Source organism: Limnohabitans sp., from assembly GCF_034680285.1.
Lineage (GTDB): Bacteria > Pseudomonadota > Gammaproteobacteria > Burkholderiales > Burkholderiaceae_C > Limnohabitans_A.
Window position 1 is genome coordinate 170071 of record NZ_JAXITC010000001.1, and the last position, 113740, is coordinate 283810.

At 58.3% G+C, this 113740-nt stretch carries 104 protein-coding genes (2 of these 104 running past the window's edge); 25 read left to right on the forward strand and 79 right to left on the reverse strand.

The window, feature by feature from the left end:
• Nucleotides 1–699, forward strand: the 3' portion of a protein-coding gene (locus SWE17_RS00825; protein WP_322991239.1) for a glutathione S-transferase family protein. Its footprint begins 438 nt before the window's first position; the window shows 699 of its 1137 coding nt (coding positions 439–1137); its start codon lies off the left edge, out of view; its stop codon occupies nucleotides 697–699.
• Between the two features lie 159 nt (nucleotides 700–858).
• Complete coding sequence (locus SWE17_RS00830) at nucleotides 859–1404, forward strand: TetR/AcrR family transcriptional regulator (RefSeq protein WP_322991240.1); 546 nt, start codon at nucleotides 859–861, stop codon at nucleotides 1402–1404.
• Here the strand turns inward: SWE17_RS00830 and SWE17_RS00835 are convergent.
• The 10 genes from SWE17_RS00835 to SWE17_RS00880 form a co-directional block, all read right to left on the reverse strand.
• Entirely contained in the window at nucleotides 1391–2320 is a 930-nt protein-coding gene (locus SWE17_RS00835) for a haloalkane dehalogenase (protein WP_322991241.1), read from the reverse strand. The genes SWE17_RS00830 and SWE17_RS00835 overlap by 14 nt on opposite strands.
• A gap of 5 nt (nucleotides 2321–2325) precedes the next feature.
• The gene (locus tag SWE17_RS00840; RefSeq protein ID WP_322991242.1) at nucleotides 2326–3117 is read right to left on the reverse strand and encodes an SDR family NAD(P)-dependent oxidoreductase; all 792 of its coding nucleotides are present in this window, start codon (nucleotides 3115–3117) and stop codon (nucleotides 2326–2328) included.
• Entirely contained in the window at nucleotides 3114–4367 is a 1254-nt protein-coding gene (locus SWE17_RS00845; protein WP_322991243.1) for a hypothetical protein, read from the reverse strand. The genes SWE17_RS00840 and SWE17_RS00845 overlap by 4 nt, the downstream gene beginning before the upstream one ends.
• Nucleotides 4364–6136 (reverse strand): arylsulfatase, encoded by a 1773-nt coding sequence (locus tag SWE17_RS00850; RefSeq protein ID WP_322991244.1) that lies wholly within the window; start codon nucleotides 6134–6136, stop codon nucleotides 4364–4366. The genes SWE17_RS00845 and SWE17_RS00850 overlap by 4 nt, the downstream gene beginning before the upstream one ends.
• Nucleotides 6137–6140: 4 nt before the next feature.
• A complete protein-coding gene (locus SWE17_RS00855; RefSeq protein WP_322991245.1) occupies nucleotides 6141–6425 on the reverse strand; it encodes a hypothetical protein in 285 nt (94 codons plus the stop codon).
• Entirely contained in the window at nucleotides 6422–7732 is a 1311-nt protein-coding gene (locus tag SWE17_RS00860) for a DsbA family protein (protein ID WP_322991246.1), read from the reverse strand. Before SWE17_RS00860 ends, SWE17_RS00855 begins: the two co-directional genes overlap by 4 nt.
• Before the next feature lie 440 nt (nucleotides 7733–8172).
• Nucleotides 8173–10212 (reverse strand): M3 family metallopeptidase, encoded by a 2040-nt coding sequence (locus SWE17_RS00865; protein ID WP_322991247.1) that lies wholly within the window; start codon nucleotides 10210–10212, stop codon nucleotides 8173–8175.
• 37 nt (nucleotides 10213–10249) lie between these two features.
• The gene (gene folD / locus SWE17_RS00870; RefSeq protein ID WP_322991248.1) at nucleotides 10250–11101 is read right to left on the reverse strand and encodes a bifunctional methylenetetrahydrofolate dehydrogenase/methenyltetrahydrofolate cyclohydrolase FolD; all 852 of its coding nucleotides are present in this window, start codon (nucleotides 11099–11101) and stop codon (nucleotides 10250–10252) included.
• A 78-nt stretch (nucleotides 11102–11179) separates the two neighbouring features.
• Nucleotides 11180–11806 carry a response regulator transcription factor gene (locus SWE17_RS00875; RefSeq protein ID WP_322991249.1) on the reverse strand — a complete coding sequence of 209 codons (627 nt, stop codon included), beginning with the start codon at nucleotides 11804–11806 and terminating at the stop codon, nucleotides 11180–11182.
• A 19-nt stretch (nucleotides 11807–11825) separates the two neighbouring features.
• Nucleotides 11826–14342, reverse strand: coding sequence for a PAS domain S-box protein (locus SWE17_RS00880; RefSeq protein ID WP_322991250.1), 2517 nt, complete (start codon nucleotides 14340–14342; stop codon nucleotides 11826–11828).
• Between the two features lie 164 nt (nucleotides 14343–14506).
• Between SWE17_RS00880 and aceE the strand changes: the two genes are divergently transcribed.
• From aceE to lpdA, 3 genes are read left to right on the forward strand one after another with little or no spacing between them, the layout of a single operon-like run.
• The gene (gene aceE / locus SWE17_RS00885) at nucleotides 14507–17203 is read left to right on the forward strand and encodes a pyruvate dehydrogenase (acetyl-transferring), homodimeric type (RefSeq protein ID WP_322991251.1); all 2697 of its coding nucleotides are present in this window, start codon (nucleotides 14507–14509) and stop codon (nucleotides 17201–17203) included.
• Between the two features lie 15 nt (nucleotides 17204–17218).
• Nucleotides 17219–18877, forward strand: a complete 1659-nt coding sequence (gene aceF / locus SWE17_RS00890; protein WP_322991252.1) for a dihydrolipoyllysine-residue acetyltransferase — start codon at nucleotides 17219–17221, stop codon at nucleotides 18875–18877.
• A 57-nt stretch (nucleotides 18878–18934) separates the two neighbouring features.
• Entirely contained in the window at nucleotides 18935–20779 is a 1845-nt protein-coding gene (gene lpdA, locus SWE17_RS00895; RefSeq protein ID WP_322991253.1) for a dihydrolipoyl dehydrogenase, read from the forward strand.
• Nucleotides 20780–20885: 106 nt separating this feature from the next.
• Here lpdA and SWE17_RS00900 read toward each other — a convergent pair whose 3' ends face one another.
• From SWE17_RS00900 to mltG, 14 genes are all read right to left on the reverse strand, one after another.
• Nucleotides 20886–21668 (reverse strand): class II aldolase/adducin family protein, encoded by a 783-nt coding sequence (locus SWE17_RS00900; RefSeq protein ID WP_322991254.1) that lies wholly within the window; start codon nucleotides 21666–21668, stop codon nucleotides 20886–20888.
• 141 nt (nucleotides 21669–21809) lie between these two features.
• Nucleotides 21810–22703 carry a hypothetical protein gene (locus SWE17_RS00905; RefSeq protein ID WP_322991255.1) on the reverse strand — a complete coding sequence of 298 codons (894 nt, stop codon included), beginning with the start codon at nucleotides 22701–22703 and terminating at the stop codon, nucleotides 21810–21812.
• A 79-nt stretch (nucleotides 22704–22782) separates the two neighbouring features.
• Complete coding sequence (locus SWE17_RS00910; RefSeq protein ID WP_322991256.1) at nucleotides 22783–23379, reverse strand: 3'-5' exonuclease; 597 nt, start codon at nucleotides 23377–23379, stop codon at nucleotides 22783–22785.
• A gap of 18 nt (nucleotides 23380–23397) precedes the next feature.
• Nucleotides 23398–25071 carry an FAD-dependent oxidoreductase gene (locus SWE17_RS00915; protein ID WP_322991257.1) on the reverse strand — a complete coding sequence of 558 codons (1674 nt, stop codon included), beginning with the start codon at nucleotides 25069–25071 and terminating at the stop codon, nucleotides 23398–23400.
• Between the two features lie 36 nt (nucleotides 25072–25107).
• Nucleotides 25108–25965 carry a dioxygenase gene (locus SWE17_RS00920; protein WP_322991258.1) on the reverse strand — a complete coding sequence of 286 codons (858 nt, stop codon included), beginning with the start codon at nucleotides 25963–25965 and terminating at the stop codon, nucleotides 25108–25110.
• Nucleotides 25966–25977: 12 nt separating this feature from the next.
• Nucleotides 25978–26847: a fumarylacetoacetate hydrolase family protein gene (locus SWE17_RS00925; protein WP_322991259.1), complete on the reverse strand. Its 870-nt coding sequence runs from the start codon at nucleotides 26845–26847 to the stop codon at nucleotides 25978–25980.
• A 38-nt stretch (nucleotides 26848–26885) separates the two neighbouring features.
• A complete protein-coding gene (locus SWE17_RS00930) occupies nucleotides 26886–27839 on the reverse strand; it encodes a tripartite tricarboxylate transporter substrate binding protein (RefSeq protein WP_322991260.1) in 954 nt (317 codons plus the stop codon).
• Between the two features lie 63 nt (nucleotides 27840–27902).
• Nucleotides 27903–28841 carry a ribosome biogenesis GTPase YlqF gene (ylqF, locus tag SWE17_RS00935; protein ID WP_322991261.1) on the reverse strand — a complete coding sequence of 313 codons (939 nt, stop codon included), beginning with the start codon at nucleotides 28839–28841 and terminating at the stop codon, nucleotides 27903–27905.
• A 135-nt stretch (nucleotides 28842–28976) separates the two neighbouring features.
• Nucleotides 28977–29258: an HU family DNA-binding protein gene (locus tag SWE17_RS00940; protein ID WP_322991262.1), complete on the reverse strand. Its 282-nt coding sequence runs from the start codon at nucleotides 29256–29258 to the stop codon at nucleotides 28977–28979.
• Between the two features lie 205 nt (nucleotides 29259–29463).
• Entirely contained in the window at nucleotides 29464–30174 is a 711-nt protein-coding gene (locus tag SWE17_RS00945) for an ankyrin repeat domain-containing protein (RefSeq protein WP_322991263.1), read from the reverse strand.
• Nucleotides 30175–30180: 6 nt separating this feature from the next.
• Complete coding sequence (locus SWE17_RS00950) at nucleotides 30181–30987, reverse strand: TatD family hydrolase (RefSeq protein WP_322991264.1); 807 nt, start codon at nucleotides 30985–30987, stop codon at nucleotides 30181–30183.
• Between the two features lie 3 nt (nucleotides 30988–30990).
• Entirely contained in the window at nucleotides 30991–31995 is a 1005-nt protein-coding gene (locus tag SWE17_RS00955; RefSeq protein ID WP_322991265.1) for a DNA polymerase III subunit delta', read from the reverse strand.
• A complete protein-coding gene (gene tmk / locus SWE17_RS00960; RefSeq protein WP_322991266.1) occupies nucleotides 31992–32633 on the reverse strand; it encodes a dTMP kinase in 642 nt (213 codons plus the stop codon). The genes SWE17_RS00955 and tmk overlap by 4 nt, the downstream gene beginning before the upstream one ends.
• A gap of 48 nt (nucleotides 32634–32681) precedes the next feature.
• Nucleotides 32682–33698: an endolytic transglycosylase MltG gene (gene mltG, locus SWE17_RS00965; protein ID WP_322991267.1), complete on the reverse strand. Its 1017-nt coding sequence runs from the start codon at nucleotides 33696–33698 to the stop codon at nucleotides 32682–32684.
• Nucleotides 33699–33767: 69 nt separating this feature from the next.
• Here mltG and SWE17_RS00970 point away from each other — a divergent pair, with 69 nt between their 5' ends.
• A complete protein-coding gene (locus SWE17_RS00970; RefSeq protein ID WP_322991268.1) occupies nucleotides 33768–34724 on the forward strand; it encodes a folate-binding protein in 957 nt (318 codons plus the stop codon).
• 51 nt (nucleotides 34725–34775) lie between these two features.
• Here SWE17_RS00970 and SWE17_RS00975 read toward each other — a convergent pair whose 3' ends face one another.
• Together SWE17_RS00975 and SWE17_RS00980 are read right to left on the reverse strand one after the other, a co-directional pair.
• Complete coding sequence (locus SWE17_RS00975; protein ID WP_322991269.1) at nucleotides 34776–35633, reverse strand: YbgC/FadM family acyl-CoA thioesterase; 858 nt, start codon at nucleotides 35631–35633, stop codon at nucleotides 34776–34778.
• A gap of 4 nt (nucleotides 35634–35637) precedes the next feature.
• Nucleotides 35638–36600 carry an alpha/beta hydrolase gene (locus tag SWE17_RS00980; protein WP_322991270.1) on the reverse strand — a complete coding sequence of 321 codons (963 nt, stop codon included), beginning with the start codon at nucleotides 36598–36600 and terminating at the stop codon, nucleotides 35638–35640.
• A 166-nt stretch (nucleotides 36601–36766) separates the two neighbouring features.
• On the opposite strand from SWE17_RS00980, the gene SWE17_RS00985 reads away from it, so the two are divergent.
• On the forward strand, nucleotides 36767–37903 hold the full coding sequence (locus SWE17_RS00985; RefSeq protein ID WP_322991271.1) for an iron-containing alcohol dehydrogenase: 1137 nt from the start codon (nucleotides 36767–36769) through the stop codon (nucleotides 37901–37903).
• A 55-nt stretch (nucleotides 37904–37958) separates the two neighbouring features.
• Here the strand turns inward: SWE17_RS00985 and SWE17_RS00990 are convergent, their stop codons facing one another.
• From SWE17_RS00990 to SWE17_RS01010, 5 genes are read right to left on the reverse strand one after another with little or no spacing between them, the layout of a single operon-like run.
• Complete coding sequence (locus SWE17_RS00990) at nucleotides 37959–38348, reverse strand: TfoX/Sxy family protein (RefSeq protein WP_322991272.1); 390 nt, start codon at nucleotides 38346–38348, stop codon at nucleotides 37959–37961.
• Between the two features lie 13 nt (nucleotides 38349–38361).
• Entirely contained in the window at nucleotides 38362–39315 is a 954-nt protein-coding gene (locus SWE17_RS00995) for a rhodanese-related sulfurtransferase (RefSeq protein WP_322991273.1), read from the reverse strand.
• Nucleotides 39316–39343: 28 nt separating this feature from the next.
• Nucleotides 39344–39631, reverse strand: coding sequence for a DUF1330 domain-containing protein (locus SWE17_RS01000; protein ID WP_322991274.1), 288 nt, complete (start codon nucleotides 39629–39631; stop codon nucleotides 39344–39346).
• Nucleotides 39632–39640: 9 nt separating this feature from the next.
• On the reverse strand, nucleotides 39641–40726 hold the full coding sequence (locus SWE17_RS01005) for a phospholipase (RefSeq protein ID WP_322991275.1): 1086 nt from the start codon (nucleotides 40724–40726) through the stop codon (nucleotides 39641–39643).
• A gap of 5 nt (nucleotides 40727–40731) precedes the next feature.
• Complete coding sequence (locus SWE17_RS01010; protein ID WP_322991276.1) at nucleotides 40732–43101, reverse strand: Tex family protein; 2370 nt, start codon at nucleotides 43099–43101, stop codon at nucleotides 40732–40734.
• Between the two features lie 259 nt (nucleotides 43102–43360).
• Here SWE17_RS01010 and SWE17_RS01015 point away from each other — a divergent pair, with 259 nt between their 5' ends.
• Nucleotides 43361–43690 carry a hypothetical protein gene (locus tag SWE17_RS01015; protein WP_322991277.1) on the forward strand — a complete coding sequence of 110 codons (330 nt, stop codon included), beginning with the start codon at nucleotides 43361–43363 and terminating at the stop codon, nucleotides 43688–43690.
• Nucleotides 43691–43695: 5 nt separating this feature from the next.
• Here SWE17_RS01015 and SWE17_RS01020 read toward each other — a convergent pair whose 3' ends face one another.
• From SWE17_RS01020 to SWE17_RS01090, 15 genes are all read right to left on the reverse strand, one after another.
• Nucleotides 43696–44607, reverse strand: coding sequence for an SDR family oxidoreductase (locus tag SWE17_RS01020; RefSeq protein WP_322991278.1), 912 nt, complete (start codon nucleotides 44605–44607; stop codon nucleotides 43696–43698).
• Entirely contained in the window at nucleotides 44604–45539 is a 936-nt protein-coding gene (locus tag SWE17_RS01025; RefSeq protein WP_322991279.1) for a glutathione S-transferase family protein, read from the reverse strand. Before SWE17_RS01025 ends, SWE17_RS01020 begins: the two co-directional genes overlap by 4 nt.
• A gap of 10 nt (nucleotides 45540–45549) precedes the next feature.
• Nucleotides 45550–46566: an NADP-dependent oxidoreductase gene (locus tag SWE17_RS01030; RefSeq protein WP_322991280.1), complete on the reverse strand. Its 1017-nt coding sequence runs from the start codon at nucleotides 46564–46566 to the stop codon at nucleotides 45550–45552.
• A 48-nt stretch (nucleotides 46567–46614) separates the two neighbouring features.
• Entirely contained in the window at nucleotides 46615–47037 is a 423-nt protein-coding gene (locus SWE17_RS01035; RefSeq protein WP_322991281.1) for a PaaI family thioesterase, read from the reverse strand.
• A gap of 20 nt (nucleotides 47038–47057) precedes the next feature.
• Nucleotides 47058–47849, reverse strand: coding sequence for an SDR family oxidoreductase (locus SWE17_RS01040; RefSeq protein ID WP_322991282.1), 792 nt, complete (start codon nucleotides 47847–47849; stop codon nucleotides 47058–47060).
• Between the two features lie 42 nt (nucleotides 47850–47891).
• Nucleotides 47892–48194, reverse strand: coding sequence for a Dabb family protein (locus SWE17_RS01045; protein ID WP_322991283.1), 303 nt, complete (start codon nucleotides 48192–48194; stop codon nucleotides 47892–47894).
• Complete coding sequence (locus SWE17_RS01050; RefSeq protein ID WP_322991284.1) at nucleotides 48194–50008, reverse strand: acyl-CoA dehydrogenase; 1815 nt, start codon at nucleotides 50006–50008, stop codon at nucleotides 48194–48196. Before SWE17_RS01050 ends, SWE17_RS01045 begins: the two co-directional genes overlap by 1 nt.
• A gap of 89 nt (nucleotides 50009–50097) precedes the next feature.
• The gene (locus tag SWE17_RS01055) at nucleotides 50098–51273 is read right to left on the reverse strand and encodes an acetyl-CoA C-acyltransferase (RefSeq protein ID WP_322991285.1); all 1176 of its coding nucleotides are present in this window, start codon (nucleotides 51271–51273) and stop codon (nucleotides 50098–50100) included.
• 59 nt (nucleotides 51274–51332) lie between these two features.
• Entirely contained in the window at nucleotides 51333–53444 is a 2112-nt protein-coding gene (locus SWE17_RS01060; protein ID WP_322991286.1) for a 3-hydroxyacyl-CoA dehydrogenase NAD-binding domain-containing protein, read from the reverse strand.
• Between the two features lie 148 nt (nucleotides 53445–53592).
• The gene (locus tag SWE17_RS01065; protein ID WP_322991287.1) at nucleotides 53593–54288 is read right to left on the reverse strand and encodes an ABC transporter ATP-binding protein; all 696 of its coding nucleotides are present in this window, start codon (nucleotides 54286–54288) and stop codon (nucleotides 53593–53595) included.
• Nucleotides 54288–55061, reverse strand: coding sequence for an ABC transporter ATP-binding protein (locus tag SWE17_RS01070; protein WP_322991288.1), 774 nt, complete (start codon nucleotides 55059–55061; stop codon nucleotides 54288–54290). The genes SWE17_RS01065 and SWE17_RS01070 overlap by 1 nt, the downstream gene beginning before the upstream one ends.
• Nucleotides 55058–56350 (reverse strand): branched-chain amino acid ABC transporter permease, encoded by a 1293-nt coding sequence (locus SWE17_RS01075; protein ID WP_322991289.1) that lies wholly within the window; start codon nucleotides 56348–56350, stop codon nucleotides 55058–55060. Before SWE17_RS01075 ends, SWE17_RS01070 begins: the two co-directional genes overlap by 4 nt.
• A 3-nt stretch (nucleotides 56351–56353) precedes the next feature.
• Nucleotides 56354–57388 (reverse strand): branched-chain amino acid ABC transporter permease, encoded by a 1035-nt coding sequence (locus SWE17_RS01080; protein ID WP_322991290.1) that lies wholly within the window; start codon nucleotides 57386–57388, stop codon nucleotides 56354–56356.
• Nucleotides 57389–57548: 160 nt separating this feature from the next.
• Nucleotides 57549–58781 (reverse strand): branched-chain amino acid ABC transporter substrate-binding protein, encoded by a 1233-nt coding sequence (locus SWE17_RS01085; protein ID WP_322991291.1) that lies wholly within the window; start codon nucleotides 58779–58781, stop codon nucleotides 57549–57551.
• Between the two features lie 127 nt (nucleotides 58782–58908).
• Nucleotides 58909–60537 (reverse strand): 3-(methylthio)propionyl-CoA ligase, encoded by a 1629-nt coding sequence (locus SWE17_RS01090; protein WP_322991292.1) that lies wholly within the window; start codon nucleotides 60535–60537, stop codon nucleotides 58909–58911.
• 132 nt (nucleotides 60538–60669) lie between these two features.
• On the opposite strand from SWE17_RS01090, the gene SWE17_RS01095 reads away from it, so the two are divergent.
• From SWE17_RS01095 to SWE17_RS01120, 6 genes are all read left to right on the forward strand, one after another.
• Nucleotides 60670–62217, forward strand: a complete 1548-nt coding sequence (locus SWE17_RS01095) for a protein adenylyltransferase SelO (RefSeq protein WP_322991293.1) — start codon at nucleotides 60670–60672, stop codon at nucleotides 62215–62217.
• On the forward strand, nucleotides 62214–62621 hold the full coding sequence (gene msrB / locus SWE17_RS01100; RefSeq protein WP_322991294.1) for a peptide-methionine (R)-S-oxide reductase MsrB: 408 nt from the start codon (nucleotides 62214–62216) through the stop codon (nucleotides 62619–62621). The genes SWE17_RS01095 and msrB overlap by 4 nt, the downstream gene beginning before the upstream one ends.
• Nucleotides 62622–62664: 43 nt before the next feature.
• Nucleotides 62665–63207, forward strand: a complete 543-nt coding sequence (locus SWE17_RS01105) for a septation protein A (protein ID WP_322991295.1) — start codon at nucleotides 62665–62667, stop codon at nucleotides 63205–63207.
• Nucleotides 63204–63476: a BolA family protein gene (locus tag SWE17_RS01110; RefSeq protein WP_322991296.1), complete on the forward strand. Its 273-nt coding sequence runs from the start codon at nucleotides 63204–63206 to the stop codon at nucleotides 63474–63476. The genes SWE17_RS01105 and SWE17_RS01110 overlap by 4 nt, the downstream gene beginning before the upstream one ends.
• Nucleotides 63477–63568: 92 nt before the next feature.
• Complete coding sequence (locus SWE17_RS01115; RefSeq protein WP_322991297.1) at nucleotides 63569–64342, forward strand: peptidylprolyl isomerase; 774 nt, start codon at nucleotides 63569–63571, stop codon at nucleotides 64340–64342.
• Between the two features lie 349 nt (nucleotides 64343–64691).
• A complete protein-coding gene (locus tag SWE17_RS01120) occupies nucleotides 64692–66662 on the forward strand; it encodes a U32 family peptidase (protein WP_322991298.1) in 1971 nt (656 codons plus the stop codon).
• Nucleotides 66663–66672: 10 nt separating this feature from the next.
• Here SWE17_RS01120 and SWE17_RS01125 read toward each other — a convergent pair whose 3' ends face one another.
• The 6 genes from SWE17_RS01125 to SWE17_RS01150 form a co-directional block, all read right to left on the reverse strand.
• Complete coding sequence (locus SWE17_RS01125) at nucleotides 66673–67047, reverse strand: cystatin family protein (protein ID WP_322991299.1); 375 nt, start codon at nucleotides 67045–67047, stop codon at nucleotides 66673–66675.
• 10 nt (nucleotides 67048–67057) lie between these two features.
• Nucleotides 67058–70456, reverse strand: a complete 3399-nt coding sequence (locus tag SWE17_RS01130) for a DEAD/DEAH box helicase (protein WP_322991300.1) — start codon at nucleotides 70454–70456, stop codon at nucleotides 67058–67060.
• Between the two features lie 10 nt (nucleotides 70457–70466).
• Nucleotides 70467–74495: a phosphoribosylformylglycinamidine synthase gene (purL, locus tag SWE17_RS01135; RefSeq protein WP_322991301.1), complete on the reverse strand. Its 4029-nt coding sequence runs from the start codon at nucleotides 74493–74495 to the stop codon at nucleotides 70467–70469.
• 295 nt (nucleotides 74496–74790) lie between these two features.
• Complete coding sequence (locus SWE17_RS01140) at nucleotides 74791–76134, reverse strand: NAD(P)H-dependent oxidoreductase (RefSeq protein WP_322991302.1); 1344 nt, start codon at nucleotides 76132–76134, stop codon at nucleotides 74791–74793.
• Nucleotides 76131–77003, reverse strand: coding sequence for a phytanoyl-CoA dioxygenase family protein (locus tag SWE17_RS01145; protein ID WP_322991303.1), 873 nt, complete (start codon nucleotides 77001–77003; stop codon nucleotides 76131–76133). The genes SWE17_RS01140 and SWE17_RS01145 overlap by 4 nt, the downstream gene beginning before the upstream one ends.
• Nucleotides 77000–77686, reverse strand: coding sequence for a GntR family transcriptional regulator (locus tag SWE17_RS01150; protein WP_322991304.1), 687 nt, complete (start codon nucleotides 77684–77686; stop codon nucleotides 77000–77002). Before SWE17_RS01150 ends, SWE17_RS01145 begins: the two co-directional genes overlap by 4 nt.
• A gap of 148 nt (nucleotides 77687–77834) precedes the next feature.
• Between SWE17_RS01150 and map the strand changes: the two genes are divergently transcribed.
• Both map and SWE17_RS01160 read left to right on the forward strand, forming a co-directional pair.
• Nucleotides 77835–78650 (forward strand): type I methionyl aminopeptidase, encoded by an 816-nt coding sequence (gene map, locus SWE17_RS01155; RefSeq protein WP_322991305.1) that lies wholly within the window; start codon nucleotides 77835–77837, stop codon nucleotides 78648–78650.
• A 1-nt stretch (nucleotide 78651) separates the two neighbouring features.
• Nucleotides 78652–81300, forward strand: coding sequence for a [protein-PII] uridylyltransferase (locus SWE17_RS01160; RefSeq protein WP_322991306.1), 2649 nt, complete (start codon nucleotides 78652–78654; stop codon nucleotides 81298–81300).
• A 6-nt stretch (nucleotides 81301–81306) separates the two neighbouring features.
• On the opposite strand, the gene SWE17_RS01165 is transcribed toward SWE17_RS01160, so the two are convergent.
• The gene (locus SWE17_RS01165; protein ID WP_322991307.1) at nucleotides 81307–82023 is read right to left on the reverse strand and encodes a GntR family transcriptional regulator; all 717 of its coding nucleotides are present in this window, start codon (nucleotides 82021–82023) and stop codon (nucleotides 81307–81309) included.
• A gap of 101 nt (nucleotides 82024–82124) precedes the next feature.
• Here SWE17_RS01165 and SWE17_RS01170 point away from each other — a divergent pair, with 101 nt between their 5' ends.
• From SWE17_RS01170 to SWE17_RS01185, 4 genes are read left to right on the forward strand one after another with little or no spacing between them, the layout of a single operon-like run.
• Nucleotides 82125–83282, forward strand: coding sequence for an LLM class flavin-dependent oxidoreductase (locus tag SWE17_RS01170; RefSeq protein ID WP_322991308.1), 1158 nt, complete (start codon nucleotides 82125–82127; stop codon nucleotides 83280–83282).
• Complete coding sequence (locus SWE17_RS01175) at nucleotides 83279–84202, forward strand: aldo/keto reductase (RefSeq protein WP_322991309.1); 924 nt, start codon at nucleotides 83279–83281, stop codon at nucleotides 84200–84202. Before SWE17_RS01170 ends, SWE17_RS01175 begins: the two co-directional genes overlap by 4 nt.
• 13 nt (nucleotides 84203–84215) lie before the next feature.
• Nucleotides 84216–84755 (forward strand): flavin reductase family protein, encoded by a 540-nt coding sequence (locus tag SWE17_RS01180; protein ID WP_322991310.1) that lies wholly within the window; start codon nucleotides 84216–84218, stop codon nucleotides 84753–84755.
• Nucleotides 84752–85531, forward strand: coding sequence for a sulfite exporter TauE/SafE family protein (locus tag SWE17_RS01185; protein WP_322991311.1), 780 nt, complete (start codon nucleotides 84752–84754; stop codon nucleotides 85529–85531). Before SWE17_RS01180 ends, SWE17_RS01185 begins: the two co-directional genes overlap by 4 nt.
• A gap of 26 nt (nucleotides 85532–85557) precedes the next feature.
• Here the strand turns inward: SWE17_RS01185 and SWE17_RS01190 are convergent, their stop codons facing one another.
• Nucleotides 85558–87942: a YgiQ family radical SAM protein gene (locus SWE17_RS01190; RefSeq protein ID WP_322991312.1), complete on the reverse strand. Its 2385-nt coding sequence runs from the start codon at nucleotides 87940–87942 to the stop codon at nucleotides 85558–85560.
• 100 nt (nucleotides 87943–88042) lie between these two features.
• Here SWE17_RS01190 and SWE17_RS01195 point away from each other — a divergent pair, with 100 nt between their 5' ends.
• The 3 genes from SWE17_RS01195 to SWE17_RS01205 are packed head-to-tail and all read left to right on the forward strand — an operon-like array spanning nucleotide 88043 to nucleotide 89836.
• A complete protein-coding gene (locus SWE17_RS01195) occupies nucleotides 88043–88648 on the forward strand; it encodes a YigZ family protein (protein WP_322991313.1) in 606 nt (201 codons plus the stop codon).
• Nucleotides 88632–89237, forward strand: a complete 606-nt coding sequence (locus SWE17_RS01200; RefSeq protein WP_322991314.1) for a chromate transporter — start codon at nucleotides 88632–88634, stop codon at nucleotides 89235–89237. Before SWE17_RS01195 ends, SWE17_RS01200 begins: the two co-directional genes overlap by 17 nt.
• Entirely contained in the window at nucleotides 89234–89836 is a 603-nt protein-coding gene (locus tag SWE17_RS01205) for a chromate transporter (protein WP_322991315.1), read from the forward strand. The genes SWE17_RS01200 and SWE17_RS01205 overlap by 4 nt, the downstream gene beginning before the upstream one ends.
• A 15-nt stretch (nucleotides 89837–89851) precedes the next feature.
• Here the strand turns inward: SWE17_RS01205 and SWE17_RS01210 are convergent, their stop codons facing one another.
• From SWE17_RS01210 to SWE17_RS01220, 3 genes are read right to left on the reverse strand one after another with little or no spacing between them, the layout of a single operon-like run.
• Entirely contained in the window at nucleotides 89852–90202 is a 351-nt protein-coding gene (locus SWE17_RS01210) for a hypothetical protein (protein ID WP_416234942.1), read from the reverse strand.
• A 15-nt stretch (nucleotides 90203–90217) separates the two neighbouring features.
• Nucleotides 90218–90952 (reverse strand): 23S rRNA (guanosine(2251)-2'-O)-methyltransferase RlmB, encoded by a 735-nt coding sequence (rlmB, locus tag SWE17_RS01215; RefSeq protein ID WP_322991316.1) that lies wholly within the window; start codon nucleotides 90950–90952, stop codon nucleotides 90218–90220.
• Nucleotides 90953–90968: 16 nt separating this feature from the next.
• A complete protein-coding gene (locus tag SWE17_RS01220) occupies nucleotides 90969–91658 on the reverse strand; it encodes an ABC transporter ATP-binding protein (RefSeq protein WP_322991317.1) in 690 nt (229 codons plus the stop codon).
• On the opposite strand from SWE17_RS01220, the gene SWE17_RS01225 reads away from it, so the two are divergent.
• Complete coding sequence (locus SWE17_RS01225; RefSeq protein ID WP_322991318.1) at nucleotides 91657–92307, forward strand: arylesterase; 651 nt, start codon at nucleotides 91657–91659, stop codon at nucleotides 92305–92307. The two genes, SWE17_RS01220 and SWE17_RS01225, sit on opposite strands and share 2 nt — an antisense overlap.
• On the forward strand, nucleotides 92304–93362 hold the full coding sequence (mnmH, locus tag SWE17_RS01230; RefSeq protein WP_322991319.1) for a tRNA 2-selenouridine(34) synthase MnmH: 1059 nt from the start codon (nucleotides 92304–92306) through the stop codon (nucleotides 93360–93362). The genes SWE17_RS01225 and mnmH overlap by 4 nt, the downstream gene beginning before the upstream one ends.
• Nucleotides 93363–93477: 115 nt before the next feature.
• Here the strand turns inward: mnmH and SWE17_RS01235 are convergent, their stop codons facing one another.
• The 22 genes from SWE17_RS01235 to SWE17_RS01340 all read right to left on the reverse strand — a co-directional run.
• Nucleotides 93478–93675 carry a hypothetical protein gene (locus SWE17_RS01235; protein WP_322991320.1) on the reverse strand — a complete coding sequence of 66 codons (198 nt, stop codon included), beginning with the start codon at nucleotides 93673–93675 and terminating at the stop codon, nucleotides 93478–93480.
• 10 nt (nucleotides 93676–93685) lie between these two features.
• A complete protein-coding gene (locus SWE17_RS01240; protein ID WP_416234943.1) occupies nucleotides 93686–94555 on the reverse strand; it encodes a DUF2189 domain-containing protein in 870 nt (289 codons plus the stop codon).
• A gap of 124 nt (nucleotides 94556–94679) precedes the next feature.
• The gene (locus tag SWE17_RS01245) at nucleotides 94680–95936 is read right to left on the reverse strand and encodes a PLP-dependent transferase (RefSeq protein ID WP_322991321.1); all 1257 of its coding nucleotides are present in this window, start codon (nucleotides 95934–95936) and stop codon (nucleotides 94680–94682) included.
• Between the two features lie 82 nt (nucleotides 95937–96018).
• Complete coding sequence (locus SWE17_RS01250; RefSeq protein WP_100120260.1) at nucleotides 96019–96543, reverse strand: phosphoribosyltransferase; 525 nt, start codon at nucleotides 96541–96543, stop codon at nucleotides 96019–96021.
• Between the two features lie 60 nt (nucleotides 96544–96603).
• On the reverse strand, nucleotides 96604–97932 hold the full coding sequence (locus SWE17_RS01255) for an adenylosuccinate synthase (RefSeq protein ID WP_322991322.1): 1329 nt from the start codon (nucleotides 97930–97932) through the stop codon (nucleotides 96604–96606).
• A gap of 17 nt (nucleotides 97933–97949) precedes the next feature.
• On the reverse strand, nucleotides 97950–99110 hold the full coding sequence (locus SWE17_RS01260) for an ATP phosphoribosyltransferase regulatory subunit (RefSeq protein ID WP_322991323.1): 1161 nt from the start codon (nucleotides 99108–99110) through the stop codon (nucleotides 97950–97952).
• 67 nt (nucleotides 99111–99177) lie between these two features.
• The gene (locus tag SWE17_RS01265; RefSeq protein ID WP_322991324.1) at nucleotides 99178–99363 is read right to left on the reverse strand and encodes a DUF2065 domain-containing protein; all 186 of its coding nucleotides are present in this window, start codon (nucleotides 99361–99363) and stop codon (nucleotides 99178–99180) included.
• A 3-nt stretch (nucleotides 99364–99366) separates the two neighbouring features.
• Nucleotides 99367–100266, reverse strand: coding sequence for a protease modulator HflC (gene hflC, locus SWE17_RS01270; protein ID WP_322991325.1), 900 nt, complete (start codon nucleotides 100264–100266; stop codon nucleotides 99367–99369).
• Between the two features lie 11 nt (nucleotides 100267–100277).
• Entirely contained in the window at nucleotides 100278–101663 is a 1386-nt protein-coding gene (hflK, locus tag SWE17_RS01275; RefSeq protein ID WP_322991326.1) for an FtsH protease activity modulator HflK, read from the reverse strand.
• 56 nt (nucleotides 101664–101719) lie between these two features.
• Nucleotides 101720–102913: a GTPase HflX gene (hflX, locus tag SWE17_RS01280; RefSeq protein ID WP_416234951.1), complete on the reverse strand. Its 1194-nt coding sequence runs from the start codon at nucleotides 102911–102913 to the stop codon at nucleotides 101720–101722.
• A 45-nt stretch (nucleotides 102914–102958) separates the two neighbouring features.
• A complete protein-coding gene (gene hfq / locus SWE17_RS01285; protein WP_019429044.1) occupies nucleotides 102959–103204 on the reverse strand; it encodes an RNA chaperone Hfq in 246 nt (81 codons plus the stop codon).
• An 89-nt stretch (nucleotides 103205–103293) separates the two neighbouring features.
• Nucleotides 103294–104634: a ribosome biogenesis GTPase Der gene (gene der, locus SWE17_RS01290; protein ID WP_322991328.1), complete on the reverse strand. Its 1341-nt coding sequence runs from the start codon at nucleotides 104632–104634 to the stop codon at nucleotides 103294–103296.
• Between the two features lie 19 nt (nucleotides 104635–104653).
• Nucleotides 104654–105787 (reverse strand): outer membrane protein assembly factor BamB, encoded by a 1134-nt coding sequence (gene bamB / locus SWE17_RS01295; RefSeq protein WP_322991329.1) that lies wholly within the window; start codon nucleotides 105785–105787, stop codon nucleotides 104654–104656.
• Complete coding sequence (locus SWE17_RS01300; protein WP_322991330.1) at nucleotides 105787–106458, reverse strand: tetratricopeptide repeat protein; 672 nt, start codon at nucleotides 106456–106458, stop codon at nucleotides 105787–105789. Before SWE17_RS01300 ends, bamB begins: the two co-directional genes overlap by 1 nt.
• Before the next feature lie 24 nt (nucleotides 106459–106482).
• Nucleotides 106483–107811, reverse strand: a complete 1329-nt coding sequence (gene hisS / locus SWE17_RS01305) for a histidine--tRNA ligase (RefSeq protein WP_322991331.1) — start codon at nucleotides 107809–107811, stop codon at nucleotides 106483–106485.
• Nucleotides 107808–109097, reverse strand: coding sequence for a flavodoxin-dependent (E)-4-hydroxy-3-methylbut-2-enyl-diphosphate synthase (ispG, locus tag SWE17_RS01310; protein WP_322991332.1), 1290 nt, complete (start codon nucleotides 109095–109097; stop codon nucleotides 107808–107810). The genes hisS and ispG overlap by 4 nt, the downstream gene beginning before the upstream one ends.
• Nucleotides 109094–109951, reverse strand: coding sequence for a RodZ domain-containing protein (locus tag SWE17_RS01315; RefSeq protein ID WP_322991333.1), 858 nt, complete (start codon nucleotides 109949–109951; stop codon nucleotides 109094–109096). Before SWE17_RS01315 ends, ispG begins: the two co-directional genes overlap by 4 nt.
• Nucleotides 109944–111113: a 23S rRNA (adenine(2503)-C(2))-methyltransferase RlmN gene (gene rlmN, locus SWE17_RS01320; RefSeq protein WP_322991334.1), complete on the reverse strand. Its 1170-nt coding sequence runs from the start codon at nucleotides 111111–111113 to the stop codon at nucleotides 109944–109946. The genes SWE17_RS01315 and rlmN overlap by 8 nt, the downstream gene beginning before the upstream one ends.
• 33 nt (nucleotides 111114–111146) lie before the next feature.
• Nucleotides 111147–111572 carry a nucleoside-diphosphate kinase gene (gene ndk, locus SWE17_RS01325; RefSeq protein WP_019427923.1) on the reverse strand — a complete coding sequence of 142 codons (426 nt, stop codon included), beginning with the start codon at nucleotides 111570–111572 and terminating at the stop codon, nucleotides 111147–111149.
• 149 nt (nucleotides 111573–111721) lie between these two features.
• Entirely contained in the window at nucleotides 111722–112933 is a 1212-nt protein-coding gene (locus SWE17_RS01330; protein ID WP_322991335.1) for a pseudouridine synthase, read from the reverse strand.
• Entirely contained in the window at nucleotides 112933–113616 is a 684-nt protein-coding gene (gene scpB, locus SWE17_RS01335; RefSeq protein ID WP_322991336.1) for an SMC-Scp complex subunit ScpB, read from the reverse strand. Before scpB ends, SWE17_RS01330 begins: the two co-directional genes overlap by 1 nt.
• An 81-nt stretch (nucleotides 113617–113697) precedes the next feature.
• Nucleotides 113698–113740, reverse strand: partial view of an RluA family pseudouridine synthase gene (locus SWE17_RS01340; protein ID WP_322991337.1) — the 3' portion only. 950 nt of this gene lie beyond the right edge of the window; only the last 43 of its 993 coding nucleotides appear in the window; the start codon falls outside the window, past its right edge — the gene reads right to left on this strand; it ends in the stop codon at nucleotides 113698–113700.

The window sequence follows — 113740 nt, forward strand, 5'->3', positions numbered from 1 at the left end:
GTGGCCAAAACATTGCGTGGCATGCTGCCTGCCGTGGGTGTTCGGCCTTCTCAGTTGGGCGTGATGGATGCGTGGATGGCGCACATGCTCGATGTGTTGGACCGGCATTTCGCCGAGCACCGTTTTTTGTTCGGGGATCGCCCCATGTTGGGAGATTTTGGTTTGGTGGGCGCCATGTACGGCCATTTGGGGCGTGACCCCTGGCCTGCGCGTGAGTTGGTGGGGCCACGCCCACATCTTCGCGCCTGGATCCAGCGCATGAGTGTGCCTGAGCATGCGCAAATGCCCACCGATTCGCAGGGCCTGCTACCGAACGACCAGATCGCCCCCACTTTGTTGCCTGTTTTTCAGGCCATAAGCCGTGAATTCCTGCCTTTGCTCGAAGGCATCCTGGCTCAAGTTCAAGCTGAGCGCCCCGATTGGCCTCTGGGCAAGCCATTGCCAAGACGCCTTGCCGATGTGTCTGTGCCGATGGGACAAGGACAGTTCAGTCGCGCGGCCTTGCCCTACAGTTTATGGATGGCTCAACGGATGCGGGATGTGTTTCAGGGGATGAATGACTCGGATCAGGCGCAAGTCAGGCTGTGGTTGAGCGAGATGGGCGGGGAACGCCTGCTGGCGCTGGACCTCCCGCGCTTGAGCCTGCATGGTGTGCGCGTGGCCTTCACTACCCCGGATGTATCCGATACTGTGTCTTGACGGGTTCGTTCATTTTCAAAGTCGAGCGTCATAATGGAAGCCATGCGCGAAAACGAATCAAAGGGCACAACACAGGCCGGAACCAGTAAAGCTTGCAATCAGGCCCAAGAGAAGGCCGCTGAGTCCCCGAAACTTGATGGCCGACTCAACCGCAGTGTGGTGACGCGAAACAAAATCGTCGAGACTTTGACCTCGCTCATTTTGGAGGGTCAAATCTCACCAACCGCAGAGCAAGTGGCGTTGCGTGCCAACGTGGGTTTGCGCACGGTTTTTCGCCATTTCGACAACATGGATGCGCTGTACCGGGAAATCAGCATCGATGTCGACGCGCAAATCAAGCCCCTGTTGCAAGCCCGGCTGGATGGCCAGACTTGGCAGGAACGTGTCGTGCAAAGCATCGCTGTGCGCAGCGAAATCTATGACAGAACCGCTGCAATGCATGTGGCCGCTCAAGTCCACCGGCATGAGTCTGTTTATCTCACGCAAAACCTGATGGAGTCGGCCAGGCTACAACGCGACCTATTACAGCGTTTATTGCCTCCAGATCTGGCACACAACTCTCCTTTTCTGGATGCCCTGGACTTGGTGCTCAGTTTTGAGTCTTGGATCCGCTTGCGCCGAGAACAAGCTTTGTCCGCCACAGAGGCGACTGCCGTGATGCAGTTGACCGTCAAGGCACTGTTGGCCACGGTCACGCCGCGGTAGGCCGTGGTGTGGTGCGGATGAAGTTGACAATTGACTCCGCCACCTCTGCCCCTTTGTCTTCTTGCAAAAAATGGCCAGCACCCCGCGTGATGCTGTGGGGCTGATTTTTGGCTCCTGGCACCAAGTCGTGCCAGATGCGAAAACCACCGCGTGTCACGGGGTCACGGTTGCTGAACAAAGTGAGAAAAGGTTTGTCCCACCGCTTAAAGACTTCCCATGCGGCTTCGTTGTCGGCGCGTTCGGGGTCTGTGGGGGTAATGGGGACCAAACTCGGAAAAACCCTCGCGCCTACCCGGTGTCGGCGACTTGAAAAGGGCGCGTCATAGGCGGCGATCTCCGCTGGGGTCAGCCCGCCTGTGCAACCAGCTTTGACGATGCGACCAATTGGGAACCATGGGCTGTATTGGGCAAATGCACGCCAAATTTTGAAGGCCTTGGGCACGGGCGTGGTGCCGGTTGGCAGGCCGCCATTGGCCAGCACAATGCGGTCAAAGCGCTGAGGCGCGGCCGCGGCCATGCGCAATCCGATCAAAGAGCCCCAGTCTTGGCAAAACAAGGTGATGCTTGTCAGGTCATTGGCTTGCAGCCACGCACTCATCCACTGGACATGGTGACGGTACGAATAATCGCCCTTGCGAGTGGGTTTGTCAGAGCGGCCAAATCCAACCAGATCAGGGGCGACCACGCGAAAGCCCGCTTGCAGCAGCACCGGAATCATCTTGCGGTAAAGAAACGACCAAGTGGGTTCGCCATGCATCAACAAAACCACCGGTGCTTCGCGTGGTCCTTCGTCAATGAAGGCGATGCGCAGGCCTGCCACCTCGGTGTAGTGGGGTAAATACGGGAAATCAGGAATATTGGCAAAGGCCGACTCGTCGGTGCGCACGAAATCAGTCACCATGGGCAATTTGGACATGCAGGTCAAACTCCAAAAATGCGAGCAAGGCGAACACCGAATCCCTGGATCCAGGGTGCCACGTACCGCAGCTTGGGCTTGTTGGCTTCAGTGGCTTTCACGATTTGCGAGACGATGGACTTCGTGGTTTTGGCCTCCAAGAATTGAAATGTGCGTTTTTCTTCTGCCTTCAAACGCGCAACATGTGCTGCGAAATACGACTGCTTGCCCATCCAGGCGTATTTGCTGTCGGTCATCGCTTGGTTGAACCCGGTGTGGATCGCACCCGGTTCGATCAGCGCCACATGCACGCCACATCGCAATTGTTGGAGTTCTTCCCGCAAACCCGCACCCGCCGCAGACAAGGCAAACTTGCTCATCGAGTACGGCATCAAAAAAGGCATGGGAATGCGGCCTGCAATCGAACTGACCAAAAGCACCGTGCCGCTTTGACGCTTGATCATGCCCCGCAGGGCCAACTGAGTCAGGGCCAAGGTGCAAAAGACATTGACCTCAAAAATATGGCGAATGCGATCGATATCCACCTCGGCCAGTGAGCCCGATTCGCCCACACCTGCGTTGTTGATCAACACGTCCAACTCCAGCGAGAGGATTTTCTCGCGGTCTTGCGGCGAGGTGATGTCAAGCTTGAAAACCTCCAAGGACAGCCCTTTCGTCAAGGCCATGGCCTGGAGGGTTTGCGCTTGGGCCTCGTCGAAGGTGGTGGCAATGACGCGGTGCTGGCGTGCAGCCAACGCCAAGGCTGTGTCGAGCCCAATGCCACTGCCAGCGCCGGTGATCAGAATTGTTTTTTTCATGCGATAGAGACCCTGGCCAACTGGCCCATTGACGACCAATAAAAATCCCGCCCCCAACCAGGGCTGGGGAAAACCACCCCTTGCATCAGACCACCCAAGCGGACACGGCCTTTTTCAAAACCACTGGCGATGTCCAGAACCACCACCTCCTCACCGTGTTGGCGGTAATCGTTGACGACCAGCTCGCCCGTATCAGGGTACAAGAGCATGTGGCTGGCTGCGCCGAAGGGGGCTTTGCGCCACAGGGGCGTCAAGCGATGCAATGGTTCGTCAAAACGCCAGGCTTGCAGCACTGAATTGGCCGAGTCATAAGCGACCACCGTGCGACTTTGCAAGTCGACCAAAGGCGGGTTGGTGATGCTGCCGCCGAGCAAACCCGATACTTCCAGCATCTGATGGTCTTGCGCATCAGACAGAGTAACTCGGATGAGCCGGTTGGCCGTCCGGCTGACGCCTGCACCAACCATTCGGAATCGGTAGCGGTGCTGGCCGTTGTCCATGAACCAGGCCTGCGCGCCGTCGAGCACCACGTCCCATCCATAGGTTTGGCGGCTTTGCCCAATGTAGTCAAAGTGCCAGTCGGGATCTCGCACCAGTTTGTGCTGCCCTGTCTCCCAGTGGTAACGAAAAATGCTGCGCACACCCACCACATAGACCGTGTTGCCCATGGCACTCAACCGCGCGATAGACGGTTCGGGACACCGAAGATCAGCGCACGCGGGTTGCAATGTGTCTGGGTCCAGCACCGTCAAGCAGGCAGGTGTGCTGGCCGACAAGTTTTTGGTGACGATTAAGCCGTTGTCCAGTATGACGAAGGCGTTGTAGGCTTCTTTCATGGGCAGAGCATGGCTGGCCAGCAGCTGGCACTGTCGATTCAAGCGGTGGGCGTGGTTGCCATACACAACATAGAGATCACCATTGCGGTGAATGGCCATGCCGCCTGGCCACATGGGACCACCTTTGAGCGGGGGAGAGCGGTGGATGGGCTTGAGACTTTGTGGGTCGATCATCTCCACCCGCGATGTGGTCGACAAGCCCACTTGAGCCCGCAATGCGGTGTGTGTGAGCAAATAGACTTCGCCTGGTGCACCCAGCACAGTCATCGTGGACATCAAGGTGCGCCGCTTGGTGGCTTGTAATTCCTCGCCAACCCGAACGCCCAAGCCCGCACCACTCAAAGGCCGCTGCAGCCTTTGTGGATCACCGTCTTCACAAGGCCAAGGGCTGTTGAAGTAGCCAAGGTGCGTCATGCCAACTTTCGGCGTTGCGCGCGGCGTTTGAAGACGATGCCCAAGCCCAACAAACCCAATGCAATCACCACACCATGCGGCCAATAGGTGGGTAGCCAATAGTTCATGACCGAGTTGATGAACACCTGTTTGACGGGGTTGTACCCCTCGGGCATGGGCAGCACGACATTGGCCTTGGCCCAAGCAGCGTACTCAATCTGCATGGCAGCAAACTGTTCTGGCAGTTCTTTTTGTAAATCTTTTGTCTCTCCGGGATCAACACTCAAGTTGTAGAGACGCCACTGCGAGTCGCCCACGGGTGGGTTATCCCACACCAACTTCAGATCCCCTTTGAACAAGGCCTTGTTGCCTGCCAGTTCATAGCCAATCGATTCATCTGATTTGCGCACACGGACGCTGGGATCTGCCAAAACAGGTAACAAACTGCGTCCGGTGAGCCCTTCAATGGGCTGGCCTTGGTAACGGTTGCCGGGATGTTCAACCCCGGCCAAGTCCAGCAGGGTAGGCACGATGTCGGTGACATGGGTCAGGCCCGCATGCACTTGGTTGCGTGCCGAATGGGTAGCGACCCCACTGATGATCAAGGGGGAGCGGATGCCGCCCTCGCTGGCGTAAAACTTGAAGCCTTTGAAGGGCGATGCCGAGGCGCTGCTCCAGGATGGGCCTGGGACCACATAGGCACCAGGGCCCCCTAATCGGTCCAAATCGCGTGTGTAATTCATGCGCAGCCACAGGTCTGCTTCTTTGTAATCAGAACCTTCGGGGCCGTTGTCTGACAGAAACACAAACACCGTATTGTCAAATTCACCGCTGGATTTCAGGTGTGCGATCAGTCGCCCCACTTCATGGTCGAGAGCGTCGGCCATCGCCGCGTAAACCTCCATCAGGCGGGCTTGGTAACGTTTCTCTTTGTCGCTCAAGGCGGCCCAGTCGCGTGTCGTGCTCATGGTCACCATGGGCGTGTCTTTGGGTACCAATCCCAATTCGATCGCTTTGAGTCGGCGCGCTTCGCGCAGGGCAGTCCAGCCGCCGTCGTAACGGCCCTTGTATTTATCGATGAAAGACTGCGGTGCTTGAACCGGGACGTGGTTGGCCTGAAAGCCCACATACGCGAAGAAAGGCTGACCAGAATTCCGACCGGTTGAAATGTATTCGATGGCCTTGTCAACGAAGAACGTCGTGGTGTAGAACTGTTTGGGCAATACCGGCGGTAAACCGTTTTCAAACCAATTGACTTTGGCGTTATGGGGCAGGTAGCGTTTTTCTGGCTCCCAGTTATCCGAGCCGGTATCGCCCATCACGAAAGACTGGTCAAAGCCGCGCCTGTTGGGCAGATTTTCTGGCTCGTTGCCCACATTCCATTTGCCGGTAATGGCCGTACGGTAACCGCGGGCTTGAAGCAAACTCGCCACGGTGACAACGTTGGCTGTGAGCGTGGCCTGGTAGCCGGGTTGGCCCAAGTGTGCGCCAGGCATCGTTTCGCGCAGGTTGCCATGACCATTGCGGTGGTTGTCAACTCCGGTCAGCAGCATGGCCCGAGTGGGCGAACACGATGCGGCGACATGAAAGTTAGAAAAACGAACACCGCGTTGAGCCAAGTTATCCAGGTTGGGCGTGGCAATTTCACCACCAAAAGCGCCCACGTCACTAAAGCCCCAGTCGTCCGCGACCAACACCACGATGTTGGGCCGGGTTGGCCGGGCTGCCCACGCCGATGTGGCCAAGGTTAAACAGAGCAGCAGTCCAATTTTGAGGGTTGTGGTTTTCATGGTGTCAAGCCGCGCGGTCTGATTTGGCTTTTTCATCGGCCAAGGGTTTCCAATGGAGCAAGCCAAAGAGCAGCGTGAGCAGAACGCTGACCGCCAAAGGGCCTTTGTACAGACGCACATGTTTCGACATCAGCAGCAGCTCACCCATATGTAGAACCAACAGCACCAACGCCACGGTGGTGACACGGTCAAATGAGCCCTCAGGCACCAGGCCGGCGAGTTTGGCCAAAGCCAGCGCATAGGCCAGCAAACAAAGTGCTCGTAATAGGTAGTTGATCGCGAGTTTCATGAGGTCGAGTCCTGAGAAGAAAAGGAGGCGTTTTGAAGGAGTGCCTGCTGGATGGCCCACAGTCTGTCTTGTCCCCAGACGGCGGTATCAGCGACACGAAAAGAGGGGACGCCCCACAAGCCCAATCCGAGCATTTCGGCACGGTTGGCTTCGGCGATTTGGCGCCATGTTTCATCTTGCAGTGCTTTTTGAACATCTGTCCAGGACAGGTTGGCCCGCTCAGCGATGAGCCTGAGGCCTCGGTCACTGCCTGCATCGATGCCTTCGGCCCAAACCCCGCGCAAGAACGAGAGGACATATGCCTGTCCCTGACCCGATCGCTCGGCCAAGGGCATCAGCGCCAAACCTCGTTCGACAGGGCGACCCACAGGGTCGTTAATCCGGCCATAAGCGGCACCACGAAGATGCGCCTCCCGTGCCGCATCCAAGCTGATGTACCGACGTTTTTCGCTGGGCACTGGCAAACCCCGCATCACCATAGGCAACACATAACGCAGGTGAACAGGCGCGCCGGTCAAGCGTCCGAGTTTGAACACCCGCTCGGCGACGATGGCTGAGTAGGGGCTGCGCAAGGAAAAAAAGAAATCAATCGGCGCAGGGTGGGACAAGTCCACAGGTTTTGCGAGATCCGCGTCCAATGGAAAAAGGAATCCTGATACGCCTGGCCGCTGCGCACCAACGTCCTGCAACCGCTGCTCCAGGTGGTGTAGTCGGTCGATGCCCCAATACCATTCGCCGGCGTAATAAAGCGTTGCGCCCAAGTAGTGGCCCAAACGTTGCCGCATGGCGTTGGCGTCGGCCAGATGTGCCACTGTTTGGCTTGGGCTGGCTTCGGGCCATGCCGCTTCATGCTGCCCAAGGGTGTCTTGCGCGACGGTGTTTTGCCAAAGTGAAGCCGACAAGGCTTCAGCCGCCTCAACAAAACGGCCTTGCTCTGCGGCCGCCACCAGTCTTCGGGTAACACGCTCTTGTACCTGATGGGCTGGCTGCTCACCTGGGTCGGTGAAGTTCAGACCGTGGCGATGGGCCAGACGCTGAGCGTCTACGCGACTGTAGGCCACCAAACGCCCGCGGTCGGGGGCGGCCGATTCAGAGGGTGGACCGACCACATGCGCGCTCAGCACGATGTCGTAGCGCGCAAGCAAAGCGCTCAAACGAGAAGCAAAAAGTGCGCTGTAGGGGTCATCGACCTGATGGAAGTAGTAGAGACGGTGTGGCTCACCTTGTGCTCGACGCAACCGCTCAGCTTTCGCTCGGGCTTTGAGCAGGCGATCCCGCGACATCAAATGCGCAGAAACAATGGGCATCAACAGGCTTTTGATCGACATTGGATACCCCATGATTTTTGGAGAAAAATGCGCACACCAGAGCCTATTCCTATAAGTGAACGCCGAGTTTTCTGAGGATCGACATGGCGCTTATTGGGTTCAGACTGTGGCCCCAGCCATCACCTGTCCGGTGGTCCAGATCGTGCGACATTTCGTCATGGCATGGTCGCTTTCAGTTTGGAGACGGTCGGGCGAATCTTGAGTTCAAGAAGACAACGAGTGACTATGAATTAAATGACACTATAACTGCCATTACTCAATAGCGTCAACACATTGGCTACCGTTTGAGACTGGGGTTTTCGAGCATGCGCAGCAATACTCACCCAGTCACTTTGAGGTGACAAGATCCCATTTGTACTGAGTTGACTGGCACGCAAGATGACGCGTGCAGTCTATAGCGTGCTCGCTGAAGCTCTTGGTCAGTTCACCACCATGCCTTGGTGGCGCAGCAAAGCGTCGAGGCTCGGCTCCCGCCCACGGAAGGCTTTGAACGACTCCAGTGCCGGGCGGCTGCCACCCGCTTCCAAAATGGCTTGGCGGTAAAGGCGACCCGTTTCCACGCTGGGTGTGCCGTCGTCTGCCGCAGTTTCTTCAAATGCGGCATAAGCATCGGCGCTCAGCACCTCGGCCCATTTGTAGCTGTAATAACCAGCCGCGTAACCGCCTGCAAAGATGTGGCTGAAAGTGTGGGCCATGCGGTTGAATGCTGGGGGGCGCATTACGGCCACCTCGTCGCGCACCTGCTGCAACAGCGGCATGAAGTCTTGCGCCGGGTCGTGTTCTGAATGCACCAGCATGTCGAACAGCGAAAACTCGATTTGGCGCAGGGTTTGCAGACCGCTTTGGAAGTTTTTGGCGGCCAACATCTTGTCAAACAGCGCACGGGGCAGGGGTTCGCCGGTTTCCACATGGGCGGTCATGTGGCGCAGCACCGACCATTCCCAGCAGAAGTTTTCCATGAACTGGCTGGGCAGCTCAACCGCGTCCCATTCCACACCGCTGATGCCCGAAACATCGCGCTCGTTCACTTGCGTGAGCATGTGGTGCAGACCGTGGCCAAACTCATGGAAGAGGGTGATGACGTCGTCGTGTGTGAGCAAGGCGGGCTGACCGTTCACGCCTTCGGCGAAGTTGCACACGAGGTGAGCCACAGGCGTTTGCAGCACGCCCGTGTCGGGGCGCTGCCAGCGGCCGCGCACATCGTCCATCCAAGCGCCGCCGCGCTTGCCCGCGCGGGCTGGTGGGTCGAGGTAGAACTGACCGACCAATTGGCCGTTGCGCTCGATGCGGTAAAAGCCTACGGCCGGGTGCCACACGGGCGCTTGGTCGGCGCGGATGCTCACTTCAAACAGGGTTTCGATGATTTTGAACAGCCCGGCCAGCACTTTGGGCGCGGTGAAGTACTGCTTGACCTCTTGTTCGCTGAAGCTGTAGCGGGCTTCTTTGAGTTTTTCGCTTAGGTAGGGCACGTCCCAGGCATTGAGCGGCCCGGACAGGCCCAGTTCTTTGGCTGCAAACTCGCGCAAATCTGCCAGGTCTTTTTCTGCGAAGGGGCGGGCTTTGGCTGCCAAGTCGCGCAAAAAGGTGGTGACTTTTTCGGGCGACTCGGCCATTTTGGGCACGACCGACACTTGAGCGTAGTTGTCAAAACCCAAGAGGCGGGCTTCTTCCTGGCGCAGCGCCAGAATTTCCTGCATCAAGGGGGTGTTGTCGAAATGCTTGGCGTCTTCGGGAGCTTGGTCCGAGGCGCGGGTCACATAGGCTTTGTAGAGCTGCTCGCGCAGTGCGCCGCTGTCGGCAAATTGCATCACCGGCAAGTACACGGGCATCTTGAGCGACAAGCGGTGGCCTTCTTTGCCTTCCTTTTGGGCTGCGTCACGAGTGGCTTGAACCACATCGGCAGGCACACCTTTCAACTCGTCTTCGCTCACGTACAGCGCAAACTTATCGGTCGCGTCGAGTGTGTTTTCGCTGAACTTTTGCGTGATCTCGGCCAGCCGTTCCTGGATGGCGGCGTAGCGTTCTTTGGCCGAGCCTTGCAACTCGGCACCGCCCAAGACAAAACCCCGCAGGGCGTTTTTGCGGGCTTGGGTTTGCTCGGCATTCAGGCTGGCTGCGTCAATCGCTTTGTATTTGGCATACAGGCGTTCGTCGCTGCCCAAGCGTGTCCAGAACTCGGTCACACGGGGCAAGGCGGCGTTGTAGGCAGCACGCAACTCGGGTGTGTCGGCCACGCTGTTGAGGTGTGAGACCGCGCCCCAGGCCATGCCCAGTTTTTCGGTGATCACGTCCAGGGTCTGGGCGATGGCTTTCCAGTCGGACGGAAAGTCGGCGGCGGTCACGGTGTCCAAGGCTTTTTCGGCAGCGGCCAGCAATTCGTCCATGGCGGGGGCCACATGCTCGGGGGCAATGCGGTCAAACAAGGGCAGGCCAGAGGTGTCGAGCAAGGGGTTGTTCATGGGCGTTCCAAAAAATCGGTTCAATCAATACTTTGTATCACTTGGCGGCGCGTTCGGCAGCTTCAAGGGTATTGACCAGCAGCATGGTGATGGTCATGGGGCCCACGCCACCGGGCACGGGGGTGATGTGGCTGGCGACTTGTTTCACGCCGTCAAAGTCCACGTCGCCACACAGTTTGCCTTCGTCGTTGCGGTTCATGCCTACGTCGAGCACGACTGCGCCAGGTTTGACCATGTCGGCGGTCAGCACGTTGCGCTTGCCCACAGCGGCCACGATCACATCGGCTTGCAAGGTCAAGGCTTTGAGGTTTTGGGTGCGCGAATGCGCCACCGTGACGGTGGCGTCTTTTTGCAGCAGCATCAGTGCCATGGGTTTGCCCACAATGTTGCTGCGGCCAATGACCACCGCGTGTTTTCCGCGCAGGTCGTAGCCGATGCTCTCCAACATTTTCATGCAGCCGTAAGGCGTGCAAGGCCAAAAGCCGGGCATGCCTGTCATCAAGGCCCCTGCACTGGCGATGTGAAAGCCGTCCACGTCCTTGGCCGGGCTGATGGCTTCGATCACCTTTTGCGCGTCGATGTGCGAAGGCAGGGGCAATTGCACCAAGATCCCGTGGATGGCCGGGTCCTTGTTGAGGGCTTCCACGCGCGCTAGCAAGTCCGACTCGGACATGGTCACTTCGTACTTCTCCAGCACCGAGTGAAGACCGCTGTCTTCGCACGCCTTGACCTTGTTGCGCACATAAACCTGGCTGGCCGGGTTGTCGCCCACCAGCACCACGGCCAAGCCGGGTGTCACGCCTTGGGCCTTGAGCGCTTGTGCGCGGACGGCAACTTCGGTGCGCAGTTGTTTGGAGAGGACATTGCCGTCGATGAGTTGTGCGGTCATGTGTGAAAAACCAAAAAATTCAGTGAATAAATGCAAAACGCCCGACAGGTGCGGGCGTTTTAGTTGTGAGGATTCGAATCAGGCCTTGGGTGCGTTTTGCCCCAGCGCGATCTTGAGCAGGTCGGCCACCGTGTTGGCATTGAGCTTTTCCATGATGTTGGCGCGGTGCGCTTCGACCGTCTTGATGCTGATGCCCAAATCGTCGGCGATTTGCTTGTTCAGGCGTCCAGCGACGATTCGCTCGAGCACCTGGGCTTCGCGGCCTGTCAGTTTGGACAGAAGGGCATCACGGCTGGCGGCACTTTGGTATTCGGCAAAGGCGTCACGGGCCTCGTCCAGCATGCGCTCGACCAGACTCAATAACTCTTCTTCCTTAAAGGGCTTTTGGATGAAATCCATCGCACCTTTTTTCATGGTGTTCACGGCCATCGGTACATCGCCGTGACCTGTGATGAAGACAATGGGCAAAGGTGATTTGCGCTCAATCAGCCGGTCCTGCAACTCCAAGCCAGTCATGCCACCCATGCGGATATCGGCAATCAGGCAAGCGACCTCGCGGGGGTCGTAACGGCTGATGAAAGACTCTGCGCTGTCAAAGCAACGCACCCGGTAATCCTTGCCTTCGAGCAACCACTGCAGGGAGTCACGCACCGCTTCGTCATCGTCCACGACATAGACAGTGCCTTTTTTGGGAATCAAGCTCATTCATTTACCCCGTGGGTTGTTATGTGGTCAAAGTGGCTTCGACCGGAATCCAGAAGGAGAACCTGCAACCGGTCACCCCGCCGGCATTGTAGAGGTTCTCAGAAACAATCCGGCCTTGGTGTGATTCGATGATGCTGCGGCACAAATTCAGGCCAATCCCCATCCCCTCGACCTTGGTCGAGAAAAAAGCCTCGTAAACCCGTTCGATGGCCTCGGGGGGTAAGCCTGTTCCCGTGTCGGTGACGGAAAACTCCACGACCGACTGGTTTTCGATGGTTTTGGGTACGATGCGGAGTTCTACTTGGCGTTGCTCAGGTGGACGATTGGCGTTGTCAATCGACTCAGCGGCATTTTTCATCAAGTTGATCAGGACCTGTTCAATCAAGATGGGATCCACCAACAATTGCGGGAGGCGGGCCGCAATGTGGTGCGTCAAACGCACTTGACGTCGTCGCATTTCGATTTCAGCCAATTCGAGTGCTTCGCTCACCATGGCGGACACGTCGGACAGGGTACGGTTGGGCTCGCTGCGTTTGACGAAGCTCCGGATGCGCAAAATGATTTGTCCGGCCCTTTGCGCTTGGCGCGCGGTTTTGTCCAATGCCGAAAGCAAATCCGCCTCATTGACTTGTTTCGATTGGATACGGGTAATCATGCCGCTGCAGTAATTGCTGATGGCCGTCAGGGGTTGGTTCAGCTCGTGCGCCACACTGGAGGCCATCTCGCCCATGGTGATCAGACGGCTGGCGTTTTGAGCGCGTTCTGCCTGCTGGGCAGAGAGTTCTTCCGCCTGACGGCGGGGCGTGATGTCGCTGGCAATGACCATTTGGGCCAAACGACCATCTGCCCAATTGATGTACCGCGAACGCACTTCCAACCATTTGCCCAAATCAGTGATGAAGATTTCCGAGTTTTCGGACCGCGCCACAGTGATGCTGTCGATGGGCAAACCCGCCATTTCATCAACATCGTCCAAAGCGGAGGACTTTTCAGAGCTTTCGCTGGCGCCAGCTTGCTGAACCAAACGAAGATGGCCCTCGGTGTCTTGCCCGAACCACAATCGGTACAGCTTGTTGGCGAACAAAAGCTCTTTGCTGCCCAAGGGAGCAACAGATACCGAGGCATCGAGGGCCTCCAAAACGATGGTGAAGCGTTCATGCGAGCCGGCCAATTGCTCCCGGATGCGGTTGGGCTCTGTGATGTCGGTCATCGAGGTCATCCAGCCGGTTTGCTTGCCTAAGGCATCGATCAAAGGGGACACATACATCCGCGCATCGAACAGCTGTCCGTTTTTGCGTTTCACCCGAACCTGAAAGCCTCCAGCCGAATGTTGACCACTGATTTCTTCTTCGAGGCGTCGCATCAACAGTTCACGGTCCTGGTCTGGCCAATAAGGAAAGGGGGCGACAGCGCCCACCAAATCCGACTCGCTCCAGCCGGTCATTTGACAGAACGCCGGATTGACATAGGTGATTCGACCGCGCAAATCGAGGGCCCGCATGCCCGTTAGCATCGAGTTTTCCATGGCACGACGGAAGTTGGTTTCTGCGACGAGTGCTTTTTGAGCCTGGATGCGCCGACGGGTGTGGCGCCAATTCCCAATCAGCATCCACGCGGTCATCACGCTCAGCACACTGACCAGCCAAAACAAACCACTGCCGACCAAGCCTTGAGAAGTTCTCCAGGCTTGGGCACGCAAAATCAAATCATTGCCAACAGGAGAAACCGGGACTTCATAGTCGTTGTTGGGTTTGTCACTGCCAGGCAACATCCGCCACAAGGCAATGCGCTCAGGAATGGTTTGGCCGGCCAAAAGTTGACCTTTGCCATCTTGCAATGCCACCGCATATTTCGCCAAAACCTCGGTCGGAACGCCGTAGCGCAGCAAGCCTTCCATGGTGTACTCGGCCAAGATCACACCATTGAAACGCCCCTGGTCATTGCTCAGCGGAATGTGTAACTGGAGTACTGACAGCTGTGCGTCTCTGTCCGATTCAACGTAGAACTGCCCGTAAATGGGCTGCATCAGGTCTCTTGCCAGGCTGAAATGGGCTTCTGTTTCATCCACCTTCAGAACAGTACCGGCTTTCATCGGGTGATTGGATGACAAGCTCGACACATTTTGGCTGGCGATGATGCGTCGGCGTTCATCGATCCAAGTCAGTGACAAAAACTCAGGGTACTGCTGCACCAAAGCTTCAGCACGCAACATGAATTGATCTGAGCGAATTTCCTTGTTGGATACATCTCGCCCTAAGCGCATCACCTGTTCTTGCCGCTCCAACAACCGAAGGCGCAGTCTTTGTTGGGCGTATTCCACATCCCGTTTGATGGCTTCTTGTTCGCGCTCCAGCTCTTCGACGCGCAGATACCAAAATGCGGTAGCGATGGCCGCTAAAAAAAGCACCACTGCGGCAACTGGGGCCAAGTTGGCGTATCTGTCTTGTCTGTTGGGCGATTGGCGGTGCCACCATGAGCGCCACCAAGCCCATGGCCCAACTTTCGTCACGACCGATGCTGCTTTGTTCAATTCCATCCTGAGAGTTTAGGTGAGTCGGTACAACCTTTATTCATGTGCAACTACCCCATGGATATTTTTCATAATTTCACAATACAAAATCAATGCGCATAATTTGAAATAAACAAAAATTTATGTGAAAATTCAAGCATCATTGAGCCATAACATCAGAAGGAGACAACATGACAGCGGCAACACCTCAGCAACCGGGCCGAGACACAGACACGCAAGAAACCCGCGAATGGATGGACGCCCTGTCCGCCGTGATCGAAAAAGCGGGCCCCGAACGTGCTCACTTTTTGCTTGAAGAACTTCTTGAAGAGGCTCGTCAACACAGCATAGACATGCCGTTTTCGGCCAATACCGGCTACGTGAACACCATTGAGCCTGATCAAGAAGCCCATTGCCCAGGCAATATCGAAATTGAAGAGCGCCTTCGCGCCTACATGCGCTGGAACGCCATGGCCATGGTGGTCAAAGCCAACCGCCACAACCCTGCGGACGGCGGTGACCTGGGTGGTCACATCGGCTCTTTCGCATCCTTAGCCCACATGTTTGGCGCAGGCTTCAACCATTTCTGGCACGCTGAAAACGAAAACCACGGCGGCGACTGCTTGTATATCCAAGGTCACGTCTCTCCCGGCGTCTATGCCCGCGCTTATCTTGAAGGCCGTTTGTCAGAAGAGCAGTTGCTCAACTTCCGTCAAGAGGTCGATGGCAATGGTTTGTCCAGCTACCCGCACCCCAAACTCATGCCTGAGTTCTGGCAGTTCCCCACCGTGTCGATGGGCCTTGGCCCATTGATGGCCATCTACCAAGCCCGATTCTTGAAGTATTTGCATGCACGTGGCATTGCCAACACCGAAAACCGCAAGGTCTGGGTGTTCTGCGGCGACGGTGAGATGGACGAAGTGGAATCCTTGGGAGCGATCGGTTTGGCTGCTCGCGAAAAACTCGACAACTTGATCTTCGTGGTCAACTGCAACTTACAGCGCTTGGACGGCCCAGTTCGCGGCAACGGCAAGATCGTGCAAGAGCTCGAAGGTGAATTCCGCGGCTCTGGCTGGAACGTCATCAAGCTCTTGTGGGGCAGCGAATGGGACAAGCTTTTGGCCCGTGACAAAGACGGCGCATTGCGCAAGATCATGATGGACACCTTAGACGGTGACTACCAGGCGTTCAAGGCCAACGATGGCGCGTATGTGCGCAAGCATTTCTTCGGACGTGACCCTCGCACGCTGGAAATGGTCGCCCACATGAGCGACGACGAGATTTGGAACCTCAAACGTGGCGGTCATGACCCACAAAAAGTATTCGCGGCTTATGACGCTGCGGTCAAACACAAAGACCAACCCACCGTATTGCTGATCAAGACCGTCAAAGGCTTTGGCATGGGCAAAGCGGGCGAGGGCAAGAACAACGTCCACCAGACCAAAAAGCTGACCGACGAAGACATCCGCTACATGCGTGACCGTTTCAACATCCCGGTCTCTGACAGCGAATTGGCCAATGTGCCGTTCTACAAGCCTGCAGATGACACTCCAGAAATGCGATACCTGCACGAGCGCCGCAAGGCCTTGGGCGGCTACCTGCCACACCGCCGCACCAAAGCCGAAGAAAGCTTCACGGTGCCAGCGTTGGAGATCTTCAAAACTGTGATGGAGCCCACAGCGGAAGGCCGCGAAATCTCAACGACCCAAGCCTATGTGCGCTTTTTGACGCAGCTGCTGCGCGACCAAGCCCTGGGCCCACGCGTGGTGCCTATTCTGGTGGACGAGGCCCGTACCTTTGGTATGGAAGGCTTGTTCCGTCAAATCGGAATTTACAACCCCGCAGGTCAGCAGTACACCCCGGTCGACAAAGACCAGGTCATGTACTACAAGGAAGACAAAGCTGGTCAAATCTTGCAAGAAGGCATCAACGAAGCGGGCGGCATGTCCAGCTGGATCGCTGCCGCCACCAGCTACAGCACATCCAACCGGATCATGATCCCGTTCTATGTGTATTACTCGATGTTCGGCTTCCAGCGGATTGGCGACTTGGCATGGGCTGCGGGTGATATGCAAGCACGCGGCTTCTTGCTCGGCGGCACATCGGGCCGCACCACGCTAAACGGCGAAGGCTTGCAGCACGAAGACGGTCACAGCCACATCATGGCCAACACCATCCCCAACTGCGTGTCTTATGACCCCACCTTCGCACACGAAGTCGGCGTCATCCTGCACCACGGTTTGAAGCGCATGGTCGAGAAGCAAGACAACGTCTTCTATTACTTGACCTTGCTGAACGAAAACTACGCCATGCCCGGCCTCACACCCGGCACCGAAGAGCAGATCATCAAAGGCATGTATTTGTGCAAGCCCGGTGCTGCGGGTGACAAGCGTGTGCAATTACTGGGATCGGGCACCATCCTGCGGGAATCCATTGCCGCGCAAACCCTGCTGGCGACCGACTGGGGCATTCAGGCCGACGTGTGGAGCTGCCCAAGCTTCAACGAGCTGACCCGTGACGGTCAAGACGCCGAGCGCCACAACATGCTGCACCCAATGCAAACACCTCGCGTGTCTTTCGTGGGTCAACAACTGGCCAAGCACAACGGCCCCGTGGTCGCATCGACCGATTACATGAAGGCCTATGCCGAGCAGATCCGTCCGTTTATTCCGAAAGGCCGCACCTACAAAGTACTGGGCACCGACGGTTTTGGCCGCTCTGACTTCCGAAGCAAGTTGCGCGAGCACTTCGAGGTCAATCGCCACTACATCGTGATTGCGGCCCTCAAGGCGCTGAGCGAAGACGGCGCAGTGCCCGCAACGCAAGTGGCTGAAGCGATCAAAAAGTACGGCATCAACACCGACAAGATCAACCCGCTGTACGCATAAATCCGGGAGACACACATGGCATTGGTAGAAGTACAAGTCCCGGACATCGGGGATTTTGATGAAGTGACCGTCATTGAATTGATGGTCAAAGTGGGCGACACCGTGAAAGCCGAGCAGTCGCTGATCACCGTGGAGTCCGACAAAGCCTCGATGGAAATCCCGTCGAGCACGGCGGGCGTCGTCAAAGAAATGCGCGTCGCTTTGGGCGACAAGGTCAAGCAAGGCTCCATCGTGCTGGTGGTCGAAGCCGCTGGCGCAGTGACTGCGACGGCTGCTGTTCCGGCTGTGACCGCTGCAGCGCCTGTTGCGGCTGCCACAGTGGCTGCTGTTGCCGCTGCACCTGCTGCATCGGGCCCCGTGCAAGTGCATGTGCCGGACATTGGCGATTTCAAAGACGTGGCCGTCATCGAAGTCATGGTCAAGCCCGGCGACACCATCAAGCTCGAGCAATCGCTGATCACTGTTGAGTCTGACAAAGCGGCAATGGAAATCCCGTCGTCAGCGGCTGGCGTTCTGAAAGAGCTCAAAGTCAAAGTAGGCGACACGGTCAACATCGGTGACCTGCTGGCCATATTGGAAGGCACCGTCTCTGCTACTGCTGCGCCTGTGGCAGCAGTTGCTCCTGCCCCCGTAGCGGCTTTGGCTGTAGTCTCGGCACCCGCTGTCGCGCCAACCCCTGTGGCTGGAGCTGCCGCTGCCGTGGCAGCGCCTGCCCATGCACCCGGTGGCACCACGGTGGGCTTGCCCCACGCATCGCCCTCCGTACGCAAGTTCGCCCGCGAACTGGGTGTGCCTTTGGACGAAGTCAAAGGCAATGGACCCAAAGGCCGCATCACTGCTGACGACGTGCAAGCCTTCACCAAGGCCGTCATGTCGGGTGCTGCACAAACCAAAGCGCAGGCTGCCAAAGCCCCTGCAGCTTCGGGCGGTGGCGGTTCCGAGCTCGGCCTGATCCCTTGGCCCAAGGTCGACTTCGCCAAGTTCGGCCCCATCGAGCGCAAAGAGATGGGCCGCATCAAGAAGATCAGCGGTGCCAATTTGCTCCGCAACGCCATCATGATCCCGGCGGTCACCAACCACGACGACGCCGACATCACCGACCTCGAAGCCTTCCGCGTCTCCACCAACAAAGAGAACGAAAAGTCGGGCGTCAAAGTCACGATGCTCGCGTTCTTGATCAAGGCTTGTGTGGCCGCGCTCAAGAAATACCCCGAGTTCAACAGTTCGTTGGATGGCGATGCCATCGTCTACAAAAACTACTGGCACATCGGCTTTGCCGCTGACACGCCCAATGGTTTGATGGTTCCGGTCATCCGCGATTGCGACAAAAAAGGCGTGCTTCAAATCAGCCAAGAAATGGGTGAGCTGGCCAAGAAAGCCCGCGACGGCAAACTTGGGCCCGCAGAAATGACAGGCGCTACTTTCACCATCTCCAGCCTCGGCGGCATTGGTGGCAAGTACTTCACGCCCATCATCAACGCACCCGAAGTGGCCATCTTGGGTGTGTGCAAGAGCACCATGGAACCCGTTTGGGATGGCAAGCAGTTTGTGCCTCGCCTGATGCTGCCCCTGAGCTTGACGTGGGACCACCGCGTCATCGACGGCGCCGCAGCGGCACGCTTCAACGCGTTCCTGGGACAAATCCTCAGCGACTTCCGTCGCGTATTACTTTGAACTTTGGGGGCGGACCAAAGCGCAGCTTTGCTCGGACCCCAACTGATTGAGAACGATATGGCACTGATTGATATTCAAGTCCCCGACATTGGTGACTTCGACGAAGTCACGGTAATCGAGTTGATGGTCAAGGTGGGCGACACCGTCAAATCTGACCAAAGCCTGATCACCGTGGAGAGCGACAAAGCCTCCATGGAAATTCCTTGCAGCCACGGTGGTGTGGTGAAGGAACTCAAGGTTAAGTTGGGCGACAAGGTCAAGCAAGGCTCGGTGGTGTTGGTGCTGGAAGGCGAGGGCGCTGCGGCGGCCCCGGCTGCAGCAGCTAACTCCGCAGCGCCTCCTGCCGCAGCACCCGCTGCCTCAGTGGCATCCGCCCCTGCACCCACAGCATCATCCTTCGGCGAGAACTATGCAGGGGTGGTCGACATCGAGTGCGATGTTCTCGTGTTGGGCGGTGGCCCCGGCGGTTACTCAGCCGCGTTCCGTGCGGCGGACCTCGGATTGAGCGTGGTCATCGTGGAGCGCTACGCCACCTTGGGCGGCGTGTGTTTGAACGTGGGTTGCATCCCGTCCAAAGCGCTGTTGCACGTCGCGGCCGTCATGGACGAAGTCAGCCACATGGCCGACCTCGGTGTGGACTTCGGCAAACCCGTCGTCAACATCGACAAGCTGCGCGGCCACAAAGAAAAAGTCATTGGCAAACTCACAGGCGGCTTGGCTGCCATGGCCAAGATGCGCAAGGTCACCACCGTGCGCGGCTTGGGCCAGTTTGTAGGTGCAAACCACCTTGAAGTGTCGGAGACCACGGGCACTGCACAAGAACAAAACGGCAGCAAAAAAGTGATCGCCTTCAAGAAGGCCATCATCGCTGCAGGCTCACAAGCCGTGCGTTTGCCTTTCATGCCCAACGATCCGCGTGTCGTGGATAGTACCGGCGCTTTGGAACTCAAAGAAGTGCCTAAGCGCATGCTCATTTTGGGCGGCGGCATCATCGGCCTGGAAATGGGCACCGTTTACAGCACGCTGGGCGCACGCCTGGACGTGGTGGAAATGATGGACGGCCTCATGCAAGGCGCTGACCGCGACTTGGTCAAAGTCTGGCAAAAGATGAACGCCAAGCGCTTCGACAACATCATGCTCAAGACCAAGACCGTGTCCGCACGCGCCTTGCCCGAAGGCATTGAAGTCACGTTCGAGAGCGCCGAACCCGGCGGCACAGCCCCCGCGCCACAGGTGTACGACCTCGTGTTGCAAGCCGTAGGCCGCACACCCAATGGCAAAAAACTCGCCGCTGAAAAAGCAGGCGTGGCGGTGACCGACCGTGGCTTCATCAACGTCGACATTCAAATGCGCACCAACGTGCCGCACATCTTCGCCATTGGCGACATCGTGGGCCAGCCCATGTTGGCGCACAAGGCGGTGCACGAAGCACATGTGGCGGCCGAAGTCATTGCGGGCGAACTGCAAGGCAACAAAGAGCTGGCTGCCGCTGCGTTCAACGCACGCGTCATCCCCAGCGTGGCCTACACCGACCCCGAAGTGGCATGGGTGGGCTTGACCGAAGACCAAGCCAAAGCGCAAGGCATCAAGGTGAAAAAGGGCTTGTTCCCTTGGACCGCCTCGGGCCGCGCCATTGCTAACGGCCGCGACGAAGGCGTGACCAAACTGCTGTTTGACGATTCACCCGAGGCCCACGGCCACGGCAAGATCTTGGGTGGCGGCATGGTGGGCACGCATGCGGGCGACATGATTGGCGAGATCGCACTGGCCATCGAGATGGGCGCAGATGCCGTAGACATCGGCAAAACCATCCACCCCCACCCCACGCTGGGCGAAAGCATCGGCATGGCGGCAGAAGTGGCGCACGGGAGCTGCACGGACTTGCCGCCTAGCAAGAAGTAAAAGCTTCGCGCTAGCAATAAAGAAGCCGCCAACCTGAAAGGGTTGGCGGCTTTTTCACATCAGGCCTTAAATGCAGGGCTGCCGAGTTCAGCGGCTGATTATTGAATCAGTCGGCATAACCCGGATTGACCCGGTCGATCACCCGCATCATAGCTTCAAAAAACAGGCGCTCCCGTTCGTTTCGGGGGTGGCGGTCCAAGGGGCTGGGGTTTTTGATGCGCTGCATGACGGATTCAGTCAGCACGCTCAGGGGTTGGCCAGTGCCCATGGCCAGCACTTGGGTGCGGCAGGCTTTTTCGAGTTTGTAAAGCCGGCGGTAGGCTTGGGCCACGGTATCGCCAACTGTCATCACGCCATGGTTTTTCATGAAAAGGACGGTTTTGCCGCCGCTCATGAGCTGCGACAAGCGCTCACCTTCCAACAAATCAGCGGCCAGCCCGGTGTAGTGGTCATCGTAGGCGATGGTGCCATCAAAGAACGCGGCGGTCTGGGTGGCGGGCAGCAAACGGTTGGCTTTGAGCATGTTCAAGGCCAAGGCCCATGGCTGGTGGGTGTGCAGCACCACTTTGGCCCCAGTCAGTCGGTGCACCGGGGCGTGAATGGATTGCGCTGACAACTCCACTAGGCCTTCGCCCTCCAGGGTTTCACCCGCTTCGTTGAAAACCATCATGGTGCTGGCGCGGGCTTCAGACCAGTGCACACCAAAGGGGGAGATCAGGTATTGGTCCTCACGCCCCGGCACGACCACGGTGAAGTGGTTGTCGATGCCTTCGTCAAAGTCGTGCAACACCGCCAAACGCAAAGCGGCGGCCAAGTGCACCTTGGCTTGCCAAACTGGGTCGTCTTGGGTGTGCGCTTGAGTTTGTGTGGGGGTGGAGGTGGACGACATGGATGATCTTTCGCTGGGTGAATTACCCAGAACTCTATGTTCGCAAGAGCGTCCAATGTGTCACTTGTGCAGCAAAAGGACCCTTGCAGTTCTTTTTAATTTTGCGCCGTTGCATCAGCAAGGCAAGGATTGACCTATGTATCAGTGCACCCCGAGGTAACACCCCTCTGCGGACTCAACGTCATCACCTTCCTCGCTGCACAGCGCGGCGATCAAGGCTTGGTCCACCACCTGACCGGGTAGCAACAGCTCTTCATTCGTCCAGCGCTTGACCAAGTGGCCATTGGCCACGCCGCCGGTGTGTGGGGTTTGGTAGGCGCGACGGTGTTGCATGGTCACGCCGCTGTTGGCATTGGCAATGAAGCGGCTTTCGCCCAAGGCCCACGGTTCAAAGTAGGCATTGGCAGCGGCGTCCACCTGTCGGAAGTAACTGCGTGCGCCTTCGGCGTTGAGCTTCTTTCGAACGGTGCGGGTGATGAGGCCTTGCAAGTGCTCAAGCGCTTCATAGTTCATCTGGCTGATGGTGGCGTGGCTCATGTCAATCCCGGCCAGCGCAGGCGAAGCGGCCAACTCGGCGGGCAGCACTTGCACCATGGCTTTGACCACATCGCGGTGCGGAGCTACTGCGGTGGCCACGCCGCGTGTTTGCGGTTGAATGGGGCAGCGAATTTCGACAAAGCGCGGCTTCACGGGGCCGGTGCAGCCGTCGTGGTGGTAATACTCGCCTTGGCTCAGCCGCCCTTTGCTGGAGCGACCGCGCACATCACGGTAGGTGGGGTGTTGGGTGTGCGAATTCAGGCAGACCACCAAGCCTGTGGCATCGACCAGCCTGTAAAAAGCTTCGCGCCATTCGGGCAACAGCAGTTTGTCGTGCAGGTAGTCGGAGGGCCCTGCGTCTTCACTTCCGACCTCACCCTCAATCACTAACACAAAGGGTTTGGGTCTGCGCACGCGCCACAGGGCGTTGGCAAATTCCAGCTCCGAACTTGAGGTGACAGCGTGTGAAGCGGCACTGTGGCCTGTGAGATCAGACATGGGAAGGATTCAGTGGTCGGTAAGACTCAGACTGCGAGCGGAATGTGAACGCCATTTTAGGGCTTGGCGTAGCGAGGACTCAGGCCAGATTCAGTGCTTGCCAAACTCGAATGGCGGCATAAGCGTCGTTGGCGGCGTAGATCAGCTGAGCTTCACTGAGGCGTTCATTGGCCCAGTTGCTGGTAGCCGCTTTTTTGGATTTGATGAAGCGCTGGTTGAACAGCACGGCCACCGCGCCTTTGACGCCCATGTCTTTGCGGTAGCCGCGTTGGTGAAACACGGTGTTGAGTTCCAGAATGCCTTGGGGCTCTATGTCCAGTTTGTGGATGATGCGTTTGCGGTCATCGCCCAAACCAAACCCGGCTTTCACAATGCCTGGGTGAGCAAGCAGCGCAGCTGATACGGCCCGGCAATCCGGATCGTGCAGCTGAAAAACCCAAGCCCGTTCGGCAGTAGACAGTTGCAGCACATGGGGCCCATCGGACTGTTCACCGACTTTGAAGGTGGGTTTGGACTCGGTGTCAAAGCCCCAAGCTGGGGTTTGCATCAGTTGCGCTTGCGCTTGTCTCGCCTGGTCGCCAGTGCACACCCAGGTGATTCTGTCCAAGCCCAAACGCTCAAATGGCGGGAGGAGGGCGATGGCGTCTTTGTCGGGCGTGGGCAGGCGAGCGTTCATGTTGGGGCATTCGTGGTGTCAGGCACGAACTGTAGCGCCTCCCCCGAGCACTTGGGCCAGCACTGCAGGTGCCTGCTTTGTGTCGTGGCCACGCCAGGCCACGATTTGGTCCGGGCGGATCAAGGCCATGGGTGCTTCGTAGAGTGACAAAATTTCACTGCTGGGCTGGTGAACGACGCGCAAATCCACGTCCATAGAGGAAGCGGCGTTTTCGAAGGCGGAGGTGTCGACCGGCTCTGGGCCCAACACCAGCAAGGTCCATTCTCTATGGAAAGTGTCAAAGAGCGAACGGCCATCGGGCAGCCACGCATGAGGCGGCCTGCCGCCCGGTGTGGCGCAGGGCGTGTAGCTGTTGGGGGCATCGGGTGGTGCGGTGGTGCCGTCGCCCACGATGACGGGGCTGCCGTCGTAGCGTCCACCAAAAGTCACCCCTGGGATGTTGAATTCGCGCCGCACATGGCCGTTGAGGTAGTCCGATGCGACGGTCCGGGCTGCCTCACCTTCAGGGCTCTTGTCTTCGAGTTCGGGAACGGCTTCAAAGAGGCCAATCGAGTCGGCAAACTGGCGGGCATAGCCGGTGTTGCGCACGGCCAGCGCATGGCGCTCGTGCTGGTAGCTGTCCAGCAATGCGGCTGGTGCTTGGCCTTTGAGCACGCTGGCCAACTTCCAGCTCAGGTTGACGGCATCTTCGACCGCCGTGTTGTAACCCAGGCCCCCGGTGGGGGTGAACAGGTGCGCCGCATCACCGCCCAGAAAGACACGGCCTTTCTGGAAGGACTCCGCGACCAGCGCATGGCCAGCCATCCAGGTGGCCATGGAGAGGATGTCGATGTCGATGTTTTGACCAAAGGCCTTGGCAAACCAATGCCTCGCGTCGTCCTCAGTCAGCGCCTCGGTGGCCGCGTCATCGGCCATCTGGATGTGAAAAGCAAATTCGCTCACGCCGTCGACCGACATGATGAAGGCACGCAACTCGGGGTTGACCACCACGTACATCCAGGAACGGTCGTTGGGGTTGCGGGCGTAAAACTCGGGCGCCTTGAGGTAGACCGCCAGCATCTTGCCGCCCATGAACTTGCGCTTGAAGCCAGTGGCACCGCCCCAAGCAATGCCCAGCTCGCGGCGCACCATGCTGCGGGCACCGTCTGCACCCACCAGATAAGCGGCTTGGACGTTCAGCTGATCTTCACCGTTGACCGATTGCACCAAGGCTTTGATGCCGTCGCCAGTGTCCTCGAACGATGCAAGTTGCCAGCCGTAGCGCATCTCAACGCTGGCCTGCTGCTGGGCGTGCTGGTGCAAGCAAACCTCTACGTATTTTTGCGACACCCGGTGCGGCAGCTCGGCGGCGCTCCACGAGCCCGACATGGCCTTGATGGCTTGTGGCGCTGCGGCAGCGGTGGGCAGGCGCAGGCGGGCCAGCTCGGTGCCCGCAAAGCGCGTCAGGTAAGCGATGTCGGTGGGGTGGTCGGGCGGCAAGCCCATGCTTCGGATTTCATGCGCGAAGCCCAAACGCCGGAAATGCTCCATGGTGCGTGCTTGGGTGGCGTTGGCCTGCGGGTTGAAAGCGGTGCCGGGCTTAGCATCGACCAGCAGGCAGCGGACGCCGCGCCTGCCCAGCTCGATGGCCAGCATCAGCCCGCAAGGGCCACCGCCTGCGATGAGGACATCGACAGTGAGAGTTGAAGCCATGGGTGTGTTGTGCAGGTGATGGGAAAAGAAATCGCTTCAGTCTTCGCGGGCCAGCCGAATGGGCAGTTCAATCGCCAAATACTGCGCTGGCAGCCCCAGACGTGTGGCGGTGGCCGGGTCAGACTCGCTTTTGAAGTCGCAGACCAGCGAGGCACGCACGCCAAAAACGGCATCCTTGTCGAGCCAAGGGTCTGCCGCGTCAAACACTTCGGTGATCAGGCTTCGGAAACCAGGCGCCTCCACGATGACGTGGTAGTGGGCCGGACGCCAGGCATCGCGGTGCGAGATGCGCAACAACTCGCCCACCGGCCCGTCGGTCGGCACCAGGTAGGGGCGAGGGCGGATGGTGGCCAGCTCAAAACAGCCGTCGGCTTGCACCTTGATCTGGCAGCGCAGGTTGTCTTGTGCTTGGCTGTCGTCCATCTGCCAGTACATCCCGTTGTCAGCGTTTTGCCAAAAGTCGATGGTGGCCTCGGGCAGCGCTTGGCCGTGGATGTCGGTCACGCGGCCACGGATCAGCACCGCTTCACCGGGGTTGTCGCGGATCAGGTTGGCGCCGTTGTCCATCCAGGGTGAGCCCCGGGTGTGGAAGGGGCCGAGCACGCTACCTTCGGTGGCGCCGGGCCTGGCGGCCAGCAAGTCCACCAGAGAGGACAGGCCCAAGACATCGGACATCAAGGTGAACTCGCTGCGCGAGGGGCTGCTTATTTCCGCGGCACGGTGTAAAAAGGCAATTCCCTCGCGCCATTCATCGTGGCTCAGTTGGGTCTCGCTGGCAAAGGCATGCAGGTGGTGCGCCAAGCGGTTGACCAGGTGCCTCAAGCGTTCATCGTCGATGTTCGCAAAGCTGCTTTTGACGGTGTCCGTCAGGTTGTCTCGGGTGATGTTTTTCATGGCGTGACAGCCTCAGACGGCCAGCAGGCCGACTTGGTTGCGCAAAACACCAACGCCTTCAATGTCGATTTCAATCGTATCGCCCGCTTGCATCCACACCGGAGGCTTGCGGGCATAACCCACTCCTGCAGGGGTGCCCATCACGATCACATCACCGGGCTCGAGCGTCATGCAGGCTGACATCATGGCAATCGTGGGCGCCACATGGAACACCATGTCGGTCGTGCTGGCGCTTTGCATCACTTGCCCGTTGAGGCGCGACTCGATGTGCAGGCCCACACATCCTGGCGGCAACTCGTCGGCTGTGACCAGGTGGGGGCCAAAGCCGCCGGTTTGGTCAAAGTTCTTGCCCACGGTCCACTGGGTGGTTTTGCGCTGGTAGTCGCGGAACGTGGCGTCGTTGAAGCAAGCGTAGGCAAATACCGAGTCGAGCGCATCGGCCTCGCTCACGTTGCGTGTGGTCTTGCCGATCACCAAGGCCAGTTCGGCCTCGTAGTCCAGCGATGTGGAAATCGGCGGAATCGGGATGGTGCCGCCATGCGCCAGCAAAGACGATGGGCCACGGAAAAAGATGGTTGGGTAGTCCGCCACTTTGTTACCGCCTTCGGTGGCGTGGTCGTGGTAATTCACGCCCAGGCAAAGGATCTTGCTGGGGCGAGGCACACAGGGCAATAAGCTGACTTGAGCCAATGGCACAGCTTGCACGTTGGCAGCACGTTGGACGATGCTGGCCATGAGTGCCGAGTTGCCGCTGGCCAAGGCAAAAAAGTCGTTGATGCTGTCTGGGGCGTTGTCCATGCACAGGCGCATGTCGACCACGCCTTGGTCTTGCAGCACACCGTATCGGGTGGCGTTGTCGTGGGTGTAGCTGATGAGTTTCATGGAGGCTTTCGACGGGATAGATGCTTAGGGAAGTGGTTTTAATCCACCTTGGCGCCAGTTTGCTGCACGACCTGACCCCACTTTTTGGCTTCACTGCTGATGTAAGTGTCAAGCGTCGAGCGGTCCATGCGCACGGTCTCGAGCGATTGAGCTGCAAAGCCATCGTTTAACGCCTTGTTTTGCAGGATCTTGTTGATTTCGTTGTTGATACGGTCAAGGACATCTTTGGGTGTGCCGGCCGGGGCCAGCATGGCGAACCAAGTATTGGCTTCAAAGCCTGGGTAGCCCAATTCGGCCACGGTGGGCACATCGGGGAGGGCGCCGCTGCGTTTGTTGCTGGTCACGGCCAAGGCTCGCACTTTGCCCGCTTTGGCCAGTTGAACCACGGGCGGTATGGATGTGGAGCCAACGGGCACTTGTCCGCTGACAACGGCGTTGGCCGCCGAAGCCGGGGCGTGCGGGACGTGCAGGATGTCCACTTTGGCCAAATTGCGGAACAACAATTCAGCCCCAAGATGGGTGGTGGTGCCATTGCCCGAAGAGGCGTAGCTGAGTTTTTCGGAAGGGGCCAGCATCAGCAATTCTTTGAGCGTGTTGGCCCTGACAGAGGGGTGCACATAAATGATGTTGGGTGAAACAGCGGCCATGGCCACACCCGTCAGTTCTTTGCCGACGTCGTAGCCAGCCTTGCTGTAGAGCGAAGGGTTGACCGCGTAAGCCACGCTGTGCATGAGAAAGGTGTAGCCGTCAGGGGCTGAGCGGGCCACTGCCTGCGTGCCGATATTGCCACCTGCGCCGGGGCGGTTTTCTATGACGACAGGCTGGCCCATGGCTTCGGACAAAGGCTGGCCCAGTGCACGCGCGACGATGTCGGTGGAGCTGCCCGGTGGGAATGCCACCACGATTTTGATAGGCTTGTCAGGGTAGGCCGCGTGTGCAGCGCCAAGTGAAAAGACCAGTCCTGCGACGCACCATTTGATCAAAGCTTTCACGGTTTATCTCCTGAGCAGAACATCTGCTGAAAGAATGCTAGAGGAGATGTGTGGCCCGGGGTGTCACTTGTGGGGCTTGTTGCGTTGAGGCTTTTGTGTCTTAGCTGTGGCTTCTTTGCGCAGAGCACGTTCGGCATCAGCCTTTTTACCTTCGGCCAGCCATGCAGCAAATTGGGCTGGCGTTTCGATGGTCACGCGTCCAAGTGCGCCCGATCGAAAGTCATGGATCACGATGTGCGCGGCTTTGGTGGTGTTGACCCTCCCGCCGCTTTGCATCGCACCACGAAGACGGCCAATCGCTTCGAGCAGGGTTTCGTCGGTGTGGCTCACCACGTCGTTGATTTTGTACCGCTCACTCAAGGCTTGTGGGTAGTGAGGGATCAGGTAATTGAGCAATTCCAGCGCAACAACTTCCTCGTCAAATGCGTTCACACCGATCGCGCCGCTGGCAGCCAAGTTGTAGCCGCTTTGCTCGACGATGATGCGTGGCCACAGCACGCCGGGGGTGTCGTACAGATAGAAGTCATCGTCCAAGGCAATGCGTGCCTCCTGTTTGGTCACACCCGCTTCATCACCCGTTTTCGCTGCACGTTTACCTTTGAGTGTGTTGATCAACGTTGATTTGCCCACGTTGGGAATGCCGCAAATGAGCACACGCATGGGTTTAACCATCCCACCGCGATTGGGTGCGAGTTTTCTGCAAGCATCGATCAGTGCTTTGGATGGTTGCGTCATGCTGGTGTCTAGGCCCATGGCGCTGACACCGGGCAGGGCGTTGTAATGGGCCAACCACAGGGCTGTTCGTTCTGAATCTGCGAGGTCTTGCTTGCTCAGAATTTTGAGTGCTGGCTTGCCTTTTATCAATTCGGCCAGCATGGGATTGGCGCTTGAGCCGGGCAATCTGGCGTCCAGCATTTCAATGACCACGTCAATCTCTTTGATTCGCTCCCCAATCGCTTTGCGCGTGAGGTGCATGTGTCCGGGGAACCATTGAATCGCCATAGAGCTGTTGTCAACCGAGAGTCAAAAAACCTATTGTCCTTCACTTCACTTTCGATCCAACCAGCATCCAGTGGATCATGAAAAAAGGCAGCGAGGTGAAACACCCGGCTGCCTTTTGGCTGAAGTGAAAGAAGATTACTTCTTCTTGTTCACAGCGGCTTTGAAAGCGGCGCCAGCAGTAAAGCGGGGCACAGTGGCTGCTGCGATTTTCAGCTTCTCACCAGTGCGTGGGTTCTTACCAACGCGTGCTGCACGCTTGGCAGCTTTGAAGGTACCAAAGCCAATCAGTTGCACGTCTTGTTTTTTTGCAACGGTTTTGGTGATGATGTCCACCAATGCGCTAACGGCACGGCCGGCAGCTGCTTTGGACATGTCTGTTTCTTTGGCCAATGCTTCAATGAGTTCTGCTTTGTTCAAGATTTTTCTCCAAATGAATAGAACGGCGAGATTTTGCCATGCAACCGAAGAGGCTTCCACATATTTCCTCTCATTTTCATCAATTTATTGTTTCACAACACTTTACATAATATACATCGTACGTATTTAAAAACAGAGAAGTATCTTCAAAAAACAAAGAATTCAAATCATCTGATCGATGTGCAGACAGCACATCCGCCTACAACTACTTGCTTGAAGCATTCGATGAATCAGCTGGTGGCTTGGCCATCCTCGCAGCCCGAGCTGCTTGGCGTTGCAAGCCGGTCTCAATCAATTCCCTAGAGTTCTGACGATCCGCACGCACAGCGAAATCTAAAGCCGTCATCCCGACCATGTTTTTAACGTTCAAATCGGCTCCAGCTTGAATCAATAGTTTGACGGACTCAGGACTTCCATACATGGCCGCCATCATCAAGGGCGTTGTTCCGTTGGGAGATTCGGCATCAATGTAAGCGCTGTTCTCCAACAAAAAATCAATGACCTGAGTATGGCCACCCGATGCGGCGTAATGCAATGCAGTCCAACCTGTTTTGTTGACATCTGCGTCGCGTTCAACGAGTTTTTTAACCAAGACCAAATAACCTTTGAGTGCTGCCAACATCAAGGGACTTTCGTCCTTGTCGTTTCGGACCTCCACCTTGGTTTGAGGCCACCCAGCCAATACCTCGGCCACCTTCAAAGATGGCTCCCGCACAGCCAACATCAAACCTGAATGACCCGCAGGATTGACTGTATTGGGATCAAAACCGCGCTGAAGTAAGGACTGAACAGTTCTCACATCATCGAACTGAACCGCTTTAAAGAAGTCTTCGTATGACCCCGCCAATGAAAGAAAAGAAAATGAAGAAAATCCAATAAACACAATGGACTTTTTAAAATTATGAAAGTGATACATGAGAAATTAATCGGCTGTTTTAGAGAACAACTTCAAGAAATTTTGAGTGGTCAGCTCACCAATAGCCTCTGAACTAGTGCCACGCAACTCGCCTAATAGCTTGGCCACCAAGGACACATAAGATGGGTTGTTGAGCTTGCCGCGGTAAGGCACAGGTGCCAAATAGGGGCTGTCGGTCTCGATCAAAAGACGGTCATCGGGCACAAATTTGGCCACTTCACGCAAGTCAGCCGCTGTCTTGAACGTCAAAATGCCCGACAAGGAAATGTAAAAACCAAGGTCCAAGGCCGCTCTGGCCACGGCCTGGCTTTCGGTGAAGCAGTGGAACACGCCACCCGCGCACCCTGGTACACCTGTCTCGCCCTCTTCTTTCAGGATCGCGATCGTGTCATCCGACGCCTGTCGCGTGTGAATGACCAGCGGCAATTGGGTCTGACGCGCCGCCCGGATGTGGGTGCGAAAGCGCTCGCGCTGCCATTCCATGTCGGCGATGGTTCGCCCGCCTTTGCGCTCGTCCATCTGGTAGTAGTCAAGGCCTGTCTCGCCAATGGCCACGACTTTGGGGCGGGCCGCACCGTCGAGCAAATCTTGAAGGCTGGGCTCTTGCACGCCTTCGTTATCAGGGTGAACGCCCACCGTGGCCCACATATTGTCGTAGGCCATGGCCAGGTTATGCACTTCATCAAACTTTTCCATGGTGGTGCAAATGACCATGGCACGGGACACTTGGGCTGCGAGCATCGCATCTTGGATGCTGTCGAGTTGGCTCATCAACTCCGGAAAATTCAGGTGGCAGTGGGAATCGGTGTACATCTTTTAACCCTTTGACAAAAGGGTTTGTTGGGCGTCGGCAGTCAGCGCTTCGAGCATCAGACCGGCATTGAAAGGGTGCTCCGCAGTGCGGGCGAACTGCATCAGGCGCTTGAACCAATCGGTCAACACCGACACTGAGGCGTTGCTCGCGGGCAATTGCTTCGCGTCAAAAAAACGCGGCGCAGCACCCGATTGGCTCAGCACCAAGTCGTGGCAAAGCTTTTGCAAAGCATCGATGGCTTGGGCGGGGCTGAGTTCTGCCAAGTGTCTGGCATCGCCCTGGCGCATGGCGTTGGGCAAATCGGCCCACCAGTCTGGCGATAAACCGGCCTCGGCCTGGCGCAGCACATCGGTCGGTCGGCCACCTGCACTGCGCAACAACGCCTGCGCCACGGGGGCCTGCACGCCCTGCCCGCTCAGCCAAGTCAGGGCTTCATCGGCCTCGGGCCACTTCATGGTGTGGGCCAAACAACGGCTGCGGATCGTGGGCAGCAGCGTATGCGCCGCCTCAGTGGCCAGCACAAAGCGCACGTCGCCAGGCGGCTCTTCCAGCGTCTTGAGCAAGGCGTTGGCCGTGATCGTGTTCATGCGCTCGGCCGGATACACCAACACCGCTTTGCCACGCCCGCGAGCATCAGTGCGTTGAGAAAACTCCACCGCGTCCCGCATCGCATCGACCCGAATCTCTTTGCTGGGTTTGCGGGTTTTTTTGTCGATCTCGTCCTGGGCTTTTTCCGACAAAGGCCAGCCCAGCTCAATCATCACCGTCTCGGGCATCAGCACGGCCAAGTCGGCGTGGGTGTGCACCGCAATGGCGTGACAGCTGGCGCATTCACCACAAGCCCCTTGCGGCGTGGGTTTCTCGCACAACCAGGCCGATGCCAAGGCCAGCGCCAATTCGTATTGGCCCAAACCCGATGGGCCTTGCAGCAGCCAAGCATGTCCCCGCTGGGCCAGCAAGTCGGTAGCCTGTCGGGCAATCCAGGGGGCGTTCAAGACAGCGCTCATGTGCCTGCCCGTTTCAGCCAGTCGTTCACCACACGGCTCACGTCAATGCCCACGGCCTCCTTAGTTTGCGCCGCGTCGATGCGGGCAAACCGGTCTGGCATTTCGGCTTGGCGCTTGGCATAGCCTGCCCGCACAGCCGCAAAAAAGTCAGCGGGTTGAGACTCGAACTTATCGGGAACCCGAGCCGAGGCCAAGCGCTGCGCCGCTATTTGCGGGTCCAAATCAAACCACACGGTCAGCTCGGGTTGGCGCAACCGGCCATCGGGCATGGCCTGCACCATCCGCTCCAGCTCAGCCAACACCTGCCAGTCAAAACCGCGTCCACCGCCCTGGTAAGCAAAGGTGGCATCGGTAAAACGGTCGCACAACACCACATCGCCACGGGCCAAGGCCGGCTCGATCACCTGCACCAGGTGCTCACGGCGAGCCGCGAACATCAACAGCGCTTCGGTCAGCGCGTCCATGGGCTCGTGCAGGACCAGCTCGCGCAGCTTTTCAGACAGCGGTGTGCCACCCGGCTCGCGCGTGAGGACGACCGCCCTGCCCGCATCGCGGAACAACTGGGCCACGCGATCGATGTGGGTGGACTTGCCCGCTCCGTCGATGCCTTCAAAACTGATGAACAAACCGCGTGTCATGGTGTGTGAAATTGGGAAAACCCGATTGTCGCAGGCTCAAGCCCTGCATCAATCCTGCACGGTTTTGATGCCGCGCTGGTAACGGTTGACGGCCCGGTTGTGCTCATCGAGCGTGGCGCTGAAATGGCTGCTGCCATCGCCTTTGGCCACAAAGTACAACGCAGACGTCTTGGCCGGTTGCACCGCCGCCAACAAAGCCGCCTTGCCGGGCATGGCAATCGGTGTGGGTGGCAAACCACCACGGGTGTAGGTATTCCAAGGGTTGTCGGTCTGCAAGTGGACGCGGCGTAAGTTGCCATCAAAGGCTTCGCCCAAGCCATAAATCACGGTGGGGTCGGTTTGTAAACGCATACCGATTCGAAGCCGGTTGTTGAACACACCTGAGATCATGGGCCGGTCAGCGCCCTTACCAGTTTCTTTTTCGACAATGCTGGCCAAAATCAAAACCTCTTCAGGCGTTTTGACCGACACGCTGGCTTGACGAGCCTCCCAGGCCTGCTGCACATGTTTGTCCATGGCATTCATGGCCCGCTGCAAAACAGCCAAGTCACTGGCGCCTTTGGCATAGGAATAGGTGTCTGGGTAAAAACGCCCTTCGGGGGCCACACCGGGGCGACCCAACTGGGCCATCAAAGCCTCGTCGCTCAAAACCCGGCTGTCGGGTTTGAGGTTTTCAGCCTTGGCCAAGGCCTGGCGAACCTGTCGCCAGTTCCAGCCTTCCACAATCGACACCGTGCGCAGGCTTTCTTCGCCACGCACCAGCATGTTGAGTAGGTGCTTGGGTGATGTGCCGGGTGAAATTTCGTAGCTTCCAGCCCGCATCTGGCGCGACTGACCCGACAGGCGAAACCAAGCGTAAAGCAAAGTGGGCGAAGTCTGTGCCCCCGAATCGGCCACGGCCTGGGCAATGGCTTTGGGCGAAGTACCGGGCTCAATGGCCAAATCCAGGGCATCGCGGCCAGTGTCCATTGGCTGGGTCACCCACCACAAAGAAGTGCCCCCCAGCAGCAAGGCGGCCACCATCAGGCTTGTCAGTAACTTCATCAAGCCTTTGAGCACGGTCATGTCCTTGTTTCAGTGTCGAAAACGTATTGAGGATGATAATTCACGCCTAGCCAGACGACAGAGCCGCACATGAACACCCTTGAAGAAAACAGCCCACATTTGATCGACGCGCTGAATGGCGTCAGCGCCCTGCCCCACTTGGGCGTGATTCAGGCACAAGGCGAAGACGCAGCGAACTTTTTGCACAACCAATTGAGCAACGACGTGCTGTTGTTGCCCTTGGGGCAGTCACGGTTGGCGGCTTTTTGCTCGGCCAAGGGGCGCATGCAGGCCAGCTTTATCGTCATCAAAACTGCACCCGACACCGTTTTGCTGGTCATGAGTCTGGATTTGCTGGCCCAAACCCTCAAACGTCTTTCCATGTTCGTGCTGCGGGCCAAAGTCAAAATGACCGACGCTACGGGCGAATGGCAGTTGCGCGGTTTGCTGGGTGACAGCGCCAAGGCTTTGGTGGGCGATGCCGCACCATGGCAGACCATGGCCCAAGTCGGGGCGCACACCGTGGCGTTTTATCCCGCCGTGTTGGGCGGGTCCAAAATTCCCCGCGCTTTGTGGCTTGCCCCGCAAGCACAAGCCCTGCCTGCAGGCACCGATGTGCCAGCCGATGTCTGGTCATGGGCCGAAGTCATGAGCGGCGTGACGCTGGTCACCCAGCCTTTGTTCGAGGCCTTCGTGCCGCAAATGATGAATTACGAATCGGTGGGCGGCGTGAACTTCAAAAAGGGCTGCTACCCCGGCCAGGAAGTGGTGGCCCGCAGCCAATTCCGTGGCACCTTGAAGCGCCGTACAGCACTGGTCCACAGCACGGTGGCGCTGGCGACCGGGCAAGACATCTTCACCCCAGCCGACCCCGAGCAACCTTGCGCGACCGTGGTATTGAGTGCAGCACGTCCAGATGGCCAGGGCTTTGCTGCATTGGTCAGCGGCACGCTGGAGAGCCAGCAGACTGGCTGGCTCGCGGGTAATGCAAATGGTTCAGCGCTGGAGCTCCAGCCCCTGCCCTACGCCTTGCTCGAAGACATCTGATTTTTTTGTTTGAGGAGCGATTAAATTGAAAAAGCGGCCTGAGCCGCTTTTTCAAAGTTGGTGCACCATCTCAATGTGCGCTATGCCTGCTTCTTCAAACACGGCCCCGTGGGGCTCGAAGCCTGAGCGCTTGTAAAAACCTTCGGCACTGCATTGGGCGTGCAAGATGACTTGGGTATCGCCCCGGTTTTGGGCGGCATCCATCAAGGCATGCAACACGCGGCGGCCCAGATCGCTACCGCGCATTTGTTTTTTGACGGCCATGCGGCCAATGCGGGCCACACCGGGAGCGTGTTGCAGCAAGCGGCCTGTGGCCAGTGGCATCCCCATGCTGTTCAGTGCCACGGCGTGCAAAGCGCTCTCGTCTTCGTGGTCCAACTCCAACTCGACAGGCACTTTTTGTTCATCCACAAACACCTCGTGGCGCAGCGGACTGGCCAGTTTTTGAAAGTCGTGCCAGGAACCCACATGCACCTGCACCATGTCTTCGCCACGCTCAAAGCCTTCAAGCATGTCGCGCAAGGGCGCGGGGATGGGCTGGCTCTTTTTGGCCACCGGGTCGGCGTACACATAGACCAACTCGCTGGTGATCAGCAGTTCATCACCTCGGAAAATCGCGCCCACAAAGGTCATGGACGAGTTGCCCACGCGTTCGCAGCGCATGCACACGTCCAAAAAATCATCCATTTCGGCGCTGGCGTGGTACTCGACACTGGCCTTTTTGACAAACATATCGCCGCCCAGCTGGTGCATGGTCTCGGCGTAAGGCATGGCCAGATGGCGCCAATAGTCGGTAACGGCCGTGTCGAAGTACATGAGGTAATGGCCGTTGAAGACGATCTTTTGCATGTCAACCTCTACCCAGCGCACGCGCATGCGGTGAGAAAAACGGAAGTCCTGGCGTTTCATGGGTTCAACTTTCAAAAGCGTGTTTCAAGGCCCGACCTGCATCGGCATGGGCCATCAAGGCATCGGGAATGGCGCGTCCCATGGTGATGAAGCCATGAATCACACCCCGGTAAATTTCCAAATCAACGGGCACACCCGCCATGCGCAGCGTGTCGGCGTAGCGCACGCCCTCGTCGACCAGCGGATCGCATTCGGCCAGGCCCATCCAGCATGGGGCCAGGCCGCTGTGATCAGGGGCGTTACCTGGCGCAAAGCGCCAGTCGTCTCGGTCAGCCGCATCGATGTATCCGTCAAAAAACCAAGCGATGGTTTCCTTGTCGAGCATGAAGCCTTGGCCAAAAGTGTGGTGTGAGGCGGTGTCTTGCTTGGAGCCGCAGCCGGGGTAGAACAGCAGCTGCAAAGCGAGTTTCAGGCCCGCATCGCGGGCCATGAGTGCGCACACGGCCGACAAAGTGCCACCAGCGCTGTCACCGCCAATGGCCAGGCGTGAGCTTTCCAGACCCAAGCTTGGGCCGTGCTGGTGCAACCAGTTCAGGGCGTCCCAGGCGTCATGTATGGCCGTGGGGAATCGGTGCTCGGGCGCGAGCCGGTAGTCGAGCGACACCACAGCGCAGTGGCCTTGGCGACTGAGTTGGCGGCACAGCACATCGTGCGTGGTGAGGCTCCCAACCGTGAAACCGCCGCCGTGCAGGTACAGCAACACGGGCAAAGCGGTGTCGCTGCGCGGGGCATAAAGCCGGGCGGGCATGGCGTGGCCATCGCGGGCCGGAACCGTGATGTCTTGCACGCGGTCCACATGGGGCGCGGGCTGCAGGTCCAGGATAGGGCCGCCAATGTCGTAAAACGCACGGGCCTGAACGGCTGTCATGGCATACATGGGCGCACGCCCAGCCCGCTCGACGCGGTCAATCAGCGTGCGGGTGGCCGTGTTCAGCAAAGATCGGGGGTTGGTGTGGTGGCTACTCATGAAAACTGTTGGCTTGTCAAACCGTAAGAGTGAAGGGTGTTGCCAACGTGACGGACTAGGCGTTGGGCCGGATAGACAAAGACGGTTCCTGAATCAAAATGAACGCAAATCGTACAACGCCCCGCCCACGGGGTCTGTCACCTGCACACCCACCGGAGAACTTGGCATGTCTTTCATCAATTACGTCACCCAGATCCAGATCGACTTCGGCGCCATCAGCCTGCTCAAAGCCGAATGCGAGCGCGTGGGCATCACCCGCCCCCTGATCGTGACCGACGCTGGCGTGAAGGCCGTAGGCATTTTGGACAAGGCCCTCGCCGCCCTGCCCGGTTTGCAGGTCAGCGTGTTTGACCAGACACCCTCCAACCCGACCGAAGCTGCTGTGCGTGCCGCTGCTGCTGTTTACCAACAAAACAACTGCGACGGCCTGATTGCCTTGGGCGGTGGCTCGTCCATCGACTGCGCCAAAGGCGTGGCCATTGCCGCCACGCACGAGGGCCCGCTCAAAACCTACGCCACCATCGAAGGCGGCTCGCTCAAGATCACCGACCGGGTGGCCCCGCTGATCGCAGTGCCCACCACGGCGGGCACCGGCTCCGAAGTGGCACGGGGTGCCATCTTGATCGTTGACGACGGCCGCAAACTGGGTTTTCACAGCTGGTTCATCGTGCCCAAAGCCGCGATTTGTGACCCTGAACTGACCCTCGGCCTACCGCCCGTGCTCACGGCCGCCACAGGCATGGACGCGATTGCGCACTGCATGGAAACCTTCATGGCTGCGCCCTTCAACCCGCCCGCCGATGGCATTGCACTCGATGGTCTGGCCCGCGGCTGGGCGCACATCGAACGTGCCACAACCAATGGCAAGGACCGCGATGCCCGTCTGAACATGATGAGCGCCAGCATGCAAGGCGCCATGGCTTTTCAAAAAGGCCTCGGCTGTGTTCACAGCTTGAGTCACAGCCTAGGCGGTGTGAACCCACGCCTGCACCATGGCACGTTGAACGCCATGTTCCTGCCCGCCGTGGTCACCTTCAATGCCGCTGCCGAATCGGTGCAAAAAGAAAACCGCCTGAACCGCATGGCCCAAGCCATGGGCCTGCAAAGCGGCAGCGACATCCCCGAGGCCATCAAAGACATGAACGCCCGCTTGGGCCTGCCCACAGGCTTGGGTGCCATGGGCGTGACAGAAGGCTTGTTTGACGCCGTGATCAACGGGGCGTTGGCCGATCATTGCCATAAAACCAACCCTCGCATCGCTTCGGCAGACGAATACCGCGACATGCTGCTGACCAGCATGTGATTTGGGAAAAGGGCTTGCTTGATAAATGCGCTCATCCCGGTGGGCACATCTCAGCTCATTGAAATCTGCGGGCAGCGCGTGATTGAGAACGGGCTTTGGCTCTCTCTTTCGCCTGCGCTTTGGCCAAATAGGCTCTCGCTGCCGCATCCCACGCTGAGCGAGCCCAACGCACTGCCTCTGTGGGCTCATCAAAAATTGCATCGGGTGCAGTCCAGTAGGACAGCGCGACGTCTTTGCCCTTCATAGGGTATGTGAAAGGCGTGAGGCCTAGGGCTTCAAACTCTGGGCGGTTGAGGTCGTCCACTTTCAGATAAAGCCGGTTGTTCATGACGATGGCAAACATCAGGCCCTCGTGGTACAGGCCCAGCCCGCCAAACATGCGGCGGGCCGACACGGGGGCCCAATCTTCCAACAACTCCTGCACAAAGGGAATGAAGTCGCTCATCGGCGATGAGGGTTCAGGGCGCGTCGTGATGGGGCATCTTGGCCCCCACATGGATCTCGCCCCGGGCCTCGGCCAGCTCGACCTGGCGCTGGCGCTCGGCCAGTTTGACCTTTTGCTCGGGTGTGCGCTGGTCGTGGCAGTGGTCGCAACTCACGCCCAGCACGTAGTTCGGCGACTGCTTGTCCTGCTCGCTCAAAGGCCAGCGGCAGGAGCGGCACAGTTCATGGCTACCCACGCCAAGCCCGTGACCTACGCTCACGCGCTCGTCAAACACAAAGCACTCACCCTCCCAGGTGCTTTGTTCAGGTGGAATCTCTTCCAGGTATTTGAGGATGCCGCCTTCGAGGTGGTAGACCTCGTCAAAGCCTCGCATTTTCATGAGCGCGGTAGATTTCTCACAGCGAATGCCACCCGTGCAGAACATGGCCACCTTGGTCTTTTTGGCGGCATCGCCCTGCAAGTGGGGCTGGGAATCCAGCCAGGCGGGCAGCTGCACAAAGTTCTTGAGGTTCGGATTGATTGCGCCCTTGAAGGTGCCAATGGCCACCTCGTAGTCGTTGCGTGTATCGATCACGACCACGTCGGGGTCGGCCAACAAGGCATTCCAGTCGGCAGGCTTGACGTACTGGCCCACGGTCTTGTTCGGGTCCAGCTCGGGCACGCGCAAAGTGACGATCTCTTTTTTGAGCTTGACCTTCATGCGGGTGAACGGCGGCTTGGGGCTCCACGACTCTTTGTGCACCAAGCTGGCCAGGCGCGGATCGGCCCGCAAAAACGCCAACACAGCGCGGATGCCGTTTTCAGGTCCGGCAATCGTGCCGTTGATGCCTTCGTGCGCCAAGAGCAAGGTGCCCTTGACCTCGTTCGCTTCACAACAGTCTTGCAAAGGGGCTTGAAGCGCCTCGAAATCGGGCAAATCAACGAATTTATAGAGGGCGGCGGTCAGGAAAAGGGTTTCGGTCAACATGCCGTAATTATCCACTTTGTTAGAAGGGTCATGCGGCATAAGTGACCAAAACAACGTCAGCTGCCTCTTGACGCAAAGGAATCAGGGCTTGGTAGGCTGCAGAACCATGCCAGCCCTCGGCATCCTGCAGCGAAGGGAAACGAATCACCACGATGTCGGGGTGCGAGCAAACACCAGAAAAGGCCTTAACCTGCTCCCCCCGAAAAACCAGTTCTCCTCTAAAAGGCAGCAAGGTCGCCAAAACCTGCGATCGGTATTGGCCCCACTTTTCGGGGTTTTTCACAGTCATTTGACCGACGACATAGGCTTGAGACATGAGAAATCCCTAGAGAGGCTGAACGATTGAAGAAGAGGGATTTTGCAACCAGTGGCTGAACTCTTCTGCCAATTGCTGACTGGCCCGTGTCGCCGCGTTCCACACCTTGACGCGCCCCTGCAAATCGCGATCGTAGGTCATGAAATCCTTGCGGTCAGGCAATTTGCCATTTGGCAAGGTTTTGACCCATTCAGGGTTGGGTGCCAACACGATGGTGTTGTCCAAAAACGGCGTCGCGCCGTGCCGCCACTTGAGCGCTTTGTCGAGCCAGCCGGGCACCACGTTTTGCTGGAAATGCGGGTACAGCACGATGGCGCGTTCGGAGCCTTGGGTGGGTGCAGTCCAGTTCAGGTGCAGGTGGTAGTCGGTGATGCCGCCGTCCCAATAGGCGCCAGCGGGTGCGCCGGGGATGTCGTGCACGGCTTTCAGGGCAAATGGGATCGAGCAGCTGGCCTGCAGCGCGGGCATGAAGTTGCCCTCGGTCAGTTCCACAGCGCGGGTGCGAAAATCTTGTGCGTCAAAGGGCAAGGCCGCGCCTTGCGCAGAAAACACCACCCGCTCCAGCCAGCCACCCAGCGCCCGGCGGCTGACGGCATTGCTGAGGTAGGCCCCGGCATAACCTAGCGGCGTGGCCACCGGGTGCTCGCGGTGCAGGATGTGCCGCCCGCGCGAAGTGACGATGTGCAGGCGGTAACGCGGGTGGCGAAGCGCTTGGTCGACGCGTCCGCCATAAAAGGCTTGCAGGCTTTGTCCAAAGGCCTCGCTCACCTGCATGGCCGTGACGCGCTTATTGCCCGGCAGCGGTTCGTAGTGCTGGTGAATGTAGTCGTGCTCTAACCTCTCAAACGCGGCCACCGGGTCATCGAGGCAGGCGGTGGACATGCGCCACGCACCAATCGATGCGCCCACCAGGTCCACAGGCTGCTGACTTTGGGTCAGCCATTCGCCAAAAATGAACCGATCCAAAGGCCCGAGGATCAAACCTTTGGGGCCACCGGCCGCAGCAGGAATGACACCAATGTGCTCGGGCCTCAGACCGTGCTCACGGATGTGGGCGAGCGCCTTGGGGCCAGCGTGGATGTGGAGGGCCTGCATGGGTGTTACTTCTTGAGGCCCTGCAGCTTGGCAAAGGCGCTGGCCATGGCAGAGCCCGAACCTGGAGCAGGGGGCGAGGTGTAACCACCACCTGAACCACCACCACGCGGCCGGTTGTCGCGCCCTGCCCCTTCAAACTTGTTGTCTCTCGGGGCATCGCGCCGGGCAGGCGCAGCGTCCAGCTTCATGGTCAAGCTGATGCGCTTGCGGGCCACATCGACTTCGAGCACCTTCACTTTGACGATGTCACCGGTCTTGACCACTTCGCGGGCGTCGGTTACGAACTTGTTGGCCAACTGGCTCACATGGACCAGGCCATCCTGGTGCACACCCAAATCGACAAAAGCGCCAAACTGGGCGACGTTGCTCACGGTGCCTTCGAGTGTCATGCCCTCTTTCAGGTCTTTGATGTCTTCCACGCCGTCGGCCAGGCGGGCCACTTTGAAGTCGGGGCGCGGGTCGCGGCCGGGTTTTTCCAGCTCACCCAGGATGTCTTTGATGGTGATAGCACCGAACTTGTCGTTGGCAAACAGTTCGGGCTTGAGGGATTTCAAAACGTCCGAGCGGCCCATGATCTCTTGAATCGGCTTGGCGGTTTTGACGATGATTTGCTCGACAACCGGGTAGGTTTCGGGGTGAACGCCGGTCATGTCCAGCGGGTTGTCACCGCCACGGATGCGCAAAAAGCCCGCGCTTTGTTCGAAGGTCTTGGCCCCCAAGCCGGTCACTTTGAGCAAATCCTGGCGGGTTTTGAACACGCCATGGGCATCGCGCCAGCGCACGACCGATTTGGCCACGCTGGCTGACAGGCCCGACACACGGGTGAGCAGCGGCACACTGGCCGTGTTCAGGTCCACGCCCACCGAGTTCACGCAGTCTTCCACCACCGCGTCCAGCGTTTTAGCCAGTTCGCTCTGGTTCACGTCGTGCTGGTACTGACCCACACCAATCGCTTTGGGGTCGATCTTGACCAACTCTGCCAAGGGGTCTTGCAAGCGGCGGGCAATGGATGCCGCGCCGCGCAGGCTCACGTCCACGTCGGGCATTTCTTGGCTGGCGAATTCGCTGGCGGAGTACACCGAAGCACCTGCCTCGCTGACCACGGCTTTTTGAATTTCCACGCCATCACGCAGGCGGGCCAGTTGCTTGATCAGGTCGCCCGCCAGTTTGTCGGTTTCGCGGCTAGCGGTGCCGTTGCCAATGGCGATCAAGTTGACGTTGTGCTTTTCGCAGAGCTTGGCCAGGGTGAAGAGCGAACCTTCCCAGTCCTTGCGGGGCTCGTGTGGGTAGACCGTGGAGGTGTCCACCAGCTTGCCCGTCGCATCCACCACAGCCACTTTCACGCCTGTGCGGATGCCCGGGTCCAGACCCATGACCACACGGGGACCCGCGGGCGCGGCCAGCAGCAGGTCGCGCAGGTTGTCTGAAAAGACCTTGATGGCGACTTTTTCAGCCTCTTCACGCAAGCGGGTGAACAGGTCGCGTTCGGTCGACAGGCTCAGTTTCACGCGCCAGGTCCATGCCACGCATTTGCGGATCAGGTCGTCCGAGGGGCGCGCCGCATGGCTCCAGCCCAGGTGCATGGCGATCTTGCCTTCAGCGATGCTGGGCTTGCCCGGCTCGGGTTCAACAGGAAGAACCAGCTTGGCGTCCAGCATTTCCAATGCGCGACCACGGAATACGGCCAAAGCGCGATGGCTGGGCACGCGGCCAATCGGCTCGTCGTAGTCAAAGTAGTCGCGGAACTTGGCCACGTCGGCGTTGTTCTCGTCCTTGCCGTCGGCCAGTTTGCTTTTGAACAGGCCTTCGTTCCACAGCCATTCGCGCAGGGCTTGCACCAAAGACGCGTCTTCGGCCCAGCGCTCGCTCAGCAAATCACGCACACCGTCCAGCACGGCGGTGGTGGTGGTGAAGTCAGCGCCCTCGATGGCGCCTGCAGGCAGTACAAAGGCTTGGGCTTCGGCGTGGGGGTCGAGTGTCGGGTCTGCAAACAGCTTGTCAGCCAAGGGCTCCAGCCCAGCTTCGCGGGCAATCATGCCCTTGGTACGACGCTTGGGCTTGAAGGGCAAATACAGGTCTTCCAGCTCTTGTTTGGTGGGCGCGGCGACGATGGCGGCCAGCAACTCGGGGGTCATCTTGCCCTGCTCGGTGATGCTTTTGATGACCGCTGCCCTGCGGTCTTCCAACTCGCGCAGATAAGCCAGTCGTGCTTCCAGTTCTCGCAACTGGATGTCGTCCAGCCCGTCCGTGACTTCTTTGCGGTAACGGGCGATGAAGGGGACAGTGGCACCACCGTCGAGCAATTCCACGGCAGTTTTGACCTGGTCGGGGCGGATACGGATTTCTGCGGCCAGTTGGGCCAGGATTTTCTGCATGTCTCAGATTACATCTCTAGAAGGAAAGCGAGCAAGTTTGCCACAGGGTGTTGTCGCCTGGACAGCTTGAACGCACCCATTCGAGCGTTGTAAAACTGCCAATATTGATAACACTCCTGTCGTAACAGTAAAAAATTACATTCGAAGACGTTAAATCTGTAAAATAATCATAAATAAACAGTTTTGACATTAAAAGTAATTTCGTGGGAGCGTGTCAATGGGTTCAATCAATCACCACCGTAAAGCTGCATGGCTTGTGATGACACTTGTGTTTGGCTCGTTGGCCGGTTGCCAAACCCTGCCAGGCAACTTGCCTGCGCATGAATACGAGCCGTTCAAACCCCTGCCGGTTGAAAAACGCCTCATGAACGAAGTGCGCATCCGCTGGGAAGTGCGTGAAGACGTGGCCCAAGTCTGTGCCAAAGCCATCCAGATGGGCAAGGAACAGGCCTACATCACCCCCCCAGTGGCCTGTGCTGTCTGGGATGTTCCCAAGCAAGAATGCATTGTGATCACTGGCCCCAAGCCCACGCATGTGGCCCTGGGCCATGAAGTCCGGCACTGCTTTGAGGGCCGGTTCCACCGCTGATCGATTTAAGTTTTGGCCTCGCGCAAGGCTTTACGCAATCCCTCACCCACTTCGGGTTTGGCTGCAAACGGATCTGGCGGGTTGATGCCCTGAACGATCGCTTCCATTCGGCTTTGTACGTTGCCCAAGGCTTGTGGGTGGCTGTAAATGTAGAACTGATCTTTGGCGACAGCATCAAACACCTTTTGCGCCACATCGGCGGCTGACACTTTGCCACTGCCCACCGCTTTGTCGCTTTGCGCTTGGCCGATCAACTGGCTGGCCGTAGGCTTGTCAGCGGCGAGGTCCGCAGGGCGGTTGCGGTGGCTCTGGCTGATGCCTGTGGGCACAAAGTAAGGGCACAACACACTGGCACTGACTTGGTCGGACACCAAGTGCAGGTCTTGGTAAAGCGTTTCGGTCAGCGACACGACCGCGTGTTTGCTCACGTTGTAAATGCCCATATTGGGGGGCGTGAGCAAACCGGCCATGCTGGCGGTGTTGACGATGTGGCCTTGGTAAGCCGGATCGGCCTTGGCGGCTTCGAGCATCATGGGGGTGAACAAACGCACGCCGTGCACGACGCCCCAAAGGTTGACGCCCAGCACCCATTCCCAGTCGGCCACCGAGTTTTCCCAAACCAAGCCCCCTGCCCCCACGCCTGCGTTGTTAAACACAAAGTGTGGTGCGCCAAAACGGGCTTTGACGTCAGCGGCCAGTTGTTCCATCGCATGAGCATTGGCCACGTCGACCTTGCGGGCCAGCACCTGCGCGCCTTGGGCAGTCATTTCGGCGGCGGCTTTGTCGAGGGCGTCTTGCTGCACATCCACCAATACCAAGTTCATGCCCAGTTTGGCGCCAATGCGAGCGCATTCCAACCCGAAGCCGGAGCCTGCGCCAGTCAATACGGCCGTTTTGCCTTTGAAGTTGTCGATCATGGGGAAACCTTTTTGAGTGTGAACCCGACACGCGGGAAATGGACATGGACGGTGCCCGCACGTTCGTCTGTGCGGCGCAGCGTATAGCGGGTGCGGGTCGCGGCCACCAACTCACCCTGTGTCGGCTCAAGGCCGAAGTTATCGGCGGCAATCACCACCTGACTGCCCAGTGCGATGCCGTGCTCGTCTTGGAAAACTTCGCCTTGCACAGGGGCAGGCGATGAGCCGCGGGCCACTTGCAAGGCTTCTTCGCCACTGCATTTGCCGGGAGCACCGTGACCGATGGCCTTGATGCGCGCCATCCAGGTTTTGACTTCGGGTGTGGCGTCCAGAATGCCCGCCAAAGCAGGCGTTCGCTCCTGAGTGAACCAGAGCGGGTGATAAGCCGCGAAGTCGGCCACGCAGGGCTGCGCGCCCAACACAAAGTCTTGACCGTGCAGCATGTTGGCGATGCGCCGCAGGTAACTTTTGTAGGTGGCGGCAGCGTCTGTGGGCGACATGCGCGCCGCGCCACTGCGCATGGCGGTGCGATCAGCCACAAAGGCTTGCACGCCTTCAGCGGGAGCGCCAGCAAAGACTTGCGCCACGCCCGCAGGCTGAAAGTTGTAGGCCATGGCTGCGGTGAACAAAGCACTGTCAGCCCATTGCGTCACGATGCGGGCAGCGCCTTTGACAGCGTCCGGAAAGATCGTGGGCTTGGGGGCCAGTTGCTCCAGCACATCGCAGATCAGTGCGGTGTCGCAGTAAATGTCCGCGCCGATCTGCAGCACCGGGGTTTTGCGGTAGCCACCCGTGAGCGCCGTCAAATCCGGCTTGGGCATGATCATCGGGATGAACACGCTCTTCCAAGGCAGCTGCTTGTAGCCCAAAATCAGCCGAACTTTTTCAGCAAACGGAGAGGTCGGGTAGTGGTGCAGGATCAGGTCGGACATGCGCTTGGCCTCAGATCAGCTTGACCAATTGTTTGCCGAAGTTCTTACCTTTAAGCAAACCCAGGAAAGCCTCAGGCGCAGCGGCCAAACCTTGCGCCACGGATTCGCGGGGGCGCAGTTTGCCGGTGCCCACCAAGGTGCCGAGTTCTTGCAGGGCTTCTGGCCAGACTTCCATGTGCTCGCTGACGATGAAGCCTTCGATCTTCATGCGGTTGACCAAAATCAGCGCCGGGTTGGCCATGGGCAGCGGTGCGCCATCGTAGCCCGCGATCATGCCGCACACCGCAATGCGGGCGAACGCGTTGGTGCGCAGCATCACAGCGTCCAAAACCATGCCCCCCACATTTTCGAAGTGGCCGTCGATGCCATTGGGGCAAGCTTCGCGCAGTGCTTTGGACAGGCTCAGGTAATCCTTGTGTTCCTTGTAGTCGATGCAGGCATCAAAGCCCAGCTCGTTGACAACGTAGTCGCATTTGTCTTTGCCGCCCGCAATGCCGACCACGCGGCAGCCACGGGCCTTGGCCAGTGCGCCATAAGCACTGCCCACTGCGCCGCTGGCCGCGCTCACGGTGACGGTCTCACCTGCTTTGGGGTTGATGATTTTGACCAGGCCATACCAAGCGGTCACGCCGGGCATGCCCACGGCGCCCAAGTAGTGGGACAAGGGCACATGGGTGGTGTCAACCTTGCGCAGTGCGCCCAACACATTGGCATCGACCACGCTGTACTCTTGCCAGCCGCCCATGCCGACCACTTGGTCACCGGTTTTGAATTTGGGGTGCTGGCTGTCCACCACTTCACCCACCGTGCCGCCAATCATGACTTGGCCCAAGGGTTGGGGTACGGCGTAGCTTTTGCTCTCGTTCATGCGGCCGCGCATGTAAGGGTCCAAGCTCATGAAGTGGTGCTTGACCAGCACTTGGCCCTCTTGCAAAGCGGGGATGGGCGCCTCGATCAACTTGAAGTTGGCCACAGTGGCTTCGCCTTGGGGGCGGTTGTCGAGCACGATTTGGTGGTTGAGTGTCATGAAAAAATCTCCAGTGGGTGATGTGTGAATGAATTTTGTGAGGCAAGGTCAATCTGTGGATGGGCTTTTTTCTTCACGCCGAGCCACATATTTGAAAGTACCTGTGGCCATGGCGCACAGCTGTCCTTCGTTGTCATAGATTCGACCTTCTGTAAAGGCCATGCTTCGGGTTCGGTGCTGAAGCAGACCACGGCCCACCAGCTTTTCGCCTGGTGGCACCTTGGCAGGACGCATGAAGCTGGTCTTCATCTCGATGGTGACCACGCCCATGTTCTGCTCAACGCTGCGTGCGGCAGTAGCCATGACCACATCCAGGAGGGTCATGACCGCGCCACCATGGGTGACATCAAATGAGTTGTGATGCTCAGCGCGTGGTGCGAAAAACAACTCGGACTCCCCGCCTTCAAATTTTTCAAGCGTGAACCCCAGATGATGAACAAACGGAATGTTGGCGCCAAAAGGAATGCTCATGGACAGCCTGGCTCCGGTGCTCAACCGCCAATGATGGCGCTCACGCCACCATCAACCGCCATCCACTGACCCGTGATGTGCTTGCCCGCGTCAGATGCGAACAAAAGAGCCAATCCTTTGAGGTCTTCGTCATCCCCCAAACGGCGCAAAGGGGCACCTTGAGCCATCTTGTCAGCGCCCAGCTTCTCAAGCAAGCCATAGGTCATCTTGCTGGGGAAAAAGCCGGGGCAAATGGCGTTCACGGTGATGCCATGCTCGCCCCACTCGCCCGCCAGTGCACGGGTGAAGTTGATCACCGCACCTTTGGAGGTGTTGTAGGCGATGGTTTTCATCTCGGAAGGGTTGCCCGCCAAGCCCGCAATAGAGGCCACATTCAGGATACGGCCCTTGCCGCGCGGGATCATGCTCAGCTTGGCGATTTCCTGAGAAAGGATGAAATAGCCACGAACGTTCAGATTCATCACCTTGTCCCACGCTTCGACCGGATGCTCTTCGGCGGGCGCGCCCCATGTCGCGCCAGCGTTGTTGACCAAAATGTCGATGTGCCCCATGCGCTCCATCGTTTCAGCCGCCAAACGACGAATGTCTTCTTCCTTGCCGCAGTCGGCAGCGATCCAACGGGCGTCGATCCCCGCAGCTTGCAGCTCTGCAGCGGCTTGCTCCAGATCAGCGGCTTTGCGCGAACTGAGCATGATCTTGGCACCGGCTTCGCCCAAGGCGTGGGCCATTTGCAAACCCAAGCCGCGTGAGCCGCCTGTGACCAAAGCGACCTGACCCGTCAGATCAAACAGTTGTTGTGTGGTGCGTGCCATGAAAAAATCCTTGATTGCTGAACGTGTTGAATTGGCGTCGAATCAAACCATGAAATCCATGCAGCAGCGCTCTCGCACCACCGCTTTCATGAAAGGCTTGATGGCCACATGTTGAGGGTGATTTTGGTAAGCCGCTAGCACCTGCGCGTCATCCACCAGCATGTGGAGCAGCAAATCATGGGTGCAGTCCATGCCGGGCGTCGCTGCGGCGACTTCGAACGCACGGATACCCGGCACAACTTGTGAACACGACAACAACAAGGCTTTGGCTTTTTCCAAGTTAGCGGCCTTGTCGGCCCCTTCAGCGTGGTCTTTCAAATTCCACATCACGATGTGGCGGATCATCAAAACGCATCCTCAGGCAAATCGGCACAAGTCGCGTCGCGGCTGCTGACCACATTCAGCCAGGCCCCGATCTTGGGTAATTCGTATCGGAAAAAATAGCGGCATGCAGCGCGGCGGCCCTGGGCTGCGGGGCTGTTGTCTTCACCCAGGCTGTTGGCCACATCCAGCCAGATCCAGGCGATCACCGTGTGGCCAAAGGCTTGCAAATACGGCACGGCGTTGGCCAGGGCCTCGGCAGGCTGGGCTCCAGCCCAAGCTTGTTGGGTGGCTTGGCCCACTTGCTTCAAGGCATCGCGCAAAGCGGCCGCTTCGGGTGCCCAATGGGTCTCTGCTTTGGCGGCTGTGGCCTGCATGCGCTCAGCCAAGAGTTGCAGGCCCCTGCCTTTTTCCATCAACACCTTGCGGCCCAACAGGTCCATGGCCTGGATGCCGTGGGTGCCCTCGTGGATCATGTTCAAGCGGTTGTCGCGCCAGTACTGCTCCACCGGGAAATCGCGGGTGTAGCCGTAACCGCCATGGATCTGGATGGCCAAGCTGTTGGCCTCCAAGCACCACTCGCTCGGAAAGCTTTTCACAATGGGCGTGAGCACTTCCAGCAACAGGCGCGCCACATCGGCGTCTTCAGGTGTACCCGTGTGCTGTTCGTCGACAAGACGGGCGCTGTACAAAGCCAGCGCCAGAGCGCCTTCGCTGTAGGCTTTTTGGGCCAGCAGCATGCGCTTGATGTCGGCGTGCTCAATGATGCGCACTTGGGGTTGGCTGGCGTCCTTGCCCCCTGCCCCTGTGGGCCTGCCTTGCGGGCGGTTTTTGGCGTAGTCCAAGCTTGCGTAGTAACCGGCCATGCCCAGCATGGTGGCGGCCATGCCCACGCCGATGCGGGCTTCGTTCATCATGTGGAACATGCAGCGCAGACCTTCGCCGGGCTTGCCGACGAGATAACCCACGGCTCCCGCCTCGCCTCGCACAGGGTACTTGCCCTCGCCAAAATTCAGCAGCGTGTTGGTGGTGCCGCGCCAACCGCATTTGTGGTTCAGTCCCGCCAGCGCCACATCGTTGCGCTCGCCGGTCAGCTGTCCATGGGTGTCCACCATCTTTTTGGGCACGATGAAGAGCGAAATGCCTTTGACGCCCGGCACCAACTGGCCATTGGCATCGGGTATCTTGGCCAAGACCAAATGGATGATGTTCTCGGAGAGTTCATGCTCGCCCGAAGAGATCCACATTTTGTTGCCCTTGAGGCGGTAACGGGCACCCAAAGCGTCGGCCTCAAAGTCTGCGCCATCGGGCGTGGCGCGGGTGGTCACATCGCTGAGCGAGGAGCCTGCTTGCGGCTCAGACAGGCACATGGTGCCCGAAAAGCGCCCCGAAAATTCGTTGGCCGCAAACACCTGCTTTTGCAATTCGGTGCCGTGCACCATGAGCAAATTGGCGTTGCCGCTGGTGAGCATGCCCGAGCCGATGCTGACAGAGGCCATGGCAAAAAAAGCATTGGCAGCCGCTTCTACCGTGTAGGGCAGCTGCATGCCGCCCACTTCGTAGTCTTGCGCGGCGCTGAGCATGCCCGACTCGGCGTAGGCTTTGTAGGCGTCGTGTGTGGCCTGCGGCAAGATGACTTTTTCGCCGTCAAAGTGCGGTTCCTGCGTGTCCACCAGCCGGTTGAACGGAGCGTACTTATCGCGCGCAATGCGCTCGCAGGTGTCGAGCACCGCGTCAAAGGTTTCACGCGAGTGGTCGGCAAAGCGCTCGCGGCTTTGCAGGCTTTCGACTTTCAGCCATTCGTGCAGCAAAAAATCAACGGTGGGACGTAGGCTCATGACACTCATCCAGATTCAGAACATAAAAAAAGGCGGCAGGCACAAGCCAGCCGCCCTTCGCGTTGATCAGTTGTCAACGCGCTTGCGCATCACAGCACTTCAAAAATGCCGCAAGCACCCATGCCGCCGCCAATGCACATGGTCACCGCCACCCGCTTGGCACCACGGCGTTTGCCTTCGATCAGAGCGTGACCTGTCAGGCGCTGGCCCGATACACCATAGGGGTGACCCACAGCAATCGCGCCGCCGTTGACATTCAGGCGGTCCGCGGGGATGCCCAGCTTGTCGCGGCAGTACAGCACCTGTACTGCAAACGCTTCGTTGAGTTCCCACAAGTCGATGTCCTGAACGGTCAGGCCCAATCGCGCCAAAGCTTTGGGCACGGCATACACAGGGCCAATGCCCATTTCGTCAGGCTCGCAACCGGCCACGGCAAAGCCGAGGAAACGGCCCAGAGGCTTCATGCCACGCTGCTCGGCCAATTTTTCATCCATCAACACGCAAGCACCAGCGCCGTCAGAAAACTGGCTGGCATTGCCTGCCGACACCAAACCACCGGGCAGCGCCGAGCGCAGGCCGCTGATGGCTTCGACGGTGGTGCCTTCGCGCAGGCCTTCGTCCACACTCACGGTGACTTGCTTGGTGGTCATGCCCATGACCTTGTCGATCACGCCTTGCGTGACGGTGATGGGTGCGATCTCGTCGTTGAACAAACCTGCCGCTTGCGCGGCGCAAGCCTTTTGCTGGCTGGCCGCACCGTAGGCGTCCATCACGTCGCGGCCGATTTTGTAACGCTTGGCCACTTGCTCAGCAGTTTGCAGCATGTTCCAGTAAATCTCGGGCTTTTGCTTGGCCAAGGCCAAGTCTTGCATCATGTGGGTGTTCATTTCCTGCTGGACGCAAGAAATGCTTTCCACACCACCAGCCACATAAACCTGACCTTCACCCGCAATGATGCGCTGAGCCGCCAAGGCAATGGTTTGCAAGCCAGAAGAGCAAAAACGGTTCACGGTCATGCCCGACACCGAGATCGGCAGACCAGCCTTGAGCGCGATTTGGCGGGCGATGTTGGCACCGGTGGCGCCTTCGGGCGTGGCACAACCCATGATCACGTCTTCGACTTCGGCGGCATCAATGCCAGCGCGTGCCACGGCATGTTGCACCGCGTGTCCGCCCAAGGTCGCGCCGTGGGTCATGTTGAAAGCGCCTTTCCAGCTTTTGGCCAGAGGTGTGCGTGCGGTAGAAACGATGACTACATTCGTCATGATGAAAACCTTTCATGTGGGAAACCGGCCCAATGACCGGCTCTCCGAAAATTAAAAAATCAGTTGAATGTTTTGCCTTCGGCCACCAAACGTGCCAACAAAGGCGCGGGTTGCCAGAATTGGGCGTCGTCGTGGGGGTTCTTGGCAAAGCGCTTCATGGCTTCAGCCACGTTGAACAGGCCCAAGGTGTCCGCATAAATCATGGGGCCACCGCGCCAGAGCGGGAAGCCGTAACCGGTCAGGTACACCATGTCGATGTCGCTGGCCTTGCTGGCAATGCCCTCTTCCAGGATATGAGCGGCCTCGTTGACCAAGGAAAAGACCAAACGCTGGACGATTTCTTCGTCAGAAATTTTGCGGGGTGTGATGCCGATGGCTGCGCGGTGCTTTTCGATCATCTCGACCACCACAGGACTTGGAATCGCATCGCGCTTGCCGGTTTGGTAGTCGTACCAGCCTGCGCCCGTCTTTTGACCGTAACGGCCCATTTCGCACAACAAGTCAGCGGTTTTGCTGTACTTGAGGTTGGGCTTTTCGGTGTAACGGCGCTTGCGAATCGCCCAACCGATGTCGTTGCCTGCCAAGTCACCCATGCGGAAGGGGCCCATGGCAAAACCAAACTTTTCAACGGCTTTGTCCACTTGTGCGGGAGTGCAGCCTTCCTCGATCAGGAAACCAGCTTGGCGGCTGTACTGCTCGATCATGCGGTTGCCGATGAAACCATCGCAAACGCCAGAAACCACGGAGGTCTTCTTGATCTTCTTGCCGATGGCCATCACCGTGGCCAGCACGTCTTTGCCGGTCTGTGCGCCGCGCACGACTTCCAGCAGCTTCATCACGTTGGCGGGGCTGAAAAAGTGCATGCCCACCACGTCTTGAGGACGCTTGGTGAAGCTGGCGATTTTGTTCACATCGAGTGTGGAGGTGTTGGAGGCCAAAATCGCGCCAGGCTTCATCACGCGGTCCAGTTCTTTGAAGACGGCTTCTTTGACACCCATTTCCTCAAACACCGCCTCGATCACCAAGTCGGCCTGACCGATGTCGTCGTAGCTGAGAGTGGTGGTCAACAAAGCCATGCGCTCGTCGTACTTCTCTGGCTTGAGCTTGCCTTTTTTGACTTGGGCTTCGTAGTTCTTGCGGATGGTGGCCACGCCGCGGTCCAGCGCTTCTTGCTTCATCTCCAGCATTTTGACGGGGATGCCTGCGTTCAAGAAGTTCATCGAAATGCCACCGCCCATGGTGCCTGCACCAATCACAGCAATCGACTTGATGTCACGCTTGGGCGTGTCTTCTGGCACGTCCGGGATCTTGCTGGCTGCACGGTCAGCCATGAAGATGTGGCGCAGGGCACGGCTTTCAGGCGTCAACATGAGGTTCATGAAGATGTCACGCTCAAAGACCATGCCATCTTCAAATTTCATCTTGGTGGCTGCTTCGACCGCATCCACGCACTTGGCTGGTGCAGGCAGGTTTTTGGCCATGCCCTTGACCATGTTGCGGGCAAACTGGAAGTAGGCATTGCCTTGAACGTGTTTGCAAGGCAGATTGCGCACCAAGGGCAAGGCGGTGCCATCGGCGTGCGCAGCGGCGACTTTGCGAGCCAAGGCCAGCGCTTCTTCGGGCAAAGTTTCAGCCGATTGCGCCATGGCATCGAACAACTTTTGACCTGGCAACATGGCCAGCATGTCGCTCTTGATGGCTTCACCACTGACGATCATGTTCAGCGCTGCTTCCACACCGATCACGCGCGGCAGACGCTGCGTGCCACCAGCACCAGGAATCAAGCCCAGCTTGACTTCTGGCAAGGCAATCGACGTGCCTGGCGCTGCGATGCGGTAATGGCAACCCAACGCCAACTCCAGACCACCGCCCATGGCGACGGAGTGGATGGCGGCCACAACGGGTTTGGCCGAGTTTTCGCATGCGCGGATGACGCTCAGCAAGTTGGGTTCTTGGATCGCTTTGGGCGAGCCGAATTCACGGATGTCCGCACCGCCTGAGAAGGCTTTGCCACCACCGGTGATGACAATGGCTTTGACAGCCGAATCGTTGTTGGCTTTTTCCAGCCCATCGGTGATCCCGACGCGGGTGGACAGACCCAAGCCGTTGACCGGCGGGTTCGTCATGGTGATGACCGCGACATCGCCGTGGACTTTGTATTCAGCTGTCATGCTGGACTTCCTTTGCGTGAAAAGTTAAAAAAGAACGACCGTTCGTTTTTTGGCATTGTAGACACAAAAAACACTGTCAAAAGAATATTTTTGTCGCCCTTGGGACGGTGAGCAAGACCGGCAAAATCAACAGAGAAACTCGAAAGCCTCAAACTTCGAGCCACTCTTTGCGGATGTAGGTGTTGGCACGCAGTTCGTCGGGGGTGCCCTGGAAAACAATCGACCCATGGCCCATGACCAAAGCCCGATCAGAGATGCTCATGGCGATCGTCAACTTTTGTTCAATCAGCAAGACTGAAACCCCTTTGGATTTCAAACTTTGCAGGTATTGACCGACCAACTCCACAATTTTGGGGGCCAATCCCTCGGTTGGCTCATCGATGATGATCAGGTCAGGATCGCCCATCAGCGTGCGGCAGAGCGTGAGCATTTGCTGCTCACCACCCGACAAAACACCCGCCTCGGTGTGCTCACGCTCTTTGAGACGGGGGAACATGGCAAACATGTCGTCAAAAGACCAGCGGCCATTCTTCCCACTGCGCTTTTGACCCAGTTGCAGGTTTTGGTGCACCGTCAGTTTAGGAAAGATGTCTCTGTTTTCGGGCACATAGCCTAGCCCCAAGTGCGCGATTTCATAAGCCTTTTTGCCTTGGATCGGCTGGCCTTTCCACTCGATGCGCCCTTGGCACTCCACCAAACCCATGATGGCCTTGGCGGTGGTCGATCGGCCAGAGCCATTGCGTCCCAGCAGCGCCACAATCTCGCCCTGCCCAACCTCAAAACCGACACCATGCAAAACATGGCTTTTGCCGTAATAAGCGTGAAGGTTGTCTATCTGCAGCATCAATGGCCTCCTGCTTGGCTGTCTGCAACCGGTGAGCCCAGGTAGGCTTCTTGAACTTTGGCGTTGGCACGCACAGCCTCTGGCGTGTCAAAGGCAATCACCTCGCCGTAGACCACCACCGCGATCTTGTCGGCCAAGCCGAACACCACACCCATGTCGTGCTCCACCGTCAGCAAGGTTTTGCCAACCGTGACTTCTTTGATCAACTGAATGAACCGCGATGTCTCGCTCTTGCTCATGCCCGCTGTGGGTTCATCCAGCAAAATCACATCCGAACCACCAGCAATGGTCACGCCGATTTCCAAAGCACGTTGTTCTGCATAGGTGAGGTTCACCGCCAGCACGTCGCGCTTTTTGTCCAAGCGGATCATTTCCAGTAACTGGTCGGTACGCTCGTTGGCGTCTTTCAAGCCCGATAAAAACTTGAAGAAGGTGTACTTGTAGCCAAGACTCCACAGGACAGCGCAACGGAGATTCTCAAACACACTCAACTTGGGGAAGATGTTGGTGATCTGAAAACTGCGGGAGAGCCCCATGCGGTTGATTTCGTAAGGCGTTTTGTGCTGAATGGCTAGGCCATTCAACAAAATATCGCCACTGGTCGGGCCAAACCGGCCACTGATCAAATTGAACAGCGTCGATTTACCCGCGCCATTGGGTCCAATCACCGCCACCCGTTCACCGGGAGACACCGCAAGATTCACACCTCGGATGATTTCAGTTTTGCCAAAGTTCTTTCGAACGTCTTTCAGCTCAAGTGCGTAGGTACTCATACTGCGGTCTCCCTGCGCTTGATTTCTTTTTCAATGTCGGTTTGAATTTCGCCCCAGTCGCGAGCAAACTGTCGCCGAGCCAATTCAAACAAGCCCAGGCCTGTCAACATGACAAATGCCGAGCCAAACCAGCTGTCCAAACTCTTGGCGTTCAAAGTGGCGCCCATGAATTTAACTGTGTCACCCAAGGCCGTGTTGAGTTGCAGGTGGTAAACCATCTCGATCATGGCCCCTGCGCCCGCCAGCATGACAATGGCCGTCAAACCCAGCCCCAAGTAACTGGTCCAGATCTGACGCAACTTGCCAAATTTGGCCACCCGCAGGTTCATCATGATCAAACTGGCTATGCCACCTGGGGCGTACATGACCATGAACAAGAACACCAAACCGAGGTAAAGCAGCCAAGCTTTGGTCAACTCGGACAACAACACAAAGGCAATGATCATCAAAATCGCGCCAATGATGGGGCCAAAGAAGAATGTGGCGCCGCCCAAGAAGGTGAACAACAAATAAGCGCCCGAACGCCCTGCGCCCACCACTTCTGCGGTCACGATTTCAAAATTCAGGGCGCCCAAGCCTCCTGCGATGCCGGCAAAAAAGCCTGCGATGATGAAGGCCATGTAGCGCACACGCTGCGTGTTGTACCCAATGAACTCCACACGTTCAGGGTTGTCGCGCACCGCATTCAAAATGCGGCCCAGCGGTGTTTGCGTGAATGCAAACATGAGCGCGACGCTGACGAATGTGTAAACGGCAATCAGGTAATACACCTGAATTTGAGGTCCATAGTTGATGCCGAAAAAGGCCTCACCCGCCACCCGGTTGCCGGAAACGCCCGCCTCACCCCCGAAAAACTCGGAAAACATTAGCGACATGGCAAACACCAACTCAGCCACACCCAGTGTGATCATGGCGAACGGGGTGCCCGATTTGCGGGTGGTCACCCAGCCCAGCAAAACGGCAAAGCCCATGCCTGCCACGCCGCCCACAATGGGCAAAAGACTTACAGGAATGTGCAGCTTGCCGCCACTCACCGCATTGAGCGCATGAATCGCCATGTAAGAGCCAAGGCCGGTATAGACCGCATGACCAAAGCTCAGCATGCCGCCTTGGCCCAGCAAAATGTTGTAGGACAGGCAGGCAATGATGGCAATGCCCATCTGAGCCAACATGGTCACTGACAGGTTGCTGGTGAAAACCAGCGGCGCAGCCAACAACACCAAGGCAAACAGGCCCCAAATGACCCAACGGCCCACGTTGTACGGTTTGAATTTGTAAACAGCAGCCATGTCTTAACCCTCGCGTGTGCCCAAAAGACCCTTGGGCCGGAAGATCAAAATGAGGACCAAAAACAGGTACGGCAAGATGGGCGCAACCTGAGACAGCGTGAGCTTGGCAAACGAGTTCTCTTGGGTTGCGGCAGACAAAGCCCAACCCATGTCTTTGGCGAGCGTCAAGAAGGAATAGTCAATGGCCACTGCAAAGGTCTGGATGACACCAATCAGCACCGAAGCCAAAAACGCGCCTGAGAGCGAACCCATACCGCCGACAACCACCACCACAAATATGACCGAGCCCACCGTGGCCGCCATGGCGGGCTCCGTCACAAAGGTGCTGCCGCCAATGACGCCCGCCAAACCGGCCAGGCCCGTTCCGGCACCAAACACCAACATGAAGACGCGAGGAACGTTGTGGCCGAGCGACTCCACCATTTCGGGGTGGGTCAAGGCCGCCTGAATGACCAAGCCGATGCGCGTGCGCGTGAGCAAGAGCCACAAGGACACCAGCATGAGAAGCGCCACCAGCATCATGAAACCGCGTGTGGCCGGAAACGGCGAGCACACCACGCGAATGGCGGCATCGGCTGCGCTGCACATTTCTGCAGGCGCAGCACCCCAAACGAGTGACAAACCCTGTACAGAATGGTTGATCAATGTGAATGCTGAGCTGCGCAATATCTCGGGTGGTGGGAAATCCACCGCAGTTCGTCCCCAGACCAGTTGAACCAACTCGAGGGCCACATAAGACAAGCCAAAAGTCACCAGAAGTTCGGGCACATGGCCGAAAGGGTGAACTTTGCGCAAAGTGACGCGTTCAAACAAAGCACCGCAAGCGCCCACCAACAGAGGGGCCACCACCAAAGCAGGCCAAAAACCGATCCACCCGGTGAGGGTGTACCCGAAATAGGCACCGATCATGTAAAAGCTGGCGTGTGCAAAGTTGAGCACGCCCATCATGCTGAAAATCAGCGTCAGCCCGGAGCTGAGCATGAAGAGTAACAGCCCGTAACTGAGGCCGTTGAGCATGGAGATGATGAAAAACTCCATAAAAACTTTCCAGGCCGTATCTCAGCCTAACTTCGTTACCGAAAGCGGGTTGACGATGTCAACCCCAAGACAAAACAATAAAAACTTCAAAAAAAAGCCCGACAACAATTTGTCATCGGGCCTCTTTGCCCTCAGGCAAACCCAAAGGAAAACCCAAGGATTAGCCTGGACGCTTCATCTGGCAGCTGGTAGGCGTGCTGGAAACATAGGAGGGGAACTCTTTGACAGGCGCCAAAGTCATGCCGGTGTTTTCAGGGCTGTAGGGGTACTTCTTGTCAGCTTTTTGCCAAACCGTCATGTAAAGAGGCTGCTGCAACTGGTGGTCGGCCTTGCGGATTTCCACTTCACCGTTGAAGTTCTTGTACTTCAAGCCACCCAAGGCTGCTGCAACCTTGGCAGGCTCAGTGGACTTGGCTTTGGCCATCGCCTCACCCAGTGCACCAAAGATGGAAATCACAGAACCTGTGTAAAAGTCGTCGTTGAATTTGGTCTTGAACTCACCCATCCACTTGCCGATGTCACCACCCATGTTGTAGTGGTTGTAGGCAATTTGATAAACGCGGCCAGCACCACTGGTGCCAAGCGCTGTTGGCGTGCCAGTGACACCTGTGTAGTAGGTGTAAAACTTGCCGGTGTAGCCCGCTTCGTTCGCGGCCTTGACGAGCAAGGACAAGTCCGAACCCCAATTGCCGGTGATCACCGTGTCGGCACCCGAAGCCTTGATCTTGGCGATGTAAGGCGAGAAGTCGCGCACTTGGGCCAATGGGTGCAAGTCTTCACCCACGATTTGGACGTCAGAACGTTTACGTGCCAAGTTTTCCTTGGCAAATTTGGCCACTTGCTGACCATGCGAGTAATTCTGGTTGAACAGGTAGACCTTCTTGACGTCTTTGTCGTCTTTCATGAAAGTGGTCATGGCTTCGATCTTCATCGAGGTGTCCGCGTCGAAGCGGAAGTGCCAATAGCTGCACTTGCTGTTGGTGAAGTCTGGGTCCACCGCGGCATAGTTCAGGAAAATGATTTCCTTACCGGGGTTGCGCTCGTTGTGCTTGTTGACCGCTTCGATCAAGGCCCCTGCAACCGATGAACCGTTGCCTTGTGCGATATAGCGTACACCTTGGTCCATGGCCGCCTTGAGGGCGTTCAAGCTTTCAGCGGGGCTGAGTTTGTTGTCAAAAGAAACCATCTCGAACTTGACGCCAGCCGGGTTGGTTTTGCTGAATTTTTCTGCAAAAAATTGGAAACTCTTGAGCTGGTTGCTGCCCACAGGCCCCATCAATCCAGACAGTGGATCAATGTGTGCGATTTTGACGGTCTCGCCCTTTTGGGCAAAAGCACCCATGGAACAAACAGCCAAAGCGGCTGCGGTGATCAAACGTGTTGCGAATTTCATTCAAGGTCTCCAGCGTTGTAAAACAAAACAGAGTCAGATTAACCGTAACGGAGCACAGGATCGCTCGGGGTTTGCCCCTAAGACGTATCGCCCACGCGACTCAATTTGGGCGCAGTCGATCAAAAGGTCAAAGACCGGGCAACACGTAATCGGCCAATTGCTCACGCAAACGGGTCTTGAGCATCTTGCCCGTGCCGCCCAATGGAATGGCTTCCACAAAAACCACGTCGTCAGGAATTTGCCATTTGGCGGTTTTCCCCTCGTAAAAAGCGATCAGCTCGTCACGGCTCACTTCAGCACCCGGTTTCTTGACCACACACACAATGGGCCTTTCGTCCCACTTGGGGTGACGCATGCCAATGCAGGCGGCCATGGCGACCGCAGGGTGCGCCATGGCGATGTTTTCAATGTCGATGGAACTGATCCACTCACCGCCCGACTTGATGACGTCTTTGCTGCGGTCGGTGATCTGCATGAAACCATCGGCATCGATGGTGGCCACATCGCCCGTAGGAAACCAACCATCCACCAAAGGGCTTGCGCCCTCTTGTTTGTAATAAGAGGCGATCACCCATGGCCCTTTGACCAACAAGTCACCCGCTGACTTGCCGTCATGCGGCAAAGCTGAACCCTTGTCATCGACGATTTTCATGTCGATGCCAAAAATGCAGCGGCCTTGCTTCAGACGCAGCTTCATTTGCTGCTCGGCAGGCAAAGACAGGTGCTTGTTTTTCAAGGTGCAGACGGTGCCCAAGGGGCTCAGTTCTGTCATACCCCAAGCGTGCAGCACATCCACCTGGTAATCCTCACGGAAAGCGTCGATCATGGCGGGCGGGCAAGCCGAGCCGCCAATCACCGTGCGGTTGAGCTGGCTGAACTTCAAGCCTGCAGGCTTCATGTGGCCGAGCAGCATCTGCCACACGGTAGGTACACCCGCGGCAAAGGTCACGCCTTCAGACTCGATCAATTCATAGACCGACTTGCCGTCCAGCGCAGGACCCGGGAACACCAGCTTGGCACCCGCGATGGCCGCGCTGTAGGGAATGCCCCAGGCGTTGACGTGGAACATGGGCACCACGGGCAGGATGGCATCACGCGCAGAAATGCACATGGAGTCTGGCAAGGCAGCGGCATAAGCGTGCAGCACCGTGGAGCGGTGGCTGTACAAAGCGCCCTTCGGGTTACCCGTGGTGCCGCTGGTGTAGCACAGGCTGCAAGCCGTGTTTTCGTCAAGCTGCGGCCAAGTGTAGGTGTCGGGCTGCTGACCCATCCAGGCTTCGTAGCTCAACAAGTTGGGGATACCTGTGTCAGCAGGCAATTTGTCGGCATCACACAAGGCCACATAGTGGGTGACGGTTTTGCAATGGGCATGCAAACCTTGGACCAAGGGCAAAAACGTCATGTCGAAGCACAGAATTTGGTCTTCTGCATGGTTGGCAATCCAGGCCATTTGCTCGGGGTGCAATCGGGGGTTGATGGTGTGCAAAACCCTGCCCGAGCCGCTGACGCCGAAATACAGCTCCAAGTGGCGGTATCCGTTCCAGGCCAGCGTGGCGATGCGGGCACCTTGAGGCACCTTTTGGGCATCTAAGGCATTGGCCACTTGGCGGGAACGTCGGGCCACCTGGGCCCAATCGCTGCGGTGGATATCGCCTTCCACCCGTCGCGAAACCACTTCGCTGTCACCGTGGTGTTTTTCGGCAAAATCAATCAAAGAAGAAATCAGCAATGAACGCTCTTGCATCAGTCCCAGCATGGTTTGGTCTCCAGTATGTGAGGGGGGCTCAATCGGTTCATTGTGCACCCCAGCCGCAGCCAACAAGCGCTGACAAAGCACTCAAAAACCCGCAAAAACCCGGGTCCTTGTCAAGGACGTGACAATCAAGGCATGTCTCTCGTCAACTCCGAAACCCCTTCCCAAGCCCGGCTTGATCAACCATTGCTGGATTGGACGCATCGTCTGACCCGATTGGGAACTCGGTTTTTCACGCATTTGCAACCCACGCCTGTGGCAGCGCCTCGCTGGGCGGCCCGCAATGAAACATTGCGCACCGAACTGGGGTGGCCCGCCACCGTGTTTGATGACGATCACCTGCAAGCGTTCGCGGGCAACGCTCTCATGCTTGGCTCACAGCCCTTGGCCACGGTGTACAGCGGACACCAGTTTGGACAGTGGGCTGGGCAGTTGGGTGACGGACGGGCGATTTGGCTCGGAGAAGCCCAGTCTGCCCAAGGCCCACAGGAGATCCAGCTCAAGGGCGCGGGCCGTACCCCCTATTCCCGTGGGGGGGATGGTCGCGCCGTGCTGCGCTCAAGCATCCGTGAGTATTTGTGCAGCGAAGCCATGCACGGCTTGGGCATTCCCACCACACGCGCCTTGAGCCTGGTGGCCTCGCCCGAACCGGTGCGCCGCGAAGAGACAGAAAGCGCTGCCATCGTGGCCCGAGTAGCCCCGAGCTTTTTGCGCTTTGGGCACTTTGAGCACTTTGCGGCCATAGGCGACACCGACAGCTTGCGGACACTGGCCGATCACGCTATCGCCCACCATCTGCCCGAATGCCACGATCGCGCTGCCTTTTGGCAAGGCAATGTGTACGCGGCTTTGCTCGATGTGGTTCAGGAACGCACTGCGCAACTGCTGGCGCGATGGCAGGCCGTGGGCTTTTGCCATGGGGTAATGAACACCGACAACATGAGTCTTTTGGGTCTGACGATCGACTATGGCCCCTTCCAGTTCATGGACGCCTTTAACCCCGGCCACATCTGCAACCATTCCGACCACCAAGGCCGCTATGCCTACGGGCGTCAACCCAATGTGGCCTACTGGAACATCTATTGCTTGGCACAGTCTCTGGCCCCTTTGATCGATGACAAAGACATGACCCTGCAGGTGCTGGAGGGTTACAAAGCCTTGTTTCCTCGCTATCTTGGCGATGCGATGCGGGCCAAGCTGGGCCTTGTCGGCGACTTGGCCCCCGAGTCCGAGCGTGAAGCCGATTGGACTTTGGTCGAAGATTTGATGCAGCTCATGGCCACAGAAAAAGTGGATTTCACCTTGTTTTGGCGGCAACTGAGTCAAGCGGTAGTTCGGCAATCGCAAGCCAACGCTGTGACCGATGCCAACTGGAGCCCGGTGACCGATCTGGTGCTGGACCGCCCTCGCCTGCTGGCTTGGCTCGAACGCTACACAAATCGTGCCGGACAGACCCACTTGGACAGCATGGGGCACCGGATGCTTCGCACCAACCCCAAATTTGTGCTGCGCAATCATTTGGCCGAAGTGGCTATCCGTCAAGCCAAGGCGGGTGACTTTTCAGAAATCGACACGCTGTACAACTTGCTACAGTCTCCCTTCGACGAGCATCCCGGCTTTGAGGCCTATGCCGACTTGCCGCCCGACTGGGCGGATCAACTTGAAATCAGTTGTTCATCATGACCAAAATCCATAAAACAGAAGCCGAGTGGCGCGAACTTTTGGCCGCCAAGGGTGCCGAACCGGTGGCCTATGCCGTGACGCGACAAGCTGCCACCGAGCGCCCTTTCACGGGCAAATACGAAGGCCATTGGGCCACTGGCCTCTACAGGTGCATCTGTTGCGATGCCGAGCTCTTCAAGTCCGACACCAAATTTGACGCGGGCTGCGGCTGGCCCAGCTTTTCACAGGCCTGCGCGGACGGTGCCATCGAAGAGCGCGTGGACACCAGCCACGGCATGCGCCGGGTAGAAACCGTGTGCGCCCAATGCGGAGCGCACCTGGGCCATGTGTTCGAAGACGGCCCTGCGCCCACGGGCCTGCGTTATTGCATGAACTCCGCTTCGTTAGACTTCGAGGCTTCCTGACCGATCTTGGCGGGACCGCAGACGCCGCACTCCACACCCCTTCATGAAATTCATCCTCGACTTTTTCCCCATCCTGCTGTTTTTTGGTGCGTACAAGATGGGCGACATCTACACCGCCACTGCGGTGCTGATGGGCGCGACCGTGCTGCAAACAGCCATCATTTACAAAATGGATGGCAAGTTGCAGACCATGCACAAAATCACGCTGGTGCTGGTGCTGGGCTTTGGTGCGCTGACACTGGGCCTGCACGACGAACGCTTCATCAAGTGGAAGCCCACTTTGCTGTATTCGGGCTTGGCTATTGCTTTGGCCGTGGCGCATTGGTTTTTGAAGAAAAACTTCCTGCACATGCTGCTGGGAACCCAGTTGCAACTGCCGGATGCCGTGTGGAACCGCTTGAACCTGTCATGGATGCTGTACTGCGTCTTCATGGCCGCCATCAACGCTTATGTGGCGCACTACTTCAGCACCGAAGATTGGGTCAATTTCAAACTCTGGGGCTATGCATTCCCGGTGGTGTTCATCCTGGGACAAGGCTTGTACATCTCACGCTATTTGCCCAAAGATGAGGACAAGCAGCCGTGAGCACCTCAAATTCGCCTTTGAGCGAACAAATCCATGCCCGACTGACCGAACGCCTGCAGCCCACCGAGCTGCGGGTGGTGGACGAAAGCGCCGCACATGCCGGGCACATGGGGGCCAATGACAGCGGCCAAGGCACCCACATGCGGGTTTCGATCGCATCTCCTTTGTTCATCGGGATCTCTCGCGTTCAGCGTCATCGCCTTGTGTATGATGCGCTGCAAGATTTCATTGACCAAGGCCTACATGCCTTGGCCATCGAGCTGATCTGAATCGGGTTGTCGCTCCCTGGTGACAACCCCTTTTTTTGAACCCTTCTGAACCTTTCACTTGAACCTGACGGAATGTCATTGAGGAAATAACGATGAAAAAGCAAATGCTCAGCGCCGCTTTGGTGGCCTTGCTGGCGGTCCCCGCTCTCGCGCAAAACTTGGCCGTGGTCAATGGCAAGCCCGTGCCCTCTTCTCGCGTGAAAGCGCTGCAGCAGCAAGTAGAAGCATCCGGTCGCCCTGTCACGCCCGAAGTCTTGGACCAAATCAAGCAAGAGCTGATTGCCCGCGAAGTTTTCATGCAGGAAGCACGCAAACGTGGCCTGGACGCGAGCGATGACTACAAAACACAACTCGAATTGGCCCGCCAAACGATTTTGATTCGCCAGTTGTTTGCCGATTTCCAAAAGAAAAACCCCGTGACCGACGCTGACATCAAGGCCGAATACGACAAATTTGTCGCAGCCAACGGCGGCAAAGAATACCGCGCCCGTCACATCTTGGTCGAAACCGAGTCTGACGCCAAAGCCCTGATCGCCGAAATCAAAAAAGGTGGCAGCTTTGAAGAATTGGCCAAAAAAGCCTCCAAAGACCCAGGCTCTGGTGCCAACGGTGGCGACTTGGACTGGGCCGCTGCAGGCAGCTATGTGCCCGAGTTTTCAGGTGCCATGGTGAAATTGGCCAAAGGCCAAATGACCGATGCCCCCGTCAAGAGCCAGTTTGGCTTCCACATCATCCGTGTGGACGACGTGCGTGAAGCCCAGTTGCCCAAGATGGAAGAAGTCAAACCCCAGATTTCACAGCAGCTGCAACAGCAAAAACTCAGCACCTTCCAAGAAGGTCTGCGCGCCAAAGCCAAGATCCAGTGATCTGGTCTTTGACTCTCTGAAAAACGCGACTTCGGTCGCGTTTTTTGTTTTGGGATTGGAGATAGCTTGTGGTCAAAAGTGATGGGCGCGGCCAGGGGCTCAGAGGCGCTTCGCTTTGCCACATCCCCCCTGCCCGCGCCCATCCCTTTTGTGCGAACGTCTTGGATTCATCCGTGACCCATTAGATCGGCGGCTTTAGCCCCAACCTGCCAACACCGAATCACCAGCCTGAAGCGGCGGGCACTGGCTGGGGCGATGTGGCAAAGCGAAGCGCCTCTGAGCAACGGCCAGTGCCCGCCGCTTCAGGCTTACTCGCACATCAACGAGCAAGCTGGGATAATCCCAGCCCATGCAGCCTCACCACCTCGAACTCCTCGCCCCCGCCCGCACCTTTGACATCGGCATCGAAGCCATCAACCATGGCGCCGATGCGGTCTATATTGGCGGCCCTTCGTTCGGGGCCCGGTCAACGGCCGACAACTCGGTGCAAGACATCTCCAAGCTGGTGCAATACGCGCACCGCTTTCACAGCCGCATCTTTGTCACGCTCAACACCATCTTGCGTGACGACGAGCTCGAAGGGGCCCGCAAATTGGCCTGGCAAATGTATGACGCGGGTGTGGACGCGCTGATCATCCAAGACATGGGCTTGCTCGAGATCGACATGCCCCCAATCCAGCTGCACGCCAGCACCCAGACCGACATCCGTACCCCCGAAAAAGCCAAGTTCTTGCAAGATGCAGGCCTCAGCCAAATCGTGCTGGCCCGCGAGTTGACGCTGCCGCAAATCAGCGCCATCCGTGACGTGATCGACACCGAGCGAACGGTGATCGAATTTTTTGTGCACGGCGCTTTGTGTGTGGCCTACAGCGGCCAGTGCTTCATCAGCCACGCCCACACGGGCCGCAGTGCCAACCGGGGTGATTGTTCGCAAGCCTGCCGCCTGCCCTACGAAGTCAAAGACGCGCAAGGCCGCATCGTGGCGCACGACAAGCATGTGCTGAGCATGAAGGACAACAACCAGAGCGAGAACCTGCGCGATCTGGTGGACGCAGGCATCCGCAGCTTCAAGATCGAAGGCCGTTACAAGGACATGGCCTATGTGAAGAACATCACGGCCCACTACCGCAAGCTGTTCGACGAAGTGCTGAGCGAACGCCCTGAGCTTGCGGCTTCGTCACATGGCCGCACCACCTTCAATTTTGAGCCCGACCCGAATCAGAACTTCAACCGCGAGTTCACCGACTACTTTGTGCAAGGCCGCAAGGAAGACATCGGCGCGTTTGACACCCCCAAAAACCCCGGTCAGCCCATTGGGTGGGTCAGCAAAGTCACGGCTGAGCATGTTGAGATCACCACCGACGACCCGGCCATCGAGCTGCACAACGGTGATGGCCTGTGCTACTACGACCTGCAAAAAGATCTGGTGGGTTTGCAAATTAACAGGGCCGAAGCTGCCAAAGCCAAAGGCGTTTGGAGGCTGTACCCCAAAGACCCCATGGACGGCTTCAAAGACTTGCGCCAAGGTGTTCAGGTCAACCGTAACCGGGACATGAGCTGGGTGCGCACGCTGGACAAAAAGTCTGCTGAGCGCCGCATGGGCGTGTGGATGCAACTGGCCGAAAAAGACAAGGGCCTGCAACTGACCCTGACCGACGAAACGGGCCACACCGGCTCTGCGCAAATGGCCATCGCTTGGCAAGAGCCTAAAGACTTGGCCCAAGCTGAGGAGAAACTCAAAACAGCCTTGACCAAACTGGGTGACACCCTCTTTGAGCCGCTGGATGTTCAAGTTGTACTGCCACGTCCCTGGTTCGTGCCCCCCTCACAACTCAACGCCTTGCGCCGCGACGCCGTGCAAGCCCTGGAAGCCGCCCGCTCGGCAGGTCTGCACCGCCTGCCGCGTGCGGTGCCTGTGGAGCCGCCTGTGGCTTACCCCGAAGACACCCTCACCTATTTGGCCAACGTGTTCAACCAAAAGGCTCGCGACTTTTATGCCAAGCATGGCGTAAAGGTGATTGATGCGGCCTATGAAAGCCAAGAAGAATTGGGCGAAGTGAGCCTGATGATCACCAAACACTGTGTGCGTTTTAGCCTCAGCCTGTGCCCCAAACAGGCCAAAGGCGTGACGGGCGTGCAAGGTACGGTGAAGGCCGAGCCCATGCAACTCATCAACGGCAAAGAAAAACTCACCTTGCGCTTTGACTGCAAGCCCTGCGAAATGCATGTGGTCGGCAAGATCAAAAAGTCGGTTTTGAACGCTGTGCCGGAAAGCCCGGTGCAGTTTTACAAATCAAGACCGGTTGTGGGCCTGCACTGATTCGCCAGGATCAGTCCAGCCAATCCCAAGCCTGGAGTCGATAAGTGCCATCAGGATGTCGCCAAACCGTGGCGCTCACACTGCGGCTGGCGCCATCAAGCGTCACTTGCAGCTGAAGTTCAAAGTTCAGACCCGCTACCACTTGCTGGCGAGCTTTGACCACGTTTTTGTAAAGCACCCTCGCCTTGTTTTGAACGGCAAAAGTCTGCACCGCAAAGCGGGCAGCTTCTTGCGCCTCGGGGCTGAAAGCATCCGCTGGTGCCCAAGCACCCGCCACAGGCGCTGCCTCAGAATGTGGCGCCGAGACTGCCGCTGGTTTTTCGGGACTGCAGGCCGCGATCAAGCCAAATGCCAGGACGGTGAATAGTCTGGACAAATTCAGCATGGCCGCATGCTCAACCCAAGGGTTTGAACAATTCGTTCAGATCCGATTCGCCAAAAAGCGGCTCTTTGCGCTGCACCGCACCCGAATACATGTCTTGCGCCAGCTGCGCTTTGCGCTCTTGCAGGGCCAGCATGCGCTCTTCAATCGTGCCCTGGGCCACCAGTTTGAGCACCCACACGCTTTGCGTCTGGCCGATGCGGTGGGCACGGTCAGTGGCTTGATTTTCTACAGCAGGGTTCCACCATGGGTCGTAATGGATGACGGTGTCGGCCTGTGGCAGGTTGAGGCCCACGCCACCGGCTTTGAGGCTGATGAGGAACAGTGGCACCTGCCCGCTGGTGAACTGGTCAATGATGGCATCTCGGTTTTTACTTTGGCCCGTGAGCTTGACCCAAGGGATGCCTAGGCGCGGTAACTCTTGCTCGATCAAGCCCAGCATTTGGGTGAATTGCGAGAACAGCAAAATCTTGCGGCCTTCGGCCACCATCTCGGGCAGCATGTCAAGCAGTTGCTCCAGCTTGGCCGATTGCTGCACCTGGCTGGCCGCGCCCAATTTGAGCAAACGCGGGTCGCAACAGACTTGGCGCAGCTTGAGCAGCGCATCCAAAATGGTGATTTGCGATTTGGCCAAACCTTGGGCGTTCAAAGCGTCGCGCACGGTTTTTTCCATGCCCAAACGGATGGTTTCGTACAGGTCCGCCTGTTGGCCTTGCAGCGGTACAGGCATGAGCGTTTCGACCTTGGGTGGCAACTCGCTGGCCACCACATCTTTGGTTCGGCGCAGCATGAAGGGTGTGATGCGCTTGCGCAGCTGGTCCATTTTTTCGCTGTTGCCTTGGCGCTCGATGGGGTTGCGAAACAGCTCACCAAAGCGTTTTTGACTGCCCAAAAAGCCGGGCATCAAGAAATGAAACAGGCTCCACAGCTCGCCTAGGTGGTTTTCCATGGGTGTGCCTGACAGGCACAGGCGGTGCTTAGCCGGAATGTCGCCCACGGTTTGTGCCGCGTGGGTGTTGGCGTTCTTGATGTTTTGCGCTTCATCCAGCACCAGCATGTGCCAATCGATGGCCATCCACAAATCTCGGTCGCGGTGCAGCAAAGAGTAAGGGGTGAGCACGATATCGAAACCACTCAGATCTTGGGCAGTCTCATGCCGAGTCAGACCATGGTGGATGTGTGAGCGCAGCGTTGGACAAAAGCGGGCCGCTTCGCGCTGCCAATTGCCCAGCAAACTCACCGGGGCCACGATGAGCGCGGGCTGCGTGAGCCGACCCGCTTCTTTTTCGGTCAGGATGTGCGCCAGGGTCTGGAGGGTTTTACCGAGGCCCATGTCATCGGCCAAGATGCCAGCCAATTGGTGCGTGCGCAAAAACTGCAACCAGTTCAGACCCTGCTGCTGGTAGGGCCGCAAAGTGGCTTGCAAACTGGCGGGGGCCATCACTTCGGGCAAGCCGTCAAGGCCTCGCATTTGTTGCACCAGGTTCATCAGGCTTTGGGCACCTGCCCAAACCACGCCCTCCCCGAGCGATGCAGCGGTGCGCAGGGCTTCAAGTCGGGACAGCCGCAGCTCGTCGCCGCTCCAGTCACGGCCGCGTTCAGAGACCAACTCCATCAAGGTGGTCAGCCAAGGCTCGATCTTGGCAGTGGGCAACTTGACAAAACCATCGCCCTTCAAGTCAGGCAGGTACAAAAAGGGGGGCAATGCGGCTTTTTCACCTTCGGCGGTCGCGCTGGTGATTTGCGCCAAGGTTGTCAAAATCGATGGCACCCAAGGCAAGATGTTGACCCGTTGGCCGTCGATGTCCATACCCAGCGACAAGTCAAACCAAGGAGATGTTTCCGGCGCTTCAGCGTCACCCGACAAGTCGATGTGCACATCGTCGGCTTGACGCAACCAGGGGCTAGCGTCAGCAATGAAGTTCACGTCCAGATCTGCTTGGCGCAGCGGTGCAAAGTCGCTCTCGACCCATTCGAGCCAGCGCTGCTGCGACTGCTCGGGTGGCAACACCAGCATGTTGGCGTCGAAAGTGACCAAACCCAAGGCAGCGAGGGCATCCCATGACTTGACTTCGCTGGGCATGTCTCGCAGCAACATGCGCGCTTGTTTACCCTGCCCCACCAGAACACGGTTTTGGGTGCCCGGCCAGAAACCGCGATGCCCATCGTAGTCAAACGTCAATTCGGCCACAAACAGCCCCTGCAAACCGCGGTCAGCGGGGTGTACTGGCGTAATGTCCAGCACAGCGCGGGGTTTGACGCCGCGAATTTCGGGCATCTTTTGAATCACAGGCGGCAAGGGCAAGGGCCCCAAACGCTCCAGCAACTGGTTTTGAAACTTGAACGCCACGCTCTCAGGCATCACGGGTGAGTTGGACAAGACTTGCAGCTCATTGGCGCTAAGCCCTTGCGTGTCCAAGGGTCCACACAGGCCCTGCACCGTGTCCATGAAAAAAGGCGGTTGGTTCAGGCCAAACAGAACACCCGGGCGCAGCAGCTGCATGGACAGTTGCCAGCCATCGGGCAAATGATCCTGCCCCTTGACCTCGCGCCATGTTCCCACCAAGGGTTCGGGGGCATCTTGCCAGCGCAGAGCGAAGCCATCATCTGACACCAAACGGCCGGTTTGGCTGCACAGCTGTAACAACAACTGGCCCGGCATACCGTGCAACTTGACTTCGCTTTGAAAACCGTAGGAGCTGAAACTGCTGGCAGGCGGGCAGGCTTTCAACAGGTCAAAAATGTCGGGGTCGAGCGGACTGCTGGTTTGCCAGATCGGGTCGTGCGGCGAGGGCTCGCTGCTCAACTTTTTGGCTTTGCCCCACTCGCCATTGCGCTTTTGCGCAGCCCGTTTGACGGCCAAGTGAAACACGGGTTTGTAAGCGGTTTGCACCACGGACAAGCTGTACACAAACTGATCGTGGGTGCTGCCAGGCAAGGTGTAAGCAGCCGGGCCATTGGCGTTTTCCAAACGGGTCAACCAGTCGCGCACCTGGTATTCGGCCTGGCTCAGAGCCCGCTCTTTTTCCATTTGGGAGCGGCGCTCCAGCACCTCGGCAGAGGGGCCATCCGGCCCCCATTCGTTCAGCAACGCCAAACCTTGCATCGAAGCCAAAATGCCCAGGGCCGCTCCATGCTTGCAGTACCGCCCCACTGGACAGGTGCAGCCGCTGCGCCACTCGCTCAAGTTGCCACCCGCGCTCACGCGCAGTTCGGCATTGACCGAATAAGGTTGCGCATCATTGCCCTGAACCAAGCCTTGCAGGCGCCAGCCGTCTCCGTCAGGTGACAACTGTGAGGACAAGACCTTGTCTTGCAAATACAAAGTGGTGCCGCGTGACCAAGCACCCTGGTCAAAGTAAAAAGCCAGTTGCGAAGGCGGGAACCACTGAGCCGGGTTGGTGGACTTCATGCTTGACAGATCAGCCCACCCATTGGCGGGCGTTTTGCCAAACACGCAGCCACGGGCTGGTGGCGTTGATGTCGCCACTCGTCCAGCTCATCTGCACGTTGCGGAACACGCGCTCGGGGTGCGGCATCATGGCCGTGAAGCGCCCATCCAAGGTGGTCACAGCAGTCAAACCGCCAGCGCTGCCGTTGGGGTTGAAGGGGTAAGCCTCCGTGGCCTGGCCGTGGTTGTCCACAAATCGCATCGCGCTCAAAGCCTGCGCCGCATTGCCTCGGTGCTTGAAGTTGGCAAAACCTTCGCCGTGGGCGACGGCAATGGGCAAGCGGCTGCCCGCCATGCCTTGCAGGAACAAGCTGGGCGATTCCAACACCTCGACCATGGACAGGCGGGCTTCAAAGCGCTCGCTCTGGTTGGTGGTGAAGCGCGGCCAAGCCTCGGCGCCCGGAATGATGTCGGCGAGTTCGGCAAACATCTGGCAGCCGTTACACACGCCGAGACCAAAGGTGTCGGTGCGGCCAAAAAAGCCCTTGAATTGCTCTGCCAAGGCCGGGTTGAAGGTGATGGAGCGCGCCCAGCCGATGCCTGCGCCCAGCGTGTCGCCGTAGCTGAAACCGCCACAAGCGACCAACCCTTTGAAGTCGGCCAAGTTGGCGCGGCCCGATTGCAGATCGGTCATGTGCACGTCGTGCGACTCGAAGCCTGCTTTGTGGAAGGCGTAGGCCATTTCCACATGCGAGTTGACGCCCTGCTCTCGCAGAATCGCCACTTTGGGGCGCGACAAATTCAGGAAGGGTGCGGCCACGTTCTCAGCCGGGTCAAAGCTCAGCGCCACATGCATGCCGGGGTCATCGGCACGACCCGCCGAGGCGTGCTCGGCATCGGCGCAAGCGGGGTTGTCGCGCTGCTGGCAAATCTTCCAGCTCACGCTGTCCCAGACCTGGTGCAGGTCTTCGAGCTTGGCGGCAAACACCTCTTTGGTGTCGCGCCAGATGCTGAGTTCGCCCACACCTTTTTGGATGGTCGATTGCACGGGACGGGTCTTGCCGATCACATGCGTGTGTTTGGACAGGCCGTGTTCGCGCAGCGTCTGCAGCACCGAGTTACGCTCGGCCGTGCGCACCTGCAGCACCACGCCCAGCTCTTCGTTGAACAGTGCTTTGAGGGTGAGTTCGTCGCGGCGTGCGCTGACCTGGCCTGCCCAGTTCTTGGCGTCGCCGTGATCAGCGCGGCTGTCAGAAATGCCATCGCCCTCGGTCACCAGCATGTCCACATTGAGGGCCACGCCCACATGGCCTGCAAAAGCCATTTCGGCCACTGCTGCCAGCAAGCCGCCGTCGCTGCGGTCGTGGTAGGCCAGGATTTGACCTTGGGCACGCAAGGTGTTGATGGCCTTGACCAAATTCACCAGCGCTTGCGGCTCTTCCAGATCGGGCACGCTGTCGCCAAACTGGTCCAGCACCTGGCCCAGCACGCTGCCGCCCATGCGGTTGCGGCCTTGGCCCAGGTCGATCAAGAGCAGGCTGGTGTCATCGGTTTTTGCGTCCAGCTGCGGCGTGAACGTGCCGCGCACGTCGGGCAGGCTGGCAAAGGCGGTGATGATCAGGCTCACGGGCGAAGTGACCTTGTGGGTCTGACCGTCAGAACTTGAATCGCCCTTCGGTACGGTCCACTGCGTGCGCATCGACAAGCTGTCTTTGCCCACGGGGATCGAGATGTCGAGCGCCGGGCAAAGTTCCATGCCCACGGCCTTGACGGTCTCGTACAAAGCCGCGTCTTCACCGGGCTCACCGCATGCGGCCATCCAGTTGGCCGACATCTTGACGCGGGGCAGCTCGATGGGCGCGGCCAACAAATTGGTGATGGCTTCGGCCACGGCCATGCGGCCAGAGGCTGCGGCGTTGAGCGAAGCGAGCGGTGTGCGCTCGCCCATGCTCATGGCTTCACCGGCAAAACCTTGGTAATCGGCCAGTGTCACGGCCACATCGGCCACGGGCACTTGCCAAGGGCCGACCATCTGGTCGCGGTGCGTGAGGCCACCCACGGCGCGGTCGCCAATGGTGATGAGGAAACGCTTAGACGCCACCGTGGGGTGGCTCAGCACGTCGATCACTGCTTTTTGGAGCGAGACGCCTGTGAGGTCCATCGCTGGCGACTGGCGCACCACCGTCTTCACGTCGCGGTGCATTTTGGGCGGCTTGCCCAGCAGCACGTCCATAGGCATGTCCACGGGGGACTCTTGTCCTTTGTCTTCCAAGACCAGCTGGCGCTCATCTGTCGCCACCCCAATCACCGCAAACGGGCAGCGCTCGCGCTCGCAAAAAGCGGTGAACTGCGCCAAGGACTCGGGCGCAATGGCCATCACATAACGCTCTTGGCTCTCGTTGGACCAGATTTCTTTGGGCGACAGGCCGGACTCTTCGAGCTTGACGGCGCGCAAATCAAAGCGTGCGCCGCGACCTGCGTCGTTGGTCAGCTCAGGGAAGGCATTAGACAAACCGCCCGCGCCTACGTCGTGGATGGCCAGGATCGGGTTACCGCTACCGAAGGTGCCTCCATCCTTGCCCTGCGCCCAGCAGTGGTTGATGACCTCTTGCGCACGGCGCTCGATCTCGGGGTTGCCGCGCTGCACCGAGTCAAAGTCCAGATTCGCGGCGTTGGTGCCCGTGGCCATGGAGCTGGCCGCGCTGCCGCCCATGCCAATGCGCATTCCAGGACCACCCAGCTGGATCAGCAAGCTGCCCGCTGGGAATTCAATCTTTTTGGTTTGATCGGCGTCGATCTGTCCCAGACCGCCCGCGATCATGATGGGCTTGTGGTAACCACGCACCACGCCGTCCACGGTTTGTTCGTATTCGCGGAAATAGCCCAACAAATTGGGACGGCCAAACTCGTTGTTGAACGCCGCGCCACCCAAAGGGCCTTCGGTCATGATTTGCAGGGGGCTGGCGATGTGCTCGGGTTTACCGCCTGCTTGGTCAGACATGCCACCCCAGAGTTTGGACACAGTGAAGCCACTCAAACCCGCTTTGGGCTTGGAGCCACGACCGGTCGCGCCTTCGTCGCGGATCTCGCCGCCCGCGCCGGTGGATGCTCCGGGGAAAGGCGAAATAGCGGTCGGGTGGTTGTGGGTTTCCACCTTCATCAGCACATGGTGCAGGGCTTGTTCGCTCTGGTAAGCCGCGCCCTGCCCTGAGGTTCTGGCGACAAAACGCTCCACCGTGTGACCTTCCATGACCGAGGCGTTGTCCGAATAAGCCACCACCGTGTGCTGGGGACTGAGTTGGTGCGTGTTGCGGATCATGCCGAACAGGCTCTTGGACTGGGCCACGCCGTCGATGGTGAACTCGGCGTTGAAAATCTTGTGGCGGCAGTGCTCGCTGTTGGCCTGCGCGAACATCATCAACTCCACGTCGGTGGGGTTGCGTTTAAGGCCCGTGAAGGCGGTCACCAAATAATCGATTTCGTCATCGGCCAGCGCCAGACCCCAATCCTTATTAGCGTCCACCAGTGCCGCGCGACCTCCGACCAACACGTCCACATGCGCCATGGGTGCGGATTCGAGCGCCGTGAACAAGGCCGCAGCCTCGTCCCGACTGGGCATGGCCGATTCGGTCATGCGGTCGTGCAGCACAGCGGCCACCTGACCCAGTTGCTCGGCGCTCAATTTGGCGGTGCTGAGCAGGCCAGACTTCATCACGAGGCGGTATTCGGTCAGGCGCTCCACGCGGCGCACATCGAAACCACAGTTGTGGGCGATGTCGGTGGCCTTGGACGCCCAAGGCGACACGGTGCCCAAGCGGGGGCTGACCACGATCACGGGGCCATCCACCGGGCCTGCATAAGGCTCGCCGTATGTCAGGAGTGCAGAAAGTGTCTGTTTTTGGGCCACTGCCAATGGCGCATTCGTGGCGACCAGGTGGACAAAACGGGCCGAAATACCCTGAATTTGCGGTGAAATGGCGGCCAAACGGGGCAAAAGCTGGGCAATGCGAAAGTCGCTGAGGGCGTTGGCGCCTTCAAAAGTCGTGATGTGCAGGGACACGGGGTGGCCTTGTAAAGAGACGGAAAACCGTAACGCCGGGGCCGCTGACTGGGGCTTGCCGGCAAAGGCGGTATTTTAACGGTGGAAACCCTGATTTGAAGGCGAGAGGGACAGATCGCTGCGCTGCCTTTATCGATGACAAAGAGCGAGAGCAGGAGGTGGCGCAAAGCCACCTGGGGCGATGGTGTCTTTGTAGGAGCCCCGCCCCCGGGGCGATAGGCTGCGGTCTTAAAAGCCCATCGCGGCGAGGGCGCTGCTCCTACAAAAATGGCCTTGCATTCAGCCAATGGCCGAATCAACCCAGCACCGAAGTCGCCTCCATCTCGCGCCGGATTTTGTAGGCATGGGTGCTGGTGTCGATGGCCACATCGTCCCAAGTCAGGCTTTGGCCCTTGGCCACCGGACGAATGACCTTCACACCATGCGCCAAGCCCAGCGGCACGCCACCCATGCGTTTGGAGGTGGCTGCTGGCAGCAGCTTGCCCCAGACGGTGTAACCGCCCTCGCCGTCCAGCATGTCGCCAGGTTTCAAGTCGCGCTTGGCGGTGGCCACCACGTCGGCGTTCCAGCCGATGGCCACACCCGTGGGTTCGTTGCGCAGGGCGACGCTGGCCACACTCACGCCCACTTCGAGGCCAATCAGGTGCCAGCGTTTGTAGAGCGTGAAGTACCGGCCCGAAGGGTCGGTGTGGGCGTTGTACTCTTCAAAGCAGTTCTTGATGTAGTCGGTCTCGGCCTCGACCGTGACCCAAACGCCCATGCGGATGTCATAGGGGATTTTGCGGCCATCGGTCTCCAGGCTCGAGATCACCTCGACCATGCCTTTGCGTTCCAACACACCGCCTTCCGAGATCGGGCGGGTGACATACGGAATGTCTTCCACGCTGGCGGGTGGGTAAAGCAAACCGTTGCTGGGCACGCCGAGGCCAGTGGCGTTGGACACCGCCGTGCTTTCAATCGAGGGCTTGGAGCCGTCCAAAAAGCTGTTGAACATTTTGGGGTTGAGCCCACCGCGCTCGGCCTGCTCGGGGGTGAGGCCGTAATAGCCCCACACTGTCTCGGGCGTGGATTCGCTGAAGTGAGGCAGCCACTTGTGGCCCCGGCCTGCGGCCACGACTGGAAAGCCGCAGGTGCGGGCCCAATCGACCAAATCGCAAATCAGCGCGGGCTGGTCGCCAAAGGCCAGTGAATACACCACGCCCGCCGTCTGGGCGCGGGTGGCCAGCAAGGGCCCGCAAAAGGCGTCGGCCTCTACCGTGACGTTGACCACATGTTTGCGGTGCGCAAAAGCTTCCAGAATGTGGTCGACCGCGTGAAGAGGCGAGCCGGTGCACTCCACGATCACGTCCACTGCCGGGTGGCGCACCAGGCTTTGCCAATCGTCGCCCACATGGGTGGTGCCTTTTTTGATCGCGTCGTCCAAGCTGCTGGCGGTCAGGCGCTCGGCCTCCCAGCCCACGCGGGCCAGGTTGGTGCGGGCGTTGTCGGGTGACAGGTCGGCAATGCCCACCAAGTGCACACCGGGGGTGCGGGGAATCTGCGCCAAGTACATGGAGCCGAATTTGCCCGCGCCGATCAGGCCGATGCGGATGGGGCGGTTTTCTGCCGCGCGTTGCAGGAGTTTGGCGTGCAGGTTCATGCGGCTTCTTTCAAAACATCGAGCGAGGTTTTCAGGGCGCTTTCGGGCATGCCGCCCTTCCAGGGCAGGTCCACCGGGTAGCTGTTGACCAAGCAGTCGTCGGGCAGGCAGCTGATGGGCGTGAAGTCGCGGTGGGCGATGTATTCGGGGCGCTTGTGGCGGCGAATGTGGTTGGACACGGCGCACAGGCTCAGGTACACGCTCACCCGGTTCCAAGGCGAGAGGTTGCTGGCCGAAGCGTGAACCAGGCAGCTGTGGAACAAGATCATGGAACCGGCTGGCCCGGTGGGGCTGACGATGCCGCCTTCTTTGCCGCCCGCCCGCTCGACCAACTGGGCAATCAGGTCGTTGTCCACCGTCCACAGCGGATAACTGGTGGTCGACAAATCGTGTTTGGCCTCGACCACGCCCTTTTTGTGGCTGCCCGGAATGAACATCAGCGGGCCGTTGAAGGGGTTCACGTCATCCAAAAAAATAGCCACGTTCATGGCCCGCTCGGTGGGCATCATGTCGTCGTTGAGCCAGGTGCCGTAGTCCTGGTGCCACTGCCACACATCGCCCTCAAAAGCCATCTTGCCGTTGATCTTGAACTGGTGCATGTACAGCGCTTCGCCAAACAGGTCTTGCACGGGCTCGATCATGCGGGGGTGGCGGGCCAACTTGGCAAAAGGCTCGCTGTACATGTGGGCCGCAAAGTTGGTGCGCACGGCGTCGCTGCCTTTTTCGCGCACGTTGTAGGCCTCGCGGCGACTGTACAACTCGGGCACCGCATCGGTCAGGTTTTTGGTTTCTTCGGGGGTGAACAGGCCCGGAAAAAACAAATAACCCTCGCGGTCAAATTGTTCGAGTTGTTCTGGGGTCAGTCTCATGCTTGTGCTCCTGTTTTGAGGTGTTGAATTTGTTCGGAAAGGCGAGCAGTGAGTTGCACGCTGGCCTCGTGGGCGTGTTCTTGCACCAGGCGCACGGCCTCATCGGCGTCTCCTGCGGCCACGGCTTGGGCAATGGCTTCGTGTTCGTCCCACACCGTTTGGCGCTGGTGAGACGACTGCAGCACGGCGCCCATGACGCGCTTGAGGTGGTGCCAATGCAGCTCAATGCTTTGGGCGATGAGAGGGTTGCCAGAGGCTTGGTATATCGCACGGTGAAAGGCCAAATCGGCCTGGATCATGGCCTGCACATCACGCGTTTGGTGGACCCCTCGACCTTGGCGCATGACCTCTGGGTCGATCTTTGCGCCCCGCTCGGCGGCCAAACGCACTGCCAGTGCATCCAGGCTGCCACGCACTTGGTAGACCTGGGCAATCCAATTCACATCAAGTTGCGTGACTTGCACGCCCCGTCCGGGGGCGTCTTCGACAAAACCGTCTTTTTTGAGCAAGCGCAGGGCTTGCAAGACGGGTTGGCGAGATACAGAAAAGCGCTGCGCCAAGTCGTCTTGCGTCAATCGCTCTCCAGGCTCCAAGCTGCCCTCGCTGATGGCATCGAGCAATCGGGCATAGATCTGCTCGACCAAATCGGGGGCTGTGGTGAGTTGGAGGGGTTGCGGGCTCATGTCTGTATACAGAATACAAAGATTCAAAATACACATGAATGGGGATAACCCTCAATACCCAGCAGCAAAGATCAAACGTCAGACCCTCAAGGGGTTGAATGAAACGGGTGACAGGCGGTCAAGGACCGCAATGGGATAATCTGAACCTATGACGATCACCCTCAAAACCGCCCAAGACATCGAAGGCATGCGCGTGGCTTGCCGCCTGGCCTCCGAAGTACTCGATTACATCGAGCCCTTCATCAAGCCGGGCATCACCACCAACGAAATCGACAAGCTTTGCCACGACTACATGGTCGATGTGCAGGGTTGCATTCCGGCCCCTCTGAACTACGCACCTGGCGGCTACAAGCCCTATCCCAAGTCGATTTGTACCTCGATCAACCACCAGGTCTGCCACGGCATTCCCAACGACAAGCCGCTCAAAAAAGGCGACTCGGTCAACATCGACATCACCACCATCAAGGACGGCTGGCACGGTGACACCAGCCGCATGTTCCATGTGGGCGAGGCCACGATTGCGGCCAAACGCCTGGCCAGCGTAACCTACGAAGCCATGTGGAAAGGCATTGAGCAAGTCAAGCCCGGTGCCCATTTGGGCGACATTGGCCACGCCATCCAAAAATTTGCTGAAGGACACGGCTTTTCGGTGGTGCGCGAGTTTTGCGGCCACGGCATTGGCCGGGGATTTCACGAAGAGCCGCAGGTCTTGCATTACGGCAAGCCTGGCACCCTGGTCGAGTTGGTGCCCGGCATGATTTTCACCATCGAGCCTATGATCAATGCAGGCAAGCGTGACATCAAAGAAATGGGAGACGGTTGGACCATCGTGACCAAAGACCATTCGCTGTCGGCCCAATGGGAGCACACGGTGGTGGTGACAGAAACCGGCTATGAGGTCTTGACCTTGTCGGCGGGCAGCCCTGCCATTCCGGCTTTCATCACCGACAAAGTCGCCGCTTGAGATGGACGCACTGGCCCAACAGGTGAACCAGGCCGACTTGGCCCAGCTGCGCGAGACCTACAAACACGACAAAGCCACTGTTTTGAACAGTCTGGCGCACAGCGGTGCTGTGGCCCGTGGGCTCAAGCAAACGCTGCGGCAACTGTCCATCTTGGCCGATGGTCTCTTGATCGAACTGTGGGACAACGCTGGTTTTTCACCTGATGTGTGCTTGGTGGCCGTAGGTGGGTTCGGACGGGCCGAACTGTTTCCTTACTCAGATGTCGACGTCTTGGTGCTCTTGCCCGATGGCCAGTCACCCGAAGCTTCGCCCCAGTTGCAGTCCCAGCTCGAGCGCTTCATCGGCAGTTGCTGGGACACTGGCCTCGAAATTGGCTCCAGCGTGCGCACGCTCAGTGAGTGTTTGGCCGAATCGGCCAAAGACATCACGGTGCAAACCTCACTCCTCGAATCACGACGGGTGACGGGCAACACGCGCTTGTTCACAGAATTCCAAAAGCAATACCAAGCGGCCATGGACCCGCAGGCATTCTTGGTGGCCAAGACGCTCGAACTGCGGCAGCGTCACACCAAGTTCGAAGACACACCCTACGCGCTAGAGCCCAACTGCAAGGAATCCCCAGGCGGGATGCGCGACCTGCAAGTGATTTTGTGGGTGGCCCGTGCGGCTGGTCTGGGCCAGAGTTGGGATGAACTCGCTCGCAAGGGCTTGGCCACGCCACTGGAAGCACGCCAAATCAAACGCAACGAAGCGCTGCTGGGCCTGATCCGCGCACGCTTGCATTTGCACGCCAAACGGCGAGAAGACCGTCTGGTGTTTGATTTGCAAACCATTGTGGCCGAGTCCTTTGGCTACGCGTCCGATGTGACGCCCGATGGGCGACTCGCCTTGCGTGCCAGTGAAAAGCTGATGCGCCAATACTATTGGGCCGCCAAAGCGGTGTCCCAGCTCAATCAAATTCTGCTGCTCAACATCCAAGACCGGCTGCAAGCAGACCGGGGTGAGTCCATCAGCGACTTCCGTCCGTTGAACGCGCGTTTTTTTGAAAAAGCAGGCCTGATCGAAGTGGCCAGCGACGACCTGTACCAAAAGCACCCGCACGCCATTTTGGAAACTTTTTTGCTGTACCAGGCCACGCCGGGCGTGAAAGGCCTGTCGGCTCGGACACTGCGTGCGCTGTACAACGTGCGGTCCATCATGAACGGGCGCTTTCGCGCCGACCCGGTCAACCGTCAAACGTTTTTGCACATCTTGCAGCAGCCCCAAGGCATCACGCATGCCATGCGGCTGATGAACGAGACCTCGGTGTTGGGTCGCTATTTGTGGGTGTTCAGGCGCATCGTGGGCCAGATGCAGCACGACCTGTTTCACGCCTACACAGTGGACCAGCACATCCTGATGGTGCTGCGCAATGTGCGCCGGTTTTTTATGCCCGAGCACACGCACGAGTACCCGTTTTGCTCGCAAGTCGCAGGGGGCTGGGACAAGCCCTGGATCTTGTACACCGCTGCTTTGTTTCACGACATCGCCAAAGGGCGAGGCGGCGACCATTCCAAACTGGGCATTGCCGAAGTGCGTACCTTTGCACGCCAGCACAAACTGGACAAAGAAGACGCCCAACTCATCGAGTTTTTGGTGGGTGAGCACCTGACCATGAGCCATGTGGCCCAAAAGGAAGACCTGAGCGACCCGGAAGTCATCGCCCGATTTGCCCAGCGTGTGGGCAACGAGCGGCGCCTGACCGCGCTCTATTTGCTCACGGTGGCCGACATTCGTGGCACCAGCCCCAAAGTCTGGAATGCCTGGAAGGGCAAGCTGCTGGAAGACCTGTACAAATCCACTTTGCGCGTGCTGGGCGGCCGAGCCCCGGACGCCAACGCAGAGGTCGAAGCCCGAAAGCGCGACGCCCTGATTGAGTTGGCACGCCACAGCGAACCCTTCGAAGGCCAAAAAGCGCTGTGGGACACGCTCGATGTGGGCTACTTCATGCGCCACGATGCATCTGACATCGCTTGGCACGCTCGCCAGTTGTCCCGCCATGTGGCCAAGCCTGCCGAAGGCCCTGCCAAACCCATCGTGCGTGCGCGCATTTCGCCCGTGGGTGAAGGCCTGCAGGTGCTGGTGTTCACCCCCGACCAAGCCGATTTGTTTGCCCGCATTTGCGGTCACTTTGACCAATCGGGCTTCAGCATCCAAGACGCCAAAATCCACACCACCCGCACGGGCTGGGCACTGGACACATTCCAGATCGTCACGCACATGCTGCCTGAGCACTACCGAGAGTTGCTCAGCATGGTCGAGTCCGGCCTGACCCAAACCCTTGAAAAACAAGGCCCCCTGCCCCCGCCCACCCGCGGTCGGGTGTCACGCCGTGTGAAAAGTTTCCCGATCACCCCCCGGGTCAGTTTGGAACCCGATGACAAAGCCCAAAACTGGTTGCTCAGCATCTCGGCCAGTGACCGCATCGGCTTGCTCTACAGCATCGCAAGCGTGCTGGCCCACCACGGTTTGCACCTGCGCCTGGCCAAAATCAGCACCTTGGGTGAACGCGTGGAAGACAGTTTTCTCGTCAGCGGCGCCAAGTTGCAGCAAAACAAGGCGCAGATTGAGATCGAAACAGAGTTGTTGGCGGCACTGCAAGCAGCTTGAAGGCCGTTATTGGCTCATTCGTGACGTGTATCGACACACCGCTGGATCAAACCAGGTTTTTGAAAACTCGGCTATCTCATTGTTGGATGTCCAAGACAAACGCTCGATGTAGCCTGCAGATTGATCCGGCAACAACCCTATTGGCGGCACAGACCAAGAAGGGGCTATGGCGGCACTGATATGGTCCTCCACCCGGGAAATCCAGACGCCCAAGCGCTGCTGATAAAACAAGTACATGGAGTCCCCCAAATCTTGGATTTCCAAATTGGGGCAGTGAGTGGCTGAAAACCAAATTTCCTCCAAAGCTGCAGGTCTTTGGTTCAGAAAACGCATGCGACGAACCCGCCAACAATCTTCGCCAATCTGTGCCTTGCCCTGAAGTTCATTGGGGTCGTGCTGCAGTGACAGATCCAATATATGCGCCGTTGGCAATCCTGGCCCCTCCATCAACTCCAGTCTAAAAAGCTCATAAATTTGCTGCGAATTTTGCGTTTGCCGAACGTAAGTGCCTGAGCCTTGAATACGCTCCAAAACCCCCTGCTCTTCCAGCAAACCCAAAGACTTGCGCAAAGTCCCAACAGCCACTGACAAAGTCTGCGCCAATTCGGCTTCGGTGGGCAAGCGCTCGCCGCTGTGCCAGTATCCCGCCTTGATTTGACGGGCCAGCAATTCAGCAATCTGAAGATAAACAGGCAAGGGCTTGGCAGGAAGTGGTGCATGCATGTTGATGAGTATGACAAATAAAGGGGAGATACCGGGGAAACCCGTGCAAGACGACGCACAAATTCATTTATTATTCATTCATCTTAGTGAAGGAGCCATTCATGAGCATTGTTCCCGTCAAAGGTGAAGACATTCAAGGCGCCGAGGTGGCTTGGTTTGCCCCTTTATGCTCAGATGACTTTCGACATTTGGGCATCCCCGACAGCGACTTGCGCAGTAATTGGGCCAACACAAGCCGCATTGTGGAGCGAGCTGACGAACTGGGTTACCGCAACATCTTGTGCCCCTCGTCCTACCAAGTTGGGCAAGACACGCTGACCTTCGCGGCGGCTGTTGCGCACAAAACGAAAAACATGAATTTGCTGGCAGCCATCCGCTGCGGCGAAACCCACCCCGCCATGCTGGCACGCACGGTGGCCACGCTCGATCACATTTTGGAAGGCCGCTTGACACTCAACGTCATCTCTTCCGACTTTCCGGGCCAGCAAGAAGACAGCGCTTACCGCTACCGCCGTTCATGGGAAGTGGTCGAAATCCTCAAGCAAGCCTGGACCCAGGACGAAATCAACTACGACGGCGAGATCTACAAACTCAAAGGCCTGTCCACCGACCCTGTTCGGCCCTACCAGACCAACGGTGGCCCCTTGCTGTATTTCGGGGGTTACAGCCCCGACGCCCTGGCCCTGTGCGGTGCCCATTGCGACACCTATTTGATGTGGCCCGAGCCCAAGGACATGCTGGCCCAGCGCATGCGCGATGTGCATGCCCAAGCCGAAAAGCACGGCCGCTTGCTCGATTACGGCCTGCGCGTGCACATGATCGTACGTGACACCGAAGCCGAAGCGCGGGAGTACGCGGCCGAACTGGTCTCGCAACTTGACGACGAAAAAGGCCGGGAAATCCGCCAACGCGCATTGGATGCTGGCAGTCTGGGTGTGTCGCTGCAAAGCGCCAACCGTGAGCGCGCTGACGACGAAGGCTACATCGAGCCCCACCTGTGGACCGGCGTAGGCCGTGCCCGGAGCGGATGCGGTGCCGCCTTGGTGGGCAGCGTGGACCAGGTGCTCAGCGAAATCGAGGCCTACCAGAAGATGGGCATTCGGGCCTTCATTTTTTCCGGCTACCCCCATCTGCAGGAATGCGAGATCTTCGGCACCAAAGTTTTGCCGCAACTCAAAACCGTGTCCCTCGCCCAAGAATATGGCCGTGTTCCGGCCCAAACACCGCCCACCCCTTTGGGCACAGGAGTCCGCAAATGAATTCAAAAATACGTCGCATCACCCTGCCCAATGGGCGTAGCCTCAGTCGCATGGCCTACGGGGTGTGGCGTTTATCCGAGGCACAAGACCATTCGGTCAGCGCCAACCTGGCCCGCATTGACGCCTGTCTGGCCCAAGGCATCACCACCTTTGACCATGCCGACATTTATGGCGACTACCGCTGCGAAGCCCTGTTTGGCGAGGCCATCAAGGCCCGCCCCAGCCTGAAGAGCCAAATCGAAATCGTCACCAAGACCGACATCATGCTGCTGTCGTCGCTGTGGCCCAGCACCCGGGTCAAGCACTACGACACCAGCACTGCCCACGTCACGGCCAGCGTGGAGCGCTCGCTCTCACGCATTGGCGTGGACGTGATCGACCTGCTGCTCATCCATCGGCCCGATCCGCTGATGGACGCCCAAGCCCTGGGTGCCTGCCTGGACGGCTTGATCGACAGCGGTAAGCTGCGCGGTGTGGGTGTGTCCAACTTCATGCCTTGGGATGTTAACTTGCTGCAGTCTTGCATGAAGCACAAACTTCAAACCAACCAGCTGGAGCTGAGTTTGCTGAACACCGCGCCCTTCATCAATGGGCAATTGGCCCATGCACAGCAGCACCGCATGCCCTTGATGGCTTGGTCACCGCTCGGTGGCGGTCGTTTGCATGCGCAAACGGGCACCCCCGGCACCGCCGCCGCCCGACTGGCCCCCAAACTGGAGGCCTTGGCCCGCGCTGCAGGCACCGACACCACCGCCGTGGCCATGGCCTGGCTAATGCACCACCCAGTGGGGGTTGTGCCGGTCATGGGCAGCAACCAGCTCGATCGCATCGCCCGCTTTGGCGACGCCGCCCGCGTGCCCATGGACCGCCAAACTTGGTACGAGCTCTATGAATTAGCCAACGGCCACGAAGTGCCTTGATCGTCCAAAAAACATGCATCAGATGCCCCAAGTGCCGTCGGCCGGAATAACACCAAGCGTCAACGCCACACTAGACCCAGCCGAATACCGCAAAGCCTTGTCCTGTTTCGCTACTGGCGTGACCGTTGTGACGGCAAACTGGCAAGGCTGCGACTGGGGCATGACCTGCAACTCTTTTGCATCGGTCTCACTTGACCCCAAACTGGTGCTCTGGAGCATCCGCAAGGCAGCCAGCAGTCTTGAGGCCTTCACACAATCAGGCGGCTTTACTGTCAGTGTTCTTTCCCAAAAACAAGAGGCTGTGGCAAAACAGTTTGCGACAGGCGATATGAACGCCCGCTTTGCAGGGGTGCCTGTACAAAGGCAGCACAGTCAGCGCCAACGTCTGACCGAAGCTTTGGCTTGGTTTGATTGCCAATTGCATCAATTGGTCGATGCTGGCGATCACCACATCGTCATTGGCCGTGTCATAGATTTTGGTTGGCAAGATGAAACTCAAGCGTTGAATTTTTGGCGCAGCCAATTTGGCCAATTCAAGCCCTTGACCGCATGATCTCCGTTTGGCTGCTTTTTTTGCTTGTGGGCGCGGCTGGAGGATTCACGGCAGGTTTGTTTGGCGTGGGTGGCGGATTGGTGATTGTCCCAACGCTCTATTTTTTATGGCGATCTGATACGACGCTGGGACCAGAAGTCATGCACTTTGCAGTCGCCACGTCTTTGGCCTGCATTGTCATCACGTCATGCACCAGCTCGTGGACACACTGGCGGGCTCAACGTCTGCAATCCCAAGCAATGCCTTGGTTGGCCGCCTCTGTCAGCGCAGGTTCGCTGTCAGCTGTTTTACTGGCCAATTGGTTACCGACCCAATGGCTCAAACTCGGCTTTGGCCTTTTTGCTTTGACAACTTGCGTCAGCCTCTTGTTACACCAAAAAAATTCCGCCAATCGAGCGCCCCCCAATCGAATGGAGATGGTTGCTGCAGGAACATTGATCGGCCACATATCGACATTACTGGGGGTCAGTGGCGGCGCCATGACCGTCCCGTATTTGGTTCTGCGCGGCGTCGATATGCGCCAAGCCGTGGTCATCAGCTCGGCTGTTGCCATTCCAATTTCTTTCATTGGTGCAGTGGGTTTGGCACTGACAGGCCCACAAACACCTCAAACTTGGGGGTATGTGCATTGGCCCGCATTCTTGGGCATCAGCGCTGTCAGCATCGTCTTTGCGAATTGGGGTGCACGCCTTTCTCAACGCATGGACAAACGCAAGCTTCAACTCGCGTTTGCTGGATTTTTAGCGCTGGTCGCACTTCACATGCTGGGTTTCTGACGCAATAGATAACACGCTTAACCCCTTCAAGTTCTTTTTCTTGGTGGCAGTCCGGTGTGCTGCGTGAGCAGCTGACCCTTTTTAGGCTGACCTGAGCGCTTGGGTGTTGTCGAGAGTGAGACCGACGATTTGGCACCTGCACCCGTGCTGTTTTTGCGGCGGGCGCTTTGGTAGCCTTCTTCGGCCAGCGGTTGCCAGCTCGGGATCAGGTGGTGTTTGCCGTTGCCAATCAGGTCTGAGCGGCCCATGGCTTTCAAGGCTTCACGCAACAAAGGCCAATTGGTGGCGTCGTGGTACCGCAAAAAAGCTTTGTGCAAGCGGCGGCGTTTGTCGCCTTTGACCACGTCCACTTTTTCGCTGTCGCGGGTGATTTTGCGCAGCGGGTTGCGGGTGGAGTGGTACATGGCCGTGGCTGTGGCCATGGGGCTGGGGTAGAAGGTTTGCACCTGGTCGGCCCTGAAGCCGTTCTTTTTAAGCCAAACGGCCAGGTTCATCATGTCTTCGTCGCTGGTGCCGGGGTGGGCGGCGATGAAATACGGGATGAGGAACTGCTTTTTGCCCACTTCTTCGCTGTACTTGTCAAACATCGACTTGAAGCGGTCGTAGGTGCCGATGCCCGGCTTCATCATCTTGGACAGCGGGCCGCCCTCGGTGTGCTCGGGCGCAATCTTGAGATACCCGCCTACATGGTGCTGGACCAGTTCTTTCACATACTCGGGCGACTGCACGGCCAGGTCGTAACGCAGACCAGAGCCGATCAAGATTTTCTTGATGCCCTTGAGGTTGCGGGCCCGGCGGTACATGTTGATCAACGGGCCATGGTCGGTGGTCAGGTTCTGGCAGATGCCGGGGAACACGCAGCTCGGTTTGCGGCAGGCCGATTCAATTTCGGGGCTCTTGCAGCCCAAGCGGTACATGTTAGCCGTGGGGCCGCCCAGGTCAGAGATGACGCCGGTGAAGCCTTTGACCTTGTCGCGGATGTCTTCCACCTCACGGATGACCGATTCTTCGGAGCGGCTTTGGATGATGCGGCCTTCGTGCTCGGTGATGGAGCAAAAGGTGCAGCCGCCAAAGCAGCCGCGCATGATGTTCACGCTGAAGCGGATCATTTCCCACGCGGGGATTTTGGTCGCATGGTCGTGGCTGCCGTTTTCGTCGGCATAGCGTGGGTGCGGGCTGCGGGCATACGGCAGGTCAAATACATGGTCCATCTCTGCAGTGGTCAGCGGGATGGGCGGCGGTGTGATCCACACGTCGCGGGCGGTGGCCCCCTCCCCGTGCGCTTGCACCAAGCAGCGGGCGTTGCCGGGGTTGGTTTCCAGGTGCAGCACGCGGTTGGCGTGGGCATAGAGCACGGCGTCTTGCTTGACCTGCTCGTAACTGGGCAGGCGGATCACGCTTTTGTCGCGGGGCGGGACTTTGTGGGTGCCTTTGCCACGCAGGGCCGGGTTGGGCACAAAGGTGAGCGGCTGAATGATGTGCTCAATAGCGGCTTGCGCGGTGCGAGCCTGGGCCACGGCAGCGCTCAAATCGGCTTCGACATTTTTGGCGTTGTGGCCTTCGGCCACTTCCTTGGCCTCTTCCTCTCGCGCACAGGTCGCGCCCTGCTCCCGCGCTTGGTCCGAAATCATCAAATACGGGTTGATGTGGGCCTCCACATGCCCGGGTGTGTCCACGCTGGTGGAGTCGATCTCGAACCAGCCCTCTGGCGTCTCGCGGCGCACAAAAGCGGTGCCGCGCACGTCGGTGATCTGCTGCACCGGCTCGCGGGCGGCCAGGCGGTGGGCGATCTCGACAATCGCCCGCTCGGCGTTGCCATACAGAAGCAGGTCGCACTTGCTGTCCACCACCACAGAGCGGCGCACTTTGTCAGACCAGTAGTCGTAATGCGCGATGCGGCGCAGGCTGCCTTCGATGCCACCGAGCACGATGGGCACTTCGGGGAAGGCTTCGCGGCAGCGCTGGCTGTAGACGATGGCCGCCCGGTCGGGCCGCTTGCCGCCCACGTCGCCGGGGGTGTAGGCGTCGTCGGTGCGGATTTTGCGGTCCGCCGTGTAGCGGTTGATCATGGAATCCATGTTGCCGCTGGTCACGCCCCAAAACAGGTTGGGTTTGCCCAGGGCCTTGAAGGGGTCGGCGCTGGTCCAGTCGGGTTGGGCGATGATGCCGACCCGAAAACCCTGGTTTTCCAACATGCGGCCGATGACAGCCATGCCAAAGCTGGGGTGGTCCACATAGGCATCGCCTGTGACCAAAATGATGTCGCAGCTGTCCCAGCCCAGTTGGGTCATTTCTTCGCGACTCATCGGCAAAAACGGGGCCGTGCCAAAACGCTGTGCCCAGAACTTGCGGTAACTGGTCAGAGGTTTGGCGTCACGCGGGAAAAAAGAGACGTCGACAAAGGCGTTCATGGGCTGGGCACTCGGGATAACCCGCTAGTGTAGGGGTTTGGGGGTGGGCTTAAACAACCAGCGGGTATTGCACGCTGCGGCTCTGCCCGACAATGGAGGCATGCCTTTTGCCCTTGCCCGCCCTGCCCACCACGAACTGGTCATCAAAAAAAGCCGTTTCATCGCCTGTGTTGAATCGGTGCCAGGTCGGGATGCGGCCCTGACTCGCGTGGCGCAACTCAAAGCAGAACACCCAGATGCGGCCCATGTCTGCTGGGCGCTTCTGGCCGGCGGGCAGTCAGCCGCCAACGACGATGGCGAGCCCGGTGGCACCGCGGGTCGCCCCATGCTGGAAGTGCTGCGGCATCAGGACTTGGAGGGCGTGATGGCCTCGGTGGTTCGCTACTTTGGCGGCGTCAAGCTCGGTGCAGGGGGGCTGATGCGAGCCTACACCGACGCGGTGGCGCAGGCGCTGCTAACGGCCGAGAAAATCCCTTTGATCAAGCAAGCTGAGCTGGCTTGTAGCGTGCCGTATTCGTTGGAAGGCATGGTCAGGCGTGAGGTTGAGCTGACCGATGCGCAGTGGCTTTCGGTGGACCACGGCAGTGTGGTGACGCTGCGTTTTGCTCTGCCTGAAACACAAGCAGCTGCCTTGGTGCGGCGCCTGGGCGACAGCGGGCAAGGCAAGTTGGCTTGGCTGGGCACCGATAATGCGCAAAATGTCTGAGATCACCCCACTTAACCAGCCAACGTCCAAAACCGACCTGTTTGTCTCTTTCACCATTTTGGCTTTGCAGGGCTTTGGTGGTGTGTTGGCCGTAGCACAACGAGAGTTGGTCGAGCGCAAGCGTTGGATGACGCAAACCCAATTTGTTGAAGATTGGGCCGTAGCCCAGATTTTGCCGGGCCCCAATGTGATCAATCTCTGTTTGATGGTTGGCGGACGCTACTTTGGTTTGCCCGGCGCACTGGCCGCTATGGCGGGCATGTTGGCTGCCCCGACCGCCGTTTTGTTGCTGCTGGCGCTGGCATTTGGCAGCGTGTCGGATCTGGCTTGGGCTCAAGGGGCTTTGCGAGGGATGGGCGCCGTGGCCGCCGGCATGATTGCGGCCACGGGCATCAAATTGATCTCCGCTTTGAAACTCAACCCCATGGGTTTGACCATTTGCACAGCCGTCATGCTCAGCACCTTCATAGCGGTCAGTCTGTTTCGCTGGCCCTTGCTTTGGGTGCTGTTGGGCATCGGCAGTCTGACTTGTGCATGGGCTTATGTCCAGCTGTCGCGGCAAGAAGCCCTGAAAAGGACTGCCCCATGAGTTTGACACTTCAATTGGACTTCGGCGACTGGTTGGCGCTGTTCAACCATTTCATGTCACTTTCCTTGTTGGCGGTCGGCGGGGCCATCATCACTGCACCCGACATGCACCGGTTTTTGGTTGATGAAAACCAGTGGCTGACCGAACAACAATTCAGTTCTTCCATTGCCTTGGCCCAGTCGGCACCCGGCCCCAATGTGCTTTTTGTGGGATTGATGGGTTGGAATGTGGGTTTGAACGCCGCGGCAGGGTTGGGCGGTGGCTGGCTCAGTGTCGCTTTGTCAGCGATGGGCATGTTCTTGAGCCTCTTGGGCATCATGCTTCCCTCGTCCTTATTGACTTACACCGCGACGCGCTGGGCCCACAAACATCGGGACTACATTGGCGTGAAAGCCTTCAAGTTGGGCATGGCTCCGGTGGTCATTGCGCTGCTGGTCTCTACCGGCTGGTTACTCACAGCCAGCCACAATCAGCCTGAACGGGACTGGCCATTGTGGTTGCTGACATTGGTTGCCATGGGCCTGGTCTGGCGCACCAAAATCCAACTGCTTTGGTTGTTTGGCGCAGGGGCCGTCGTCGGGGCCTTGGGCTGGGTCTAGGTCGAGCCTGGTGGTTCAGTTTGGATTCTCAAAAAACACCGTGTTCGAGAAATCGCTGACCTCAAAGTAGACCTTTTTCTCGCCCGGGTCTGCTTGCATGTTCAGGTTCTCATCCAGGACTCCGTAGCCATAACGGTAAGCACGGGGTTTGCCATCGTCTGTGCCCAAGGCGGTGCTGATTTTGTCCACTTTCAAAAAGCGCCGCACCACTTTATCTCCGGCATAGACCTCCATCACGCCGTTGGTGCCGGTCCAGTTCTGGATGTCGCGGCTGATCTTGTTTTGTTGTTCTTGGGTGCATGCACCAAGAAACATCAAGCCCAGCAAAGCTGCAACCTTTGCAGTGTGTTTGAACAGGGGTTTCATGAGTGCTCCTTGGGTTTAACTGCGTTGGCGCAAAGCTTCATACAAACACACACCGCTGGCGACAGACACGTTCAGGCTTTCGACCGCGCCGCGCATAGGGATGCTGACCAGTTCGTCGCAGTTCTTGCGCGTCAATTGGCGCATGCCATCGCCCTCGGCACCCAGCACCAAGGCGGTGGGCACTTTGAGGTCGGCTTGGTAGATGCTGCGTGGCGCGTCGCCGCTGGTGCCAATCACCCAGATGCTGCGCTCTTTGAGCTCGCCAAGTGTTCGCGCCAGGTTGGTGACCATGAAGTAAGGCATGGTTTCGGCCGCGCCGCTGGCCACTTTGGCCACCGTGGCGTTGATGCCGGCCGCATGGTCCTTGGGGGCGATCACGGCGTGTGCGCCCGCACCATCGGCCACACGCAGGCAAGCACCCAAGTTGTGCGGGTCGGTCACGCCGTCCAACACCAACAGCAAAGGCGGGCCTTCGACGGTGTCGAGGAGGTCGTCGAGCGAATGGTTTTGAGGGATGGGCGTGACCAGTGCGACCACGCCTTGGTGGCCATGTCCGCCAGCCAGTTTGGCCAAGCGCTCTCCGTCGGATTCGACCATGCGCATGCCCGAATCGCGGGCCTTGTCGATGAATTGCCGCATGCGGGCGTCGCGGCGGGTGACCTCGTAGTGGATTTCAACAACGGATTGGGGGGCGATCTTGAGGCGAACGCCCACGGCATGAAAGCCGAACAGCACTTTATGGGATGACATCCTTGGATTATCGTTGTTAGACCGAAGCGCCGGAAGCCTCCGTCAGCCGCCCTGCTTGAATCACCAATCTGCGCTCGCACTTGGCGGCCAACTGGCGGTCGTGCGTGACCAAGACCAAAGTGGTGCCCTGCTCACGGTTGAGCGCAAACATCAGGTCCATGATGGCCTCCCCTGTTGCATGGTCCAAGCTGCCAGTAGGCTCATCGGCCAGCAACAGATCGGGTTGGACCACAAAAGCGCGCGCCAAGGCCACGCGCTGCTGCTCACCGCCCGACAAGACTTTGGGCAGGTGTTTCAGGCGCTCGCCCAGGCCCACGCGCTGCAGCATGGCCGTAGCCTGGTTGCGGGCATCAGGCCGATCGGCCAGCTCCAGGGGCAGCATCACGTTCTCAAGTGCTGTGAGGTTGGGCATGAGCTGAAAGCTCTGGAACACAAAGCCCACATGTTGGGCCCGCAGGGCGGCACGCTCGTCTTCAGACAAATCGAACAGCGACTGCCCGGCCAGTACCACCTGTCCGCTGCTGGGCGTGTCCAGGCCCGCCAAAATCGCCAGCAAAGTACTTTTGCCCGAACCAGAAGCACCGACAATGGCGGCTGTTTCCCCGGCGTTCAATGAGAAATCGATATCGCGCAAAATGTCCAGTTGCCCACTGGCATCTTGCACACTTTTTGAGACGCCACGCACGGCAATGATGGATTCAGGCATGCACAAACCTTTGTTAAGACGTCGACACTTTAACTGGACCCTGCTGGCCCTGGCTGGCTGGGGCTTTGCCGCGTCAGCTCAAGCCTCTTCAGCACAACGCATTTTGGTGCTGGGCGACTCCTTGAGCGCCGAGTACGGCCTGGCCCGGGGCACGGGTTGGGTGGCCTTGTTGCAAAAACAATTGGACAAAGAAAAACCTGGCGTGGAAGTGATCAACGCCAGCATCAGCGGGGACACCACCTCGGGCGGCCGCTCTCGTCTGCCCGCTTTGCTCAAACGTCATCAGCCCAGCCATGTGGTCATTGAGCTGGGTGGCAACGATGCGCTGCGCGGCTTGCCCATGGCCATGACACAAGCCAATTTGCTGGCCATGACCCAACAAGCCCAAGCCGCCGGGGCGCAATTGCTGCTGCTGGGCATGCAAATGCCACCCAACTACGGCCCCGAAATGGCCCGCCAGTTTGAAGCGGCGTATGCCCAAGTGGCCAAAAGCCAAAAGGCGGCGCTGGTGCCTTTCTTTTTGAAAGGCGTGGGTGATGACCCCGAGCCGCTCAAATGGTTCCAAGCCGATCGCATCCACCCCAATGAAGCGGCCCAACCGCGTCTACTGGCCAACGTCTGGCCCTCTTTGAAGAAACAACTGAAATGAGCGTTCACCTGATCTCGGCCGAACAGGCCATGGCCCAACTGAACCAGTTTGACGCCATTCTCGATGCCCGCTCTGAAGGCGAACATGCCGAAGACCACCTGCCCGGCGCCCTGAGCTGGCCGTCGCTCAACAACGATGAGCGCATCCGGGTCGGCACGCTGTACAAGCAGGTCAACCCCTTCGAGGCACAGAAAGTAGGTGCAGCGCTGGTGGCCAAAAACATCGCCCGCCACATCGAAACCCATGTGATGGACAAGCCACGCAACTGGCAGCCGCTGGTGTATTGCTGGCGCGGGGGCAAGCGCAGCAACTCGCTGGCGCTCATCCTGGGTCAAATCGGCTTCAAGGTGCACCTGATCGAAGGCGGCTACAAGGCCTTTCGCAAAGCAGTGATGGCAGACACTCCATTGCAGGCGCAACGCTTGCAATTCAAGGTGCTGTGTGGTCCCACAGGTTCTGGCAAAACACGTCTGCTTCAGGCTTTGGCCCAGGAGGGGGCACAGGTGCTGGACCTGGAAGCCATTGCCTGCCATCGCAGTTCGGTGTTGGGTCTGATTCCCGGCACACCGCAGCCCACGCAAAAAGCTTTTGACACCCAAGTCTGGGATGCATTGCGAGGTTTCAGCGCCAAACAACCGGTTTTTGTGGAGGCTGAAAGCAAGAAGGTGGGCAACTTGACTGTGCCCGCCGAGTTGATGGTGGCCATGCGGGACAGCCCATGTCTGCGCGTGGACTTATCGCTGGAAAACAGGGTGAATTTGCTGCTGGAAGACTATGCATTTTTCACAGAAGACCGCGCATTGTTTGCCGATCGACTGGAGCGCCTGACCGCCTTGCGCGGCAAGGCGGTGGTGCAAGGCTGGCAAGAACGCATCGTGCGCGGTGAAATGCGCGAAGTCGTGACCGAGTTGCTGTCAGCTCATTACGATCCAGGTTATGAGACTTCCACGGGCAACAACTTTGTCCATTACGCCCAAGCGCCGCTCGTCAGCCCTGCAAGCCACAGCATGGCCGACATGCTGGTATTGGCGAGAGAGTTGGTGCAAACCGTATAAGGACAGAAATTTTGTAGGAGCCCCACCCTCGGGGCGATAGACATACAACTGGTCCGTGAGCGGTTTTCGCGACCCGGGGGTCGCTCCTAAAAGGCAGGAGGCGGCAGCGAAGGTGTCAGCTCGCAGGCGTGGGTGACTCGGCCGCACCCGGCGCTGCAGTAACAACATCGCCCTCTTCACTCTCGATTTCAGAGCCGTCTTCCGCCAACAGGCCCGATTTGCGGTCGGACTTGGCTTTGAGCTTGTCTTCTTTTTTGCGTTTCTTGGCCAATTCTTTCTGGCGTTTTTCGAATCCGTAGTTGGGTGTGGCCAAGATGGCTCCTTTAATTTGAGCTGCCCAATGTAACAGCTTCTTCAGGGTTTTCTTCCCACTCGACACAGCCCCGATACGCATGCCAGCTGGCATGCCCCAACCAAGGCCCCACCACGATGATGCCCAGCGCCCATGGCCACAAGGCCGCGAGCACCAACACGCTCAGCAGCAGGCCCCACAGCAGCATCACACCCGGGTGCGAAAAAACCACACGCATGCTGGTGATCACCGCCGAGATGGCATCGGTGTCGCGATCCAAAATCATGGGAATGGACACCACCGACAGGCCATAGACAAGCCCCGCAAATACACCACCCACAGCCAGGTAAACCATCAGAAATTCGATGTTTTGGGGGTTGAAAACAGCCTCGATCACCCCCGTGGTGGAGGGCATGCCGGTGTTGAAAAACACCGCAAAAACCACCAAAGATGCCCTGCCCCACAGCAACTCCAACACCATCAACACCAACACCAACATGGCCATGCTGCGAATGTGTTGGTCCCAGCACATGAGCGAAGTGGACATCTCAGGCTGCTCGCCACATTCACGTTTGCGGCTGACCTCGTACAAGCCCATGGCCAAGAAAGGCCCGACCAAGAGACAACCCGATACCAAGGACAAGGTGTACTCGGGCTTGTGCTTGAACACCAAGGCCAGCACCTGCGCCATGCCACAAAAGCACAGGCCATAAAACAGCGCAATGCCCGGGTGATGGCGCATATCCCCCAGGCCCCGTGCAAGCCAGCGAAAAGGATCTCTTAAACCCACGCTGCGCATTTGCGAGCGCGGCCCCACAGGGGGTGGAGGCACATAGGGGGTCGCCATCGTGGGCAAGTCTGACTCCCGGGCAGACTCAAGAGACTTGGCTTCGGCAGTCATGCAGCAATCCATCTGAAACACACAAGCGTTGACAGTAGCGCCACCGACAGACTTTGAACAGTATGGAAACCACCAACGCTGTGTGTCCTAGGTCACAAAAAATGACCGCTAGGGACAGTCTTGGTCAGGGCCATTGCAAATGGGCCTGCATGGATTGATGCAAGTCAAAGATCAAGTCCTGCGCTGACTCCAGGCCGGTGGAAAAACGCACCAATGTGCCAGGTTTCAAATGGCCAGGCCAAGTCTGACGCATCGAGGCAATGTCATACGGGACCACAAGGCTGACGGGTCCACCCCAGCTGTAACCGATCTTGAACAGTTTCAGGCCATCGCAAAACGCATCCACCTGAGCTTGGCTGAAACGCGCATCGATCATGACGCTGAACAAACCTGCTGCCAAACCTGTGCCCGGTTCACGATCACACAGGGCTTGCCAATGGGCGTGACCGGGGGCGCCTTGAAAAGCCGGGTGCATCAGTTGGGCGCATTGGGGCTGGGCTTGCCACCAGGCAGCCAAAGTGCGGGCTGTCTGGTCGTGCGCTTTGTATCGGAGCGCGATACTGGGCAAGGATCGCAACACGGATTCAGCGTCATTCGCCGCCACACCGAGCCCCAAGCGCATGTGACAGAGTTTGATTTTCAGGTGCAATGCCGCATCGCGTGTGATGACGCTGCCCATCAACACGTCACCGCCGCCGCTGGGGTATTTGGTAAGTGCATGGGCGCTGATGTCTACCGCCAAACTGCCATCCCCTTCTACACCATCGCCCAACAAATCAAAGGCTTGGAAAGCCAATCCTGCACCCCAAGTGTTGTCCAGAGCGCACATGACACCGCGTTCGCGGCAGCGTCTCACCATTTCGGGCAAATCTGGAAACTCCATGCTGACCGAACCGGGGGCCTCCAGCCACACCAGTCGGGTGTGCTCCGTGACCTGGCGGGACAGATCCTCTGGGTCCATCGGGTCGTAAAAGCGGTGCGTGATGCCGAAGTGACGCAACTCGCCATCGGCCAAAGCTTTGTTGGGGCCATAGGCGTTGTCCGGAATCAAGACTTCGTCGCCTGTCTTCAACACCGCCAATGCCACCAAGGCCAGCGCCGCTAAGCCACTGGGCACCAGGACGCATTGCAGACCGCCCTCTAGCGCGCACAACCGCTCTTCCAGCATGTACGTCGTCGGCGTACCGTGCAAGCCGTAGGTGTAGGCTGATTTGTCTTTCCACTCACGCTGGCGCATGTCGGCGACGGTGGGGAAATAGACCGTAGAAGCCTTGAACACGCCCGGTTGTGGCGCCTGAAAATCGGCAGGTGGTCTGTAAGGGTGGTGGATCAGACCCGTGGAAATGTGCTGTGGCGCTGAGGGTGGTTTTTCGTCTTGCATCTTCACATCCTAATGCAAACAGCCTCCACAAGGGAGGCTGTTGATTACTCAAAAAATGGTTTCAATATCTGAAGGATTCGGTTCAGACACTCCACTTTTCCAACAGTTTTTCAGGGCGCATGTTGTCATACGGCTCGAAGGGTTGGTGAATCCATGGGTTGGTGGGCAAATCGTCCACAGAGTAGTCGGGTTTGAAGGTCGACACGCCCTTGGTCCAGATCACAGCGGTGCGCAACTCCGTCACAGGCTGGTAGTTGTTCTTGAGTTGATCAACCACTGCACGCAAAGTGTGGCCGGTATCCGCCAAGTCGTCGACCAACAGCACTTTGCCTGCGATCTCGCCCTTAGGGGTGGTGATGTAGCGGGCGATGTCGAGGTGACCCTGGACCGTCCCAGCTTCAGCGCGGTAAGAACTGGTGGACATGATGGCCAGTGGCTTGTCAAAAATGCGCGACAAGATGTCGCCAGGGCGCATGCCGCCACGGGCCAGGCACAGGATGTTGTCGAACTCCCAGCCGGACTGGTGAATTTTGATGGCGAGTTTTTCGATGAGGTTGTGGTACTCGTCGTAACTCACGTACAGGTGCTTGCCGTCTTCGGTCAACATGGGATAACTCCAGAAAAGTCAGGGGTGGATGAGGTCAATGTGAACTTGTACAACCTGCGCTCAGGCGCCAAAGGGGTTGTGCAACAAAATGGTGTGGTCGCGGTCTGGGCTGGTGGACACCACGTGCACAGGTACGCCCGTGACTTCGGCGATGCGCTCGAGGTACCGGCGAGCCGTCGCAGGCAGTTTGTCCATTTCTGTCACGCCGACCGTGGTTTCTGTCCAGCCGGGAATGACTTCATAAATCGGCTTGCAGCGGGCGATTTCGTCTGCGCCCATGGGCAGGATGTCGATGGTTTCGCCGTCCAGCTCGTAGCCGGTGCACAGCAGCAACTCTTTGAGGCCATCCAGCACATCGAGCTTGGTGATGCACAAGCCGCTCAAGCCATTGACCTGGGCACTGCGTTTGAGCAAAGCGGCATCGAACCAGCCGCAACGGCGCGAACGGCCAGTGGTCACGCCTTTTTCAGCGCCCACAGTGGACATGTGGTAACCGGGTGTGCCGGGAGTTTCCCAGTCGAGTTCTGTGGGGAAAGGGCCGCCACCGACGCGGGTGCAATAAGCCTTGGTGATGCCCAGGATGTAGTGCAACATGCCCGGGCCCACGCCTGCGCCCGCCGCAGCATTGCCCGCCACACAATTGCTGGACGTCACGAACGGGTAGGTGCCGTGGTCCACGTCGAGCAAGGTGCCTTGTGCGCCTTCAAACAGCAAATTGGCTCCAGCTTTGTGAGCGTCATTCAATTCTCGCGACACATCGGCCACCATGGGCAGCAAGTCCTTGGCGTAAGCAATGGCTTCGTTGTAGGTGGTGTCAAAGTCCACAGGCGCAGCGCCCAAAATGTTGACCAAAATCTCGTTGTGCAAAGCCAGGTTTTCGCGCAGCTTGGTGGCAAAACGCTCGGGGTATTTGAGGTCTTGCACGCGCAGGGCGCGACGCGCCACTTTGTCTTCGTAGGCGGGGCCAATGCCGCGGCCGGTGGTGCCAATTTTGGCGGTACCGGCTTTTTCCTTGGCGGCTTCACGGCCCACATCCAAGGCGACGTGGTAAGGCAAGATCAACGGGCAAGCCTCGCTCACGCGCAGGCGTGAACGCACCTCGACACCGGCTTTTTCAAGACCGGCAATTTCTTCGAGCAATTTGGGCACCGACAAGACCACACCGTTGCCGATGTAGCACTTCACGCCTGCGCGCATGATCCCGCTGGGGATCAGGTGCAACGCGGTTTTCACACCGTTGATCACCAAGGTGTGGCCAGCGTTGTGACCGCCCTGGAAACGCACCACGCCTTGGGCGCTTTCGGTCAACCAGTCAACCAGTTTGCCTTTGCCCTCGTCGCCCCATTGGGTGCCGACCACGACCACATTACGGCCTTGCAACTTGTTCATGCTTGAAATGTTCTTTCTCAAAGAGCCTGTACCACCCACTGCCCTGCCGCTTCGATCAACTCGCGGTCGCAATGGAATTCGTCGATTTCACTTTCGTGTCCGGGCAGGACACACACCACAGTCTCGCCTCGGCTGCGTAAGGAGGCGATCGCCTCGCGCAGACTCACAGCATTGCCCCATGGCGCACGGATGGCCGCGCGCAAAGACAATGGCTTGACCGTCGATACCAATTCTTTCAGGTCAAGGCTGAAACCCACAGCGGGCCGATCGCGGTCGATGCGGTGACCAAACACAGCACCCACGCCGTCGTAGCGGCCACCCCGTGCTAAAGCGTCAGATGCGCCTTGGGCATAAATGGCAAAGCGCATGCCGCTGTAATAAGCGTAGCCACGCGAATCACCCAAATCAAAACTGATGGCCGCGCCCGGAATTTGTTCAGCCAAAGCACGCAATTGGCCCAAAGCTTCGGAGATGACGGGCGTTGCGGGCAAACATTTCGCCGCTTGATCCAACACGCTGACATCACCGTACAAATTGACCAAGGCCATCAAACCGTCGCGGTTCACCTTGGCAAAGTCAGCAGTCAAGCGGGCGATGGCACTGGCGTCCTTGATGGCCAGTGCGGCGTGGATGTCATGGCGCAGAACGTCAGAGATGGGTTCGGCCTGCAGCAAACTGTTGACAATGCGCGCGTCGGCCAGGTCCACCTGCAAATCACCCACGCGAGCAGCGCGAAGACAGTCCAGTGCCAATTGCAAGATTTCCAAATCGGCCTCAGGACCGGCGTGGCCGTAGATTTCCGCCCCCAATTGCAGAGGTTCGCGGGTGGCGTGAGGTCGGGCCGGACGTGTGTGCAGGACCGGACCGCAGTAGCACAAGCGGGTCAGACCAGCACGACCGAGCAAGTGGGCATCAATGCGGGCCACTTGGGGTGTGGTGTCGGCACGCAAACCCAAAGTGCGGCCTGAAAGTTGGTCAACCAGTTTAAAGGTCTGCAAATCCAAGGCTTCACCCGTGCCGGTGAGCAGGGATTCCAAATGCTCCAGCAACGGCGGCATGACCAACTCGTAGCCAAAGCCACGGGCAGTGTCCAGCAGTTCGCGACGGAGTTCTTCGATGTGACGAGCCTCGGAGGGCAAGACATCGGCAATGTGATCCGGGAGGACCCAAGCAGACATGGGATGAGGGGGGGGGACTGTTAAAAACGAGATTTTACCGGGTTGCAGGCCGGTTTCTGGAATCGGTTTATGAAACCAGCCAGAACAAAAGCAATCCCGTGATGACCATGGCCATACCGAAAAACCGAATCTGGCCATCTTCGAGCTGGAGCAGTTGTTCGAACAGGCTGCGCCAACGAAGGGGCGAGAGCATGGGCATCAAACCCTCCACGATGAGCATCAGGCCCAATGCCATCAGGAGGGTGTCCAGCAAAGCTTACTTTCGAGCGGGGGTGGTGCTTGCAGCGCCACGCATGCCTTTGAAGAACTCAGAGCTGCCTGGGTCGAGCACCATCACGTCACCCTTGCTGTTGAAACTGGACTTGTAAGCTTCAAGGCTGCGGTAAAACTGGGCAAATTGAGGGTCACGGCCAAAAGACTCCGCATACAAACGTGCTGCCTGGGCATCGCCCTGCCCTTTGATTTTTTGGGCTTCACGGTAAGCGTTGGCGATGGTCACTTCACGCTGGCGGTCGGCATCCGCGCGAATTTTTTCCCCTTCGGCACCACCGGTCGAGCGCAACTCGTTGGCCACGCGCTTGCGCTCGGCCTCCATTCGGCGGTAAACCGATTCGGTGATGGTGTCCACATAGTCAGCACGGGTGATGCGCACATCGACGACATCAACGCCCCAAGGCTTGGCACCTTTGACAACCAGCAACACAGCGGCCTTCACATCGTCCATCAATTCTTCACGCTTAAGGGACAACAACTCCTTGACAGTCCGCTTGTTGATCTCCTCTTGGAAGGCATTGCGAACCACACGGTTGAGTTGGTTGGTACCGGACTTTTCGTCCAAGCCCACGTTGCGGATGTAGGCCTGTGGGTCGGCAATGCGCCAACGCACGTACCAGTCGATCACGACACGCTGCTTTTCAGCCGTGAGCATGGGCTCGTTGTCGGGGCTGTCCAAGGTGAGCAGCCGTTTGTCGATGTAATTGACGTTTTGCAGCGGGGGCGGCAGCTTGAAGTGCAAACCGGGCTCGGTGATCACTTCTTTGATTTGGCCCAAAGCATAGACCACGCCAAACTGGCGTTGATCCACCACAAACACCGTCGAACTGAAGACCACAAAGGCCACCAGCAGGGTAGAAATCCACAATCCAATGCGATTCATTTTTGATGTCCTTATCGTGGATCGCGGTCACGCGAACGCTGCAGGTCGCGTGACCGCGTGTCCACAGCACCGTTGTTGGCACTGACGCCAGTGGCGGGTGGGGCTGGCACATCCACAGCAGGAGGTGCTGTTGCAGCCACTTGTTGCATGATTTTGTCGAGCGGCAAATACAAGAGGTTGGAGCCTTGCTTGCTGTCCACCAGCACTTTGGTCACGTTGCTGTAAATCTGTTGCATTGTGTCGGTGTACATGCGGTCCCGCATGACTTGAGGCGACTTTTGGTACTCGGGCAAGATGGTTTTGAAGCGCTGGGCATCACCTTCGGCCTGCGCCACAATGCGTTCGCGGTAAGCATCTGCCTCTTCCTTCAAGCGAGACGCAGCACCAACCGCGCGAGGGACCACATCGTTGGCATAAGCTTGGGCTTCGTTCTTGGCACGTTCCCGCTCCTGGCCGGCCTTCAACACATCATCAAAGGCGGCTTGAACTTGCTCAGGAGGGCGCACGCCACCTTGCTGCAAGTTGATGCCAACCACCTCAATGCCCACTTTGTAGCGGTCCAGAATGGTTTGCATTTTTTCGCGCACACGCGGGGCGATTTGGTCACGCTCTTCAGCCAAGGCCGAGTCCATCTTCATCTTGCCCACCACTTCACGGACAGCGGTCTCTGCAGATTGAACCACCGCTTCGGTGGGGTTGCGGCTTTCGAAAAGATAGGCACGCGCATCGTTCAAACGGTACTGAACGGCAAATTTGATCTCGACGATGTTTTCGTCTTCGGTCAACATGGCCGATTCACGCAGACCGGTGGCCTTGATGATGGTGTCTCGGCCAATGTCCACCGAGCGAATTTGGGTCACAAACACAAGTTCTTGACGCTGAATGGGGTAAGGCATACGCCAGTTGAAACCAGCACCCACGGTGGAGTGGTATTTGCCGAACTGGGTGATGACCGCTTGTTGACCTTCTTGCACGATGAAGAAGCCTGTGCCCAACCAAACCAGCAGAGCCGCCGCCAAGATCACACCCAAACCCAAATTTTTGAAGAAAACAGGGATGCCTGGGCCACCTGAGCCTCCGGAACCCCCTGGGCCTTGCGGTTTTTGGGGTCCGCCGGAACCTCCGAACAATTGGCCCAATTTGCGGTTGAAATCGCGCCACAGTTCATCCAAGTCAGGGGGGCCACTTTGCTGTTGTTGCGAGCCACGGCCCGGCGGTTGTTGCCATGCATCCGGTTTTGAACCCGGTGGAGGCGGCACATCGCCCGCAGGTTTGTTGCCCGAGTCGGCGTTGGATTTGTCGTCATCCCGTCCCCAACGGGGGTCATTCAGGTTGAACATGCCTCGGATCTTGGCTGGAAGCAAAGACCAACGCAGGGCTGGCAGGTGAAAATTCATAGTGAAGTGTCTTTGTCGAAATGACGAACCCGCATTGTGCCGAATTCGGTTGGACCTCAGTGCAGTTCACCCGGATATTCCCGGGTCAAGTCACGGGGATCTGCGTCTTCAGAAACGATGGTGGGCAAAGCAGTTTGAACGATCTCAGACAGGGCCGATCTCAACAGATCCAAACCTTTGCCGGATTGAGCGCTCAAAAATACACGGGGCACAGCTTGGCCATCCATCTCGTATTGGTCTTGCAACTGCAAAGGGTAGCGCTCTGCGTCCAGTGCATCCAGCTTGTTGAATACCAAAAGCTGCGGAACGGTTTCGGCGCCAATTTCGGTCAGCACCTTTTGCACTTCGGCCATCTGTTCAGGCCAATCGAGGTTGGCAGCGTCCACCACATGCAACAACAAATCGGCATCGGTCGCCTCTTGCAAGGTGGCCTGAAACGCTTCAACCAAGCCGTGGGGCAAATCTCGGATGAAACCGACCGTGTCTGACAAAGACACCGAACGGCCTGCCTCGCCCAAGTACAACTGGCGGGTCGTCGTGTCGAGGGTGGCAAACAGTTGGTCAGCCGCGTAGGCACGCGCCTTGACCAATGCATTGAACAAGGTCGACTTGCCAGCGTTGGTGTAACCCACCAGAGAGATGTTAAAAGTGTCTCTCCGATCACGCTGACGGCGCTGTGTGTTGCGCTGTCGCTTGACCTTGACCAAGCGCTCTTTGATGCGCTTGATCGAGTCATTGATCATCCGGCGGTCCAGCTCAATCTGCGTCTCACCCGGACCACCACGCATGCCTATACCACCGCTTTGCCGCTCCAAGTGTGACCAGCGACGCACCAATCGGGTGCTCAGGTACTGTTGGCGTGCCAACTCCACCTGCAACTTGCCTTCGTGGCTGCGGGCACGTTGGCCAAAAATTTCCAAAATCAGCAAAGTCCGGTCGTTGACCGGCAAGCCAATGTGCCGCTCCAAATTGCGCTGCTGGGCAGGACTCAAAGCTTGGTCAAACAAAACCTCTACGGCACCATGCATCAAAGCCAAGGCTTTGATTTCATCGGCCTTGCCGCTGCCCACAAACAGGGCTGGATCAGGCGCTTTGCGTTTGCAAGTCAAACGTGCAACAGGATTTAAACCACCAGACTCGGCGAGCAAGCCCAGCTCTTGAAGGTCCGCATCAAAATGCGCACACCCAAAATCAACGCCGACCAGTAGGGTCGGCGCGGGAGCGTTGGATGAAGTTTCAGACAAATTCAGCACCTGCGACCTTGGCAAGATCGCCAAGGCCTGAAAAAAACCAAATCAAGCGGTGATTTCACCCGTTTCGGGTGTGCTGAAAGTCACAGAGCGGCCGGGCACAATCGTTGAAATCGCGTGTTTGTAAACCATTTGTGTGACTGTATTCCGCAATAAGACGACATACTGATCAAAAGACTCGATTTGACCTTGCAACTTGATGCCGTTGACAAGGTAAATCGACACTGGCACATGCTCTTTGCGCAGTGCGTTCAGGAAAGGGTCTTGCAAAAGTTGACCTTTGTTGCTCACGATATGCTCCGTGTTCAGAAGTTTTAGAGGGTTTGACCTTACCACAGGCCCAGTCAGCGGCGGCGGACCAACCGTCATGCCCTCAAAGATCAACTGGCATCTTTGTCGGCAAATGGGTTGGTGGAGGTTTTCATTTCAATCCGCAGAGGGGTGCCTGCCAGATTGAAGGCTTTGCGAAAACGCCCTTCCAAAAAGCGCTTGTAGGTATCGGTGACGTGTTCCAGCGAATTGCCATGCACCACGATCACGGGCGGGTTCATACCGCCTTGGTGGGCATAACGCAACTTGGGGCGGAACATGCCGCCGCGCTGTGGACTCTGGAACTGAACCGCCTCGAGCAACAAACGCGTCAGTATAGGCGTGCTCATCTTGCACATGGCCGCCTTGTGGGCCTGAACAATCGAAGCCCAGACAGGACCTAAGCCTTGGCGCTTCTTGGCCGAGATGAAATGCATGTTGGCAAAACTCAAAAACGGCAAACGCGTTTCAATCGAGCGTTGCACCAACTGGCGCTGGTACTCGTCCACGGAATCCCATTTGTTCACGGCCAAGACCATGGCGCGGCCGCTTTCGAGGGCATAGCCCGCAATGTGCGCGTCTTGGTCGGTCACGCCTTGCTCGGCATCCAGCAGCAGCAACACCACATTGGCAGACTCAATGGCCTGCAGCGTTTTGACCACCGAAAATTTTTCGATGGCCTCAAACACTTTGCCCTTGCGGCGCAAACCTGCGGTGTCGATCAACTCAAACTTTTGGCCCTGCTTTTCAAACGGTACCGAAATCGCGTCACGCGTGGTGCCCGGCATGTCAAAGGCGACCAAGCGCTCTTCGCCCAACCAGGTGTTGATCAAGGTGGACTTGCCGACGTTGGGGCGACCGGCGACAGCCAGCTTGATGACGGAAGGATCGTCATCGGTTTCTTCGGGGTCTTCGGGCAGATGGAGCGATTCAAACGCCAGTTCCACCAAGCCGCGTGTGCCTTGTCCATGCGCCGCTGAGATGGCAATCACCTCGCCCAAACCCAGTTCGTAGAACTCGGTCAGTTGGATACCTTCGAGCATGCCTTCGGCCTTGTTGGCCACCAACAAAGTGGGTTTGCCAATTTTGCGAAGGTATTTCGCAATGTCATGGTCTTGAGCAGACAAACCACCACGTGCATCGACCACAAACACCACAATGTCAGCTTCGGCCACCGCTTGCTGGGTTTGCTTGGCCATCTCTTTGTAAATACCGGCGCTGGCATCGGGCTCAAAACCACCTGTATCAATGACGATGAATTCTTGCCGACCTTGCTTGGCGTTGCCGTAATGGCGGTCGCGGGTCAATCCCGCAAAATCGGCCACGATGGCATCCCGACTCTTGGTGAGGCGGTTGAACAGCGTGGATTTGCCCACATTGGGGCGGCCAACAAGGGCCAGTACAGGTTTCACTTAAAGATTTTCCGATCCATCATTCAGGGCGAAATGCAAAAATGCCCCCGGTGCGTGTCACCACCACCAAATTTTGGCCAACAAGGACAGGCTTTCCTGTGATCGGGCTGCCGTCCGTGCTCATGCGTTGCATGACTTGACCATCCTGTCGCGACAAAAAGTGAAGCAAGCCGTTGTCATCGCCCAATACAAGCGAACGGCCAAAAACTGTGGGTGCACTCAAACCCCGAAAGCGCATCGACTCCTGGGTCCAGGCAGGCTGGCCACCTTGGCGCTGCCAAGCCAGCACTTTGCTGTCGGATTCGACGCCGAACACCAAAGCTTCATCGCCATCCACGCCTTCGTGGCCTTGGGCGGAGCGCGTCCATAAAGTGTTGCCACGGGACGCATCGACGCAAGTCACAGAAGCCTGAAAAGCACGCACACACACCACATTGCCCTGGCGGCTAGCCCCAGAGACGAGGTCCACCAAACGCTCCACTTCGTTGGTGCCCCGCGACGAACCAACCAGGGTTTCCCAACGCACAACACCCGTATTGGGGTTCAAAGAGGCCAAACGTCCACCCCAGCCTGCCAGCAAGGTGTCACCAAACGGGATCAACAAACCCGCTTGATGCAACACCAAAGGGTCACCCGAGCGTTGCTGGGTCCAGAGTTTTTGACCTGTCGTACCGTCGAGCGCGGTCACAGACCGGTCCGCCGTCAAAACAAAGACACGCCCTCCCGCGACCAAAGGTGCGGTGTAGGAAGTGGCTGCCAAACGGTGACGCCAAAGGACTTTGCCGGCTTCGATCGCCACCACTTCGTTGGTTCGCGTGATGACAGCGAAACGCTGACCATCCCCGCCCACACCAGCTTGAATCGGCGTGTTCAACTGCAAGCGCCAAACATCTTGGCCTGTCACACCATCGATCAAGGCCACTAGGCCCGGGGTGGATGCCACAGCGACCCGTCCAGTGTGCACCGAAGCGAACAAAGGCGTGGTGACCGGACCCAAGTTCGATGTCCAAGCTTTTTGAACAGCCAATTGGCCATTCACATTGGGCAAAGCTGCAGGCTTTGGTTTGTCAGGAGCGCTCGAGCAGGCGGCAAGGGCTAAAGACAATGCGCCAAAGCAAGTCCAGCGCATCCAAGCTCGAGAAAATACAGTCATCACTTTGGTGTCTCCGAAACAGCGGCGGCATCAGGATCAATGCCCAAGGCATTGAGCTTGGCTTGCACCAAACGTCGGTAATCGGGCGTGTCGGCCAGTTTGCTCCACGCCAGCTGGTAAGCAGAAACAGCATCGGCACTTTGGCCCTTGGCTTGCAAAACATCCCCCCGAAGGTCAGCAGCCAAACCAGACATTTCAGGCGTGAAATCCGAACCCAGTTGCTTCAAAGCATCGTCATAAGCCTTGGCTTCGAACTGCAAGGCAACCAAGCGCAAACGGGCGATGTCACGGTAAGCTGGATCTTTAGCGCCTGTTACAACCCAAGTGAGCGCCTCGCGAGCGGCTTCAGATTTGCCTTGGGCTTGCAGAGTTTTGGCCGCCAACAAGGCCGACTGCTGGGCAAACTGGGTGCGGCCAAACTTTTCTTTCATATCGGCCAAGCTGCGCTCCACGCGTGCCAAGTCACCAGAGCTAACAGCCCGTTCTACCTCGTCATAAAGGGCAGCCGCTTTGGCGGCTTGACTGCGTTCCCAATACTGGTAGCCGTTCCAGGCGGCATAACTGCCCAAAACAGCGATGAGCACCCAAGAAATCAGGTTGCCCCAGGTGTTCCAGAAGTGCTTGATCTGGTCAAGTTGTTCTTGTTCGTCAAGGTCGAGGGCTTTGGCCATGGTGTAAATCAGTAAATGAGCGCATCAAAGCGCGGATTGTAGGCTGTGGGCCCAAGAGGCCACCGTGTTCAGCGGCTCGGTGCGCTGGGCACCTTCGCCGTCACGCAGCGATTTGACCGCCACATGGCCTTTAGCAAGCTCTTCAGCCCCAAAAACCAGGGCAAAACGTGCGCCCGAGGCATCGGCCTTTTTGAACTGGGACTTCATGCTGCCCATGCCTTCACCAGTGCCCGCGTGCATTTGGGCCGACACGCCACAGGCACGCAAGGTTTGCAACACCTGCATGGCCACGGGCAAGGCAGCGGATTCGGGAATGATGGCGTAAACATCGGGGGCCAGATCGGGCAAGGCCTCGCCCTGCTCTTTGATGAGTTCGAGCACGCGCTCAACGCCCAAAGCCCAGCCCACGGCGGGGGCGGGCTTGCCGCCGACTTGCTCAATCAGATAGTCGTACCGCCCACCGCCGCAGATGGTGCCTTGTGAACCCAGGCTGGTGGTGATGAACTCGAACACCGTGAGGTTGTAGTAGTCCATGCCGCGCACCAAGCGCGGGTTGATGCTGTAGGTCACGCCATTGGCATCCAGAATGGCTTTGACCGCGTTGAAGTGGGCCAAAGAGGCCTCGCCCAAAAAGTCGAGCAAGCGGGGCGCAGCCTCGACCACGCTTTGCATGGCCGGGTTCTTGGTGTCCAAAATGCGCAGCGGGTTGCTGTGCAGACGGCGCTTGGCTTCTTCGTCGAGCACATCGCTGTGTTTTTCGAGGTGGGCGATCAACGCCATGCGATGGGCTTGGCGCTCAGCCGGTTGACCCAGACTGTTGAGTTCCAGGCGCACGTCTTTCAGGCCCAACACCTTCCACAGGTCATTCGCCAGCAAAATCAATTCGGCGTCGACCTCGGGACCACCAAAACCCAGCACCTCGGCACCAATCTGGTGGAACTGGCGGTAACGGCCGCGCTGCGGGCGCTCATGCCGGAACATGGGGCCCATGTAATACAGTCGCTTGCCGCCTTCGTACAGCAGGTTGTGCTCGACCACTGAACGCACCAGACCTGCAGTGCCTTCGGGACGCAAGGTGAGTTGTTCGCCATTCAGACGGTCTTCAAAGGAGTACATCTCCTTCTCAACGATGTCGGTCACCTCACCCAAACCGCGCACAAACAAGGCGGTGGGCTCGACGATGGGCAAACGCACATTGCGGTAGGCGTAACGCGCCATCAAACTGCGCACCTGCCCCTCCAACCACTCCCAGCGCGCCGAATCGGGCGGCAAGATGTCATTCATGCCCTTGACGCCGACCAGCTTCTGGGCTTTGACAGTCTTGGGTGTGTTTTCTTTCAGAGACTCGCTCATTTTTTCTCAGCAGATCCGGAACCAAAACGGTTCTCAATGTAGTTTTCAACCAGCCCCTGGAACTCTTGCGCAATGCCTTCACCGCGCAGCGTCAGGCGCTTTTCGCCGTCAATGAAGACCGGGGCCGCAGGCGCTTCGCCCGTTCCCGGCAGGCTGATGCCGATGTCGGCGTGTTTGCTCTCGCCCGGGCCGTTCACGATGCAGCCCATGACCGCCACCTTGAGGTTTTCAACACCCGGGTAACGCGCACGCCAGACCGGCATTTGGGCCCGCAAAAAGTCGTCAATCTGTTTGGCCAGTTCTTGGAAGGTGCTGCTGGTCGTGCGGCCGCAGCCTGGACAAGCGGTCACGCTGGGCACAAAAATGCGCAAGCCCAGCGATTGCAAAATTTCTGACGCGATCACCACCTCTTGTGTGCGCGCTTCGCCCGGCTGGGGCGTGAGCGAGACGCGGATGGTGTCGCCGATGCCCTCTTGCAGAAGAATAGACAAGGCCGCAGCCGAAGCCACCGTGCCCTTGGTGCCCATGCCCGCTTCGGTCAGGCCCAGGTGCAGCGCGTAATCGGTGCGGCGACCGAGCTCGCGGTAGACCGAAATCAAATCCTGAACGCCCGAGACCTTGCACGACAAGGCGATTTGGTCCCCATTGAGGCCCATGGCTTCTGCACGCTGGGCGGACGAGATGGCCGACGAAATCAGCGCCTCGTACATGACCTGACGCGCTTCCCAAGGGTTGGCGCGTTGGCTGTTGGTGTCCATCAGGTCGGCCAACAACTCCTGGTCGAGGCTACCCCAGTTCACACCGATGCGGATGGCTTTGTTCCAGCGCATGGCCGCTTCGATCATCTGACCAAACTGCACATCGCGCTTGTCGCCCTTGCCCACATTCCCGGGGTTGATGCGGTACTTGGACAGCGCCTCGGCACACGCCGGGTAGTCGGTCAGCAAGCGGTGACCGTTGTAATGGAAGTCGCCGATCAGGGGCACATCGATGCCCATTTTGTCGAGCTGGTCGCGGATGTGCGGCACAGCGTCTGCGGCTTCAGGCGTATTGACCGTGATGCGCACCATCTCGGAGCCGGCAATCGCCAGCTCCTTGACTTGGATGGCGGTGCCAATCACGTCGACCGTGTCGGTGTTGGTCATGGACTGCACGCGCACTGGAGCCCCGCCGCCAACGGTGACGACGCGCGACCCCCAGACCACTTTGGACTGGCGACTTTGGCGCATGATCGGCACAGCGATGGCAATGGCGCTGGGCAAAGGCTGGAGGGTGGATGCGCTCATGGTTTCACCTCAAATCGGGCCGTGTTGACTTGTGTGTGTGGCTTCAGGTCAAAGGGCTGACCCTGGACGCTCAATTGGACGGCATCGGATCGCCCTACCACCACAGAAACCGGGAAGGAGACAGGCAAACGCTTGAGATCACCTGCGTTCAATACGCCATTCCAGATCAATTGTTTTTGCGCATCCCGAACTTCGATCCAACTCACGTTTTGGGCAGAAAAAACCAACTCGGATGGCATGGGCACAACAGGCGGCAAGCTTGCCGGTGCCACGGGCAAAGCCAGGGGAAGTTCTTGCGAAGGTGTGCTCACCGCCGCAGAAGCTGGGCTGACAGGTTCAACCGGTGTTGCGGGGGCAGCTGCAGCCGCGGGTGCTGCGGCCTCAGATGAAGACACTGAAGGACGGAGGTTCTCAAACCAGGCCCAGTGTGCAGGATTGGGCAGCCAGATCAAAGCCGCAATCAAGACCAACATGCCAGTGGCCATCCACCAAGTTTGACTGGATGCGCCAAACCGTACACGGCGCAAGTTGCCCAAATCTGGTGGCGCCGACAAAGCCTGACGCACAGCACCGTTGGACTCCAAATAATTCGACGACATCGGCATCAAGGCCAGAATGGGGGCCGAGTCCACACGCAAGTGTCGACACACACTGGCCGCCAAGCCACGGGCAAAAACTGGGCTTTGATCAGCCATGTACTGATCTGCCTCCAAAGATTCCAGCTGACGCACAGGAACCTTCAGATTCACCGACAAGACCGCCAAATGAACGCCCGCAGCTTGCCGCGCCGCCTTCAACAGACCACCCGCTGTAGGAGTGGACGGAACGTTGTCAGAGTGAGTGTGTTCAGTCATCTCCAGGCTCCTGGACTTGAAAAGAGGAAACTGTAGACGCATTGTCCACAGGCACAAGCCGAATGGTGCGTTGCTGGGCCATGCGGCTTTGCACCTGTGTGCGGTCTTTCACATCACCCGCCAATTGACCACAGGCCGCGTCGATGTCATCACCTCGGGTTTTACGCACCGTGGTCACCAGACCAGCGTCTTGCAATTGTTTGGCAAAAGCCTGAACCCGGGCATGGGGCGATCGGAGCAAACCCGAGGCGGGGAATGGGTTGAAAGGGATGAGATTGAACTTGCAACGCAAACCCTGGCGGGCATGCTTTTGCACGAGATCTATCAGTTGGCTGGCATGTTCAGGCTGGTCATTGACACCGTCAAGCATGCAGTATTCGAAAGTGATGAAGTCACGTGGCGCGTGTGCCAAGTAGCCAATGCAGGCGTGCATGAGTTCGTCGAGGGGGTATTTGCGGTTGAGCGGCACCAGGTTGTCGCGCAGCGCATCATTTGGGGCGTGCAAAGAAACCGCTAAAGCCACCGGACAATCGCCTGACAAACGCTCCATCATGGGTACAACACCCGAGGTGGACACCGTGACACGACGGCGCGAGAGGCCATAACCATGGTCATCGAGCATGGCGCGCAAAGCGGGCACCAGCACCGAATAATTTTGCAGAGGCTCGCCCATGCCCATCATCACGACGTTGGAAATAACGCGGTCTGGCGTGTTCAGGTGTTTGCGCAAAAAGTGCTCTGCAAACCACAGCTGCGCGAGGATCTCACCCGTGGTGAGGTTGCGGCTAAAACCTTGATGCCCAGTGGAGCAGAAACGACAGCCTACGGCGCAACCGGCTTGAGAGGAGATGCACAAGGTACCACGGTCGTCTTCGGGTATGAACACCGATTCAATGGCATTGCCATCGCCGACATCGAACAGCCATTTGATGGTGCCGTCGGTCGACATGTGTTGACTGATGACAGGCAGGGCCGAGATGTGCGCATGGACTTGGAGCTTTTGGCGCAGTGACTTGGCCAAGTCGCTCATTTGTTCGAAATCCGCAGCGCCCCGCTGGTGAATCCAGCGAAACAACTGGGTAGCCCTGAAGCGCTTTTCGCCCAGCCCCTCGCAAAAAACGGCCAAACCATCCAGATCAAATTCGAGAAGGTTGGCCGTCATGGGGAGCTTGGACGGGCTAGGGCCGCAACGCGATCAGCGTGCGTAAACGTTCAAGCCAGCGAAGAAGAAAGCGATTTCGACAGCAGCAGTTTCAGGGGCGTCAGAGCCGTGCACTGCGTTGGCGTCGATGCTGTCAGCGAAGTCGGCACGGATGGTACCAGCGTCGGCTTTCTTCGGATCGGTCGCGCCCATCAGGTCGCGGTTTTTGGCGATGGCGTTCTCACCTTCGAGGGCTTGGATCATCACGGGGCCGGAGATCATGAAGTCAACCAGGTCCTTGAAAAAAGGACGTGCCTTGTGCACACCATAAAACTGTTCGGCTTCGCCGCGCGAGAGGTGAACCATTTTGGCGGCCACAACTTTCAGGCCTGCTGCTTCAAAACGAGCGTAAATTTGACCGATGACGTTTTTGGCGACAGCGTCTGGCTTGATGATGGAGAGAGTGCGTTCGATGGCCATGGTTTTTCCTATTACAAAGTATTTTTAATCCAATTTTGCCCTGCGGCAAAGTTCGCTATTCTAACCGCTGCGCAGCGGTTTTATTCCTCTGAGAGCGATGAACCCACAGGGGAAAAGGCCAGAACGCTCCCGCGCTGGCCAAGGTGCATTCAACGGCTGCGCCCGCCGCGACCCGTGCCGCCAGGGACCTTTTTGAGGCGGTTAAAGCTTTCGGCGCCGATGTATTTGGCCTCGCTCTTGGGCGCGTCCGACTTGGCATGCAGCCCCGACCCACCCGGGGCTTGATTGGGCTTGGCCGCCGGTTTCGCACGCGGCACAGCGGTGCCCGCCCTGCCCTGGCCACCTGTGCGGGGGCGGCGGTCGTTGCGGTCGGTTCTGGAAACGGGGCGGGGCACGGGGGTACGGGTACGGTCCAAGGTACCTGCGGCGCGCATCAAAGCGCGGATGTCAGACTCGTCCAACTCCAGCCAAGCACCTCGGCGCAAGCCGTGAGGCAAGACCATGGCGCCGTAGCGAATACGGATCAGGCGGCTGACCGCGTGGCCCACCGACTCCATCATGCGGCGCACCTCCCGGTTGCGGCCTTCGGAAATGGTCACACGGTACCAGCAGTTCGAACCCTCACCGCCGCCGTCTTCGATCGAACCGAACTGGGCGGGCCCGTCATCAAGGTTGATACCATCGAGCAGTTTTTGCTTTTCGTCCTTGCTCAAAGCCCCCAGTACGCGCACCGCGTACTCGCGCTCCAGGCCAAAACGCGGGTGCATCAGCTGGTTGGCCAATTCACCCGAGCTGGTGAACAAGAGCAAACCTTCTGTGTTCAAGTCCAAACGGCCCACCGATTGCCATTTGCCGTTTTGCAGGCGCGGCAATTTGCGGAATACCGAGGGGCGGTTTTGCGGGTCGTCGTGGCTGACGATCTCGCCTGCGGGCTTGTGGTACGCGATCACACGGGCGGGCGGTGGATCGATGCGGATGTGGATCGGCTTGCCATTGACCTTGATTTGGTCGCCGTATTGCACGCGTTGACCGACGTGCGCGGGCTCGTTGTTGACCATGATGCGGCCTTCAGCGATGAGCTTTTCCATCTCGAGGCGCGAGCCCATGCCCGCCTGAGCCAGCACTTTGTGCAGCTTGGGCGAGTCGGTTTGGGGTGCAAGAACCCGTTTGCCCAAATCGACAGTCACGTCATCGGAGGCCTCTTCGTCGTCAAACTGCCCCGACACCACATCGGCCAGTGCAATCGCTTTGTAGATGGATTCGCCAGGCGCCAGCGACTGGGGGGAACGAGCTTTCGATGCTGGACGTGCTGTCGTTTGGGGTTCTGACGAACGGCTGTCGTCTTGGGTGGGCTTGTTCATTATTTGGCGGACTCTTCGCCTTGCAGCGGTCTGTCGAGAGGGTTAAGAGGGTCTTCGGAGTCCGCCACGATGGGCATTTCAAAAGGCAAAGCATTGATGGCGTCATCGAGCGACAAGGAAGGTTGGACAGGCAAGGCGTCTACCAAGCCCGACAACGCCGAACTTTGGCCATCCACTTGAGACAACATGGGCAACTGGTCGAGAGCGGCCAAACCCAAATCGTCTAGAAATTGACGCGTTGTGGCATAAAGCCCTGGACGGCCCACCGTTTCACGGTGCCCGATCACCTCGACCCAACCTCGGTCTTCCAATTGCTTGAGGATCTGCGAGTTGATGGTCACACCACGAATGTCTTCCATGTCACCCCGTGTCACGGGCTGACGGTAGGCAATGATGGCCAGTGTTTCCAACACCGCGCGGGTGTATTTGGGGGGCTTTTCGGGGTGCAGTCGGTCGAGGTAGGCGCGGAGTTCAGGACGGCTTTGAAACCGCCACCCACTGGCCACACGGATCAACTCCAGGCCTTTTTGGGCCCACTCGAGTTGCAGGTCTTGCAGCATTTGCCGCAGGGTATCGGCCCCGAGCGCATCGTCAAACAGCACGCGCATGTCGCGCATTGACAAAGGCTGGCCAGCTGTCAGCAAGGCCGTTTCCAGGACACGTTGGGCTTGCGCCGTGTTCATGTGTCAGTCTTTCGGAAGAAGACGCCTCACGGCGTCGAAATGATGCCTCACGGCGTCGGATGTCCAGAGAGTCGGTGCACTCTAACGTGGTGGATTGTAGCCGAGGCCCCAATCGGCGAGGGCC

What these genes read in the sequence shown, in the direction of transcription:
- SWE17_RS00835 (WP_322991241.1), bottom strand. Translation starts at nt 2,320, where the DNA reads ATGTCCAAATTGCCCATGGTGACTGATTTCGTGCGCACCGACGAGTCG.
- SWE17_RS00840 (WP_322991242.1), bottom strand. Translation starts at nt 3,117, where the DNA reads ATGAAAAAAACAATTCTGATCACCGGCGCTGGCAGTGGCATTGGGCTC.
- SWE17_RS00845 (WP_322991243.1), bottom strand. Translation starts at nt 4,367, where the DNA reads ATGACGCACCTTGGCTACTTCAACAGCCCTTGGCCTTGTGAAGACGGT.
- SWE17_RS00850 (WP_322991244.1), bottom strand. Translation starts at nt 6,136, where the DNA reads ATGAAAACCACAACCCTCAAAATTGGACTGCTGCTCTGTTTAACCTTG.
- SWE17_RS00855 (WP_322991245.1), bottom strand. Translation starts at nt 6,425, where the DNA reads ATGAAACTCGCGATCAACTACCTATTACGAGCACTTTGTTTGCTGGCC.
- SWE17_RS00860 (WP_322991246.1), bottom strand. Translation starts at nt 7,732, where the DNA reads ATGCCCATTGTTTCTGCGCATTTGATGTCGCGGGATCGCCTGCTCAAA.
- SWE17_RS00865 (WP_322991247.1), bottom strand. Translation starts at nt 10,212, where the DNA reads ATGAACAACCCCTTGCTCGACACCTCTGGCCTGCCCTTGTTTGACCGC.
- folD (WP_322991248.1), bottom strand. Translation starts at nt 11,101, where the DNA reads ATGACCGCACAACTCATCGACGGCAATGTCCTCTCCAAACAACTGCGC.
- SWE17_RS00875 (WP_322991249.1), bottom strand. Translation starts at nt 11,806, where the DNA reads ATGAGCTTGATTCCCAAAAAAGGCACTGTCTATGTCGTGGACGATGAC.
- SWE17_RS00880 (WP_322991250.1), bottom strand. Translation starts at nt 14,342, where the DNA reads ATGGAATTGAACAAAGCAGCATCGGTCGTGACGAAAGTTGGGCCATGG.
- aceE (WP_322991251.1), top strand. Translation starts at nt 14,507, where the DNA reads ATGACAGCGGCAACACCTCAGCAACCGGGCCGAGACACAGACACGCAA.
- aceF (WP_322991252.1), top strand. Translation starts at nt 17,219, where the DNA reads ATGGCATTGGTAGAAGTACAAGTCCCGGACATCGGGGATTTTGATGAA.
- lpdA (WP_322991253.1), top strand. Translation starts at nt 18,935, where the DNA reads ATGGCACTGATTGATATTCAAGTCCCCGACATTGGTGACTTCGACGAA.
- SWE17_RS00900 (WP_322991254.1), bottom strand. Translation starts at nt 21,668, where the DNA reads ATGTCGTCCACCTCCACCCCCACACAAACTCAAGCGCACACCCAAGAC.
- SWE17_RS00905 (WP_322991255.1), bottom strand. Translation starts at nt 22,703, where the DNA reads ATGTCTGATCTCACAGGCCACAGTGCCGCTTCACACGCTGTCACCTCA.
- SWE17_RS00910 (WP_322991256.1), bottom strand. Translation starts at nt 23,379, where the DNA reads ATGAACGCTCGCCTGCCCACGCCCGACAAAGACGCCATCGCCCTCCTC.
- SWE17_RS00915 (WP_322991257.1), bottom strand. Translation starts at nt 25,071, where the DNA reads ATGGCTTCAACTCTCACTGTCGATGTCCTCATCGCAGGCGGTGGCCCT.
- SWE17_RS00920 (WP_322991258.1), bottom strand. Translation starts at nt 25,965, where the DNA reads ATGAAAAACATCACCCGAGACAACCTGACGGACACCGTCAAAAGCAGC.
- SWE17_RS00925 (WP_322991259.1), bottom strand. Translation starts at nt 26,847, where the DNA reads ATGAAACTCATCAGCTACACCCACGACAACGCCACCCGATACGGTGTG.
- ylqF (WP_322991261.1), bottom strand. Translation starts at nt 28,841, where the DNA reads ATGGCGATTCAATGGTTCCCCGGACACATGCACCTCACGCGCAAAGCG.
- SWE17_RS00945 (WP_322991263.1), bottom strand. Translation starts at nt 30,174, where the DNA reads ATGTATCACTTTCATAATTTTAAAAAGTCCATTGTGTTTATTGGATTT.
- SWE17_RS00950 (WP_322991264.1), bottom strand. Translation starts at nt 30,987, where the DNA reads ATGTACACCGATTCCCACTGCCACCTGAATTTTCCGGAGTTGATGAGC.
- SWE17_RS00955 (WP_322991265.1), bottom strand. Translation starts at nt 31,995, where the DNA reads ATGAGCGCTGTCTTGAACGCCCCCTGGATTGCCCGACAGGCTACCGAC.
- tmk (WP_322991266.1), bottom strand. Translation starts at nt 32,633, where the DNA reads ATGACACGCGGTTTGTTCATCAGTTTTGAAGGCATCGACGGAGCGGGC.
- mltG (WP_322991267.1), bottom strand. Translation starts at nt 33,698, where the DNA reads ATGACCGTGCTCAAAGGCTTGATGAAGTTACTGACAAGCCTGATGGTG.
- SWE17_RS00970 (WP_322991268.1), top strand. Translation starts at nt 33,768, where the DNA reads ATGAACACCCTTGAAGAAAACAGCCCACATTTGATCGACGCGCTGAAT.
- SWE17_RS00975 (WP_322991269.1), bottom strand. Translation starts at nt 35,633, where the DNA reads ATGAAACGCCAGGACTTCCGTTTTTCTCACCGCATGCGCGTGCGCTGG.
- SWE17_RS00980 (WP_322991270.1), bottom strand. Translation starts at nt 36,600, where the DNA reads ATGAGTAGCCACCACACCAACCCCCGATCTTTGCTGAACACGGCCACC.
- SWE17_RS00985 (WP_322991271.1), top strand. Translation starts at nt 36,767, where the DNA reads ATGTCTTTCATCAATTACGTCACCCAGATCCAGATCGACTTCGGCGCC.
- SWE17_RS00990 (WP_322991272.1), bottom strand. Translation starts at nt 38,348, where the DNA reads ATGAGCGACTTCATTCCCTTTGTGCAGGAGTTGTTGGAAGATTGGGCC.
- SWE17_RS00995 (WP_322991273.1), bottom strand. Translation starts at nt 39,315, where the DNA reads ATGTTGACCGAAACCCTTTTCCTGACCGCCGCCCTCTATAAATTCGTT.
- SWE17_RS01000 (WP_322991274.1), bottom strand. Translation starts at nt 39,631, where the DNA reads ATGTCTCAAGCCTATGTCGTCGGTCAAATGACTGTGAAAAACCCCGAA.
- SWE17_RS01005 (WP_322991275.1), bottom strand. Translation starts at nt 40,726, where the DNA reads ATGCAGGCCCTCCACATCCACGCTGGCCCCAAGGCGCTCGCCCACATC.
- SWE17_RS01010 (WP_322991276.1), bottom strand. Translation starts at nt 43,101, where the DNA reads ATGCAGAAAATCCTGGCCCAACTGGCCGCAGAAATCCGTATCCGCCCC.
- SWE17_RS01015 (WP_322991277.1), top strand. Translation starts at nt 43,361, where the DNA reads ATGACACTTGTGTTTGGCTCGTTGGCCGGTTGCCAAACCCTGCCAGGC.
- SWE17_RS01020 (WP_322991278.1), bottom strand. Translation starts at nt 44,607, where the DNA reads ATGATCGACAACTTCAAAGGCAAAACGGCCGTATTGACTGGCGCAGGC.
- SWE17_RS01025 (WP_322991279.1), bottom strand. Translation starts at nt 45,539, where the DNA reads ATGTCCGACCTGATCCTGCACCACTACCCGACCTCTCCGTTTGCTGAA.
- SWE17_RS01030 (WP_322991280.1), bottom strand. Translation starts at nt 46,566, where the DNA reads ATGACACTCAACCACCAAATCGTGCTCGACAACCGCCCCCAAGGCGAA.
- SWE17_RS01035 (WP_322991281.1), bottom strand. Translation starts at nt 47,037, where the DNA reads ATGAGCATTCCTTTTGGCGCCAACATTCCGTTTGTTCATCATCTGGGG.
- SWE17_RS01040 (WP_322991282.1), bottom strand. Translation starts at nt 47,849, where the DNA reads ATGGCACGCACCACACAACAACTGTTTGATCTGACGGGTCAGGTCGCT.
- SWE17_RS01045 (WP_322991283.1), bottom strand. Translation starts at nt 48,194, where the DNA reads ATGATCCGCCACATCGTGATGTGGAATTTGAAAGACCACGCTGAAGGG.
- SWE17_RS01050 (WP_322991284.1), bottom strand. Translation starts at nt 50,008, where the DNA reads ATGAGCCTACGTCCCACCGTTGATTTTTTGCTGCACGAATGGCTGAAA.
- SWE17_RS01055 (WP_322991285.1), bottom strand. Translation starts at nt 51,273, where the DNA reads ATGACGAATGTAGTCATCGTTTCTACCGCACGCACACCTCTGGCCAAA.
- SWE17_RS01060 (WP_322991286.1), bottom strand. Translation starts at nt 53,444, where the DNA reads ATGACAGCTGAATACAAAGTCCACGGCGATGTCGCGGTCATCACCATG.
- SWE17_RS01065 (WP_322991287.1), bottom strand. Translation starts at nt 54,288, where the DNA reads ATGCTGCAGATAGACAACCTTCACGCTTATTACGGCAAAAGCCATGTT.
- SWE17_RS01070 (WP_322991288.1), bottom strand. Translation starts at nt 55,061, where the DNA reads ATGAGTACCTACGCACTTGAGCTGAAAGACGTTCGAAAGAACTTTGGC.
- SWE17_RS01075 (WP_322991289.1), bottom strand. Translation starts at nt 56,350, where the DNA reads ATGGCTGCTGTTTACAAATTCAAACCGTACAACGTGGGCCGTTGGGTC.
- SWE17_RS01080 (WP_322991290.1), bottom strand. Translation starts at nt 57,388, where the DNA reads ATGGAGTTTTTCATCATCTCCATGCTCAACGGCCTCAGTTACGGGCTG.
- SWE17_RS01085 (WP_322991291.1), bottom strand. Translation starts at nt 58,781, where the DNA reads ATGAAATTCGCAACACGTTTGATCACCGCAGCCGCTTTGGCTGTTTGT.
- SWE17_RS01090 (WP_322991292.1), bottom strand. Translation starts at nt 60,537, where the DNA reads ATGCTGGGACTGATGCAAGAGCGTTCATTGCTGATTTCTTCTTTGATT.
- SWE17_RS01095 (WP_322991293.1), top strand. Translation starts at nt 60,670, where the DNA reads ATGTCTCTCGTCAACTCCGAAACCCCTTCCCAAGCCCGGCTTGATCAA.
- msrB (WP_322991294.1), top strand. Translation starts at nt 62,214, where the DNA reads ATGACCAAAATCCATAAAACAGAAGCCGAGTGGCGCGAACTTTTGGCC.
- SWE17_RS01105 (WP_322991295.1), top strand. Translation starts at nt 62,665, where the DNA reads ATGAAATTCATCCTCGACTTTTTCCCCATCCTGCTGTTTTTTGGTGCG.
- SWE17_RS01115 (WP_322991297.1), top strand. Translation starts at nt 63,569, where the DNA reads ATGAAAAAGCAAATGCTCAGCGCCGCTTTGGTGGCCTTGCTGGCGGTC.
- SWE17_RS01120 (WP_322991298.1), top strand. Translation starts at nt 64,692, where the DNA reads ATGCAGCCTCACCACCTCGAACTCCTCGCCCCCGCCCGCACCTTTGAC.
- SWE17_RS01125 (WP_322991299.1), bottom strand. Translation starts at nt 67,047, where the DNA reads ATGCTGAATTTGTCCAGACTATTCACCGTCCTGGCATTTGGCTTGATC.
- SWE17_RS01130 (WP_322991300.1), bottom strand. Translation starts at nt 70,456, where the DNA reads ATGAAGTCCACCAACCCGGCTCAGTGGTTCCCGCCTTCGCAACTGGCT.
- SWE17_RS01140 (WP_322991302.1), bottom strand. Translation starts at nt 76,134, where the DNA reads ATGAACCTGCACGCCAAACTCCTGCAACGCGCGGCAGAAAACCGCCCC.
- SWE17_RS01145 (WP_322991303.1), bottom strand. Translation starts at nt 77,003, where the DNA reads ATGAGACTGACCCCAGAACAACTCGAACAATTTGACCGCGAGGGTTAT.
- SWE17_RS01150 (WP_322991304.1), bottom strand. Translation starts at nt 77,686, where the DNA reads ATGAGCCCGCAACCCCTCCAACTCACCACAGCCCCCGATTTGGTCGAG.
- map (WP_322991305.1), top strand. Translation starts at nt 77,835, where the DNA reads ATGACGATCACCCTCAAAACCGCCCAAGACATCGAAGGCATGCGCGTG.
- SWE17_RS01160 (WP_322991306.1), top strand. Translation starts at nt 78,652, where the DNA reads ATGGACGCACTGGCCCAACAGGTGAACCAGGCCGACTTGGCCCAGCTG.
- SWE17_RS01165 (WP_322991307.1), bottom strand. Translation starts at nt 82,023, where the DNA reads ATGCATGCACCACTTCCTGCCAAGCCCTTGCCTGTTTATCTTCAGATT.
- SWE17_RS01170 (WP_322991308.1), top strand. Translation starts at nt 82,125, where the DNA reads ATGAGCATTGTTCCCGTCAAAGGTGAAGACATTCAAGGCGCCGAGGTG.
- SWE17_RS01175 (WP_322991309.1), top strand. Translation starts at nt 83,279, where the DNA reads ATGAATTCAAAAATACGTCGCATCACCCTGCCCAATGGGCGTAGCCTC.
- SWE17_RS01180 (WP_322991310.1), top strand. Translation starts at nt 84,216, where the DNA reads ATGCATCAGATGCCCCAAGTGCCGTCGGCCGGAATAACACCAAGCGTC.
- SWE17_RS01185 (WP_322991311.1), top strand. Translation starts at nt 84,752, where the DNA reads ATGATCTCCGTTTGGCTGCTTTTTTTGCTTGTGGGCGCGGCTGGAGGA.
- SWE17_RS01190 (WP_322991312.1), bottom strand. Translation starts at nt 87,942, where the DNA reads ATGAACGCCTTTGTCGACGTCTCTTTTTTCCCGCGTGACGCCAAACCT.
- SWE17_RS01195 (WP_322991313.1), top strand. Translation starts at nt 88,043, where the DNA reads ATGCCTTTTGCCCTTGCCCGCCCTGCCCACCACGAACTGGTCATCAAA.
- SWE17_RS01200 (WP_322991314.1), top strand. Translation starts at nt 88,632, where the DNA reads ATGCGCAAAATGTCTGAGATCACCCCACTTAACCAGCCAACGTCCAAA.
- SWE17_RS01205 (WP_322991315.1), top strand. Translation starts at nt 89,234, where the DNA reads ATGAGTTTGACACTTCAATTGGACTTCGGCGACTGGTTGGCGCTGTTC.
- SWE17_RS01210 (WP_416234942.1), bottom strand. Translation starts at nt 90,202, where the DNA reads ATGAAACCCCTGTTCAAACACACTGCAAAGGTTGCAGCTTTGCTGGGC.
- rlmB (WP_322991316.1), bottom strand. Translation starts at nt 90,952, where the DNA reads ATGTCATCCCATAAAGTGCTGTTCGGCTTTCATGCCGTGGGCGTTCGC.
- SWE17_RS01225 (WP_322991318.1), top strand. Translation starts at nt 91,657, where the DNA reads ATGCACAAACCTTTGTTAAGACGTCGACACTTTAACTGGACCCTGCTG.
- SWE17_RS01220 (WP_322991317.1), bottom strand. Translation starts at nt 91,658, where the DNA reads ATGCCTGAATCCATCATTGCCGTGCGTGGCGTCTCAAAAAGTGTGCAA.
- mnmH (WP_322991319.1), top strand. Translation starts at nt 92,304, where the DNA reads ATGAGCGTTCACCTGATCTCGGCCGAACAGGCCATGGCCCAACTGAAC.
- SWE17_RS01240 (WP_416234943.1), bottom strand. Translation starts at nt 94,555, where the DNA reads ATGACTGCCGAAGCCAAGTCTCTTGAGTCTGCCCGGGAGTCAGACTTG.
- SWE17_RS01245 (WP_322991321.1), bottom strand. Translation starts at nt 95,936, where the DNA reads ATGCAAGACGAAAAACCACCCTCAGCGCCACAGCACATTTCCACGGGT.
- SWE17_RS01250 (WP_100120260.1), bottom strand. Translation starts at nt 96,543, where the DNA reads ATGTTGACCGAAGACGGCAAGCACCTGTACGTGAGTTACGACGAGTAC.
- SWE17_RS01255 (WP_322991322.1), bottom strand. Translation starts at nt 97,932, where the DNA reads ATGAACAAGTTGCAAGGCCGTAATGTGGTCGTGGTCGGCACCCAATGG.
- SWE17_RS01260 (WP_322991323.1), bottom strand. Translation starts at nt 99,110, where the DNA reads ATGTCTGCTTGGGTCCTCCCGGATCACATTGCCGATGTCTTGCCCTCC.
- hflC (WP_322991325.1), bottom strand. Translation starts at nt 100,266, where the DNA reads ATGAATCGCATTGGATTGTGGATTTCTACCCTGCTGGTGGCCTTTGTG.
- hflK (WP_322991326.1), bottom strand. Translation starts at nt 101,663, where the DNA reads ATGAATTTTCACCTGCCAGCCCTGCGTTGGTCTTTGCTTCCAGCCAAG.
- bamB (WP_322991329.1), bottom strand. Translation starts at nt 105,787, where the DNA reads ATGACTGTATTTTCTCGAGCTTGGATGCGCTGGACTTGCTTTGGCGCA.
- SWE17_RS01300 (WP_322991330.1), bottom strand. Translation starts at nt 106,458, where the DNA reads ATGGCCAAAGCCCTCGACCTTGACGAACAAGAACAACTTGACCAGATC.
- hisS (WP_322991331.1), bottom strand. Translation starts at nt 107,811, where the DNA reads ATGAGCGAGTCTCTGAAAGAAAACACACCCAAGACTGTCAAAGCCCAG.
- ispG (WP_322991332.1), bottom strand. Translation starts at nt 109,097, where the DNA reads ATGAGCGCATCCACCCTCCAGCCTTTGCCCAGCGCCATTGCCATCGCT.
- SWE17_RS01315 (WP_322991333.1), bottom strand. Translation starts at nt 109,951, where the DNA reads ATGACTGAACACACTCACTCTGACAACGTTCCGTCCACTCCTACAGCG.
- rlmN (WP_322991334.1), bottom strand. Translation starts at nt 111,113, where the DNA reads ATGACGGCCAACCTTCTCGAATTTGATCTGGATGGTTTGGCCGTTTTT.
- ndk (WP_019427923.1), bottom strand. Translation starts at nt 111,572, where the DNA reads ATGGCCATCGAACGCACTCTCTCCATCATCAAGCCAGACGCTGTCGCC.
- SWE17_RS01330 (WP_322991335.1), bottom strand. Translation starts at nt 112,933, where the DNA reads ATGAACAAGCCCACCCAAGACGACAGCCGTTCGTCAGAACCCCAAACG.
- scpB (WP_322991336.1), bottom strand. Translation starts at nt 113,616, where the DNA reads ATGAACACGGCGCAAGCCCAACGTGTCCTGGAAACGGCCTTGCTGACA.